This window comes from Streptomyces sp. NBC_01549, from assembly GCF_026339955.1.
Taxonomy (GTDB): Bacteria; Actinomycetota; Actinomycetes; order Streptomycetales; family Streptomycetaceae; genus Streptomyces.
This window is the reverse complement of the sequence record NZ_JAPEPW010000001.1, coordinates 1,841,138-1,952,822: the sequence shown is the minus strand read 5'-3', so window position 1 is coordinate 1,952,822 and position 111,685 is coordinate 1,841,138. Positions and strand designations below refer to the sequence as shown.

109 protein-coding genes, 2 pseudogenes and 1 riboswitch (1 of these 112 only partly in view) are annotated in these 111,685 nt (G+C 70.4%); of the genes and pseudogenes, 56 read left to right on the top strand and 55 right to left on the bottom strand.

Annotation, left to right across the window (positions count from 1 at the left end; all coding sequences use genetic code 11):
* Positions 1 to 129, top strand: the final stretch of a protein-coding gene (locus OG819_RS08430) for a carboxymuconolactone decarboxylase family protein (RefSeq protein WP_266648745.1). The gene continues 363 nt to the left of window position 1, outside the view; only the last 129 of its 492 coding nucleotides appear in the window; the start codon falls outside the window, past its left edge; the stop codon is at positions 127 to 129.
* Between the two features lie 94 nt (positions 130 to 223).
* On the opposite strand, the gene OG819_RS08425 is transcribed toward OG819_RS08430, so the two are convergent.
* The 6 genes from OG819_RS08425 to OG819_RS08400 all read right to left on the bottom strand — a co-directional run bounded on the left by OG819_RS08425 (position 224) and on the right by OG819_RS08400 (position 8,287).
* Complete coding sequence (locus OG819_RS08425; protein WP_266648744.1) at positions 224 to 1,030, bottom strand: aminotransferase class IV; 807 nt, start codon at positions 1,028 to 1,030, stop codon at positions 224 to 226.
* Positions 1,031 to 1,048: 18 nt separating this feature from the next.
* Positions 1,049 to 2,248 carry an FAD-dependent monooxygenase gene (locus OG819_RS08420; protein ID WP_266648742.1) on the bottom strand — a complete coding sequence of 400 codons (1,200 nt, stop codon included), beginning with the start codon at positions 2,246 to 2,248 and terminating at the stop codon, positions 1,049 to 1,051.
* A complete protein-coding gene (locus OG819_RS08415) occupies positions 2,245 to 3,816 on the bottom strand; it encodes a class I adenylate-forming enzyme family protein (RefSeq protein WP_266627793.1) in 1,572 nt (523 codons plus the stop codon). The genes OG819_RS08420 and OG819_RS08415 overlap by 4 nt, the downstream gene beginning before the upstream one ends.
* 86 nt (positions 3,817 to 3,902) lie before the next feature.
* Positions 3,903 to 5,474: an AMP-binding protein gene (locus OG819_RS08410; protein ID WP_266648740.1), complete on the bottom strand. Its 1,572-nt coding sequence runs from the start codon at positions 5,472 to 5,474 to the stop codon at positions 3,903 to 3,905.
* Complete coding sequence (gene pabB / locus OG819_RS08405; protein WP_266648738.1) at positions 5,471 to 7,669, bottom strand: aminodeoxychorismate synthase component I; 2,199 nt, start codon at positions 7,667 to 7,669, stop codon at positions 5,471 to 5,473. Before pabB ends, OG819_RS08410 begins: the two co-directional genes overlap by 4 nt.
* Before the next feature lie 30 nt (positions 7,670 to 7,699).
* Positions 7,700 to 8,287, bottom strand: a complete 588-nt coding sequence (locus OG819_RS08400; RefSeq protein WP_266652628.1) for a hypothetical protein — start codon at positions 8,285 to 8,287, stop codon at positions 7,700 to 7,702.
* 234 nt (positions 8,288 to 8,521) lie between these two features.
* Between OG819_RS08400 and OG819_RS08395 the strand changes: the two genes are divergently transcribed.
* Both OG819_RS08395 and OG819_RS08390 read left to right on the top strand, forming a co-directional pair.
* Complete coding sequence (locus tag OG819_RS08395; protein WP_266648735.1) at positions 8,522 to 9,301, top strand: DUF3050 domain-containing protein; 780 nt, start codon at positions 8,522 to 8,524, stop codon at positions 9,299 to 9,301.
* Positions 9,302 to 9,389: 88 nt separating this feature from the next.
* Positions 9,390 to 10,535, top strand: coding sequence for a winged helix DNA-binding domain-containing protein (locus OG819_RS08390; protein WP_266648733.1), 1,146 nt, complete (start codon positions 9,390 to 9,392; stop codon positions 10,533 to 10,535).
* Positions 10,536 to 10,628: 93 nt separating this feature from the next.
* Here the strand turns inward: OG819_RS08390 and OG819_RS08385 are convergent, their stop codons facing one another.
* Positions 10,629 to 10,829 carry a DUF397 domain-containing protein gene (locus OG819_RS08385; protein WP_266627803.1) on the bottom strand — a complete coding sequence of 67 codons (201 nt, stop codon included), beginning with the start codon at positions 10,827 to 10,829 and terminating at the stop codon, positions 10,629 to 10,631.
* A gap of 8 nt (positions 10,830 to 10,837) precedes the next feature.
* Positions 10,838 to 11,683, bottom strand: a complete 846-nt coding sequence (locus OG819_RS08380) for a helix-turn-helix transcriptional regulator (RefSeq protein WP_266648727.1) — start codon at positions 11,681 to 11,683, stop codon at positions 10,838 to 10,840.
* 178 nt (positions 11,684 to 11,861) lie between these two features.
* Here OG819_RS08380 and OG819_RS08375 point away from each other — a divergent pair, with 178 nt between their 5' ends.
* Positions 11,862 to 12,281 carry an ATP-binding protein gene (locus tag OG819_RS08375; protein WP_266648725.1) on the top strand — a complete coding sequence of 140 codons (420 nt, stop codon included), beginning with the start codon at positions 11,862 to 11,864 and terminating at the stop codon, positions 12,279 to 12,281.
* 35 nt (positions 12,282 to 12,316) lie between these two features.
* On the opposite strand, the gene OG819_RS08370 is transcribed toward OG819_RS08375, so the two are convergent.
* Positions 12,317 to 13,144 carry a hypothetical protein gene (locus OG819_RS08370; RefSeq protein WP_266652626.1) on the bottom strand — a complete coding sequence of 276 codons (828 nt, stop codon included), beginning with the start codon at positions 13,142 to 13,144 and terminating at the stop codon, positions 12,317 to 12,319.
* A 130-nt stretch (positions 13,145 to 13,274) separates the two neighbouring features.
* On the opposite strand from OG819_RS08370, the gene OG819_RS08365 reads away from it, so the two are divergent.
* Complete coding sequence (locus OG819_RS08365) at positions 13,275 to 13,625, top strand: hypothetical protein (RefSeq protein WP_266648723.1); 351 nt, start codon at positions 13,275 to 13,277, stop codon at positions 13,623 to 13,625.
* Between the two features lie 59 nt (positions 13,626 to 13,684).
* A complete protein-coding gene (locus tag OG819_RS08360; RefSeq protein WP_266648721.1) occupies positions 13,685 to 14,896 on the top strand; it encodes a glutathionylspermidine synthase family protein in 1,212 nt (403 codons plus the stop codon).
* Between the two features lie 12 nt (positions 14,897 to 14,908).
* On the opposite strand, the gene rocD is transcribed toward OG819_RS08360, so the two are convergent.
* Positions 14,909 to 16,117 (bottom strand): ornithine--oxo-acid transaminase, encoded by a 1,209-nt coding sequence (gene rocD / locus OG819_RS08355; protein ID WP_266627811.1) that lies wholly within the window; start codon positions 16,115 to 16,117, stop codon positions 14,909 to 14,911.
* A gap of 153 nt (positions 16,118 to 16,270) precedes the next feature.
* Positions 16,271 to 16,357: riboswitch (ZMP/ZTP riboswitch) on the top strand.
* Between rocD and OG819_RS08350 the strand changes: the two genes are divergently transcribed.
* On the top strand, positions 16,357 to 17,835 hold the full coding sequence (locus OG819_RS08350; protein WP_266648719.1) for a glycine hydroxymethyltransferase: 1,479 nt from the start codon (positions 16,357 to 16,359) through the stop codon (positions 17,833 to 17,835). Its footprint overlaps the riboswitch before it by 1 nt.
* 29 nt (positions 17,836 to 17,864) lie before the next feature.
* Here the strand turns inward: OG819_RS08350 and OG819_RS08345 are convergent, their stop codons facing one another.
* Positions 17,865 to 18,533 carry a hypothetical protein gene (locus OG819_RS08345; protein ID WP_266627815.1) on the bottom strand — a complete coding sequence of 223 codons (669 nt, stop codon included), beginning with the start codon at positions 18,531 to 18,533 and terminating at the stop codon, positions 17,865 to 17,867.
* A 139-nt stretch (positions 18,534 to 18,672) separates the two neighbouring features.
* Between OG819_RS08345 and trpS the strand changes: the two genes are divergently transcribed.
* Together trpS and OG819_RS08335 are read left to right on the top strand one after the other, a co-directional pair.
* A complete protein-coding gene (gene trpS, locus OG819_RS08340) occupies positions 18,673 to 19,686 on the top strand; it encodes a tryptophan--tRNA ligase (protein ID WP_266648717.1) in 1,014 nt (337 codons plus the stop codon).
* A gap of 198 nt (positions 19,687 to 19,884) precedes the next feature.
* Positions 19,885 to 20,469, top strand: coding sequence for a 2'-5' RNA ligase family protein (locus OG819_RS08335; RefSeq protein WP_266585046.1), 585 nt, complete (start codon positions 19,885 to 19,887; stop codon positions 20,467 to 20,469).
* Positions 20,470 to 20,476: 7 nt separating this feature from the next.
* Here the strand turns inward: OG819_RS08335 and OG819_RS08330 are convergent, their stop codons facing one another.
* Both OG819_RS08330 and OG819_RS08325 read right to left on the bottom strand, forming a co-directional pair.
* Entirely contained in the window at positions 20,477 to 21,232 is a 756-nt protein-coding gene (locus OG819_RS08330; protein WP_266648715.1) for a decaprenylphospho-beta-D-erythro-pentofuranosid-2-ulose 2-reductase, read from the bottom strand.
* 251 nt (positions 21,233 to 21,483) lie between these two features.
* Positions 21,484 to 22,896 carry an FAD-binding oxidoreductase gene (locus OG819_RS08325; RefSeq protein WP_266627822.1) on the bottom strand — a complete coding sequence of 471 codons (1,413 nt, stop codon included), beginning with the start codon at positions 22,894 to 22,896 and terminating at the stop codon, positions 21,484 to 21,486.
* A gap of 142 nt (positions 22,897 to 23,038) precedes the next feature.
* Here OG819_RS08325 and OG819_RS08320 point away from each other — a divergent pair, with 142 nt between their 5' ends.
* From OG819_RS08320 to OG819_RS08305, 4 genes are read left to right on the top strand one after another with little or no spacing between them, the layout of a single operon-like run.
* Positions 23,039 to 23,569 (top strand): phosphatase PAP2 family protein, encoded by a 531-nt coding sequence (locus OG819_RS08320; RefSeq protein WP_266627824.1) that lies wholly within the window; start codon positions 23,039 to 23,041, stop codon positions 23,567 to 23,569.
* Positions 23,562 to 24,506 carry a decaprenyl-phosphate phosphoribosyltransferase gene (locus OG819_RS08315; protein WP_266648714.1) on the top strand — a complete coding sequence of 315 codons (945 nt, stop codon included), beginning with the start codon at positions 23,562 to 23,564 and terminating at the stop codon, positions 24,504 to 24,506. The genes OG819_RS08320 and OG819_RS08315 overlap by 8 nt, the downstream gene beginning before the upstream one ends.
* Entirely contained in the window at positions 24,503 to 24,949 is a 447-nt protein-coding gene (locus tag OG819_RS08310) for a GtrA family protein (RefSeq protein WP_266436838.1), read from the top strand. Before OG819_RS08315 ends, OG819_RS08310 begins: the two co-directional genes overlap by 4 nt.
* Positions 24,937 to 25,896 carry a YihY/virulence factor BrkB family protein gene (locus OG819_RS08305; RefSeq protein WP_266648712.1) on the top strand — a complete coding sequence of 320 codons (960 nt, stop codon included), beginning with the start codon at positions 24,937 to 24,939 and terminating at the stop codon, positions 25,894 to 25,896. Before OG819_RS08310 ends, OG819_RS08305 begins: the two co-directional genes overlap by 13 nt.
* Here OG819_RS08305 and OG819_RS08300 read toward each other — a convergent pair.
* Positions 25,850 to 27,160 carry a D-alanyl-D-alanine carboxypeptidase gene (locus tag OG819_RS08300; RefSeq protein ID WP_323139332.1) on the bottom strand — a complete coding sequence of 437 codons (1,311 nt, stop codon included), beginning with the start codon at positions 27,158 to 27,160 and terminating at the stop codon, positions 25,850 to 25,852. The two genes, OG819_RS08305 and OG819_RS08300, sit on opposite strands and share 47 nt — an antisense overlap.
* A 112-nt stretch (positions 27,161 to 27,272) precedes the next feature.
* Here OG819_RS08300 and OG819_RS08295 point away from each other — a divergent pair, with 112 nt between their 5' ends.
* The 3 genes from OG819_RS08295 (at position 27,273) to OG819_RS08285 (ending at position 30,530) form a co-directional block, all read left to right on the top strand.
* Positions 27,273 to 27,515, top strand: coding sequence for an SCO4848 family membrane protein (locus OG819_RS08295; protein ID WP_266627832.1), 243 nt, complete (start codon positions 27,273 to 27,275; stop codon positions 27,513 to 27,515).
* A 30-nt stretch (positions 27,516 to 27,545) separates the two neighbouring features.
* Entirely contained in the window at positions 27,546 to 28,826 is a 1,281-nt protein-coding gene (locus tag OG819_RS08290) for a metallophosphoesterase (protein WP_266648709.1), read from the top strand.
* 147 nt (positions 28,827 to 28,973) lie between these two features.
* Positions 28,974 to 30,530, top strand: a complete 1,557-nt coding sequence (locus OG819_RS08285; protein WP_266648708.1) for an ABC transporter substrate-binding protein — start codon at positions 28,974 to 28,976, stop codon at positions 30,528 to 30,530.
* Between the two features lie 100 nt (positions 30,531 to 30,630).
* Here OG819_RS08285 and OG819_RS08280 read toward each other — a convergent pair whose 3' ends face one another.
* The 3 genes from OG819_RS08280 to OG819_RS08270 all read right to left on the bottom strand — a co-directional run bounded on the left by OG819_RS08280 (position 30,631) and on the right by OG819_RS08270 (position 35,211).
* Positions 30,631 to 32,793 carry a sulfatase-like hydrolase/transferase gene (locus tag OG819_RS08280; protein ID WP_266648706.1) on the bottom strand — a complete coding sequence of 721 codons (2,163 nt, stop codon included), beginning with the start codon at positions 32,791 to 32,793 and terminating at the stop codon, positions 30,631 to 30,633.
* 178 nt (positions 32,794 to 32,971) lie between these two features.
* The gene (locus tag OG819_RS08275; RefSeq protein ID WP_266591368.1) at positions 32,972 to 34,408 is read right to left on the bottom strand and encodes a HAMP domain-containing sensor histidine kinase; all 1,437 of its coding nucleotides are present in this window, start codon (positions 34,406 to 34,408) and stop codon (positions 32,972 to 32,974) included.
* A gap of 113 nt (positions 34,409 to 34,521) precedes the next feature.
* On the bottom strand, positions 34,522 to 35,211 hold the full coding sequence (locus OG819_RS08270) for a response regulator transcription factor (protein WP_054233711.1): 690 nt from the start codon (positions 35,209 to 35,211) through the stop codon (positions 34,522 to 34,524).
* A 193-nt stretch (positions 35,212 to 35,404) separates the two neighbouring features.
* Here OG819_RS08270 and OG819_RS08265 point away from each other — a divergent pair, with 193 nt between their 5' ends.
* A complete protein-coding gene (locus OG819_RS08265; RefSeq protein ID WP_266652624.1) occupies positions 35,405 to 37,813 on the top strand; it encodes an MMPL family transporter in 2,409 nt (802 codons plus the stop codon).
* Here the strand turns inward: OG819_RS08265 and OG819_RS08260 are convergent.
* The 13 genes from OG819_RS08260 to OG819_RS08200 form a co-directional block, all read right to left on the bottom strand.
* Complete coding sequence (locus tag OG819_RS08260; RefSeq protein WP_266648704.1) at positions 37,806 to 38,402, bottom strand: Uma2 family endonuclease; 597 nt, start codon at positions 38,400 to 38,402, stop codon at positions 37,806 to 37,808. The two genes, OG819_RS08265 and OG819_RS08260, sit on opposite strands and share 8 nt — an antisense overlap.
* A 76-nt stretch (positions 38,403 to 38,478) precedes the next feature.
* On the bottom strand, positions 38,479 to 39,249 hold the full coding sequence (locus OG819_RS08255; RefSeq protein ID WP_266627842.1) for a TetR/AcrR family transcriptional regulator: 771 nt from the start codon (positions 39,247 to 39,249) through the stop codon (positions 38,479 to 38,481).
* A gap of 11 nt (positions 39,250 to 39,260) precedes the next feature.
* Complete coding sequence (locus OG819_RS08250; RefSeq protein WP_266648703.1) at positions 39,261 to 39,818, bottom strand: DCC1-like thiol-disulfide oxidoreductase family protein; 558 nt, start codon at positions 39,816 to 39,818, stop codon at positions 39,261 to 39,263.
* A 5-nt stretch (positions 39,819 to 39,823) separates the two neighbouring features.
* Positions 39,824 to 40,231, bottom strand: a complete 408-nt coding sequence (locus tag OG819_RS08245) for a hypothetical protein (RefSeq protein WP_266585075.1) — start codon at positions 40,229 to 40,231, stop codon at positions 39,824 to 39,826.
* 106 nt (positions 40,232 to 40,337) lie between these two features.
* Positions 40,338 to 40,751, bottom strand: a complete 414-nt coding sequence (locus OG819_RS08240) for a VOC family protein (protein ID WP_266585077.1) — start codon at positions 40,749 to 40,751, stop codon at positions 40,338 to 40,340.
* Between the two features lie 120 nt (positions 40,752 to 40,871).
* On the bottom strand, positions 40,872 to 42,050 hold the full coding sequence (locus OG819_RS08235) for a M23 family metallopeptidase (RefSeq protein ID WP_266648701.1): 1,179 nt from the start codon (positions 42,048 to 42,050) through the stop codon (positions 40,872 to 40,874).
* Positions 42,043 to 42,261, bottom strand: a complete 219-nt coding sequence (locus OG819_RS08230) for a hypothetical protein (RefSeq protein ID WP_266627850.1) — start codon at positions 42,259 to 42,261, stop codon at positions 42,043 to 42,045. The genes OG819_RS08235 and OG819_RS08230 overlap by 8 nt, the downstream gene beginning before the upstream one ends.
* The gene (locus OG819_RS08225) at positions 42,240 to 42,380 is read right to left on the bottom strand and encodes a hypothetical protein (RefSeq protein ID WP_266627852.1); all 141 of its coding nucleotides are present in this window, start codon (positions 42,378 to 42,380) and stop codon (positions 42,240 to 42,242) included. The genes OG819_RS08230 and OG819_RS08225 overlap by 22 nt, the downstream gene beginning before the upstream one ends.
* An 82-nt stretch (positions 42,381 to 42,462) precedes the next feature.
* Entirely contained in the window at positions 42,463 to 43,242 is a 780-nt protein-coding gene (locus tag OG819_RS08220; RefSeq protein WP_266436794.1) for a succinate dehydrogenase iron-sulfur subunit, read from the bottom strand.
* Positions 43,242 to 44,996: a succinate dehydrogenase flavoprotein subunit gene (sdhA, locus tag OG819_RS08215; protein ID WP_266436792.1), complete on the bottom strand. Its 1,755-nt coding sequence runs from the start codon at positions 44,994 to 44,996 to the stop codon at positions 43,242 to 43,244. Before sdhA ends, OG819_RS08220 begins: the two co-directional genes overlap by 1 nt.
* Positions 44,997 to 45,020: 24 nt before the next feature.
* Positions 45,021 to 45,512, bottom strand: a complete 492-nt coding sequence (locus OG819_RS08210; RefSeq protein ID WP_266436789.1) for a succinate dehydrogenase hydrophobic membrane anchor subunit — start codon at positions 45,510 to 45,512, stop codon at positions 45,021 to 45,023.
* A 5-nt stretch (positions 45,513 to 45,517) separates the two neighbouring features.
* Positions 45,518 to 45,898, bottom strand: a complete 381-nt coding sequence (sdhC, locus tag OG819_RS08205) for a succinate dehydrogenase, cytochrome b556 subunit (RefSeq protein ID WP_121405616.1) — start codon at positions 45,896 to 45,898, stop codon at positions 45,518 to 45,520.
* 146 nt (positions 45,899 to 46,044) lie between these two features.
* The gene (locus OG819_RS08200; protein ID WP_266648699.1) at positions 46,045 to 46,557 is read right to left on the bottom strand and encodes a 2-oxo-4-hydroxy-4-carboxy-5-ureidoimidazoline decarboxylase; all 513 of its coding nucleotides are present in this window, start codon (positions 46,555 to 46,557) and stop codon (positions 46,045 to 46,047) included.
* A 357-nt stretch (positions 46,558 to 46,914) separates the two neighbouring features.
* Here OG819_RS08200 and OG819_RS08195 point away from each other — a divergent pair, with 357 nt between their 5' ends.
* The 6 genes from OG819_RS08195 (at position 46,915) to OG819_RS08170 (ending at position 52,845) form a co-directional block, all read left to right on the top strand.
* Entirely contained in the window at positions 46,915 to 48,537 is a 1,623-nt protein-coding gene (locus OG819_RS08195; protein ID WP_266648697.1) for a glycoside hydrolase family 20 protein, read from the top strand.
* Between the two features lie 235 nt (positions 48,538 to 48,772).
* Positions 48,773 to 49,492, top strand: a complete 720-nt coding sequence (locus OG819_RS08190; protein ID WP_266648695.1) for a DUF4328 domain-containing protein — start codon at positions 48,773 to 48,775, stop codon at positions 49,490 to 49,492.
* 123 nt (positions 49,493 to 49,615) lie between these two features.
* Positions 49,616 to 50,119: a hypothetical protein gene (locus tag OG819_RS08185; RefSeq protein WP_266648693.1), complete on the top strand. Its 504-nt coding sequence runs from the start codon at positions 49,616 to 49,618 to the stop codon at positions 50,117 to 50,119.
* 75 nt (positions 50,120 to 50,194) lie between these two features.
* Positions 50,195 to 50,734: a hypothetical protein gene (locus tag OG819_RS08180; protein ID WP_266648692.1), complete on the top strand. Its 540-nt coding sequence runs from the start codon at positions 50,195 to 50,197 to the stop codon at positions 50,732 to 50,734.
* A gap of 120 nt (positions 50,735 to 50,854) precedes the next feature.
* Positions 50,855 to 51,250 (top strand): hypothetical protein, encoded by a 396-nt coding sequence (locus OG819_RS08175; protein WP_266648690.1) that lies wholly within the window; start codon positions 50,855 to 50,857, stop codon positions 51,248 to 51,250.
* Positions 51,251 to 51,372: 122 nt separating this feature from the next.
* Entirely contained in the window at positions 51,373 to 52,845 is a 1,473-nt protein-coding gene (locus tag OG819_RS08170) for an MFS transporter (RefSeq protein ID WP_266627867.1), read from the top strand.
* A 60-nt stretch (positions 52,846 to 52,905) separates the two neighbouring features.
* On the opposite strand, the gene OG819_RS08165 is transcribed toward OG819_RS08170, so the two are convergent.
* The gene (locus tag OG819_RS08165; protein ID WP_266648689.1) at positions 52,906 to 53,034 is read right to left on the bottom strand and encodes a hypothetical protein; all 129 of its coding nucleotides are present in this window, start codon (positions 53,032 to 53,034) and stop codon (positions 52,906 to 52,908) included.
* Complete coding sequence (locus OG819_RS08160; protein WP_266648688.1) at positions 53,034 to 53,156, bottom strand: hypothetical protein; 123 nt, start codon at positions 53,154 to 53,156, stop codon at positions 53,034 to 53,036. The genes OG819_RS08165 and OG819_RS08160 overlap by 1 nt, the downstream gene beginning before the upstream one ends.
* A 282-nt stretch (positions 53,157 to 53,438) precedes the next feature.
* Here OG819_RS08160 and OG819_RS08150 point away from each other — a divergent pair.
* From OG819_RS08150 to OG819_RS08120, 7 genes and pseudogenes are all read left to right on the top strand, one after another.
* Positions 53,439 to 53,777, top strand: a pseudogene (locus tag OG819_RS08150) (L,D-transpeptidase family protein); the annotation flags it as partial.
* A gap of 262 nt (positions 53,778 to 54,039) precedes the next feature.
* On the top strand, positions 54,040 to 54,489 hold the full coding sequence (locus tag OG819_RS08145) for a hypothetical protein (protein ID WP_266648687.1): 450 nt from the start codon (positions 54,040 to 54,042) through the stop codon (positions 54,487 to 54,489).
* A gap of 183 nt (positions 54,490 to 54,672) precedes the next feature.
* On the top strand, positions 54,673 to 55,359 hold the full coding sequence (locus tag OG819_RS08140; RefSeq protein WP_266652622.1) for an RNA polymerase sigma factor: 687 nt from the start codon (positions 54,673 to 54,675) through the stop codon (positions 55,357 to 55,359).
* Positions 55,352 to 56,146: a hypothetical protein gene (locus OG819_RS08135; protein WP_266648686.1), complete on the top strand. Its 795-nt coding sequence runs from the start codon at positions 55,352 to 55,354 to the stop codon at positions 56,144 to 56,146. The genes OG819_RS08140 and OG819_RS08135 overlap by 8 nt, the downstream gene beginning before the upstream one ends.
* Before the next feature lie 423 nt (positions 56,147 to 56,569).
* Positions 56,570 to 57,232, top strand: a complete 663-nt coding sequence (locus OG819_RS08130; RefSeq protein ID WP_266438086.1) for an RNA polymerase sigma factor — start codon at positions 56,570 to 56,572, stop codon at positions 57,230 to 57,232.
* Positions 57,232 to 57,621: a hypothetical protein gene (locus tag OG819_RS08125; protein WP_266648685.1), complete on the top strand. Its 390-nt coding sequence runs from the start codon at positions 57,232 to 57,234 to the stop codon at positions 57,619 to 57,621. The genes OG819_RS08130 and OG819_RS08125 overlap by 1 nt, the downstream gene beginning before the upstream one ends.
* Complete coding sequence (locus tag OG819_RS08120; protein ID WP_266648683.1) at positions 57,582 to 58,358, top strand: hypothetical protein; 777 nt, start codon at positions 57,582 to 57,584, stop codon at positions 58,356 to 58,358. Before OG819_RS08125 ends, OG819_RS08120 begins: the two co-directional genes overlap by 40 nt.
* A 166-nt stretch (positions 58,359 to 58,524) precedes the next feature.
* Here the strand turns inward: OG819_RS08120 and OG819_RS08115 are convergent, their stop codons facing one another.
* Both OG819_RS08115 and OG819_RS08110 read right to left on the bottom strand, forming a co-directional pair.
* The gene (locus tag OG819_RS08115) at positions 58,525 to 59,862 is read right to left on the bottom strand and encodes an IS110 family transposase (RefSeq protein WP_266647905.1); all 1,338 of its coding nucleotides are present in this window, start codon (positions 59,860 to 59,862) and stop codon (positions 58,525 to 58,527) included.
* Positions 59,863 to 60,297: 435 nt separating this feature from the next.
* Positions 60,298 to 61,131 (bottom strand): L,D-transpeptidase family protein, encoded by an 834-nt coding sequence (locus tag OG819_RS08110; protein WP_266627887.1) that lies wholly within the window; start codon positions 61,129 to 61,131, stop codon positions 60,298 to 60,300.
* A gap of 227 nt (positions 61,132 to 61,358) precedes the next feature.
* Here OG819_RS08110 and OG819_RS08105 point away from each other — a divergent pair, with 227 nt between their 5' ends.
* The 3 genes from OG819_RS08105 (at position 61,359) to leuE (ending at position 64,322) form a co-directional block, all read left to right on the top strand.
* Positions 61,359 to 62,939, top strand: coding sequence for a methylmalonyl-CoA mutase (locus OG819_RS08105; RefSeq protein ID WP_266627889.1), 1,581 nt, complete (start codon positions 61,359 to 61,361; stop codon positions 62,937 to 62,939).
* Between the two features lie 93 nt (positions 62,940 to 63,032).
* Complete coding sequence (locus OG819_RS08100) at positions 63,033 to 63,608, top strand: Uma2 family endonuclease (RefSeq protein ID WP_266648681.1); 576 nt, start codon at positions 63,033 to 63,035, stop codon at positions 63,606 to 63,608.
* 60 nt (positions 63,609 to 63,668) lie between these two features.
* Positions 63,669 to 64,322 (top strand): leucine efflux protein LeuE, encoded by a 654-nt coding sequence (gene leuE / locus OG819_RS08095; protein ID WP_266648680.1) that lies wholly within the window; start codon positions 63,669 to 63,671, stop codon positions 64,320 to 64,322.
* 209 nt (positions 64,323 to 64,531) lie between these two features.
* On the opposite strand, the pseudogene OG819_RS08090 reads toward leuE, so the two are convergent.
* Positions 64,532 to 64,810 (bottom strand): annotated as a pseudogene (locus tag OG819_RS08090) (FAD-dependent monooxygenase); the annotation flags it as partial.
* A 73-nt stretch (positions 64,811 to 64,883) separates the two neighbouring features.
* On the opposite strand from OG819_RS08090, the gene OG819_RS08085 reads away from it, so the two are divergent.
* Positions 64,884 to 65,534, top strand: a complete 651-nt coding sequence (locus tag OG819_RS08085) for a TetR/AcrR family transcriptional regulator (RefSeq protein WP_266585148.1) — start codon at positions 64,884 to 64,886, stop codon at positions 65,532 to 65,534.
* Here OG819_RS08085 and OG819_RS08080 read toward each other — a convergent pair.
* The 3 genes from OG819_RS08080 to OG819_RS08070 all read right to left on the bottom strand — a co-directional run bounded on the left by OG819_RS08080 (position 65,519) and on the right by OG819_RS08070 (position 69,171).
* Complete coding sequence (locus tag OG819_RS08080) at positions 65,519 to 66,718, bottom strand: acyltransferase (RefSeq protein ID WP_266648679.1); 1,200 nt, start codon at positions 66,716 to 66,718, stop codon at positions 65,519 to 65,521. The two genes, OG819_RS08085 and OG819_RS08080, sit on opposite strands and share 16 nt — an antisense overlap.
* Positions 66,719 to 66,859: 141 nt before the next feature.
* Positions 66,860 to 68,194 (bottom strand): alpha-2,8-polysialyltransferase family protein, encoded by a 1,335-nt coding sequence (locus OG819_RS08075; protein WP_266648677.1) that lies wholly within the window; start codon positions 68,192 to 68,194, stop codon positions 66,860 to 66,862.
* Positions 68,191 to 69,171 (bottom strand): glycosyltransferase family 2 protein, encoded by a 981-nt coding sequence (locus OG819_RS08070; protein WP_266648675.1) that lies wholly within the window; start codon positions 69,169 to 69,171, stop codon positions 68,191 to 68,193. The genes OG819_RS08075 and OG819_RS08070 overlap by 4 nt, the downstream gene beginning before the upstream one ends.
* A gap of 198 nt (positions 69,172 to 69,369) precedes the next feature.
* Here OG819_RS08070 and OG819_RS08065 point away from each other — a divergent pair, with 198 nt between their 5' ends.
* The 4 genes from OG819_RS08065 to OG819_RS08050 all read left to right on the top strand — a co-directional run bounded on the left by OG819_RS08065 (position 69,370) and on the right by OG819_RS08050 (position 74,115).
* Positions 69,370 to 70,695, top strand: a complete 1,326-nt coding sequence (locus OG819_RS08065; protein WP_266648674.1) for a DUF6716 putative glycosyltransferase — start codon at positions 69,370 to 69,372, stop codon at positions 70,693 to 70,695.
* A gap of 74 nt (positions 70,696 to 70,769) precedes the next feature.
* The gene (locus OG819_RS08060; RefSeq protein ID WP_266627901.1) at positions 70,770 to 72,002 is read left to right on the top strand and encodes an N-acylneuraminate cytidylyltransferase; all 1,233 of its coding nucleotides are present in this window, start codon (positions 70,770 to 70,772) and stop codon (positions 72,000 to 72,002) included.
* A gap of 14 nt (positions 72,003 to 72,016) precedes the next feature.
* Complete coding sequence (locus OG819_RS08055; RefSeq protein WP_266627903.1) at positions 72,017 to 72,955, top strand: N-acetylneuraminate synthase family protein; 939 nt, start codon at positions 72,017 to 72,019, stop codon at positions 72,953 to 72,955.
* An 80-nt stretch (positions 72,956 to 73,035) separates the two neighbouring features.
* A complete protein-coding gene (locus OG819_RS08050) occupies positions 73,036 to 74,115 on the top strand; it encodes a hypothetical protein (RefSeq protein ID WP_266648672.1) in 1,080 nt (359 codons plus the stop codon).
* Positions 74,116 to 74,169: 54 nt separating this feature from the next.
* On the opposite strand, the gene OG819_RS08045 is transcribed toward OG819_RS08050, so the two are convergent.
* Entirely contained in the window at positions 74,170 to 75,144 is a 975-nt protein-coding gene (locus tag OG819_RS08045; protein ID WP_266648670.1) for a helix-turn-helix domain-containing protein, read from the bottom strand.
* A 203-nt stretch (positions 75,145 to 75,347) separates the two neighbouring features.
* Here OG819_RS08045 and OG819_RS08040 point away from each other — a divergent pair, with 203 nt between their 5' ends.
* Together OG819_RS08040 and OG819_RS08035 are read left to right on the top strand one after the other, a co-directional pair.
* Positions 75,348 to 79,328, top strand: a complete 3,981-nt coding sequence (locus tag OG819_RS08040; RefSeq protein WP_266648668.1) for a S8 family serine peptidase — start codon at positions 75,348 to 75,350, stop codon at positions 79,326 to 79,328.
* Positions 79,329 to 79,419: 91 nt separating this feature from the next.
* Positions 79,420 to 79,680: a hypothetical protein gene (locus OG819_RS08035; protein ID WP_266635186.1), complete on the top strand. Its 261-nt coding sequence runs from the start codon at positions 79,420 to 79,422 to the stop codon at positions 79,678 to 79,680.
* Here OG819_RS08035 and OG819_RS08030 read toward each other — a convergent pair.
* Both OG819_RS08030 and OG819_RS08025 read right to left on the bottom strand, forming a co-directional pair.
* Positions 79,674 to 79,883, bottom strand: a complete 210-nt coding sequence (locus tag OG819_RS08030; protein ID WP_266627914.1) for a DUF397 domain-containing protein — start codon at positions 79,881 to 79,883, stop codon at positions 79,674 to 79,676. The genes OG819_RS08035 and OG819_RS08030 overlap by 7 nt on opposite strands.
* 5 nt (positions 79,884 to 79,888) lie before the next feature.
* Positions 79,889 to 80,770 carry a helix-turn-helix transcriptional regulator gene (locus OG819_RS08025; RefSeq protein WP_266627916.1) on the bottom strand — a complete coding sequence of 294 codons (882 nt, stop codon included), beginning with the start codon at positions 80,768 to 80,770 and terminating at the stop codon, positions 79,889 to 79,891.
* 240 nt (positions 80,771 to 81,010) lie between these two features.
* Between OG819_RS08025 and OG819_RS08020 the strand changes: the two genes are divergently transcribed.
* The 10 genes from OG819_RS08020 to OG819_RS07975 all read left to right on the top strand — a co-directional run bounded on the left by OG819_RS08020 (position 81,011) and on the right by OG819_RS07975 (position 92,988).
* Complete coding sequence (locus tag OG819_RS08020) at positions 81,011 to 81,451, top strand: ATP-binding protein (protein ID WP_266627918.1); 441 nt, start codon at positions 81,011 to 81,013, stop codon at positions 81,449 to 81,451.
* Positions 81,452 to 82,021: 570 nt separating this feature from the next.
* Complete coding sequence (locus OG819_RS08015) at positions 82,022 to 83,344, top strand: amidohydrolase (protein ID WP_266648666.1); 1,323 nt, start codon at positions 82,022 to 82,024, stop codon at positions 83,342 to 83,344.
* 301 nt (positions 83,345 to 83,645) lie between these two features.
* The gene (locus OG819_RS08010) at positions 83,646 to 84,722 is read left to right on the top strand and encodes a BMP family ABC transporter substrate-binding protein (RefSeq protein ID WP_266648664.1); all 1,077 of its coding nucleotides are present in this window, start codon (positions 83,646 to 83,648) and stop codon (positions 84,720 to 84,722) included.
* A 387-nt stretch (positions 84,723 to 85,109) separates the two neighbouring features.
* Positions 85,110 to 86,165 carry a BMP family ABC transporter substrate-binding protein gene (locus OG819_RS08005; RefSeq protein ID WP_266648662.1) on the top strand — a complete coding sequence of 352 codons (1,056 nt, stop codon included), beginning with the start codon at positions 85,110 to 85,112 and terminating at the stop codon, positions 86,163 to 86,165.
* Positions 86,166 to 86,482: 317 nt separating this feature from the next.
* Positions 86,483 to 88,144 carry an ABC transporter ATP-binding protein gene (locus tag OG819_RS08000; protein WP_266634620.1) on the top strand — a complete coding sequence of 554 codons (1,662 nt, stop codon included), beginning with the start codon at positions 86,483 to 86,485 and terminating at the stop codon, positions 88,142 to 88,144.
* The gene (locus OG819_RS07995; RefSeq protein WP_266648661.1) at positions 88,141 to 89,268 is read left to right on the top strand and encodes an ABC transporter permease; all 1,128 of its coding nucleotides are present in this window, start codon (positions 88,141 to 88,143) and stop codon (positions 89,266 to 89,268) included. Before OG819_RS08000 ends, OG819_RS07995 begins: the two co-directional genes overlap by 4 nt.
* Complete coding sequence (locus OG819_RS07990; protein ID WP_266627926.1) at positions 89,265 to 90,527, top strand: ABC transporter permease; 1,263 nt, start codon at positions 89,265 to 89,267, stop codon at positions 90,525 to 90,527. The genes OG819_RS07995 and OG819_RS07990 overlap by 4 nt, the downstream gene beginning before the upstream one ends.
* Positions 90,524 to 90,937, top strand: a complete 414-nt coding sequence (locus OG819_RS07985; protein ID WP_266436692.1) for a cytidine deaminase — start codon at positions 90,524 to 90,526, stop codon at positions 90,935 to 90,937. Before OG819_RS07990 ends, OG819_RS07985 begins: the two co-directional genes overlap by 4 nt.
* 87 nt (positions 90,938 to 91,024) lie before the next feature.
* Positions 91,025 to 92,308, top strand: a complete 1,284-nt coding sequence (locus OG819_RS07980; protein WP_266585173.1) for a thymidine phosphorylase — start codon at positions 91,025 to 91,027, stop codon at positions 92,306 to 92,308.
* A gap of 95 nt (positions 92,309 to 92,403) precedes the next feature.
* A complete protein-coding gene (locus tag OG819_RS07975; protein ID WP_266627931.1) occupies positions 92,404 to 92,988 on the top strand; it encodes a Uma2 family endonuclease in 585 nt (194 codons plus the stop codon).
* 66 nt (positions 92,989 to 93,054) lie between these two features.
* On the opposite strand, the gene OG819_RS07970 is transcribed toward OG819_RS07975, so the two are convergent.
* Positions 93,055 to 93,975, bottom strand: a complete 921-nt coding sequence (locus OG819_RS07970) for an AEC family transporter (protein WP_266648659.1) — start codon at positions 93,973 to 93,975, stop codon at positions 93,055 to 93,057.
* Between the two features lie 144 nt (positions 93,976 to 94,119).
* On the opposite strand from OG819_RS07970, the gene OG819_RS07965 reads away from it, so the two are divergent.
* On the top strand, positions 94,120 to 94,506 hold the full coding sequence (locus OG819_RS07965; RefSeq protein ID WP_266648658.1) for an STAS domain-containing protein: 387 nt from the start codon (positions 94,120 to 94,122) through the stop codon (positions 94,504 to 94,506).
* Here the strand turns inward: OG819_RS07965 and OG819_RS07960 are convergent.
* The 3 genes from OG819_RS07960 to OG819_RS07950 all read right to left on the bottom strand — a co-directional run bounded on the left by OG819_RS07960 (position 94,408) and on the right by OG819_RS07950 (position 98,035).
* Positions 94,408 to 95,400 (bottom strand): sigma-70 family RNA polymerase sigma factor, encoded by a 993-nt coding sequence (locus tag OG819_RS07960; protein WP_266627937.1) that lies wholly within the window; start codon positions 95,398 to 95,400, stop codon positions 94,408 to 94,410. The two genes, OG819_RS07965 and OG819_RS07960, sit on opposite strands and share 99 nt — an antisense overlap.
* Before the next feature lie 112 nt (positions 95,401 to 95,512).
* The gene (gene dnaN / locus OG819_RS07955) at positions 95,513 to 96,646 is read right to left on the bottom strand and encodes a DNA polymerase III subunit beta (protein ID WP_266648656.1); all 1,134 of its coding nucleotides are present in this window, start codon (positions 96,644 to 96,646) and stop codon (positions 95,513 to 95,515) included.
* Between the two features lie 99 nt (positions 96,647 to 96,745).
* Positions 96,746 to 98,035 (bottom strand): MFS transporter, encoded by a 1,290-nt coding sequence (locus OG819_RS07950; protein ID WP_266648655.1) that lies wholly within the window; start codon positions 98,033 to 98,035, stop codon positions 96,746 to 96,748.
* A gap of 62 nt (positions 98,036 to 98,097) precedes the next feature.
* Between OG819_RS07950 and OG819_RS07945 the strand changes: the two genes are divergently transcribed.
* Positions 98,098 to 99,060 (top strand): LysR family transcriptional regulator, encoded by a 963-nt coding sequence (locus tag OG819_RS07945; protein WP_266648654.1) that lies wholly within the window; start codon positions 98,098 to 98,100, stop codon positions 99,058 to 99,060.
* A gap of 103 nt (positions 99,061 to 99,163) precedes the next feature.
* Here OG819_RS07945 and OG819_RS07940 read toward each other — a convergent pair whose 3' ends face one another.
* Positions 99,164 to 99,925, bottom strand: coding sequence for an alpha/beta hydrolase (locus OG819_RS07940; RefSeq protein ID WP_266648652.1), 762 nt, complete (start codon positions 99,923 to 99,925; stop codon positions 99,164 to 99,166).
* Positions 99,926 to 100,037: 112 nt separating this feature from the next.
* Between OG819_RS07940 and OG819_RS07935 the strand changes: the two genes are divergently transcribed.
* Both OG819_RS07935 and OG819_RS07930 read left to right on the top strand, forming a co-directional pair.
* On the top strand, positions 100,038 to 101,183 hold the full coding sequence (locus OG819_RS07935; protein WP_266648650.1) for an adenosine deaminase: 1,146 nt from the start codon (positions 100,038 to 100,040) through the stop codon (positions 101,181 to 101,183).
* 150 nt (positions 101,184 to 101,333) lie between these two features.
* Entirely contained in the window at positions 101,334 to 101,687 is a 354-nt protein-coding gene (locus tag OG819_RS07930) for an ATP-binding protein (RefSeq protein ID WP_266648648.1), read from the top strand.
* A gap of 86 nt (positions 101,688 to 101,773) precedes the next feature.
* On the opposite strand, the gene OG819_RS07925 is transcribed toward OG819_RS07930, so the two are convergent.
* From OG819_RS07925 to afsQ1, 5 genes are all read right to left on the bottom strand, one after another.
* Complete coding sequence (locus OG819_RS07925) at positions 101,774 to 101,974, bottom strand: PspC domain-containing protein (protein WP_054233643.1); 201 nt, start codon at positions 101,972 to 101,974, stop codon at positions 101,774 to 101,776.
* A 103-nt stretch (positions 101,975 to 102,077) separates the two neighbouring features.
* Positions 102,078 to 102,629 carry a VanZ family protein gene (locus OG819_RS07920; protein WP_266648647.1) on the bottom strand — a complete coding sequence of 184 codons (552 nt, stop codon included), beginning with the start codon at positions 102,627 to 102,629 and terminating at the stop codon, positions 102,078 to 102,080.
* Positions 102,630 to 102,753: 124 nt separating this feature from the next.
* Positions 102,754 to 103,392 carry a hypothetical protein gene (locus OG819_RS07915; RefSeq protein WP_266648646.1) on the bottom strand — a complete coding sequence of 213 codons (639 nt, stop codon included), beginning with the start codon at positions 103,390 to 103,392 and terminating at the stop codon, positions 102,754 to 102,756.
* Complete coding sequence (locus OG819_RS07910; protein ID WP_266436668.1) at positions 103,389 to 104,960, bottom strand: HAMP domain-containing sensor histidine kinase; 1,572 nt, start codon at positions 104,958 to 104,960, stop codon at positions 103,389 to 103,391. The genes OG819_RS07915 and OG819_RS07910 overlap by 4 nt, the downstream gene beginning before the upstream one ends.
* Positions 104,957 to 105,634: a two-component system response regulator AfsQ1 gene (gene afsQ1 / locus OG819_RS07905; protein ID WP_266436667.1), complete on the bottom strand. Its 678-nt coding sequence runs from the start codon at positions 105,632 to 105,634 to the stop codon at positions 104,957 to 104,959. Before afsQ1 ends, OG819_RS07910 begins: the two co-directional genes overlap by 4 nt.
* A 302-nt stretch (positions 105,635 to 105,936) precedes the next feature.
* Between afsQ1 and OG819_RS07900 the strand changes: the two genes are divergently transcribed.
* Positions 105,937 to 106,689, top strand: a complete 753-nt coding sequence (locus OG819_RS07900; RefSeq protein WP_266648645.1) for a SigE family RNA polymerase sigma factor — start codon at positions 105,937 to 105,939, stop codon at positions 106,687 to 106,689.
* A gap of 215 nt (positions 106,690 to 106,904) precedes the next feature.
* Here the strand turns inward: OG819_RS07900 and OG819_RS07895 are convergent, their stop codons facing one another.
* Complete coding sequence (locus OG819_RS07895) at positions 106,905 to 107,531, bottom strand: uridine kinase (RefSeq protein WP_266436663.1); 627 nt, start codon at positions 107,529 to 107,531, stop codon at positions 106,905 to 106,907.
* A gap of 234 nt (positions 107,532 to 107,765) precedes the next feature.
* Here OG819_RS07895 and OG819_RS07890 point away from each other — a divergent pair, with 234 nt between their 5' ends.
* Positions 107,766 to 108,182, top strand: a complete 417-nt coding sequence (locus tag OG819_RS07890) for a hypothetical protein (RefSeq protein ID WP_266648643.1) — start codon at positions 107,766 to 107,768, stop codon at positions 108,180 to 108,182.
* Between the two features lie 44 nt (positions 108,183 to 108,226).
* On the opposite strand, the gene OG819_RS07885 is transcribed toward OG819_RS07890, so the two are convergent.
* The 3 genes from OG819_RS07885 to deoC are packed head-to-tail and all read right to left on the bottom strand — an operon-like array spanning position 108,227 to position 111,532.
* Entirely contained in the window at positions 108,227 to 109,135 is a 909-nt protein-coding gene (locus OG819_RS07885) for an aldehyde dehydrogenase family protein (protein WP_266648641.1), read from the bottom strand.
* Entirely contained in the window at positions 109,128 to 110,570 is a 1,443-nt protein-coding gene (locus OG819_RS07880; protein WP_266648640.1) for an aldehyde dehydrogenase family protein, read from the bottom strand. The genes OG819_RS07885 and OG819_RS07880 overlap by 8 nt, the downstream gene beginning before the upstream one ends.
* Before the next feature lie 5 nt (positions 110,571 to 110,575).
* On the bottom strand, positions 110,576 to 111,532 hold the full coding sequence (gene deoC, locus OG819_RS07875; protein WP_266648638.1) for a deoxyribose-phosphate aldolase: 957 nt from the start codon (positions 111,530 to 111,532) through the stop codon (positions 110,576 to 110,578).
* Positions 111,533 to 111,685 lie beyond the last annotated feature (153 nt).

Below are 111,685 nucleotides of genomic sequence, written 5' to 3'. Positions count from 1 at the left end.
GAGGTCTTCGACGAGGCGCAGCTCGCGGCGCTGATCTGGGCGGCCACCGTCATCAACGCGTACAACCGGATCGCGATCGCGACCCGTATGGTTCCGGGCGCCTATCAGCCCGTCCAGAAGAAAAGCTGAATTCGGGTACGAGAAGCAGCGCCGGGTCGAATTCAATTCGGCCCGGCGCTTTTTGTTCCGGTGCTCCCGTCCGGAATCCGGTCGACTCCGGAATTCAGTCGACCGGCAGCGGCTCCATGATGTCGTCCAGCCAATTCCGCCATTCCGGGGCGCGCACCGCCGGCGCCGGACTCATCGGCCGCGCCGTCCAGGCCGTCACCGGCCGGATCCCGTGCAGCGCGTTGACCAGCCACACCTCACGGCCGTCGAGCTCGGCCACGGTCCGCTCGCGGTGGGCGACACGGATCCCGGACCGGTGGGCCCGCTCCTGGATGAGGCCGGCCGTCACCCCGGCGAGGACGGGCAGCTGCGGCGAGGGCAGGCACAGGGTGTCGTCCTCCCACCACAGCAGGCTGGCCGTGGCCGCCTCCAGCACCACACCGGAGGACGCGATCAGCACCGCCTCCTCCGCGCCCTCCCCGGCCGCCCGCCGCCTCACCCGGGCGAGGGTGTCCAGGTCGGGTCCCTTGCGGCGGGGGACGCTCCGTGGATCGCTCTGCCCCGCCGCCCAGACCCGGACGCCCGTGCCGAGCGGCGGCGCCTTCCGTAGCAGCAGTCGCAACTCCATGGAGCCGGAGGCGAGTTCGACCCGGGGGAACCACTCGCCGGTGCGCGGCAGCGCGGCGGTCATGTCCCGCCAGAACGCGACGAGCCGCTCCAGCGGTGGCCCGCCGCAGTCGCCGCAGGCCCGCAGGAAGCGCTCCCGGTGCCGGTCGAGGCCGCGCATCCGGCCCTCGCGCAGCAACCACGAGTCCGCGACGAGCAGCCGCCCGCCCGGCCACGCGCCCGGGGCCGGACCGGAGGCCAGCCCACGGCCGGGCGCCCACGCCAACAGCTCCTCCACGACAGCCGGTTGTGTCACTGCCTTCCCCTCTCGCTCTCAGTACTTGCGGCCCGCGACAGCGGGCGAACCGTTGCGCGGCCCGTACGGCGCGTGCTCCAGCCAGGAACCGCACCACGGCAGCACGGGCGCGAGCGCCGCGGCCGCCCGCTGCTTGACCCGGACGATCCGGCGGTGCGGCCGCAGATGGTCCAGCGCGTTGCCGGCGGCCGCGCTGTTGAACAGGGCCGCCGCCCGCCGGACCTCGGCGAAATCGGCGACCGCGTCCACCGTCCCGTCGGCGATCGCCCGAGCGGCCGCCGCCGCGTCCGCGATCCCGCTGTTCATCCCGCGCGCGCCGAACGGCGGGAACAGGTGGGCGGCCTCGCCGACGAGCAGCACCCGCCGGTGCGGGTCGCTGAACGAGGCGGCGACCTTGCGCAGGAAGCGGTACGTCGACACCCACAGGATCCGCTCGGCGTACCCGTCGCCCACCACCGCGGGCAGCCATTCCCGTACGGCCTCCTCGGTCCCGTACGCGTCCTGCGCGTCGTCGTCCCGGCACTGCAGGTCGACCTGGAAGCCGCCGGTGAACGGCACCCGCATCACACTGCGGCCGCCCACCCCCGGATGCTCGTAGTGGAAGACCCGCTCCAACGGCAGCTCGGCGCCCGGCACATCGGCGACGTCCACGACGACGTGGAAGCCGTCCGCGCGCGTCCCCTCCATCGGGATGCCCAGCTCGCCCCGGACCGCCGAGCGCGCCCCGTCGGCGGCGACGGCGTGGGTACCGGTCCAGACCCGGCCGTCCGCACCGGTGAGCACGACCTCTGACGACGAGACGCGCACCCCCGCCACCCGCGCCCCCCACACGAAGTCCACCCCGGCTTCCTCGCACGCGGCGCGCAGGAAGCGCTCGGTGTCCACCTGGCGCAGGCTGGTGAAGGGCGGAAGGCCGGGCGTGGACGGCGGCGGGAAGGTGCGGGCGTACACCTCGCGGCCCCGGTACAGGGTCCGTCTGGTGTGCCAGGTGCGCCCGTACGCCGTGATCTCGGCGGCCAGCCCCGGGCGCATCCCGTCGAGCAGCCGCAGGGTCTCCCGTTGCACGAACAGGGCGCGGCTGCCCGGGCGTTCACGCTCCTCGGGGTCCGCCTCCAGGAGCACGACCGGCAGCCCGTGCGCCCGCAGCCCGAGCGCCGCCGACAGACCCACGGGCCCGGCACCCACCACGAGGACCGGACGGCCGGGGGCGCCGCTCACGTACGCGCGCCCTGGGCCAGCATGCGGGTGATCTCCACCCGCTTCACCTTCCAGGTCGCGGTCATCGGCAGCTCCTCGAAGCGCCACTGCCGGGGCTCGGCCAGGGGCGGCAGATCGGCCGTGGCCTCCCGCCAGCGCGCCGGGTCCAGCGGCCGTTCGCCCCGCACGCACACCACCGGCACCGGTTCGCGGTCCGCGCCGGGCACGATGACCACCTCGCGCAGCTCCTCCAGCCGTTCCATCAGCGCGTCCTCGACCTCCAGATTGCTGTGCACCGAGTCGATCCGATCTATCTCACGGTCGATCAGATACAGCCCGCCCAGCCGACTCTGGTACCCCATGTCGCCCATCTGCCACCAGCCGTCGCCGGCGAGCTGGCGCTGGTACTGCTCCCGGGCGCCGAGGTAGGTGAGGATCCGCCCCCGGGTGCGGGCCTCGATACGGCCGGGCGTGCCGGGCCTGGCCCGCCCGCCGGAGTCGTCCGTGACCCGGACCCGGGTGAAGCCGGGGATCCCGGTCCCGACCCGGCGCCCGTCCGCGCGGGCGGCACTGCGCCGGGTGAACCACTGGAACGCCACCGGGCCCGTCTCGCTCTGCCCGTACAGCTGGATCAGCCAGGGCGCGCGCCGCTTCGAGGCGCCCAGCAGCCGCCGTACGGTGCGCGGATGGATCGCGTCGAACGTGGAGCCGTACGAGCGGACCCGCGACAGCGGCGCTCCGGGCGCGTCGGCCAGCTCCTCCCACAGCACGAAGGTGTTGGGGTGGGTCTCGACGATGCCGGGGCGGTGCCGGGTCAGCAGCGGTCCCACCGTGGCCGGGTCCGGGTCGGTGATGAGCACGAGCGGGCTGCCGAAGTGCAGCAGGACGCCGAGCAGATGGTAGAAGCGCGAGTGCACGAACGACATGTGCAGCGCGGCGGTCTCGCCGCGGGTGGGCCAACCCATCGCCTTCTGCGGGACGAGCCGGTTCCACATGGTGTTCGCGCAGTGCACGGCGAGCTTGGGGAGACCGGTGGTGCCCGAACTGTGGGTGATCAGGGCGGGCTCGCGCGGATGCAGCCGGACGGGAGAGGGGGTGTCCGCCCCGGCGTACTTCTCCAGGGGCTCGGCCCCCGGCGCGTCGTCCACGGTGAGCGTGCGGCGTACGAGAGCGGAGACGTCGACGTCCTCCAGCGGGCCTTCCAGCTTGGCTCTGTCGGTGATCAGCCAGGGTTGGTGGAGCCGTTCGAGAAGCCGGCCCACCACCGGACCGGCGAGCGCGGGGGACAGGAGGACGGGAACGGCCCCGATACGGGAGACGGCGCAGGTCAGCAGGACGATGTCGACGTTGTCCGTCTTGTGGACGACCACCTCCTCCGAGGGCCGGACCCCGGCCTCCCACAGCCGTCCGGAGAGCTCCTCGACCACCTCGGCCAGTACCGAGTAGCTGAGGTCGACCCCAAGACCCGGGTTCACGTCCAGCGGCCGGTCCAGGGTCACGAAGACGGCTCCGTGGCGGTCCGCCGCGTGCCGGAACATCGGGCCCAGGTAGAAACCGCGGTCGGCGAGCAGGGGCTGCTGCTGTCGCATGTGCCCGTTCCCTTCTGTGGCTGTGGCTGTGGCTGTGGCTGTGGCTGTGGCTGTGGACATGGCCGTAGCTGCGGTTGTGGCCGTGGTCACCAGGCGCCCTGGCGGACGAGGTGGCGGCGGAGTTTTCCGGTCGCGGTGCGGGGCAGTGACGGGACGAAGCTGATGACTCTGGGGACCTTGAACGCGGCGAGGTGCTCGCGCGCCAGGCCCACGAGTTCGGGCTCCAGACCGGACGGACCGGACAGCCCCGAGAGGCCGGGCGGCAGGGGCGAGACGGGGACGACGAAGGCCCGCAGCCGGCTGAAGCCGCGCCAGTCGGTCATGGCCGCGACCGCGACCTCCTTCACCGCCGGATGGGCCCGCAGTACGGCCTCCACCTCCAGCGGGGAGATGGTGATCCCGCCGACCGTCTCCAGGTCGTCGGTGCGTCCCAGGTGCCGGTAGCTGCCGTCCTCCTCGCGGCGCGCCCGGTCGTGGGTGGCCAGCCAGCCGCCGACCAGGGTGCGTTCCGTCTCCTCGGGCCGGTTCAGATAGCCGGGCGTCAGCGTCGGCCCGCGCACCCAGAGTTCGCCCTCCGCCCCGTCCTCCACCGGCACGCCGGCGCCGTCGCGCAGTTCCACCTCGAAGCCGGGGACCGGACGGCCCACCGTGCCCGGGTGGTTGTGCTCGAGGCTGTTGGCGCAGAACGCGTGACCGGCCTCGGTGGAGCCGATCTGCTCCAGGACCGGCGCGCCCAGCAGATCGGTGACCTGCTTCCCCAGCCCCTCGGGCAGACCCTCCCCGGCCGACACCGCGGCACGTACGGAGGCGAAGCAGGCCACGTGGCCGCTGCCCCGGTCGGCGACGAGGGCGGCGTACGCGGAGGGCACGGAGTAGAGCAGGGTGACCCGGTGCCGGGCGACGAGCTCGTCCACGGCGGCCGGGCCCGGGCGCCGGTCCACCAGGACGGCGGACGAGCCGGAGAAGAGCGGGAAGACGAAGGAGTTGCCGAAGCCGTACGCGAAGTACAGCTTCGACACCGACAGGGTGACGTCGTCGGGGGTGATCCGCAGCAGCCGACGGCCGATGAGGTCGTGGTACGTCTTCGGGTCGCCGTGACAGTGCACGACGCCCTTGGGCCGGCCCGTGGTGCCGGAGGTGTACTGGACGTAGAGCGAGGTGTGCGCGTCGACCGGGTGGGCGGCGACCGGCTCGGCTTCGGCGGTGAGCGCCATCAGCTGATCGGCGCCGAGGCGTACGCGGTCGGTGAAGCGGTCCTCCAGGCCCGGCCCGGTCACGCAGAGCACGGCCCGGGCGTCCTCGGCCATGAACGCGTGATCGGCCGGGGGCAGTTCGGGATTGACCAGGACCGCGACGGCTCCCAGCCGGGCGGTGGCGAGGAAGGCCGCCACCCAGGCGATCCCGTCGGGCAGCGCGAGCAGCACCCGGTCGCCCGCACCCACGCCGTGCGCGGCGAGCACACCGGCCGCACGGCCCGCGAGCTCGTGCACCTCGCCGTGCGTCCAGGCCCGGTGGCCCTGGTGGAAGGCGACCCGCTCACCCCAGCCGCGCCGCTCGGCGAGCGCGGCGAGATGGGTGGCGAGGTTGCCGGGGGCTTCGGCGTCCGCGTGGGTGCCGGTCGGCGACTGCGGAGACGGCGTGGACGTGGGGATCGTCACCGGGCGGGCTCCTCTACGGCGGCGCGGCGGGGGGTGTCCGCCCGACGGGCGCTCACCCCTGTCGGGGTGGCTTCCTGGTGCTCCCGCAGGGCTCGCATCTGCGCCGCCGTCTTCAGCAGCATCTCGTCGTACTCCGCGGCCGGATCGGAGTCGAGGACGATCGCGCCGCCCGCGCCCAGGTGCATCAGCCCGTCCGCGAGTACGGCGGTACGGATGACGATGTTGAGGTCGGCGCCGCCGCTGCACCCCAGGTAGCCGAGGGCCCCGGAGTACACCCCGCGCGCCTCGGTCTCCAGCGTCTCGATGATCTCCATGGTGCGCAGCTTGGGCGCGCCGGTCATCGAGCCGCCGGGGAAACAGGCGCGGACGCAGTCCACCGCTTCCGTGTCCGGGCGCAGCCGGCCCTCGACGGTGGAGACGAGCTGGTGCACGGTGGCGTAGGTCTCGGTGGCCATGAGCCGGGAGACGCGTACCGTCCCGGTCCGGCAGACCCGGCCCAGTTCGTTGCGGAGCAGATCGACGATCATCAGGTTCTCGGCGCGGGTCTTGGCGTCGGCGGCGAGCGCGTCCCTGAGGGCCGCGTCATCCTGAGGGGTGGAGCCCCGGGGAGCGGTGCCCTTGATGGGCCGGGCCTCGGCGACGCCGCCCCGGGTGATCCGCAGGAAGCGTTCGGGGGAGGCGCTCGCCACGTCGAGGTCGCCGAACCGCAGGAAGGCCGCGTACGGCGCCGGGTTGACGCGGCGCAGCACCCGGTAGAAGTCGTACGCGTCGGGCGGCGCGGGCAGCCGGGCGGCGTTGGTCAGACAGATCTCGTAGCTGGTGCCCGCATGGAGTTCCCGCGCGCAGGCCTCGATGTCCGCGAGGTAGGTGTCCCGGTCGCGGACGAGCCATGGCTCGGCGGCGCCGAGGTCCGGCTCGGCCGACACGGGCGCGGGCGGTAAGGGCTGCGGGTCGGCGCCGACGAAGGTGAGCTGGGCGAGCGCGCCGTCGAGCCAGTCGGTGGCCTCCCGGGTGGCCTGGGGGGTGTCCTCGGCCACACAGACGGCGTAGGTGAAGCCCTCCTGGTGGTCCACCGCTATCAGCCGGTCGGCGAACAGCCAGCAGGCGTCCGGGGTTTCGGCCCGGTGGCGGTTGGGGGAGCCGCAGTCGGCCTTGGTCTCGTACCCGAAGTAGCCGACGTATCCGCCGGTGAAGTCGAAGGGCAGTCCGGTGGCGTCCACGTGGCGGTTCGCCAACTGCCGCTTGAGGTAGTCGAAGACGCTCGCCCGGACCTTGCGCGGCGGCCGCCCGGCCCGCTCGATCTCGCAGCGGCCGCTCGTGACGTCGTACCGGACGAACTCCGACAGCGGCCCGGAGCCGTCACCGAAGAACGAGAACCGTGACTGCCCCTCCTCGACCCGCGCGCTGTCCAGCCAGAACGCCCGCGGGGAGGCGGCGTACATCCGGGTGAAGGCGGCCTCCGCGTCGACGGCGGTGGCGATGCGGCGCGTGTGCAGCCGGTGGGCGGGGCGGACGGTCCGCGTGGGGCGGGAGGGCGCGGCCGGGGCGGGGAAGGCCGCCGCGGACGGGGTGACCGCGGTGTTCTTCGTACGGGTCTTGCGGGCGCGGCGCGCCGTGAGGTTGCGGAAGTTCACGAGTATCCGGTGGCCGTACTCGGTGAGGACGGACTCCGGGTGGAACTGCACGCCCCACAGCGGCCGGGTGCGGTGCCGCAGCCCCATCAGGACGCCGTCCTCCGACCAGGCCGTGGCTTCCAGCGTCCCGGGCAGCGGCTCGTGCACGGACAGTGAGTGGTAGCGGACCGCGGTGAAGTGCTGCGACAGCCCCTGGAACAGGTCCCGCTCGTCGTGCCGGATCCTCGACAGATGCCCGTGCCGGGGCTCCGGGGCGGGCAGCACCCGGCCCCGCTCCCCGAGCGCGATGCCCTGGTGGCCCAGGCAGACGCCGAGCACCGGGATCGTGGACTCCGCGAGCACTCTGGCGCTGATCCCGAAGTCACGGGATTCGGCCGGGTGCCCCGGTCCGGGCGACACCACCACATTGTCGAATTCCGAGAGATCCGGAATTTTTCCGCCTGTTCCGTCGGGGGCGGCGTCGTTGAGGATCACCACAGGCTCCTCGCCGTTGACCTCGGCTATCAGCTGGAACAGGTTGTACGTGTACGAGTCGTAATTGTCGATGAGCAGGGTCTTCACCCGCCCACCTCCCTTTGATCGTTCTCGGGCCTACGCGGTCCGTCTTTTGTGACGTCCGCGGAGCGCCTGGAGCGGCGGGTACAGCCATTTCTTGAAGAATCGCTGAAGTCGCGGCATGAGAATCCACGTGACGAGGGCCGTCACGCAGAGACACAGCAGCAGCGTACGGATCAGCGGATTGAGACCTCCGAGATACGGAATCACGAGCAGATTGAATAAGAGAACCGGCGGGAAGACCGCGCTCATATTCACGAACCAAAGCTTCCATTTCGCGGGCGGGAGCGGCGCGGCCGGCGGTTTCGGTGCGCCGGTCTGGGCGTCGAACCAGCTCTTGGAGCCCCGCACGCTGCGGCGCCCCGTCTCCCGGGCGAACGGGTTCGCGCGGGTGGCCCACTGTGCCCGGATGATCGAGTCTTCCCAGGCCAGGGCCGACCCCTCGCTGTCGAAGCGGTAGACCACATGCCACTCCGCCTCTCCGTCGGCAAGCACACCACCCCCTAGGAAGCCAGGTTCGCGCGAGCTCGCCCGCAGTACGGCCCACCCCCAGGAGTGGAAGTCGGTCTCGCGGCCCGGGATCACGTGATACGCCACGGTGACGGTTACGGGATTCCTGGTCACGCTACCGAGTACGGAAAGCGCATGCAGCGCGTTCAAATCTTCAACGAAGTTTTTCTAGTGTCCGGATCGTGACCGTTTGTTTACCTTTCGGTTATCTTGATATCTTCTGTCGATCGATACTCCTGGTAACTCTCCCGTAATTCTAGAAAGTGCTTGCGAGGTCCCTCGGTAAAGCTGCACGATCGCCATCCACCGCCGAGGTTTCCCCTCATCCGTCCCCAAGAAGGAGATCCCATGTCCAGGTACGACTGGAATATGAACCACGAGGGAATCGAGCGGGCGCGTTCCGTGATCGAACCCGCCCGTAAAGAGGTCACCACGCACCCGATTTACCAGCGGATAAACAGCCGGGAGGACATGGCGACGTTCATGGCGCACCATGTGTTCGCGGTATGGGACTTCATGTCACTCCTGAAATCCCTCCAACGGGAACTGACCTGCGTCGACGTCCCCTGGGTGCCGCGCGGCACGGAGGTCAGCCGGCGCCTGATCAACGACATCGTCCTGGTCGAGGAGAGCGACGAGCTGAACGGCGGCTTCACCAGCCACTTCGAGCTGTACCGCGCGGGCATGGCCGAGGCGGACGCCGACGTGACCAGGATCGACACCTTCCTCGCCCTGGTCACCGAGGGTCACGACGTGCCCTCGGCACTCCGCGTCACCCAAGTCCCCGCCCCCGCCGCCGAGTTCGTCCGCACGACCTTCGAGATCATCGCGGACCGGCCGCTGCACTGCCGGGCCGCCGCGTTCGCCTTCTCCCGCGAGGACCTCATCCCCGACATGTTCGACCAGGTCATCAACAAGGAGGGCACCGACCGCTTCCCGCTCTTCTGCGACTACCTGGCCCGACATATCGAGGTCGACGGCGAGGAGCACACCCCCATGGCCATGCAGATGGTCGCCGACCTCTGCGGCACGGACGACACACGCTGGCAGGAGGCGGTCGAAACAGCGACGCTGGCCCTCGAGGCGAGGGTCCGGCTGTGGGACGGGATCGTGGCGACGATGGCCTGAGGACTGGCGGGGTGCGCTGCCGGGACGGTCCCCTGGGACGGGGCTGCGCGCCGCTTCTCCCGCCCGGGATGCGGCAGAATCCTGCGTCGTGAAGATCACCGCGCGCGAGCTCAACCGAGCCACCCTCAGTCGCCAACTGCTTCTGGAGCGGGAGCCGTTGTCCGTCCCCGACGGAGTGCGGCGCATAGTCGCGCTTCAGGCGCAGCACCCGGCCTCGCCGTATCTCGCACTCTGGAATCGTCTCTCCGGCTTTGACCCGGCCGAGCTGGATGCCGCCTTCACCCGGCGCTCGGTGGTCAAGGCGACGTTGATGCGGATCACCCTGCACGCTGTGCACGCCGAGGACTACCAGGTGTTCCGTGCGGCGATGCAGCCGGTCCTGTATGGCTCTCGCCTCGGGTCTCGCTTCGCCGCAGGGAGGCGCACACCGGCGGACGCGGAGGCGGTGATGGCGGAGCTGCTGGCCTTCGCCGCACGCCCGCGGACCGCGGCCGAAATGAGGGCATGGGTCGAGGAACGACTCGGCTCCGAGGAGAAGGACGGGGCGTGGTGGGGGCTGAAGGCGTACGCGCCGCTGCACCATGCCCCGACGGGCGCGCCGTGGTCGTTCGGTGTCAAAGCGTCCTTCGTCGCGGCCGGGACCGGGCCCGTGCCCACGGGGCGGCAGGTGGACCCGGAGGCGCTGCGGACCCTGATCCTGCGCTATCTCGCGGGGTTCGGGCCCGCGTCGGTAGCGGACGTCGCACAGTTCGCCATGGTGCAGCGGGCACCTGTCCGCGCGGCCCTCCGAGCCTTGGACGGCGCTGTCGAGCAGCTCCAAGGGCCGGACGGCGTCACGCTGTACGACCTGCCAGGTGCTCTTCGGCCGCCCGCGGACACCCCCACCCCGCCCCGGCTCATGGCGATGTGGGACAGCATTCTGCTGGCCTACGCCGACCGCAGCCGGGTGATACCCCCCGCCTACCGCTCCGTGGTGATCCGGAACAACGGCGACGTACTGCCCACCTTGCTGGTGGACGGCTATGTCGCCGGTGTGTGGCGGCCGGTGGACGGCGGCATCGAGGCCACCGCGTTTCATCCCCTCCCGCCCGCTGTCTGGGACGGACTCGCCACCGAGGCTCAGTCCCTGACGACGCTGCTCGCAGACCGCGAAGCGGCGGTCTACAGCCGCTATCACCACTGGTGGGCCAAGCTCCCCGATGCCGAGGTGCGGCTGCTGCCAACGCTGCCGTGATCAGCGGTTTCGCCGCTCCAACTTCCCTGGGTTGTTCTGCGGGACGTGGTGAGCCCTTCGTATGGTTCATCCACCCAGGGGCGTTGTCTTCGGTCACGCCCGGCCGGGGACGGCGTGGGTGCGTATGCCTGCCAGGAGGTGGGTGAGGGCGGTCGGGGTGGTGGTGAGGACCGTGGCCGGGGTGTCGCTCTCGCGGAGGTGGAGGGTGGTGGGGGTGGAGGCGAGTTCGAGGCAGGCGTTGCCATCTCCACTGCCGGAGAAGGAGGACTTCTGCCAGTTGCCGGGAACGCTCATGGGGTGCCTCACACTTCCTTCGCCAGCGTGTGGATGAAGTCACGCGAACGCTCCGGGGTGAGCGACGCGGCTTCCATCCTATGGAAGAGCGTTCGAAAGCGACCGAGTTGGGCTTCGGAGTCGATGAAGGCCGTTCCGTGTGGTCCGTCGCGTACGACGGTGTCCAGTTGGGGGACCGCCCCGCCCACGTACACCATGGTGCTGTCGGCACCGGCGAATCCCTCCAGGTCGAAGGGGATGACGCGCACGGTGATGTGAACCCTCTCCGAGAGTTCCAGGATGCCGGCGAGCTGAACGCGTGCCGCTGTTCGATCGCCAACCTTGATGCGCAGGGCAGCCTCGTGAATCACGGCCTTGTACGGAGTCGGCTGCTCCAGGATGACGCGCCGCGCCAACCGATGTCGAACGCGCAAGTCCAGCTCTGTCGAAGGCAGTTCAGGCACTCGGTGGCCGAGGATCCGACGGGCGTAATCCTCGGTCTGGAGAACCCCGGGGATGTGCAGGAAGCTCACCTCCCAGCAGTGGGTCGCGTGATGCTCCAGTTCGGACAGATCCAGGAACGCGGTGGGCAGCGAGCCCCGGTACTCCTCCCACCAGCCGTGTGTCCGCTCGGTCGCCATGGCCGCCAGGGCCCTGGTCAACTCCACGTCCGTACAGGCGTAGTGGGCGACGAGGCGTCGTACGGTCTCCTCGCTCACGCCTGCGACGCCGGACTCGATCTGGCTCAGCCGCCCCGCGTCGGTTCCCAATAGGGAGGCTGCCTCACGCCCCTTGAGCCCTGCCGCCTCGCGGAGTTTCCGCAGTTCGGTGCCCAGCCGCTCCTGACGAGCAGTTACCTGTGTTCTGCGGGCCACGACTTCCTCCTTGACTCGTTCGGGGTCAGATTAGGGCAGGGAGTTGCGGCGGACCAAGATTGGACCCTACCGTCAGTGATGTGACGTTCACGCTGCGGAAGCGCACCGCTCCGTCCTGCCGCGACGGCTACGGCACTGCCACCGCCCGAAACCCCACGCCCCCACTTGGAGCTGACGCATGCCCGAAACCGACTCCACCCCCGACTCCTGGGAGTACTCCCTCTACATCCCCCAGGACCCCCGTGCCGTCACGGTCTGCCGCCGCACCCTCCGTCTGATCCTCGCCCTTCACGGCCTGATCCGCCTTGTCGACACCGCCGAGCTCCTCGCCTCGGAGCTGGTCTCCAACGCCGTGCTGCACACCAAGGGTCCGGCCTGTCTCCGCGTCTGCTACCGGGATGGCATCCTCCGGATCGGTGCCTGGGACGCCGACCCCGAACCGCCGGAGCCGCCCGGCCGGTTGGAGGAGCTGACCGATGCCGAAAGCGGACGCGGGTTCGCCCTCGTACGGGCGTGCTCAGACATGTGGGGCTGGCAGCCGCTTTCCCGGCTCGGGCATCGGGGCAAGCTGGTGTGGTGCGGACTGGGGGCCGCGTAGATCCCCGCGCCCCTGAAAACAGCCCCGTCGCCCCGTCACCCTTCCTCCACCGGCGCCTCTCCGAACCGTGCCAGCACCAACGCCCCCGCCACCGCGACCACGAATCCCAGCACGGCCAGCCAGGCCAGGCCCTCGCGCGTACGGTCGCCCAGCCAGATCACGCCCACGAGCGCCGGTCCGATGGTCTCGCCGATGACCAGCCCCGCGGTGGCCGTCGTCACCGAGCCGCGCTGCAGCGCCGAGGTCAGCAGGATGAACGCGGCTCCTCCGCCGATGAGCAACGCGTACGTCGCCGGATTGCGGACCAGCGGCCCGAGCGCCAGGTCGTCGATCAGCCGTACCGAGACCTCTACGACCCCGAACCCGAACCCGGCGCCCAGTCCGAGGACCAGCGCCCGCCCCCGCCCGGACATCCGCCCGCCCACCAGACCGAGCAGCAGCACCACCACGGCGGTCCCGAGCGTCCAGTACTTGAGGGCCATCGACCCGGCCTCGCCGCCTTCCGTGCCGGACGCCAGCCCGAGCATTCCGAGCCCCGCGCACACCACCCCCACCGCGGCCCACTCCATCCCACTCAACCGTACGTGCAGCAGCCGCGCGGCGACCACCGCCGTCACCGCGAGGCTCGCCGCCAGCGCCGCCCCGACCGCGTAGATGGGGATGGAGCGAAGTGCCGCGATCTGCAGCAGGAAGCCCAGCCCGTCCAGCGCCAGGCCCGCGAGATACCGCCACTGCCGCAGCGCCCGCAGCAGCAGCGCCGCGTCCCCGCCCGAGCCGCCGCTGTCGGCCGCCGCCCGTGCGGCGATCGCCTGCAACACCGTCGCCGTACCGAAACAGACCGCCGCACCAAGTGCGCACACCATTCCAAAGAGCACGAAGTGACTGTAGGGGACGTCGAATCGAAGGGGGGCCTCACCCACCTTGCTCAATGGGCCTCTAATCTGATCGCTTGCGCCGAGCAATACGCACGGTCAGGACAACGGGGGACAGAAGATGGCAGACACGCGACGGCAACTGCGCTCGGGCACGGTCGTACTCGGCGGCATGGGACTTCTCGCGGCGGCTCTCACCGCCTGCTCCTCGGACCCCGACAAGCGTTGCGTCGACCGCGACAGCTACACCTCGGCCAAGGGCTACAAGGTCGTCGCCGACAAGAACTGCAAGACCACCAAGGCCTCGGTCAGCAGCGGCTGGTACTACGGCGGCAAGAAGAAGAGCGGCTGGGTCGACGGCGGCTCGTTCACCAAGGCGAGCAAGGGATCCGGCAGCAGCACCAGCGGCGGCAGCCATCACTCCATCGACCGCGGCGGCTTCGGCAGCGGCAAGGGCAGCTCCGGCGGCTGAGTGTCCCCTACGTCACCACACCTGTAGGACGCGCCCCGCACCGATCGGACCCGTACGCCATGGAACGCCGCACCATCGAGCCCCGCCCCGGCTGGCAGCAGACCGTCGAGCACCAGGGCCTCATCTACCCGCTGACCCGCTACCCGGACGACTCCCTGCGCCCCTACTGGGACGAGAGCGCGTACTACGCCTTCTCGCTCCCGGAGGTGGAGGCGCTGGAGGAGGTCGCCGAGGAACTGCACCGCATGTGCCTGGTGGCGGCCGAGCACATCGTCAAGGAGAACCGTTTCGCCGACCTCGGCATCACCGACCCGCGCGTCGTGCGGGCGGTCACCGAGGCCTGGCGGCGCCGCGACGAACTCCCCTCCGTCTACGGCCGGTTCGACCTGCGGTACGACGGCACGGGCCCCGCCAAGATGCTGGAGTACAACGCCGACACCCCGACCTCCCTCGTCGAGGCGGCGAGCCCCCAGTGGTTCTGGATGGAGGACCGTTTCCCCGGCGCCGACCAGTGGAACTCCCTCCACGAACGCCTCGTCGCCGCCTGGAAGAAGCAGGCCGCCCTCCTCCCGCCAGGCAGCCCCCTCTACTTCGCGCACTCCGCCGCCGACGAACTCGGCGAGGACCTCATGACCGTCGCGTATCTGAAGGAGACGGCGGAGCAGGCGGGCCTCGACACCGACTGGATCTCGGTGGAGGAGATCGGCTGGGACTCCCTCTCCGGCCGCTTCGTCGACAACCAGCTCCGCTTCATCCGCAGCTGCTTCAAGCTCTACCCCTGGGAGTGGCTCACTACCGACCGCTTCGCCGACCACGTCCTGGACACCCTCGACAACGGCGGCGGTACGGGCACCACCCTGTGGATCGAGCCCGCCTGGAAGATGCTCCTCAGCAACAAGGCCCTCCTCGCCGTCCTCTGGGAGCTGTACCCGGGCCACCCCAACCTCCTCCCCGCCCACCTCGACGGCCCCCGGGAGCTGGCCACCACCAAGGGGTACGTCGCCAAGCCCCTCCTCGGCCGGGAGGGCGCGGGGGTGACCGTGCACGCGCCGGGCGCCGCTCCCGTCGTACGCGAGGACGAGCCCTGCTGCTACCAGGAGCTGGCCCCGCTGCCCACGTTCGACGGCAACCACGTAGTCCTGGGTGCCTGGGTCGTGGACGGCGAGTCGGCGGGGCTCGGCATCCGCGAGTCGTCCGGGCTGATCACCGACGAGTACGCCCGCTTCTTGCCCCACGTGATCTTCCCGGGACAGGTTTCCCACCCCACGTGATCCTCCAGGCGTTCAATCGACACCCAGCACCGCACGCAGCTGAGCCAGCCCCCAGTCCAGGTCCTCCTTGCTGATGACCAGCGGCGGGGCGATCCGGACCGTGACCCCGTGGGTGTCCTTGACCAGGACGCCCCGGTCCATCAGCCGCTCCGAGATCTCGCGTCCCGTGCCGTACTCGGGGGCGATGTCGACACCCGCCCACAGCCCCCGCCCGCGTACCGCCGTGACATGCCCCGTGCTCGTCAGCAGCCCCAGCTCCCGGTGCAGATGGTCACCCAGTTCCGTGGCGCGCCGCTGGTACTCGCCTGACCGCAGCATCGCGATCACCTCGAGGGCCACCGCGCAGGCCAGCGGGTTCCCGCCGAACGTCGACCCGTGCTCACCGGGCCGGAACACCCCGAGCACCTCCCTGCTCGACACCACCGCCGACACCGGCACGACCCCGCCCCCGAGCGCCTTGCCCAGCACATACACGTCCGGCACCACACCCTCGTGCTCGCACGCGAAGGTGCGGCCCGTGCGCCCAAGACCGGACTGGATCTCGTCCGCGACGAAGAGGACGTTCCGCTCCCGTGTCACCTCCCGCACCCCGGCGAGGTAGCCGGGCGGCGGCACCAGCACGCCCGCCTCGCCCTGGATCGGCTCCAGCAACACCGCGACCGTCTCCTCGGTGACCGCGGCCCGCAGCGCGGCCAGGTCCCCGTACGGCACGATGTCGAAGCCCGGCGTGAACGGCCCGAAGTCCGTCCGGGCCTCCGCGTCCGTGGAGAAGCTGATGAGCGTCGTCGTACGGCCGTGGAAGTTGTTGCTCGCCACGACGATCCTCGCCCGGCCGTCGGGGACGCCCTTGACGCGGTACCCCCACTTCCGGGCCGTCTTCACGGCGGTCTCCACCGCCTCCGCGCCCGTGTTCATCGGCAGCACCATCTCCATGCCGCACAGCTGCGCGAGCTGCGCGCAGAAGTCGGCGAACCGGTCGTGGTGAAAGGCCCGCGAGGTCAGCGTCACCCGCTCCAGCTGCGCCCGGGCCGCGTCGATGAGCCGCCGGTTGCAATGACCGAAGTTGAGCGCCGAGTAGCCGGCCAGCAGGTCGAGGAACCGGCGGCCCTCGACATCCGTCATCCAGGCCCCGTCCGCCGTCGCCACGACGACCGGCAGTGGGTGGTAGTTGTGCGCGCCGTGCGCGTCGGCGGAGGCGATGAGTCGTTCGGTGGTGGTCACGGGATCTCCGTTTCCTGCAGCGCGGGGATCGCTGCCGCACGGGGAGGGGCGGACGCGTGGCCCCCTTCTTATCGTCGCTCGCATGGTGGACGGCGCGGGACACTCTGCGGCTACCGCCGCGTGGCCGCCGATCCGGCGCGCCCGGTAGGCTGACGGACGGGCCGTGACTGGCGCGCTGGGATGGGATCGACCATCGGGGAGCGGCTCGTGAACTGTGTGCCGTGCGCCTGGGCCGACTCGTGAACGCTGAACGCCACGTCCGGAGGCCTTCCATGCCCGAGCCCCTCTCCACCGAGTCCACCGCCTTCCGCAGCGCCCTCGACGTGATCCGGGCCGTGGAGCCCCGCGTCGCCGACGCCATCGCTCAGGAAATCGCCGACCAGCGCGACATGCTCAAACTGATCGCGTCCGAGAACTACGCCTCCCCGGCCACCCTGCTGGCGATGGGCAACTGGTTCAGCGACAAGTACGCCGAGGGCACCGTCGGCCGCCGCTTCTACGCCGGCTGCCGCAACGTCGACACCGTCGAGGCCCTCGCCGCCGAGCACGCCCGCGAGCTCTTCGGCGCCGAGCACGCCTACGCCCAGCCGCACTCCGGCATCGACGCCAACCTGGTCGCCTTCTGGGCCGTCCTCGCCCAGCGTGTCGAGGCCCCGGCCCTCGCGAAGGCCGGGGTCCGCAACGTCAACGACCTCTCCGAGGCCGACTGGGCCGAGCTGCGCCAGGCCTTCGGCAACCAGCGCATGCTCGGCATGTCCCTGGACGCGGGCGGCCACCTCACCCACGGCTTCCGCCCGAACATCTCAGGGAAGATGTTCGACCAGCGTTCGTACGGCACCGACCCCGCCACCGGTCTCATCGACTACGAGGCGCTGCGGACGTCGGCCCGCGAGTTCAAGCCGCTGATCATCGTCGCCGGCTACTCCGCCTACCCCCGCCTGGTGAACTTCCGGATCATGCGGGAGATCGCCGACGAGGTCGGCGCGACCCTCATGGTCGACATGGCGCACTTCGCCGGTCTGGTCGCGGGCAAGGTCCTCACCGGCGACTTCGACCCGGTTCCGCACGCCCAGATCGTCACCACCACCACGCACAAGTCGCTGCGCGGCCCGCGCGGCGGCATGGTCCTGTGCGACGAGAGCCTCGCCGAGCAGGTCGACCGCGGCTGCCCGATGGTCCTCGGCGGCCCGCTCCCGCACGTCATGGCCGCCAAGGCCGTCGCGCTCGCCGAGGCCCGCCGCCCCGAGTTCCGCGACTACGCCCAGGCCGTCGTCGACAACGCGCGCGCCCTCGCCGAAGGCCTGATGCGGCGCGGCGCCACCCTGGTCACCGGCGGCACGGACAACCACCTCAACCTGATCGACGTCGCCTCCTCCTACGGCCTCACCGGCCGCCAGGCCGAGTCCGCGCTGCTCGACTCGGGCATCGTCACCAACCGCAACGCCATCCCCGCCGACCCGAACGGCGCCTGGTACACCTCCGGTATCCGCATCGGCACACCCGCGCTGACCACCCGTGGTCTGGGCACCACCGAGATGGACGAGATCGCCGGTCTCATCGACCGCGTCCTCACCGCCGCCGAGCCCGGCACCACCGCCAAGGGCGCCCCGTCCAAGGCCCAGCACGTCCTCGACGCGAAGATCTCCGACGAGGTCTCCCACCGCGCCACCGACCTGCTCGCCCCGTTCCCGCTCTACCCGGAGATCGACCTCGGCTGACCCACCTCCCGGTTCAGAGGCCTCCTGGTTCAGAGGTCGATCAGCTCCTGTCGTGGTTCCCGCGGTGGTCCGGCTCCCTCCCGCCGGGCCGCCGCGCGGCGTACGAGGAAGGCGCCGCCGGCCCCGAGGAGCAGACCTGCGCCCAGCCCGGGCAGCACCCACCGCGCACGCTCCTCGACACCCCGTTTCGAGCCCGGTGCGCTTACGGCGGCGTCGAGCAGCTTCCCCCGCTCGACCACCCGCTCGTACACCGAGCGCGCCACGCGATGCCAGCGGATGTCGTCGTCGACCACGTCGGGCGCGGGGTCCGTGCGTACCCAGGGCGTGCCGTCCGCGGCCACGAACAGCTGGTCCTGGCGCGCCATGGCGATGTCGCCCCCCGGTGCGCTGTCGGTCTGCGGCCAGCCCCCGACCCCGCTCAGCCCCCACACCACGGTGGCCCGCACCGGCGGGAAGTCGCCCGCCGCCCACGCGTCCGGCACCCGCTCGGTCCCCTTGAAGGTGGGAGTCAGCAGGTCGCACAGCCGTGTGAAGTCCCGCTCCCCGGAGTGCAGCGCGGTCGTCCGCCCCGTGCCGCCCTCGATGACCAGGGCCATGTCCGGCCCTCTCGGCCCCGCGGCCGGTGCGAGAGCCCCCGCCGGGTGCGCCGCCGACACGGCGAGCATCACACCCGACAACACGGCGATCCCCGATCCCATCCGTCTGCCTCGGCCCGCCATGCGTGTCCCCCGTCCGCCCCGGCACCTGCCTCGAGTATCCGCCCGGGTCCCCCCTCCGGGGAGTGCTCTGCTCCCACCTGTTCCCGAGCTCCCGGGTGCACCTGAGAGAATGGTGAACATGGCCTCTGATCGTCCCCGCGTGCTCTCCGGAATCCAGCCCACGGCGGGCTCGTTCCACCTCGGCAACTACCTCGGCGCCGTCCGCCAGTGGGTGGCCCTGCAGGAGTCCCACGACGCCTTCTACATGGTTGTCGACCTGCACGCGATCACCGTGCCGCAGGACCCGGCGGACCTGCGCGCGAACACCCGGCTCGCCACCGCGCAGCTGCTCGCCGCCGGTCTCGAGCCGGACCGCTGCACGCTCTTCGTCCAGAGCCATGTCCCCGAGCACGCCCAGCTCGCCTGGATCATGAACTGCCTGACCGGTTTCGGCGAGGCCTCCCGCATGACCCAGTTCAAGGACAAGTCCGCCAGGCAGGGCTCGGACCGCGCGTCCGTCGGCCTGTTCACGTACCCGATCCTCCAGGTCGCCGACATCCTGCTGTACCAGGCGAACGAGGTCCCGGTCGGCGAGGACCAGCGCCAGCACGTCGAGCTCACCCGCGACCTCGCCGAGCGGTTCAACGGCCGTTTCGGCGAGACCTTCACGATCCCGAAGCCGTACATCCTCAAGGAGACGGCGAAGATCTACGACCTCCAGGACCCGTCGATCAAGATGAGCAAGTCGGCGTCCACGCCGAAGGGCCTCATCAACCTGCTCGACGAGCCGAAGACCACTGCCAAGAAGATCAAGAGCGCGGTCACCGACACGGACACCGTCATCAGGTACGACAGCGAGCACAAACCGGGTATCAGCAATCTGCTGACCATCTACTCGACCCTCACCGGTGCCGGTATCGCGGAACTGGAGGAGAAGTACGCGGGCAAGGGCTACGGTGCGCTCAAGACGGACCTGGCCGAGGTCATGGTCGACTTCGTGACGCCGTTCCGGGAGCGCACCCAGCAGTACCTGGACGACCCGGAGACGCTCGACTCGATCCTGGCCAAGGGAGCCGAGAAGGCGCGCGCCGTCGCCGCGGAGACACTCGCGCAGGCGTACGACCGGGTGGGCTTCCTGCCCGCCAAGCACTGAGGCGTACGACCGCACACACGTACCGCTGGGCAGAGCGCTGCACATCACTATGGCTGCGCCTGCCCACAACACAGCCGGGGCCTTACAGTCGATAGCCGGACGGCTGAGTACGAACCAGACAACGCGCCCGGCGACGCGAACGACAACGCAACCGGCAACGCGACCGACAACGCACCGGACACGACGACAGGAGACGACGTGGGGACCGTAACGATCGGCGTGTCGATCGCGGTCCCGGAGCCTCACGGCAGCCTGCTCCAGGAGCGGCGCGCGGGCTTCGGCGACCCCGCGGCTTGTGGCATCCCCACGCACGTCACCCTGGTGCCACCGACGGAGGTCCACGCCGCCGACCTGCCGGCCGTCGAGGCGCACCTGACCGAGGTCGCCGTGGCCGGCCGGCCCTTCCCCATGCGACTGTCCGGCACCGGCACCTTCCGGCCCCTGTCGCCGGTGGTGTTCGTGAAGGTCGTCCAGGGCGTCGAGGCCTGCACCTGGCTGCAGCAGCGGGTCCGCGACGCCTCCGGTCCGGTGGCACGCGAGCTGCAGTTCCCGTACCACCCGCACGTCACGGTGGCGCACGGCATCGACGACGCGGCGATGGACCGCGCCTTCCAGGAGCTCGCCGACTACGACGCCGAGTGGTCCTGCATGGGGTTCGCGCTCTATGAGCAGGGCCCCGACGGGGTGTGGCGCAAGCTCCGGGAGTTCGCCTTCGGGGGAACCGTGGTGCCACCGCAGGCGGGCCACATGGACATCGAGCGCGGGACCATCGCCAGCCGCTAGCCAGGCCCTAGATCGGCAGGCGCCGGAACACCGCCCGCGGTACGTGCCGCAGCGCCGCCATCACCAGTCGCAGCGACCCCGGCACCCACACCGTCTCCGAGCGCCGTCGCAGCCCCACCTCGATGGCCGTCGCGACCGCTTCCGGTGTGGTGGCCATGGGTCCTTCCGCGCGCCCCGCGGTCATCTTCGTACGGACGAACCCGGGGCGTACGACCATCACATGGACGCCGGTGCCGTGCAGCGCGTCGCCCAGGCCCTGGGCGAAGGCGTCCAGGCCCGCCTTGCTGGACCCGTAGATGAAGTTGGAGCGGCGGGCCCGCTCGCCCGCGACCGAGGAGAGCACCACCAGGGAACCGTGCCCCTGTGTCTGGAGGGCTCGCGCGCACACCAGCCCGGCCGACACCGCGCCCGTGTAGTTGGTCTGCGCGATCCGGGCGGCGGCCACCGGCTCCCGCTCGTCCCGGGCCTGGTCGCCGAGGACCCCGAAGGCGAGCAGCACCATGTCGAGGTCGCCCTCGGCGAAGACCTTGCCGAGGACCGTCTCGTGGGACTCGGGGTCGAGCGCGTCGAAGGACAAGGTACGGACATCCGCGCCCAGTGCGCGCAGGTGCTCGGCGTCCCGCTCCAGGGCCGGCGAGGGCCGTCCGGCGAGCCACACCGTGCGGGTGCGCCGGGCGATCAGACGGCGCGCCGTGGCCAGCGCGATCTCGGACGTGCCGCCGAGGACCAGCAGGGACTGGGGTGCTCCGAAGGCGTCCTTCATGACAACTCCTAGAGGGGAGGGGTGAGGAGGCGGGACGGTTCTAGGTCCTGTCGTCAAATTCCCGTCGTCCGCCCGAAGGGCGGGCCTTGCGGCGTCAGGTGCGTGCTCTCGGTGTGCCGGGCACAGGCCCTCGTACTGGATGTACTTGGGTCTGTGCCCGGTGCGGCGAGTGGGGGGCACCTCCCACGCCCTTCAGGCAGTGGGGGAGCGTGCATGGCGTCGCGGGGCAGACGGGAATTTGACGACAGGGCCTAGAGGTCGAGGCGGCGGGACAGGTCGGAGGTGAACACCCCGCGCGGGTCCAACTCGGCCCGCAACCGCCGGAATTCGGTGAGCCGTGGATACATCCCGGCCAGCAGTTCCGGCCGCAGCCGCGCGTCCTTCGCCAGGTACACGCGCCCGCCCGCCCCGGCCACCTCCTCGTCCAGCTCGTCGAGGAAGGCGCCGAGGCCCGGCAGGCTCGCGGGGATGTCCAGGGCGAGGGTCCAGCCCGGCATCGGGAAGGAGAGCCAGCCCGGATCGCCCTGGCCGAAGCGCTTCAGGACGGCGAGGAAGGACGGGCACCGGCGTTCGGCGATGCGCCGCACGATGCGCCGCAGGGCCTCCTCGCGCCCGTGTCCGACGGCGAACTGGTACTGCACGAAGCCGCCGCGCCCGTAGACCCGGTTCCAGTGCGGCACCCCGTCGAGCGGGTGGAAGAAGGCCGAGATCCGCTGCAGTTCCCCGGCGCGCGCGCGAGGTGCCTTCCGGTACCAGAGCTCATTGAAGAGGCCCACTGTTCCGCGGCCGAGCAGCCCCTCCGGTACGAAGGCGGGCGCGGACGGGAACCGTGCCGGGCGGAAGGCCAGCGGGCGCCGACGCGCGCGTGGGGGGAGCGCGTCCAGGGGCGCGTGTTCCCCACGGGTCAGCACCGAGCGTCCTGTCGAGCGGCCGCGCGCGAGCAGGTCGATCCAGGCGACCGAGTACCCGTAGCGATGGTCCGTGGCGGTGAGACGGGCCATCAGGTCGTCCAGGTCCGCCGCGCGTTCGGTGTCGACGGACATCAGTGAGGTGGCGACGGGCCGGAGCCGGACGGTCGCCGTGAGGATCACCCCGGTCAGGCCCATGCCGCCCGTGGTGGCGTCGAACAGAGGGGTGTCGCGGGGCACCGTGCGGATCGCGCCGTCCGCGGTCAGCAGCTCGAAGGAGAGGACGTGGCGGCCGAACGAGCCGGACACGTGGTGGTTCTTGCCGTGGATGTCCGCGCCGATCGCGCCGCCGACCGTCACATAGCGGGTCCCGGGCGTGACCGGCACGAACCAGCCGAGCGGGAGCAGGACTTCCATCAGCCGGTGCAGGCTCACGCCCGCGTCGCAGAGTACGGTCCCGCCGGCGGCGTCGATCGCGTGGATGCGGTCGAGGCCGGTCATGTCGAGCACGGCCCCGCCCGCGTTCTGTGCCGCGTCCCCGTACGCCCGCCCCAGGCCCCGTGCGATGCCTCCGCGGGCCCCGCAGGCGCGGACGGCGGCGGCCGCTTCCTCGTAGGTGCGCGGGTGGACCAGTCGGGCGGTGGTCGGGGCGGTGCGGCCCCAGCCCGTGACGGAGACGGACTCGGCCGGGTCGGAGGCGGATCCGGCCGGGTCCGAGGCGGGCTCGGCCGGGTCGGAGACGGCGTCGGAAGGCATGACCGTGACCGTATCGGCGAAAAAGGTGCATAAAGCCCTCACCCCTCCCGTCTTCGCGGCTCCTCACCGAAATGGGTGATTAATGGGATGTCGTACAAGATTTCCGTAATTCTGTGGCCACTCCCTAGAAGAGTGAGATCACATGGACGACCTTGACGACATGGACCGCCGACGCTGGGACGGCATGGACCGTCGGCTGCTGTCGGCCCTGCATGAGCGCGGCACGGATCCACGCGTGGCGGCCGTCGCTCGTACCCTTTCCTGGAGCGGGGAGCACGGTGCGCTGTGGCTCGGGGCCGGGCTCACGGGGGCGGTGGTCGACCGTGAGCGGCGCGGCGCGTGGCTGCGCGGCATGGCGCTCACCGCCACCGCACACCTCGCCAGTATGGGTGTGAAGCGGATCGTGCGCCGTCCGCGCCCCGCGCACGTCGTCCCGCTGGTGCGCACGGCCGGACGTCACTCGTTCCCCAGCTCCCACGCCACGGCCGCGACCGCCGCGGCGGTCGCCTTCGGCGCGCTCGGGGCCCGCCCGCTGCTCCCGCTCGCCGCCGCGATGTGCCTCTCCCGGCTGGTGGTCGGCGTGCACTACCCCTCGGACGTGGTCGCGGGCGCCGCCCTGGGCGCCCTGACGGCGCGTCTGGGCGCCCGCTGGATCGAGGCCGGCCATGGCTGAGCGCACGGTGCTCCTGGACCCCACGCCGACCGTCCCGGCGCCCGAGAGGACTCTCACCGGCCTCGCCCGGGGGCTCCTCAGGACCACCCGTCCCCGTCAGTGGGTCAAGAACCTGCTGGTCGTGGCGGCCCCGGCGGCGGCGGGCCGGCTCTTCTCCCGGCATGCGGTGATCCAACTCGCGCTCGTCTTCGTCCTGTTCACCGCCTGCGCCGCCGCCGTGTACCTGATCAACGACGCCCGGGACGCCGACGCCGACCGCGCCCACCCGGTCAAGCGCCGCCGCCCGGTCGCCGCGGGCCAGGTCCCCGTCTCCCTCGCGTATGCCGCGGGGGGCGTCCTCGCCGTCCTCGCCCCGGTCGCCGCCGCCCTGTTGTCCTCTCCGGTCACCGCGGCAGTGCTGACCGCCTACCTCGGCATGCAACTGGCGTACTGCGTCAGCCTCAAACACGTCCTGGTCGTCGACCTCGCCGTCGTGACGACCGGTTTCCTGATGCGGGCGATGATCGGCGGGCTCGCCCTCGGCATCCCGCTCTCCCGCTGGTTCCTGATCACCACGGGCTTCGGCGCCCTCTTCATGGTGGCGGCGAAACGGTACTCCGAGGCCGTCCAGCTGGCCGGGAGCACCGGTGTCACCCGCGCGCTGCTCACCGAGTACACCACCGGCTATCTGCGCTTCGTCTGGCAGCTGGCCGCCGGGGTCGCCGTCCTCGGCTACTGCCTGTGGGCCCTGGAGGACGGCGATGTGCCCGGCGCCGGGGTGCTGCCCTGGCGCCAACTGTCCATGGTCGCCTTCATTCTGGCCGTCCTGCGCTACGCCGTCTTCGCCGACCGGGGCACGGCGGGCGAACCCGAGGACGTCGTCCTGCGCGACCGCGCGCTCGCCCTGATCGGAGTGGTGTGGCTGGCGATGTACGGGCTCGCGGTCGTGAACTGGTGAGCCCGGCCCAGCGGCCCCTGACCCAGGAGCTCCTGGGCTTCGCCACCGTCGGCGTCCTCGCCTACGCCGCCGACCTCGGCCTCTTCCTCTGGCTGCGCGGCCCCGTGGGCCTCGACCCGTTCACCGCCAAGGCGCTGTCCTTCGCGGCGGGCTGCTCGGTCGCGTACACGGGCAACGCGCTCGGCACGTACCGGCACCACCCCGTGCGGGGGCCCCGGCGGTGCCGCGACTTCCTGGTGTTCCTCGCCGTGAACCTCGCGGGCGCCCTCGTCCAGCTCCTGTGCATCGCCGTCAGCCACCATGGCCTCGGGCTCACCTCGCGGCGCGCCGACACGGTCTCCGGTGCCGGGATCGGTATGGCACTCGCCACGGTCCTGCGTTTTTGGGGTACCCGGACATTGGTCTTCCGAGGCGAGGGCAGAGTCGGATCATGGACTGGCTGAAAAAGCTTCCCGGCGTGGGGCCGTTGGTCACCCGCCTGATGGCCACGCACGCGTGGCGGTCGTACGAGCGTCTGGACCGGGTGAAGTGGGCGCGGCTCGCCGCCGCGATGACCTTCATCAGCTTCGTGGCGCTCTTCCCGCTGCTGACCGTCGGCGCCGCGATCGCCGCCGCCACCCTCACCAGCCAGCGGCAGAAGGAGCTTCAGGACAAGATCGCCGATCAGGTGCCGGGCATCTCCGACCAGCTCGACATCAACGGGCTGGTCCAGAACGCCGGCACCATCGGGCTCATCGCGGGCGCCGTCCTGCTGTTCATCGGCATCGGCTGGGTCGACTCCATGCGGGGCTGTCTGCGCGCGGTCTGGGAACTGCCCGACAGCGAGGAGAATCCCCTGCTGCGCAGGCTCAAGGACGGCGGGGTCCTCGTCGGGCTGGGCGGCGCGCTGCTCGTCACCATCGCCGTCTCCACCGTCGCGTCCTCGATGGTGGGCTGGACGGCCCGGCAGCTCGGCATCGGCGAACACGACTGGGGGAGCGTGCTGCTGCAGTCCGCCGCGTTCGTCGTCGCCGTGCTCGCCGACTTCCTGCTGCTCCTGTACGTCCTGACCCTGCTGCCGGGCGTCGAGCCGCCGCGCCACCGGCTCGTCGTCGCCGCGCTGATGGGCGCCGTCGGCTTCGAACTGCTCAAGCTGCTGCTCAGCGGCTATATGCGGGGTGTGGCGTCGAAGAGCATGTACGGCGCCTTCGGGGTGCCCGTCGCGCTGCTGCTGTGGATCAACTTCACTGCGAAGCTGGTGCTGTTCTGCGCCGCCTGGACGGCCACGGGACATGCCGACTCCGGCCCGAAACAACGCGACGACGCCCCCGACGAGCCCGACGCCCCCGAGGAGCCCGAGGGGGTCAGCGGCGGCGGCGCATCAGGTCGGGGAGAGGCCAGCGGCGGTTGACGAGGAAGACGGCGCCGGCGACCAGGACGAGCAGGCCGCCCGTGATGGCCAGGGCGGTTCCGATCCCGCTGGTGCCGTCCTTCGACGCCGTGGAGGCGGCCACCGGTGACGCGGAGGCCTTGTCCCCGCGACCTCCGGTGGACGTCGGCGCGTCGGATCCGGCGGACGCGGACGCACCCGCCTGCGCGCCGGTGTCGACGCCCTTCGGCGGCACCAGCTCACCCACCGGCGTGACCTTGCCGGTCGCGCCGAACCCCCAGTCGAGCAGCCGCGCGGCCTCCTTGTAGACCTCGTTGTGCTCGTCCTTCTCCGGATTCATCACGGTGACAAGGAGCACCTTGCCGTTCCGCTCGGCGACACCGGTGAAGGTGGCGCCCGCGTTGGTGGTGTTGCCGTTCTTCACCCCCGCGATGCCCTGGTACGTGGAGACGTCGGTGTCGCCGGTCAGCAGCCGGTTGGTGTTCTGGATCTCGAAGGTCTCCCGGCTCGTCTTCCCCTTGTCGTTCTTCTTCGTCTCGCCCGGGAACTTCGCCCGCACCGTCGAGCAGTACTCCCGGAAGTCCTTCTTCTGCAGCCCGGAGCGGGCGAACAGCGTCAGGTCGTACGCCGATGACACCTGGCCCGGCTGGTCGTAGCCGTCGGGGCTGACCACATGTGTGTCGAGGGCCTGCAGGTCCTCGGCGTGCGCCTGCATGTCCTTGACCGTCTGGTCGACGCCGCCGTTCATCGCCGACAGCACGTGCACGGCGTCGTTGCCGGAGCGCAGGAAGACACCGAGCCACAGATCGTGCACGGTGTACGTCTCCTCCTCCTTTATCCCCACCATGCTGGAGCCCGCGCCGATGCCCGAGAGGTCGGTGACGGCGACCTTGTGCCGCTCGGTCCCGGGGAACTTCGGCAGCACGGTGTCGGCGAAGAGCATCTTCAGGGTGCTCGCCGGCGGCAGCCGCCAGTGCGCGTTGTGGGCGGCCAGCACGTCGCCCGACTCGGCGTCGGTGACGATCCAGGAGCGTGCGGTCACCTCCTTGGGTAGCACCGGGGCGCCCGCGCCGAGATCCACCTGGGTCCCGGCCTGTCCCAGCCGCGCTCCACCCACCGTCGACATGTTCGCCGGGGGAGTGGCGCTCGGACTCGCCGTCGGTGACGGCGACGACGACGGCTTGTCAGCCGCGAAGACGGGGACGGTCGTCGTCAGTGAAAGAGACAACAGGGTGGCGGAAGTGACCAGCATCGATCGCTGGATGGTCTTTTTGGTGACGGGCACGGTCGAGAAAGTACAGGGCGTGGGCTGGGAAGTCCCCTCACCGGACCGTGGAGTCCCCAGGTCCCGGCCACCCCGGCGCCGGGTCCCGGCCGGCGACGGCGATACTGGACCCATGAAGCTCAGCCGCCCCGTCTCCTGGTTCCTGCTCGCCTTCGGAGTGTGGAGCTGGGTCATTTGGGTCACTTTCGTCAAAAACCTGTGGAAGGACGGCAGCGGGCTCGCGTTCGACGACGCGGGGGATCCGACGGCGTACTTCTGGGTGCACCTGACGCTCGCCGTCGTCTCCTTTGTCTTGGGGACGGTCGTCGGGGGCATCGGGTTCCGCGGGCTGCGCGCATTGCGCCAGACGTCATAACAACAGGGGACGAACGGGGGACACGGCGTCTTGGTCATCGTCTTCGTACTGGTGGGACTGCTCGCCCTCGCCGCGGTCGCGGGGCTGTACTGGTACGTGTGGCGCCGTCTGGTGCGCGACACGACGTCCGGTCCGGGGCCCGCCCGGCGCGCGGGCACGGTGGTCTTCGTCGCGGGGCCGGTGCTGATGATCGCCGCGGTCGCCGCGGAGCGCGCCGGTGCGCCCTTCTGGTTCCAGCGGGTGCTGGCCTGGCCGGGGTTCCTGTGGATGGCGCTGTCGATCTATCTGCTGCTGGGCGCGGTGGCGGGTGAGGTCGTACGACCGCTGCTGCGCCGGGTCGTGGAACGGCGCAGGGCCCCCTCCGCGACCGCACCACACACGGCACCCGTACCGCACACGGTGTCGGTACCGACGGGAGCGGCACCCCGGGAGCCCCAGGAACCCCAAGAGCTCCCACCTGCCGAACCGTCACGGCCCGTCACCACCCCCTCGCGACGGCTCTTCGTCTCGCGCGCCGTCGGCGGGGCGGCCGCGGCCGTCGCCGTGGGGACCGTGGGGTACGGGACGTACGGGGTACTGCGCGGGCCCCGGGTGAAGCGGGTCACCGTGCCGCTCGCCAAACTGCCTCGGTCCGCTCATGGCTACCGGATCGCCGTGGTGAGCGACATCCACCTCGGGCCCGTCCTGGGCAGGGACTTCTGTCAGCGGGTCGTCGACACGATCAACTCGACGCAGCCCGACCTGATCGCGGTGGTCGGGGACCTGGTCGACGGGAGTGTGAAGGACCTCGGACCCGCCGCGGCGCCCCTCGCGCGGCTTCGGGCGCGGCACGGCTCATACTTCGTCACGGGCAACCACGAGTACTACTCCGGCGCCGCGCGATGGGTCCGGGAAGTACGGGAACTGGGTCTGCACCCGCTCGAGAACGCGCGGACGGAAATGGCCGGATTCGATCTCGCGGGCGTCAATGACGTCGCGGGGGAGAGCGAGGGGCACGGGCCCGACTTCGGCAGGGCGCTGGGGGACCGGGACACCTCGCGGGCCGTGGTGCTGCTCGCCCATCAGCCGGTCCAGATCCACGACGCGGTCAAGCACGGTGTCGACCTTCAGCTCTCCGGGCACACCCACGGCGGACAGCTCTGGCCCGGCAACTACATCGCGGAACTGGCCAATCCCAGGGTCGCGGGGCTGGAGCGGTACGGCGACACGCAGCTGTACGTCTCCCGGGGCGCGGGTGCGTGGGGGCCGCCGACCCGGGTGGGCGCGCCGTCGGACATCACCGTCGTGGAACTGGCGTCTCCCCAAGCCTGAGAGCCGGCTGTGAAACAGGGGCGAAACGGCCTTTCCCAATACCCCGTTTGATTCTTCGAACACCTCTTCCCTCAGACGAAACACCTGTGGTTGGGTGATCCGCGTCACTGGGGAGTGACACGGGGCGTGGCCTGGGGAGGGGCGCCGATGCGATCGGTTCGCGTACGGATTCTCGCGGTGCTGGCGGTACTGGTGGCCGTGGGAGTGGGCGGCTGGCAGTTACTGCCGTCGAAGATGAACGACGACAAGACCATCACGGTCGGGACGACGGACGCCGTCACCTCGCTCGACCCGGCGGGCGCGTACGACGCCGGCTCCTGGGCCCTGTTCAGCAATGTGTTCCAGTCACTGCTGACGTTCGAGCCCGGTGGCGCGGCGCCCGTGCCGGACGCGGCGAAGAGCTGCGGGTTCGTGGGCGGCGGGCTGCGGACCTATGCCTGCACCCTGCGCGACGACCTGACCTTCCCGAGCGGGAGCAAGGTGACCGCCGAGGACGTGAAGTTCTCCTTCGACCGAGTCAAGGCCATCAACTCCGAGGTGGGGCCCGCGTCCCTGTTCTCCACCCTCGGCTCGGTGGACGCCAAGGGCCTCAAGGTCACCTTCCACTTGTCCTCGCCGGACGCCACCTTCCCCTTCAAGGTGGCCACCGGAGCCGGGTCGATCGTCGACCACGCCCGCTACGCGAAGCACGCCCTGCGCAAGGACGCGGGCGCCGACGGCACCGGGGTGTACGTACTGAAGACGTATACGAAGGACAAGCGGGCCGTTCTCGCGCCCAACAAGCACTACAAGGGCGCCGTCAAGGGGAGCGGCACGCCCACCGTGCTGCGCTACTACGCCACCCCCGCGGCCCTGGAGAGCGCCTGGAAGGCGAAGCAGGTCGATGTCGCGACGCGTCAACTGACGCCCGCGACGCTCGCCGCCCTCTCGCCGAGCGACCCCGACCAGCACGTCACCGAGGCCGACAGCGCCGAGACCCGCAACCTCGTCCTCAACGTCCGCGCGAGCTCGCCGCTGCACAACCTCTTCGTACGCCAGGCCATCGCCGCGCTGATCAACCGCGAGCAACTGGTCAGCCAGACCTACAAGGGGACGACCGAGCCGCTGTACGGGCTGATCCCGGCGGGCATCACCGGGCACTCGACGTCGTTCTTCGACGCCTATCCCAAGCCCGACGCGAAGAAGGCGAAGGCCCTGCTCACGGAGGCCGGGGTGTCGCTGCCGGTGCGCTTCACCTACGGGTACGCCGAGGGGCGGGGCGCCGCCGGCGAGGAGGCGGCCGAGCTCAAGCGGCAGCTGGAGGCGGGCGGCCTGTTCAAGGTGGACATCAAGGGCTACGAGTGGACCGACTTCCAGAAGCGGTACGCCGAGGGCAAGTTGGACGCCTGGGCGGTCGGCTGGGTCGCCGACTTCCCCGACCCGGACACCTTCAGCACCCCGCTCGTCGGCACCGGCAACAGCATGAAGAACGGGTACAGCAGCAAGGACGTGGACCGGCTGATTCAGGACAGCCAGCACTATGAGGACCGCAGCCGAGTGTCCGACGACTTCCGGGCACTACAGGAAAGAGTGGCCCGCGATGTTCCCCTGATTCCCCTGTGGCAGCGCAAGGAGTACGTGCTCAGCAGTGAGGACGTCGGAGGCGGCCAGTACCTGTCGGACGGGACCGGTGTCTTCCGCCTGTGGCGGCTCAACTGGATCTGACACGTGACGCGATCTCACGGGGTGGCACCCCGCCCCGTGTGGAGCCGGGGCCGCCACGGCGAGACCGTGTGGTCCCTCGTGGCGGCCCCGGCTCCCCGGATCACGGCGCCGGGGTCGAGCCGTACGCCGTCAGGAAGCGGTCGCGGAACGCGTTCATCTTCCAGACCGGGGTGTCCTGCTTCGGCTGCAGGCCGTCCGCCCAGTTCCAGTCGGCGATCTTGTCCAGGACCTTCGGGTCCTTGGCGACGATCGAGACCGGCACATCACGGCTGGCGTGGTTGCCGCTGACCCGGGCGATGGGCTGGTGGTCGCCGAGGAAGATCAGCACGGTGTTCTTGTTGCCGTACTTCACCAGGTAGTTGATGAGGCTCGACACCGAGTACTGGATGGACTTGCCGTACTCCTGCTTCGACTTGGTGGAGTCGGTGATGATGTCCGCGGGCTTCTTGCCGGCCTTCTCGATCGAGTCGTAGATCGAGCCGTCGCCGACCTGGTCCTGCGGGACCAGCTTGGGGATCGGCGCCCAGGGCTGGTGGCTGGAGGTCAGGATGATCGTCGACATCAGCGGCTTGTCGTGCTTCTTGCTGTGCACCAGGCGCTCGAACGCGGTCAGGGCGTACTGGTCAGGCATGGTCGACCAGCTGAACTTCGGGCCCTTGTAGCCGAGTTTGTGGGAGTCGTAGAGCTTGTCGATGCCGTAGAAGTTCTGCTCCGGCCAGGCCTTCTGGATGCCCGGCATGACACCGACCGTGTCCCAGGCGCCCGTCTTCTTGAAGGCGCCGGGGAGGGTCAGGCGCTCGCCCGCGGTGACGGTGCGGTAGCGCTGCTGGTTGCTGATCCACAGGCCCGACATGAAGGTGGAGTGGCCGAGCCAGCTGCTTCCGCCGTACGTCGCCGAGGTCAGCCAGCCGCTCTTGGCCGCGAACCCGGCCTGCGTCAGCTTCTCGTTCTCGGCCGTGAGCGTCGCGTCGACGCCCGGCGCCATGACCGGGTCCTCGATCGCGCTGCGGCCGTAGCTCTCGATGAAGGTGATCATCATGTCCTTGCCGCGCAGCCCGGTGAGCAGCTGGTCGGGCGGCGTGTTGGCGAAGTCGTCCTTCTTCGCGATCTTGGCGAACTCGGCTTCGTCCCGAAGCGTCCGCCGCACCTGCTCCGCCTTGAACTGGAGGGCCTGCATGGTGTGCTCCGAAGCGATGGGTATTCCCGCGGCGTACTGCACGCCCAGCGCCGCGCAGGTGACCCAGGCGATGGCCAGCACCAGCGTCGTGCGGGTCGCCATCTCGGTGTTCCGGGCCGCCAGGTTGCCCAGTCGGATCACCGACATCGTCGTGAGGGCGAGTACGGCGATCACGAGCGTCACGGCCAGGCCCGCGATGCCGAGCGCGCCCCCCTTGCCGAACGTGTCCTGGAGGTATCCCTGCGCATCACTGAAGAGCGACCAGTCGAGGACGACGTTGAAGCCTCGCCCGAGGTATTCGTTGAAACCGATGTCGAGGAAGTTCACGACGGTCAGGGCGCCCAGGCCGAGCCCGGCGAACACCGCCACGGCGATCCGCGGCTTGCGGGGCAGGACGATCAGCAGGGCGGCGCCGAAGATCGCCTCCACCGGGAGACGCACGAAAGCGGCCAGCCGGAACTTGTCCGCCTGGGTCGGCATGAGGAGCGCGGCGACCACGACGGCGAGGGCCACGGCGGTGGTGGTCCACGCGAGAACGCGGGCCGCGACCGGGTACTTCTCCCGCCACCCACCCAGGACGCGCCGCCACCGGCGGCGGGGAGCGGCGGCGTCGCCGTCGCCGTCGCCGTCGCCGTCGCCGTCGCCGTCGCCGTCGGCGTCGGTTTCGGGCGCGGCGGTGCCGGTGTCGGACACGGCGGCGGCCTGCTCCGGAACCTCGGCGTCCGGGGCTTCCGGGGCTTCGGCGTCCGAGGCTTCCGGAGCTTCCGCGTCCGAGGCTTCCGCGTCAGGTTCTTCCGTCTGAGGTGTCTCGGTCTCAGCTGTCCCGGTCTCAGGTGTCTCCGCCTCGGGACTTTCCGTCTCCGGGGCCTTCGCTTCCAGGGCCTTGGTTTCCGGGGCCTTCGGCTCGGGGGCTGCCTCGGCCTCTGGAGCCTCCGCCTCCGCCTCTGGAGCGCTCACCTCGGAGAACTCCGCCTGGACGGTGTCCGTCGGGGCGGGGGCGTCCAGGGGCGTGGCCTCCTGCGAGGGCATGTCCTCGGGTGCCTCGTCCGTTTTCGGCAGCTGTCGAGAGCTCGTGTTGAACGACAACCCGGCGGTCCTTCCGTGCGAAGCCCGGTGGTGGCGCGGCGGACCAGGCTGAGGTCGGGGCCGCCTTCATCTGTTGGGTACGAGGTCGTACCGGCAGGTGTTCAATCATCCGGGTTTGCTTATGTTCAAGCGAGTCACCGAGCTTGTTCAAGCACCTCACTGCGCTTGTTAAAGCAGCTCACCGCGTCGGAAGCGTCACCGTGACATCGAGCCCCGCTCCCGGCGCCGTCCGTACCGTCACTTCACCCCCGTGTGCGGCCACCACTCCCTGCACGATCGCCATCCCCAGCCCGCTGCCCGCGCCACCGCCCGCCCGGAAGAACCGGTCGAAGATGCGCGCCGCGTCCTCCTCCGCCAGCCCGGGCCCCTGGTCCGCGACACACAGCCGTACGATCCCATCCTCCCGTTCGAGACCGAGCCGCACCGGCACGTCGGCGGGCGTGTGGGTGCGTACGTTGGCCACGAGGTTGCCCAGCACCTGCCGCAGCCCCGACTCGTCGGCGTGCACCAGCAGCGTCCCGTCGGCGCCCACGGTCACCGGACGCCCGGGCTGCTGGGCCCGCAGGTCCTCGGCCGCGTCCCGTACGAGACGGCTCAGGTCGACGTTCTTGAAACGCAGCTCGGGGCTCTGGTCGAGGCGGGCCAGGATGAGCAGTTCGTCCACGAGGCGTCCCATGCGGTCGGCCTCGGCGTTCACCCGGTCCCAGGCCCGCCGGCGTTCACCCGGCTCGCGCAGCATGCCCTTCTCGTACAGCTGGAGGTAGCCGCGGATCGCCGACAGCGGGGTGCGCAGCTCGTGCGAGGCGTCCGCGACGAACCGGCGCAGCTGCGCCGCGCTGCGCTCGCGGGTCCGGTACGCCGATTCCACCTGGTGGAGCATGGAGTTGAGGGCGAGCCGCAGTTGTTCGACCTCCTGGGTCGGATGGTGGCTGGAGGGCACGCGTCGGGTGAGGTCTCCCTCGGCGATGGCGGACGAGGTCTCCACCATGTCCTCCAGCGGCCGCATCCGGCGGCTCACGCTGATCATGGTCAGCACGGCGAGCAGCGCCAACAGCAGGGTTCCGACGCCCAGATCGAGCTTGAGGGCCTTGGCGATGCCCTTGTGCAGGGCGTCGGTGGAGGCGGCGAGCAGCACGTACGTGCCGTCGGCGAGCCGGGCCCCGGTGACCCGGTAGGAGGCGCCGTGCACGGTGGTGTCGTGCAGGGCGGGGTCGTGCGCGAGGGCGCTCGGGTCGTCCACCGCGGCGACCAGCGCGCGCTGGATCTCGGTGGGCTTGAAACCGCCGACACTGAGGGGGGTCCCGTGGCCGTCCACCGCCGCGAAGATCGAGTCGGGCTTGTCGGACCGGTCCGCGCCGGGGGCCATCCGGTCGCGCACGAAGGCGAGTGCGGTGAGCGAGTCGACCTGGTGGAGGGTGAGCCGCGAACCGGTCAGCGACTCCCGCGTCTTGGACAGTTCCGTGTCGACCTGGTCGAGCAGATAGTGCCGCATGCCCATCAGGCTGACGGCGGTCGCCACGATGATGCCCAGCGCCAGCAACCCCACGTTCGCGAGCGTCAGTTTGCCGCGCAACGAGTGGATCCCGTGGTGACGCCGGGCCCGCCGCACACTCACATACGCGGGAATCCCCGCACAGACGGCGTACTCGACCCGGAGTACGGGTTCCGGGAGGGCGGGATTCTCCGCACGCACCGCGACCTCGCCCCGGTCCGGGGGTGCCGGGGTGGTCATGCGAGGCCGTATCCGACGCCCCGGCGGGTCTGGATCACCGGTGGGCCGAGGGGTTCGAGCTTGCGGCGCAGATAGCTGATGTACGTCTCGACGACGGTCGACTCGGCGGAGTGCTCGTACTGCCAGACATGCCGCAGGAGTTGCTCCTTGGGCACGATCCGGCCGCCGTTGCGGACGAGGAAGCGCAGCAGGGCGTACTCGGTGGGGGTGAGCTCCACCGTGCGGTCCCCGCGGTGTACGGAGTACGTCGTCTCGTCCAGTTCGAGTTCGCCGTAGCGAAGGGGCGGGCGCTGCGGAAGGACGTCGTCGGGGCGGGTGCGCCGCAGGACGGCCGTGATCCGGGCGACGACCTCGTCGATGTTGAACGGCTTGGTGATGTAGTCGTCGCCGAAGCCGAGCGCGCCGACGATCTCGGCGGGCGCGTCCCGCGCGGTGAGGAAGACGATCGCCAGATCGGGTCGGCGCAGGCGCAGTTCACGGCCCAGCGCCCGCCCGTCCCCGTCCGGCAGCATCACGTCGAGCAGCGCCGCGTCGGGGCGGGTGCGTTCGGCGAGCGTGAGTGCCTGGCGGACGGTGCCCGCGGTCATCACCTCGAAGCGGTGGTAGCGCAGGGCTATGGCGAGGACGTCCGCGATGCTCGGCTCGTCCTCGACGACGAGAACGGTGGCACCCTCGTGAGCGGTCATGCCCCCAGTATCCGCACGCGGGTCGCGTCAGGGGGAGGCTCGCCCTTTGGAGTTCCTTGAGAGTCATGGGCGGTCTGTGTCGTCGCTCGAGCGCGCCGGTCGATGGTTGGTCCAGGACCTGGGGGACCAACCGACAACCGACAACCGAACGGCCGGATGACCGGTCGACTAAGGAGCGTTGAGCGTGGCGACATTGGCACGGTGGTGCTATCGGCACCGGCTGGTGGTCCTGTTGCTGTGGGTGGGGGCGCTGCTCGGGCTCGGGGCCGCTGCCTCGACCGCGGGCACGGATTACGCGAACGTTTTCTCCCTTCCGAACACGGACTCCAAGCGCGCGTACGACCAGATGGAGAAGGCCTTCCCGGAGCGCGCGGGCGACACCGACACGGTGGTGTGGAAGGTCGATACGGGTACGGTCCGGGATCAGTCCGTACAGTCCCGGATCCAGCCCGCGCTGGAGAAGATCGGCAAGATGGCGGGGGTCGGCGGCGTCACCAGCCCGTACGCGGGCGACCGGGGCGCGGCGCAGATCAGCGCCAACGGCAAGATCGCCTATGCCCAGATCACCTTCGCCGAGCAGGCGAACGCGGTGCCCAAGCAGCTGGTGCAGGACGTGGTCGACACCGCTCAGGGCGCCGAACGCGGCGGACTGCACGTCGAGTTGGGCGGCCAGGCGATCCAGCGGGTCCAGGAACCGCCCACCGGACTCGCCGAGATGATCGGCATCCTGGCCGCGGCGGTCGTCCTCTTCCTCGCCTTCGGCTCGCTCTTCGCGATGCTCCTCCCGATCGGCATCGCGATCTTCGGGGTGGGCACGGGCCTGTTCTCCACCCAACTGCTCAGCCATGTCACGTCCGTACCCGACCTGGCCCCGCTGCTCGCCACACTGATCGGCCTCGGCGTCGGCATCGACTACGCGCTGTTCATCGTCACCCGGCACCGGCGCGGCATCCTGCGCGGCATGGACCCGGAGGAGTCGGCGGTCACCGCCCTCAACACCTCCGGCCGCGCGGTGCTGTTCGCGGGCGGCACGGTGTGCATCGCGCTCGCCGGCATGCTCGTGACCAACCTGCGCTTCCTGGACGGCGTGGTCATCGGCACCTCCCTCACCGTGGTGTTCAGCGTGCTCGCGGCGGTCACGCTGCTGCCCGCGCTACTTGGCTTCCTCGGCCCCCGGGTGCTCAGCCGCCGCCAGCGGCGCAAGCTGGCCGCCGACGGTCCCGAGCCGGAGCGGGCCAGTGGCTTCGCGGCACGCTGGTCGGCGAGTGTCCAGAAGCGCCCGCGCTCGATCGCCGCGATGGCCCTCGTCGTCATGGCGATCCTCGCGATCCCGGTGCTGTCGCTGCGGCTCGGCGCGACCGACCAGGGCAACGACGACGCGTCGACGACGACCCGGAAGGCGTACGACCTCCTCGCGGAGGGCTTCGGCCCCGGCTTCAACGGCCCGCTCCAGGTGGTCTCCACCAGCGGCGACACGAACAAGCTGGTGCAGGGCATCCGCTCGACCGCGGGCGTTGCCCAGGTCGCGGCGCTGCCGCCCGCCCAGGGCGTCACGGTGATCCAGGTCGTACCGACCACCTCACCGCAGTCCGAGAAGACGGACGAGCTGATCGACACCCTGCGGGACAAGGTGATCCCGGACGCGGGGGCTCAGGCGCACGTCGGTGGCGTGACGGCGATCTCCAAGGACTTCTCGACCGTCACGGGTGACCGCCTGCCGCTCTTCATCGCCACCATCATCGGCCTGGGCTTCCTGCTTCTGATGATCGCCTTCCGCTCCCTGGTGGTGCCCCTCACCGCCGCCCTGATGAACCTGATCGCGGCCGCCGCGTCCTTCGGCGTCCTCGTCGCGATCTTCCAGTGGGGCTGGGGGCTGAGCCTGCTGGGCCTCGGCAAGGAGGGCCCGATCAACGCCTTCCTGCCTGTCATCATGCTCTCCCTCCTCTTCGGCCTCTCGATGGACTACCAGGTGTTCCTGGTGAGCCGGATGCACGAGGAGTGGGTGCACACCAAGGACAACGCGCGCGCGGTCCGGGTCGGCCTCGCCGAGACCAGCCGTGTCATCAACTCCGCCGCCCTGATCATGGTCTGCGTCTTCCTCGCCTTCGTCCTCAGCGGTGACTCGGGGGCGGCGATGGCGGGCGTGGGCCTCGCGGCGGCGGTCGCGCTCGACGCGTTCATTCTCCGTACGGCGCTGGTGCCGGCCGCGATGCATCTGCTGGGCAAGTCCAACTGGTGGCTGCCGGCGGGTCTGGAGAAGCGGTTGCCGCACCTGGCGGTGGAGCCGGCGGAGGAGGCGGAGTCGCTGCCGCGGGCTTCGGCGGGAGGACCGACGGTCGTGCACGGCTTCGTCCGTGACGCGGAGGGCGCGCCGGTCGACGGGGCGGTCCTCACCCTGCTCAGCAAGGGCGGACGTCAACTGGACCGGGTGACCTCACTGGCGGACGGCTCGTACATCGTCTCGGTGCCGACTCCGGGCACCTACCTGCTGTCGGCGACGGCCTCGTCGTACGGCGCCCGCGCCCGGCATGTCGTCGTGACCGACGAACCGATGGTGTGCGACCTGGAGTTGACGGAGGGGGAGGTGGACGCCGTCAATTAGCCGTGGGGTGCCCGGCTTCGAGGATCCTTTTCACATCGAGGGTGACCTTGCCGCCGACGGACTCGGGGAGCGTGACGAGTTCGTCGGCGGTGTGGATGCCATGCACCTTGTAGCGGTCCGCGACCGGATCAGTGAGAACGTGGAGGCGCTGGTGCTGGCGGTCGACGATGACGTAGACGGGGATGCGGGCCCTGGCGTAGGAGGCGACCTTGTCCCGCAGATCCGTTTTCCAGTTGGTGGAGGTGACTTCCATGACGAGGCGGAAGCAGGTCGGGTCGTAGCAGCTGTTCTCCACCAGGTGATGGCGGTAGTCGTCGTCGACCACCGACAGGTCGGGGATCACGTAGTCCTCTGGACCGCTGGGCAGCCAGAGGCCGATTCCCGGCAGAGCTCGCACCAGGCCCAGTTGCATGAACGGGGCAGCGAAGAGCATCAGGGCCTCGGAGTGAGGGCCGTCCGGTGCTGGGCTCACGAGGATCTGGCCTCCGATGATCTCGACGCGGCGGCCCGGAAGACTCTCCATGATGAGGTTCGCCTCGGCGATCAGCGGCCGGTCCTCGTGCGGTCGCTCGACAGCTGCTGCGGACATCACGTGCCTCCCATGGGCTGGTGTCGAGAACATCATCGTAGGCCGGACGTCTCCCCCGTGTCCTGTACTGGCGGCGTCACCCGATCGTGGAGCCCCGCCCCGGATCCGGCAGCATCTTCGTCATCCCCGGCAGGAAGTCCGTGAACAGCTCGTGCACCTCGTGGACCAGTGGCCGCAGGACCCGGAAGCGGGCCAGTGAGACGCCCCGGGTGGTGAGGCGGGCGCCGCGCTCGGCGAGCCGGTAGCTGCGTTCGCGCCCCTCTGTGCGGTCGAAGACCCAGTACAGGACGAGCCCCATCTGCGACAGCCACATCAGCTCGGGCAGGACGTCCCTGAGTTCCTCCGGGACCTTCGCCTTCGACCCGGCGAGCACCTCACGGTGTATGGCGATGGCCTCCTCGCGCGGCCCCGTCGACTCGGGGGAGAAGGGGCTGAGCGGGCTCTCCGGATCGGCGGCGTTCTTGAAGAACTGCGCCGCGAACTCGTGGTACGGCTCCGCCACGTCCAGCCACGCCTTCAACACGCCCGCGATCCGCGCCTCCAGATCCTTCTCGCGTTCCAGGACCGGCCGGATCGCCACCTGGTGCTCGGCGCCGATCCGGTCGTAGAAGCCCTGGATGAGGTGCTCCTTGCCGGCGAAGTAGTAGTACGCGTTGCCGACGGAGACCCCGGCCTCCTGGGCGATGGCCCGCATGGTCGTCTTGTCGTACCCCCGCTCCTGGAACAGCCGCAGCGCGGTCTCCAGGATCAGGGCGCGGGTCTGCTCGCTCTTGGCAGGGTTCTTTTCCTGGGCCTTTCCGGGCGCGCTCGTGTCGTCCGGGCCGGGGCTGTCTGTCGGTGCTGGCACGAAAACAGAGCCTAACGAGTCGAACAGGAGTCGCTGTCACAGCCGGGAGGCTCGTACGTCCACCCGACGCTCGGCTCGTACGCCCACCCGTCACCCGACCACCGCCCCTCAACGAGGCGCTGCGCGCCGCCCCTCCGGACGTCCCCCCGCCGGTACGCGCCCCCGCCCCACCCCTGCTGGGTGTGCGCGGAGCGCCACTTCGCGGCGGCGAGCATCGCGCCCTTGGCGAGCAGGGCCCCGGCCGGGGTGCTCAGCCGGTGGGCGAGCGGCCGGTGCTCGCGCAGCGCCCACAGGCAGACGACCCAGGCGGCGGCCCCGCGATAGACCTGGCCGCCGTCCCCGACGACGGTGATCTCGTCGAGGGTGGTGCGGTGGTCGAGGGCGGGGAAGAGCGACCTGGCGTGCTCGGAACCGGCGGGCACGAGCCGCAGCGGCACCAGCTGGGGCTGCTTGCCCAGCCAGTCGCGCAGGAAGGTGCACAGCGAGCACCGCGCGTCGTAGAGGACGGTGAGCCCGAGGACCGGGACGCGCGCGGCGTCCCGGTCAGGGCCGGCCTCGAGGCCGGTCATGGTGCTCACGCCCCGGCCGCCGGCGCGACCCAGTCCGTCGGCGCGACGGGCGGCAGCTGCTCCCGCTCCATGACGCCCCGCCGCCGGATCTTGTTGAGCACGTACACGTTGCCGAGGTGCATGACCCCGAGGACGAGCAGGACGACGCCGAGCTTGGTCGACAGGGCCTCGAAGACCCCGCGGGCGTTGGCGATGTCGTCGTCGCCGTTCAGATAGAGCGCGACGAAGCCCAGGTTGACGAGGTAGAAGCCCACCACCAGCAGGTGGTTGACGGCGTCGGCGAGCTTCTCGTTCCCGTGCAGCACGTCGGCGAGGAAGATCCGCCCGTTGTGGCTGAGTGTGCGTGCCACCCAGATGGTCAGCGCGATGCTGACCAGCAGATAGATGACGTACGCGACGACCGTGAGGTCCATGTCCCCACCCCTTCTTGAACGCGTTCAAAACGCTGTCGAGAAGGAATCTAGACCTGCTTTTGAACATGTTCAAGTCAGGGTGGGGTGAAGGGCGGAGTGAGAGGGGTCACGCCTGGGGGCGGCCCAACTCGGGCCGCTTGCCGTAGTCCGTGAAGCCGATGACGTTGCCCCAGGGATCGGCGACCTCGACGGTCCAGCCGGTGGCGACCTGGAAGGCGGGGGCGAGCGGCTGGATGCCCGCCGAGGCCAGCGCGTCGGCCGTGGCCCGCGCGTCCCGGACCTCCAGCCACACCCGCGCCGAGGCCCACGCCGGCGGTCGCGGACCGAGTTCCTCCTCGAGCTGCAGCAGCAGCCCGGGTGTCTCCTTGCCCACCTTGAGCAGTGCGATCCCGGCCTCGTCCAGCCGGAAGGCCACCGGAATCCCGGCCCGCCCGTAGAACTCCACCGCGGCGCCGAGGTTCCCGACGGGCAGCAGTACGTTGTCGAAACCGAGCAGCTCGTACGACACATCATCTGACATGCCATCAGATTAGGTACGGACCGCCCCGGGAGCCCGGTGGCTGACCGCGCGGGTCCCCCAGGTGGTGCAAGGCCGAGCGCGCCGCGTGACAGCCGCACATGCCGTGCACGCCGGGGCCCTTCAGGTACGCAGCGTGCGTCCTCGGTGCGGCGTTCCGGTGATGCCGGTGAAGCGGAGGTCGAGGCCGAGTCCGTCGCGCTCGGCGTGCAGGTGCAGGTGGGGCTCGGTGGTGTTGCCCGAGTTGCCGACCTCGCCGAGGAGTTGGCCAGCGCACACCCGGTCACCGGCGGCCACGGTCACGGTGCCCGGCCGCAGATGCGCGAGTTTGACGAGTTCACTGCCGGTGTCGATGAACACGTGGTTGCCGTAGGGGGGTTCGTAGCGGATGGTGCCGGGGACCTGGTCCGCGTAGTCGTCGGCGGCGGAGACCACGTCCCCGTCGCACGGGGCGTACAGCTTCGCGCCGTAGATCCGGTAGGCGTCCGGCGAGGCACCGGAGCGCAGCCGGGCGCCGCGCGCGCCGACGCCGATGACGTCGATCGCCCCGCGCTGTTCGGGGTGGGGCGCGTGGTGGTTCAGGCCGGGGCCGCCGCCCTGGGCGATGAGCCAGGTGCCGTCGCGCAGCGGGAAGCACAGGGGCGCCGACAGCTCGGCCCCCCAGCGGTGGCGTCGCGCCCACCCCAGGTAGCCGGCGACGCCGCCCAGCAGGACGAGACCGGTCACGAGCTCCGTAGCGAGGTGACCAGCGGGCAGCGAGGGCAGCCGCCAGGCGGAGACGAGCGCCACGGGCCCGCCCGCTTCCATGGCCCGGCGCAGCCGCCAGGGCAGCCGGGCGGGCGTGAGGAGCCCCTCCGTGAGGAGGTACGCGGCGGCGACGATGAGGACGTCGCCGCACCAGCCGGCCACCGACGAGGCGGTCCAGCACGCCGCGACGCACACGGCCAACAGCACGCACCACAGGGTCCAGCCCACGGCGACGCGGGCCTCGGCCGGGACGCGCAGCCGGGGCGGCCGGTAGGGGCCGGGGGCGAGGCGGAGGTTGGTGAGCCGTCCGCCGGCGTCCGCGGCGGCGAAGGCCAGGGTCCGCCCCGCCGTTCCCTGGACCACCAGCCCGTCCGGGCTGTCCGTGACCGAGCGCAGGTCTCCCACGTGGGCGAGGGTCGCCCCGACCACTTCGTGCAGCCGCCGGTCGCCCACGGCGTCGACGACGCGCGGCGCCAGCTCGCCCCACTGTCCGGGGTCGGCCAGCAGGAAGCGCTCCAGGGCGCGGGCGGCTTCGGTGCTGTCGTGCCTAGGCATCGGCCGCCCCGTCCCGAGGCGCGAGGACGGCGAACGCGGAGATCCTGGCGGGCTCGGCGCCGACGGTCCCGGCGGGGCGGAGCCGCTGGACGAGGCGCGAAGTGACGCCGACCGCACGCTTTCTGAGGAACCGGTAGTCCTCGTCCCGCAGACAGCTGCGGTCCGCGCCGATCATCAGCCCGAAGCCCATCAGTCCCGTGATGTAGTACATGCGAAGCCGTCCTGCCGTATCTTCACGGTGATCTTCCAGTAGCCCGCGGCGAAGTACAGGACCGCGGTCGGGAAGACGATCGGATACGCCACCAGGTTGTGCGCGACCGTGCGGGCCACGGTTCGCCAACGACTGTGGGCCCCGCTCCCACAAGGGGAACGGGGCCCACGGCGCCGTACGACCGGAAGGCCGGCCGGAAGGTCAGAAGCGGCGGGTGATCAGTGCGCGCTTCACTTCCTGGATCGCCTTCGTGACCTCGATACCGCGCGGGCAGGCGTCCGTGCAGTTGAACGTCGTGCGGCAACGCCACACACCGTCCTTGTCGTTGAGGATCTCGAGGCGCTGCTCGCCCGCTTCGTCACGGCTGTCGAAGATGAAGCGGTGCGCGTTCACGATGGCCGCCGGGCCGAAGTACTGGCCATCGTTCCAGAAGACCGGGCAGGACGACGTGCACGCCGCGCACAGGATGCACTTCGTGGTGTCGTCGAAGCGCTCGCGGTCCTCGGCGGACTGCAGTCGCTCGCGCGTCGGCTCGTTGGTGTCCTTCGTGATCAGGAAGGGCATCACGTCGCGGTACGCCTGGAAGAACGGGTCCATGTCGACGACCAGGTCCTTGAGGACCGTCAGGCCCTTGATGGCCTCGATCGTGATCGGCTTATCAGGGTTGATGTCCTTGATCAGCGTCTTGCAGGCGAGGCGGTTCTTGCCGTTGATCCGCATGGCGTCCGAGCCGCAGATGCCGTGCGCGCAGGAGCGACGGAAGGTGAGGGATCCGTCCTGGTCCCACTTGATCTTGTGGAGGGCGTCGAGGACGCGCTCCTTAGGGTCGATCTCCAGCTGGAAGTCTTCCCAGACCGCGTCCGCCGAGACCTCGGGGTTGAAGCGGCGGATGCGGAAGGTGGCGGTGATGTACGGCGAGTCGGCGAAGCCCGCCTCGGGCTGGCCGGCGCTGTCCGCCTTGTCGAGGGTCGGGGTAGCCATCAGTACTTACGCTCCATCGGCTGGTAGCGGGTCTGGACGACCGGCTTGTAGTCGAGACGGATGGACTCGGTGCCGTCGTCGCCGACCTCGCGGTACGCCATGGTGTGGCGCATGAAGTTGACGTCGTCTCGGTTCGGGTAGTCCTCGCGGTAGTGACCGCCGCGGGACTCCTTGCGGGCGAGCGCGGAGACGGCCATGACCTCGGCCAGGTCGAGCAGGTTGCCCAGCTCGATGGCCTCGAGCAGGTCCGTGTTGAACCGCTTGCCCTTGTCCTGGATCGAGACGTTCCGGTAGCGCTCGCGCAGCTCGGCGATCTTCTCGACCGCCGTCTTGATCGTCTGCTCCGTGCGGAACACCATCACGTTGGCGTCCATGCACTCCTGCAGCTCCAGGCGCAGCGCGGCGACCCGCTCCGTGCCCGTGGAGTTGCGCAGGTGCTCGACCTGCGAGACGACCTGGGAGGCCGGGTTCTCGGGCAGCTCGACGTAGTCGGCCTTCGCGGAGTACTCGGCGGCGGCGATGCCGGCGCGGCGCCCGAACACGTTGATGTCCAGGAGCGAGTTGGTGCCGAGGCGGTTGGCGCCGTGCACGGACACACAGGCGACCTCACCGGCGGCGTACAGGCCCGGGACGACGGTCGTGTTGTCGCTGAGCACCTCGCCCTGGACGTTCGTCGGGATGCCGCCCATGGCGTAGTGCGCGGTGGGCTGGATCGGGATCGGGTCCGTGTAGGGCTCGATGCCGAGGTAGGTGCGCGCGAACTCCGTGATGTCCGGGAGCTTGGCGTCGAGCTGCTCCGGCGGGAGGTGCGTGAGGTCGAGGTAGACGTGGTCGCCCTCGGGACCGCAGCCGCGGCCCTCACGGATCTCCGTGTAGATGGAGCGCGAGACGACGTCACGGGACGCGAGGTCCTTCATGACCGGCGCGTACTTCTCCATGAAGCGCTCGCCGTCCTTGTTGCGGAGGATGCCGCCCTCACCGCGGGCGCCCTCCGTCAGCAGGATGCCCATGCGCCAGATGCCGGTCGGGTGGAACTGGAAGAACTCCATGTCCTCCAGCGGCAGCCCACGGCGGTAGACGGCCGCCTGGCCGTCACCCGTCAGGGTGTGCGCGTTGGACGTCACCTTGAAGAACTTGCCGGTGCCGCCGGACGCGTAGATCACGGACTTCGCCTGGAAGACGTGGATCTCGCCGGTCGCCAGCTCGTAGGCGACCACACCGGCGGACCGCTTGACGCCGTCGACCTCGGTGATCAGCTGGTCGAGGACGTAGAACTCGTTGAAGAACTCCACGCCCTCCTTGACGCAGTTCTGGTACAGCGTCTGGAGGATCATGTGGCCGGTGCGGTCCGCGGCGTAGCAGGACCGGCGGACCGGGGCCTCGCCGTGGTTGCGGGAGTGACCACCGAAGCGGCGCTGGTCGATCCTGCCCTCGGGCGTCCGGTTGAAGGGAAGGCCCATCTTCTCCAGGTCGAGGACCGAGTCGATGGCCTCCTTCGCCAGGATCTCGGCGGCGTCCTGGTCGACCAGGTAGTCACCGCCCTTGACCGTGTCGAAGGTGTGCCACTCCCAGTTGTCCTCCTCCACGTTGGCCAGCGCGGCGGCCATGCCGCCCTGCGCCGCGCCCGTGTGGGAGCGGGTGGGGTAGAGCTTCGTCAGCACGGCGGTGCGGCTGCGCTTCGTCGCCTCGATGGCGGCGCGCATGCCGGCGCCGCCGGCGCCCACGATGACGGTGTCGTACTTGTGGATCTGCATGAGTCGGTTACCTCAGCCCCGTGCCTAGCGGATGTTCGGGTCGAAGGTGAAGATCACCAGCGTGCCCAGCAGGATGGTGAACACCGTGGCGGTGTAGAGCAGGCCCTTGAGCCACAGGCGGGTGTTCGCGCGCTCCGCGTAGTCGTTGATGACCGTGCGCAGCCCGTTCGCGCCGTGCAGCATCGCGAGCCACAGCATCGCGAGGTCCCAGGCCTGCCACCACGGGGACGCCCAGCGACCCGCGACGAACGCGAAGCCGACCTTGGAGACACCGCCGTCGAGGACGAGCTGGATGAGCAGGTGGCCGATGACCAGGACGACCAGGACGATGCCGGACAGGCGCATGAAGAGCCAGCCGTACATCTCGAAGTTGCCGCGGGTGGACTTCGGGGTCTTCTTGGTGCGCTTGCGCGGGGCCTCGATGAGCGGCGCCGGGTTGTCGACGCTGTACGCGGAGAACTCTCCCGCGCCCTCGACGGGGCCGATACCGGAAGCGGCGGTCTCAGTAGTGGACATCTGCGTCAGCTCCCGAAGACTTCGCGGAATGCGTGACCGAGGACCGGGTACAGGGCCCCGGCCATCAGCACGACCCAGATACCGACGACGGACCAGAGCATCTGCTTCTGGTAGCGCGGGCCCTTCGACCAGAAGTCGACGGCGATGACACGCAGGCCGTTGAGCGCGTGGAAGAGGATGGCGGCGACGAGGCCGTACTCCAGTAGCGCGACGATCGGCGTCTTGTACGTGGACACGACCTTGTCGTAGTCCTCGGGGGAGACACGGACGAGAGCGGTGTCCAGCACGTGTACGAACAGGAAGAAGAAGATGAGGACGCCGGTGACTCGATGAGCCACCCAGGACCACATTCCTTCCCGGCCGCGGTACAGCGTTCCAGCCGGCACGGAAGAACCCTCCGGGAGCGGGGATTGGGGCCTGCCGGCTTCTGTGTCGGTCGGCCCGGCCGGGTACGGTCCACCGGCCCTGGCCATCGTAGCGACGAGTTGTCGGAACGTTTACAGCGGCCCTATCTATGTGATCAAACTGGCAATCAATCAGGCACGTTCGGGCTATTCCGGGCGGGTCGGGGACCCGGTTCCCCGAGAAGGCGTGTCAGGCGGCCCCTGGCCAGGCGGCGCAGCTCCTCCGACGTGATGAGCCGTTCCTCTTCGGGATCGTGCGTCAGTCGTGACCGGATTCCGGCGAGCACCTGGTCCAGGGCCTCGTCCGGGGAGGAGTCGTCCACGCAGATGACGAACACGTGTCCGAACCGGCTTTCGTAGGCCGCGTGAGCCGCGCTCAGGGCCGTGTGGGCGGCGGAGTACGCGCCGTCCGGGAGCGGCGTGAGGGACTCGCCGGCGAGGGCCTCGGCGAGGTCGGCCGGGGTGAGGTCGTACACCGCCTCGTCGGCCGCGGCGAGGAGGGCGTCCAGGTCAGGATAGGGCCGGTGGTCGGCCAGCCGGTGGGCCCAGCGCAGGCTGTGGCAGCAGGTCAGGAGCGCGCGCACGGCGGAGTCGGCGGGCGCGGAGTTAAACGGCTCCAGGCGCGCCGGGGACGACGGCACGCTCTTCTGCTCGGGTAGGGCGACCTGGCCGGGGAGGCGTGGAAGACGGTGCGAAGGCAGCGTGGGTCCTCGGCGGTGGGATGTCGACGGGATGCCGTGACGTCCTGTGAACGTCACGTGTGGTGAGGCGGGGGAAGAAGTGAGAGTTGTGCCGCCACATTATCGACGATTGACGGGACCTGCCCGACGGATGCCCGAATTTCACCCGGACGGGAGAGTTTCGGAACCTGCGGTGGACGGGTGACGTGGAGAGGGGGACCGTGGAACATCCGGGGGTGTACGACGTGAGGTGTACGAGGCACTCGATGCGTACGTCAGGGCGTGGGCCTCGATTACCCGAGCGAAGGGCGTGGTGCGGTGAGCACGGGCAGGCGACGACGGGCGCCGGTGCGGGACGGGAAGCGGCCGGTACTCATAGCGGTCGGCGTGGCGGCGGTGACGGGTGCCGTGGTGGCGACCGTCGCGCTGTGGCCGTCCGCCGACGCGGGCACGCCGACCGGGGCGAGCGTCACCCCGGGCCGGACCGGGGCCGCACCGTCCCCCACGCCGACCCGGACGTACCCCCTCTCCCAGACCCCTCGCACCATCCCCGCCGTACGTGAGCACACCCCGGCGCGTGGCCCCGGCTGGCGTCCCGCCGCGGGAGCCCGCGTGGTCGTCGACGACGCGGGCCTCGCCGACGAGGGGAAGCTGCTCGCCGGCGAGCTGAAACTGTCGTACGCCGGACAGACGGCGCCCAAGGACGGGGATGTCGAACTCGGTCTGAACACCACGAACGCCGACCCGGAGTCGTACACACTGACCGTCAAGAACCGCCGGGTCACCATCTCCGCGCCCGGCGAGGCGGGCGTCTTCTACGGCACCCGCACCCTCAAGCAGGAGGTGCACGGCGGCGGTACGGCGCCCGAAGGCGTCGTGCGCGACCAGCCCGCCAAGCCGCGCCGCGGGTTCATGATCGACATCGCGCGCAAGCCCTACTCCGCGGCCTGGATAGAGGACCGGATCCGGGAACTGGGCGATCTGAAGTACAACGAGCTGGGTCTGCACTTCTCCGACGACCAGGGCTTCCGCATCCAGTCGGACACGCACCCGGAGATCGTGTCGAAGGACCACCTCAGCAAGACGGACGTCCGCAACATCGTCGCCCTCGCGGAGAGCCGCCATATCCACGTCGTCCCCGAGATCGACTCGCCGGGCCACCTCGGCGCCGTGATCGCCGCCCACCCCGACCTCCAGCTGCGCAGCGCCTCGGGAACCGCCCCGCGCGGCACCGTCGACATCTCCAAACCCGCCGCGGCGGCCATCGTCGACGACCTGTTGAACGAGTACGCCGGTCTCTTCCCCGGCCCGTACTGGCACCTCGGCGGCGACGAGTACCAGGCGCTGACCGTGGCCAGCCCGTCGACCTCCTTCCCGCAGCTGGCCGCCGCCGCCAAGCAGGCCTACGGCCCCAGCGCCACCGTCGCGGACCTCACCACCGGCTGGCTCAACGACCGCGCCCAGGTGATGCGCGGACACGACCGGACCCTGCGGGCCTGGAACGACGGGTTCTTCCGCGGCGGCACGGTCCAGGCGGACAAGAGCCTGGAGGTCGCGTACTGGACCGGCAAGGAGCTCGGCGCGCGCCCCCCCGTCGAGTACCTGAGCGCGGGCCGGGAGCTCATCAACTACAACGACGAGTACCTCTACTACGTCCTCGGTGAGCCGCAGACCTTCGTCTACCCGACCGGGCAGCGCATCTACGAGCAGTGGACCCCGCTCGTCCTGCGCGGCACCACCCCGGTCCCCGCGAAGTACGACGGCCAGATCCTCGGCGGGAGCTTCGCCGTCTGGTCCGACCTCGCGAACGCGCAGACCCAGGACCAGGTGGCGGCGGGGATCAGGATGCCGCTGCGCGCCACGATCCAGAAGCTGTGGGATCCGGGCCGGCCCACGCTGTCCTGGACGGACTTCAAGAGCCTGGCGAACCGGCTGGGTTGAGCCGTCCGGGTCGAACCCGAATCGACTGGACGTACGGGTGCGGTGAACCGTATGTTCCGCGTGCTCCACGTACGTGTGTGGCGGGTGTGCTCCTGGGGAGGGGGCGCGCCCGGTTTCTTGTGCAGGTGATCCGGGGGTTCCTTTGATCTGTCAGCGCTGCCGGCAATTCGCCGCGTCGATGCCCGGCGGGCTGTGTTCCGTGTGCGCCGAGGCGCCCGCACCCGCCCCCGCACCCATGCCGGTGGGCACTCTGCCCCCGCCGCACGGGAATGCCTGGCCGGCCTCGCCGGTCGGCCTCGGGCGAGCGGTCGCGGTGCTGCTCGGCGTGGTCGTCGCCGTGGATCTCTTCGCGATCTGGGCGGGCGTCAGGGTGTACGACGTCACGGGCACCATCCTGGACGGCGGGGTCGGCGAGGCGCTCCAGCGGGACGCGGTTCACGCGGACTCGGTCATGGCCGCGGTCGGCGTCGTGCAACTGGTCTCCCTGGCCGCCACGGTCGTCGTCTACCTCGTCTGGTTCTACCGGGTGCGGATCAACGCCGAGGTGTTCGACCCGTTCGGGCAGGAAATGGGGCGCGCCTGGACGGGCTGGGGCTGGTTCGTGCCGCTGGTGAACCTCTGGTTCCCGCGCCGGATCATGCTGAACACCTGGGACGCGAGCTGCCCCGCCGGCTCCCGCACCTCGCATGGGCTCGTCAACGCCTGGTGGGCGATGTGGATCATCACGCTGGTCGTCGGCCGGGCCGGGTTCGTCAGCTACCGCGAGGCCGAGACTGTCGTGGAGCTCTACGTCGCCGCGAGCGACGTGTTGTTCGCGGAAGTCACCGGCCTCGTGGCCGCCGTCCTCGCCGTCCTCGTCGTCCTGCGGCTGACCCGGATGCAGAACGAGAAGGCCCTGCGCGGCCCGGGCCCGCCCGGTGAGCCGGTCCCGGCGCCCGTCAGGGACCACGGCTGACAGCCGGCGTCGGGCCGTTGGAGGCAGGCGGCGCGCCGGTTCGGCCGATTCCCTGGCCAACTTCCTTACCCCTGTGGTGTATTCGGCGCGGCCGAACCGAAACACCACTGGGGGGAAACCGGCATGGGCTACTGGGGCTACTACGTCGTGGGCAGAAGCGAGCGGCCGCTCGCCGAGCTGGACGCGCTGGGCGGAGCGCACGGGATGGTGCTGCGGACCACGGCGCCCGACGGCTGGCAGGTGTGGGAGTACCCGAGCGGTGACGGCGACGTCGGAAGCATGAACACGCTCGCCCGGGAGACCGGATCGCCCGCGCTCTTCGGGTACGTCATGGACAGCGACTGCGTGGTCGTCGAGGCCGCCGGGCCGGGGAGCGGCGCGTGGACGACCTGTCTGGCGCGGACGGCGATGGCCGCGCACCTCGGGCAGAGCGAGGAGGGGCTCACCGTCGACGACTACTTCCTGGAGCCCTCCGACGCCGCCGCACGGGCCGTCGCCTGGGCTGCGGAGGCCGGGCACACGGTGGTCGCCGAGCCCCTGCTCGCCGTGCTGACCGCGGACGCCGATCCCTTGGCCGAAAACCTATTCTTCCGGTTCCTCGACCGGCTCGGGGTGGTGCCCCTGTGACACTCCCGCTCCGGAGCACGCAGTAAGGGAAAGTGCGTGCTCCGTAAGCGGGAGCGCGCTGTCGAGGGAGGCGTGATGAGCCTGGTGGACCTGATCGCTCAGGCCGACGAGCGTGGTCTGGCGGCGAGCGGACTGGCTTGTTTGGATCGGTGCGTGCCCCTGCTGGGCGGCGACGACGAGGTCCTGCGTCCGCTCTGGTCGAGCCTCGCGGACGGCGGCGCGGGCGGCGGTGCCTGGGCCGAACGGCTGGCCGAGGCGCGGGCGGAACTGGACTCCGCCGAGCCCGGCCCCGAGGTCGCGGCGGGTGACGAGGACCAGGCCGCCGTACTCGCCCGCCGTATGCTCGCCGCCGCTCCCGACGACCCCTGTACGTCCGCCCTGCGCCCCTGGGCCGACGCCTGTTCGGTGGCGGCCCTGCAGATCCACCGGCTCCTCGATGTCGCCGCCGACGGCGACGGTCCCCTCGTCGCGGCCGAACTGCGCCGTCAGGTCGCTGTCCTGGAACTGCTCGCGGGCCGCGGCGCGGGCGGACTGCGCCCGGCCCTGGAGGTGTCGACGGAGGGGCGGCGCGTCCTGCGCGCGGTGGTGTCGCGCCGGGCGCGCGGCCGGTCGTAAACCTGTTCCTCTGAGGGGTTCTTGTGACTGTCCTGGGGCCGGAGACGGGGGTCCTGGGCCGGTGTCGCGAAGGCGTCCGGAACGCGTGACGAATCCCGCCCGGAAGACGCTCTTCCGAGTGTGAACGCAACGAGTGCGAACCCGACCCGGGCGACCAGGCCCTCCGCCGCGAACAAGCCCGTGCGCTGGGCCGCGGACACCGTCGCGACGATGCGCGAGGGCGCCCGGCTGCGCCTGGACTACTCGGCGCAGAGCCTGTGGCGCGTCGACCGGCTGATCGAGGAGATACGCCGGGAGGGGGCGCCGTACGCCGCCGTCCACACCGTGCTGCGCGGATTCGGCGCGTACGCCGGTGAGGTCATCGTCCGGTGCGCCGGCGCGGAATGGTGGGAGACGGGTGGCGAGCACTGGCTGCGCACCCCCGACGGGCGCCTGTGGGACCCCGTCGACGAGGCCCGCCGCTGCTACGAGGGCGACGGCTCGCTGCGGCTGTTGTGCCGCGAGGCCGTGGGGTAGGGCCGGTCCGGCGGCGGCGCGCCGAAGGGCGGCGAGATTGCCCGTTCTTAAGGTACGCGGCCGTTCCCAAACGGCGGACTCCGGAGTGAACATGAGGACAACCGCCGGACTCGGGAGGCCTCGTGGCCGACAACCGCCGTTGGTGGGCGCTCGTCGTCATCGCGCTCGCCCAGTTGATGGTCGTCCTCGACATGACCATCGTGAACATCGCCCTGCCCTCCGCCCAGACCGACCTGCACATGTCGGACGGCAACCGGCAGTGGGTCATCACCGCGTACACCCTCGCCTTCGGCGGGCTGCTGCTGCTCGGCGGCCGGATCGCCGACCTGGCCGGGCGCCGACTCACCTTCATGATCGGCCTGCTGGGCTTCGCCGCCGCGTCCGCGCTGGGCGGCGCGGCCGTGAACTCCGGGATGCTGTTCGGGGCGCGCGCCCTGCAGGGCGTGTTCGCGGCGCTGCTCGCCCCCGCCGCCCTGTCACTGCTCACGACCACGTTCAGCGACCCCGGGGAACGCGGCAAGGCCTTCGGTGTGTTCGGCGCGATCGTCGGCGCGGGCGCGGCGTTCGGACTGCTCGCGGGCGGCTTCCTCACCCAGTACCTGGACTGGCGCTGGTGCCTGTACGTCAACGTCCCCATCGCCCTGGTCGCGTTCGCGGGCGCCCTGGCGGTGCTGAGCGGCGGCGGCCGCTACGAGGACGCCCGCCTCGACGTGCCGGGCGCGGTGCTCGGATCCGCCGGAATGCTCTCGCTGGTCTACGGCTTCTCCGAGGCGGAGTCGAGGAGCTGGGGCGACGGACTGGTCCTCGGACTGCTGGCCGCCGGGGTCGTGCTGCTCGCCGCGTTCGGGTTCTGGCAGACCCGCGCCCGGGTGCCGCTGCTGCCGATGTCGGTGGTCAGGGACCGGCAGCGGGTCGGGGCGTTCCTCACCATCCTCTTCGTGACCATCGGGATGTTCGGGGTCTTCCTCTTTCTCACCTACTACATGCAGCGCGTGCTCGGGTACTCGCCGATGAAGACCGGGCTCGCCTATCTCCCCATCACCGTCGGCATGATCACCGGCTCCACGCAGGTCGCGGCCCGCCTCCTGAACCGGGTCCCGCCGCGCGCCCTCATCGTCCCCGGGCTGCTGCTGGCCGCCGGCGCGATGGCGATCATCGCGCAGGTCGGGGTGGCACCCGCGTACGCCTCGCACATCCTGCCCGGCATGCTGATGCTCGGCCTCGGCATGGGCACGGCGATGATGACCTCCATCTCGCTGGCCACGGCGAGCGTCGCGCCCCAGGACGCGGGCGCGGCCTCCGCCACCTTCAACACCGCCCAGCAGGTCGGCGGTTCGATCGGTACGGCGCTGCTCAACACGATCGCCGCGAGCGTGACGACCCGGTACGCGACCGCGCACGCGGGCCCCGGCGTCGACCGTCGCGCCCTCGCCTCCCGGGCCGCCGTGCACGGCTTCAACGTGGCCACCTGGTGGGCGATGGGAGCGCTGTTGCTGGCCGCGCTGATCGCCGGGATCGTGGTGGACGCGGACCGGATGCCGAGCCCGCAGCAACGGGCGGCTCCTGTGCCGGAGCCCGTGGAAAGCGCCGGGTGACGCCCGTGAACGCGTAACGGCCGAGCCGCATTGTGCGGTGGTGCAAGGGCACGGTCACGGTCACGGTGCGCAGCGGGACTCGGTGCGTACGGCGGTCGTCTCGGTGCGCGTGGACAGGGCGACCGCGCTGAGGGCGACGGCGGCGGCGAGCGCGTCGCGAACCGCGCCCCGCCCTGCGGAACTCCTCATCAGCTGCCCCGCTGTCCCGTCGCGGAGGCGTCCGACGGCTCGGGTGAGGGCAGTTCGGCCTGGCAGGTGGCCCGCCCGAACCTTCCGAAGGCGGTGGCGGTCTGGACGTGCTTGCCGCGCACCGCGAGCTGACAGTCGGCCCGCCCACCCTTCTCGCTGAGAGTGATCGTCAGCGGCGCCCCGTGCTACCCGAGCACGGATGATCCGGACAGCCGCCTGTCCCACCCGGCCGACGAACCTGAGGCGGATCTGCTCGATTCGGCGGAGGTCGTCCTGACCGGGGCCAGGTCGCTGCTCGCCTCGCCGAAGGCCACAGGGAGAGGGGAGTTGCGCTTCGCGGGCGTACAGCTTGTCGCGGCTCTGGCAGACGCGCTGCGGATCGCGGCGAGCAGGGGCAAGCGGGCATGCCGTACACGCGGGTCGACTCCAGCCACTGGTGGGTGGAGGACCCGGAGTCGAAGTACTACAACTCGATGCACACCGCGGAGGGCGCCGATTTCCCGCTCACCGAGACCGGCGACCGGGGCAGCGAGCACCTCATCAACTACCCGACCCAGTACGCCAAGGCGCTCGTCATCAACTTCAACCGCTGGCCGGCGACGCCCGGTCGCGGCGCCGGGATCTTCCTGCACGTCAACGGGCAGGGAGCGACGGCCGGATGCGTCTCCGTGCCGCGCGCGACGATGGACCGGATCACGGGCTGGATCAAGCCGGGCGCGCATCCGCGGATCGCCATCGGTTGATCGGCGGGATGACCGCGTCACAGTCCGGCCGGTACGGCCGAGATGGTTCCTGAGCGCCCCGCGACGCGTGAAGCGCCTCATGACGCTTGAGTGAAGCGAATGGTTGTACGAAACCGAGAGCCCCGCCCCGTGGCGTTCGTCACGTGCGTCACACGTGATGTTCGGCGTCCTCGTCCCGCTGGGTCTGGTGGACCGGGACGTGACCACGCCCCGGGCGTGTGCCCCGGATGTACGGGGTCATGGGGACGAGGGGCGGGGAGTCATGGAGGAGCGGACGCCGGCCGAGGTGTGGATGCGGCGGCACGCGGCACAGTTCGTGCGGCAGGTGACAGCGCGGAACCGGCTGCCGCTGGACTACTCCGTGAACAGCCTGCGGGTCGTCGACTTCATCGTCGACGGGCTGCGGAAGGGGAAGTCCGAGCGCGCCGACGTAACGCACGTGCTGTTCGGGCTCGGCGCCTACACCGGCGAGGTGCTCGTACGGCGCGCCGGGGCGCGATGGATCGAATTCTGCGCCGACCAGCGGGAGTTGTTCGGCCAGCCCGTCGGCGTACGGATGCCGGACGGGCGCGTGTGGAACCCGCTGGGCAAGGTCGTGAAACGTTTCGAGGCGGGGGAGCGGGAGTCCGTCCGGATCCTGTATTTGCAGCTGCATGGGCGTGTGGCCCGAGAGGCGGACCGGCAGGTGGCCTTCGGAGGGCGCTCCGCTTGAGAAGGGCGTGAAGGGCGACCGCGAGCGCGTGAGGTGTGAAAGGGGCGTGCGAGGCGGTCGGCGCGCCTGATGGGCTGTGACATTTCTGTGCGGCCTGACGCTGATGGCCACGGAGGCGTTCGAGTGTAGCCAGTCGCGTCGGACAGCGTGAATCGGGATGAACTCGCACAAACGGGGACAGTGTTGGGCCAGGGAGGGGAATCCCGCCGCGTGCAGGCGTACGACGGGGAGCTCGGCGAGGCCGTCGCGCGGGCGCAGAACGGGGACGAGGCCGCCTTCGCGGTCGCGTACCGGTTCGTGCAGCCCGGACTGCTCGGGTACCTCCGAGGGATCGTCGGTGACGACGCGGAGGACGTGGCGTCCGACGCGTGGCTGGAGATCTCACGGGACCTCGGCCGGTTCCGCGGGGACGGTGCCGGGTTTCGCGGCTGGACCGCGACCATCGCCCGGCATCGGGCGCTGGACCACTTGCGGCGGCTGAAGGTACGGCCCCGTGGCACGGCGCTCGAACAGGACGTACTGGAGCTGCCCAGCACGCACAGTACGCACGACGAGGCGTTGGAGACCCTTTCGACGGAATACGCTTTCGAGCTGGTCTCGCGGCTGCCACGGGACCAGGCCGAGGCCGTGCTGCTGCGGGTCGTGGTCGGCCTCGACGGGCCTGCGGCGGCGCGGGTGCTGGGCAAGAGCCCCGGCGCGGTGCGCACCGCCGCCCACCGGGGCCTGAAGAGGCTCGCTCGGCAGCTCGGCGCCAAGAGTGTGACGGATGAGCGCCCCCGGACGCTGGGGGGAGTCGGGATGAACGGCGAGAACTCGCCGCGCGGCAGGACGCCTTCGGGCGAAGAGGGAAACGGAACCGGACATGGGTGAACGACACGGCGACGGCGGAACCCCCGACCGTCGGGTCGCGCACCCGTCGAGTTCCCCGAGCGAAGAGCCCGCCGTGAAGGTTCCGCGCGCGGCGGCTCCCCGGACGCCCGCTTCGGAAGTACCTTCCCTGGAAGTGCTGCTCGCCGCCGCCGTGCGCGGCCGTCCGGACGACGCCGAGGCGGAGGCGCAGGCCGTCGCCGCATTCCGTGTCGCACGGGACAACGGCGCGCACGCCGCGCGTACCCGGCGGCGGGACGACTGGCGACCGCGCGAGCAGCGGCGCGTGAGACGTTCGCTGAAGGCCACGTTCGCCGTGTTGCTGGCGAGCGTGACCCTGGGCGGTGTCGCCGTCGCGGCCATCGGTTCGTCGTCGTCGGACAACGACAACGAGGACCGGGGCGGGGCCGGGAACCGGCCGACGAGCAGCGCCCCGGACCGGTCCGCCTCCCGGTCCGCGCAGCCGGACGCCCCCGGGGTTCCCGACTCGTCCGCTCCCGGCACCTCCGCGCAGGCCGATCCCTCCGGCCACCCGACGCAGGCACAGGACACCGAGGCCCACTGCCGTGCGTACGCGTCGGTCAAGGGCCGGGGCAACGCCCTGAACTCGGCGGCCTGGCAGCGGCTCGTCACGGCCGCGGGCGGCGAGGACAAGGTCGCGGCGTACTGCGCAGAGCAGTTGAGTGACGACACCGGGTCCGCGAAGGCGAAGAAGTCGGACGGCACGCCGAGCCCGGCCGCGACAGCCGCGGCGACGCCGAAGCCGACCAAGTCCAAGGGCAAGCAGTAGCCAAGGCCGGGACGTGCAGTGGACACAGCGGGGAAGCCGGGAAACGGTGGGCCCGAGTGTCCGTCGGTGTGTCCGACGCACGCCCTTCCGTCCTCGCCGATGGCAACGGCCGGGGCCGCCACCCCCCACAGGAGAGGCCCCGACCGTCGCGCGGCACGGGCCGCGCGGCGACCCGTACTCTCTACAGCGCCGCGGCTGCGTTTTCTGTCACACCTCGCTGTGTCACGAGTTAGTTGCATGCTGTACCAACATGGACGGGGAGTGGTTTCAGGCCGTAACGTGCCATTCGCGCCGGGGCGCGGAGGTACGGACCACCGCACCCATGAGGGGCCTTAGACCGCAACCACCAATTGAGGAACCACAACGGCGAGCAACCCGGTCCGCGAGAGCGGCGCCGGTTCAGGCGCAAAGAGGGGCGCGCGGGTGCTGGGGGACGACGCGGAGCTGACCGCCGCGGTGCTTGCGGCACAGGACGGGGACGAGACCGCGTTCCGGACTGTGTACCGCTCGGTGCACCCACGGCTGCTCGGATACGTACGGACGCTGGTCGGCGACCCGGACGCGGAGGACGTCACGTCCGAGGCCTGGCTGCAGATCGCCCGTGACCTGGAGAGGTTCAGCGGAGACGCGGACCGCTTCCGTGGCTGGGCGGCCCGGATCGCCCGCAATCGCGCCCTCGACCACATACGCATGCGCGGGCGCCGCCCCGCGATCGGCGGTGACGAGACCGAGCTGACCGGCAAGGCCGGCGATTCCGACACCGCGGGCGAGGCGATCGAGGCGCTGGCCACCGACAGCACCCTCTCGCTGATCGCCCAGCTCCCTCAGGACCAGGCGGAGGCCGTCGTGCTGCGCGTGGTCGTCGGCCTCGACGCCAAGACCGCGGCCGAGACGCTCGGCAAGCGCCCCGGAGCCGTCCGCACCGCGGCGCACCGCGGTCTCAAGCGGCTCGCGGAGCTGCTCGGCGCGGATCCGGAATCCGCCGGCGGCCTCGGCGCCGTTCCCCCACAACGAGAGTCGCGCACACGCGCGGTGACGTCCGCGGGTGTGACGCATACGCGTTCGCGGACGCAGAAGGACATGTGATGGCCGACGAGCAGGACAAGTGGCTGGACCGTGACGCCGCGGAGCGTCTGCTGCGTGGTGAGCCGCTGGAAGCCGTCGACGCCGACACCCAGGGCCGGGCCAAGCGGCTCGCCGACGCGCTCGGCGCGCTCGGCGCGCTGGCTCCCGAGCCCGCGCCGAGCAGTGCCGAACTCCGCGGCGAGGCGGCCGCGTTGGCCGCGTTCCGGCAGGCGCGCGCGGGCCGTGACGGCGAGGTGGCCCAGCTCGGCCGCCGGGGGCGCCCGGGGCCGCGGCGCACTCCGCCGACGCGGGGCTCGTCCGGCTGGGCCGTCCAGCGCCGGGCCGCCGAGGGACCCGTTGGGGCCGTCCGGTGCGTCTGGGGATCGCTGCCGCGCTGGCCGCCGGGATGATCGGCGGGGTCGCCGTCGCGGCCGGAACCGGAGTGCTGCCGACTCCGTTCCGTGACGACTCGCCGAATCCGGCGGCGACGATTTCCGCGGCGCAGACACCGCGGCAGCCGCTCCTGTCACCGTCGCCGGGAGCGTCGAAGGCCTACGGTTCCGAGGCGCCGATCCCGGGCGCCACCACGAGCGCGCCGGCCGGTGCCGGCTCCGGCGACGACGAGGCCCAGGGTTCCGGCGCGCCGAGCGGACAGCCCAGCTCCTCCGACGCGGGCCGGCCGGCCCGCTCCCGCGAGTGGTGGGCCAAAACGCGTGCGTACTGCCGTGACGTGCTGGGCGGCAAGAACCTGGAGTCCGGCCGCAGACGTGTCCTGGCGGACGCGGCGGGCGGCGGCAGGCGCGTGAAGAAGTACTGCAAGGGCGTCCTGGACCAGACGGGCGCCGCCGCGCGCGACGACCGGGGCGGCCAGGACCAGCAGGGTGACAAGGGCTCGGACTCCGGCTCCGGCCAGGCGCTCGGGGGCGGCTCGGGCACCGGGTCCGGTGGCGGGGACAACGGCGGTGACGGCGACGGCCACACAGGCACGGGCGGCAAGGATGGCCACCACGGCGGCAACGGGATCCTCGCCCCGTCACCGCACGCGGTCCTCGCGCCGCTGCGGCCGCACGGTTCGCCGTCCTCGACCGCTCCGACGCCGGACGCCGGCTCGACGTACCGCGCGCTGCCGCTGCTGACGGCCCTCTGAGAGAGCTTTCGGCCATCCGGCCTGGGTGCGTTCTGAGCCAAACCGGCTCCCAGAACCCCTCCCATACCGCTCTGACCGGAAAACTCAACGGTCAGATGGGGATGGCGAGATAGCCCCTCGATGGTGACGGTCGGGGGCTGGTGTGGGGCGGTGGGGTCGTGGGATGTCAGGCGGCTGCCGGGGTGAGGGTGACGTCGTGGCCGAGGGCCTTGAGCTGGCGGACGAGGTCGCGGCTCTTGCGGGCCGGGTCGAGGTTGCGGGTGTGGAAGTCGGGGCCGAGGTCTCGGTAGCGGGCGGTCGGGTCGTTCATGAGGTGCCAGACGGCGACCAGGATGGAGCGGGCGACGGCGACCAGGGCTTTCATGTGGCCGCGGCGTTTGACGATGCGGCGGTAGCGGGCGCCGAGGAAGGTGTCGGTGCGGGCGGCGGAGATTGCTGCTTCGCCGAGGGCGCCGCGGAGCCAGGGGTTGCCTTTGCCGGTGGGGCCGGAGGTGTTCTTGTTTCCGGACTGGAGGGTGCGTGGGGAGAGTTTCGCCCAGGACACGAGATGGCCGGCGGTGGGGAAGACCGTCATGTCCAGGCCGGTCTCGGCGAGGATGACCTGCGCGGTGCTGGGGCCGACGCCGGGGATCTCGTCGAGGCGTTCGGTGTCGGTGATCGGTATGAGGGTGCCCTGTCCGGGGCCTTCGTCGTCCTCGGTGGTGGACAGCTCGGCCAGACGCAGGGTGATCCGGGCGGTGAGCTTGTCGATCTGCACGGTGAGGTAGTCGACGGTGTCCAGCAGCATCCGGCACATGAAGGCGTGGTGTTCTTCGAACCGGCCGGTCAGGGCCTCGGCCAGGGTGCTGTGGCTGGCCTTGATGGTGCCGTGGGCCAGGTCCGCCAACGCCTTGGGGCTGCGTTCGCCCGCGATCAGTGCCTCCAGCATGGCCCGGCCGGAGACGCCGAAGATGTCGGCGATCACGGTGGACAGCTTGATCTGGGCGTCCTCGAGGAGTTTCTCGGTGCGCTGCTTGTGGCGGGTGCGCTCGTGGGTCATGACGGCCCGGGCCCGGGTCAGATCGCGCAGTTCACGGACCGGCTTCGGGGGTACGAACGAGGGCCGGAGCATGCCGCGTTCGGTGAGCTTGGCCAGCCAGACCGCGTCCAGGCGGTCGGTTTTGGGCCGGCCCGGGACGTTCTTGACGTCACGGGCGTTGACCAGCCAGCACTCCAGACCACGCGATTCCAGCAGAAAGAAGTACGGCTTCCAGTAGGTCGACGTCGCCTCCATCACCACCCGGGTGACGCCCTGGCAGACCAGGTGGTCGGCCAGGTCCAGGATCGCGCCGCTGGTCGCGACGGTGTTGAAGACCCGCTGCACGCGCTTGCCGGGCTTGTCCTCGTGCGGCACCCGCACACAGACCATGCCCGACGCCTTGGCGATATCGATCGCCGCGACACGGGCCACGAGCTCCTCGGCCTGCTCGATCTCCTCGACGCCACCGTCGTCGGTGTCCGCCATGCACAACTCCCTGGTATCGATCCGTACGGGCCGACGCCTGCCCAGGGGGCCGCGGGGGAGCGAAAATCTGACCGGCGTGCTCGATGGCAACAGTGCGTGGCCCCTCTGCGGCCCCGGCACCAGACTGACCTACGGGCTCAACGTCCCAACGAGCTACCGGCGTCGGCGGGCAGGCGCCGCAGCCATGTTTTCACGCCGGCAAGGCGCACCCGAAGGGAACAGGGGGACTGACCTGCGATTTCCTATGCCGTCAGATTTTTTTCCGCCCGGGTGTGACGTTTTCGGCCGCACCGACGCAGTAATGGGTGAGCCGACTGGTCATCGGCCGTTGCACCGAGCCGGGGTTCCCCCCGTACCCGGGCCTGGTGCACATCGGCGCGGGCGGGACACGTTCCCCCGGTCCCGCCCGCGCCTATCAGCCCTCCGGGCCGGCTGTCACCAGTAGACGACGACCTTGTCCCCGTCCCGGACCTGCGCGAACAGCGCCGCGATCTTCCCCTCGTCCCGAACGTTGACGCAGCCGTGCGAGGCGCCGTAGTAGCCGCGGGCCGCGAAGTCGGGGGAGTAGTGGACCGCCTGGCCGCCGCTGAAGAACATCGCGTACGGCATGGACGTGTGGTAGATCGTCGACACGTGGTAGCGCGATTTGAAGTAGACGCTGAAGACCCCTTCGCGGGTCGGCGTGTACTGCGAGCCGAACCGCACGTCCATCTCCGAGACCGTCCTCCCGTCGATCATCCAGCGCAGGGTGCGGCTCGTCTTGCTGACGCACAGCACCCGGCCCGTCATACAGCGCGGGTCGGGCCGCGCGGCGGGCTGTCCGCCGTACGGGTACAACTCCCATGCGGCCGGCTTGTGCGTCATCCCCCGCAGCCGCTGCCAGGTGACGGCGTCCAGCTCGCCGGTCCGCGGCAGCCCGCGCTTGCCCTGGAATCCCTTCACCGCGTCGACCGTGGGGGTGTCGTACGTCCCCGTCGGCGCCGGGATGAGCCAGGCCACCTGGTGCAGCCGGGCCTGGACCTCCCGCACGTCGTTCCCCTTGTCACCGCGGGACCAGAGGACCTTGGGGGCGGCGGACGGCGATGCGCCGCCCGGCTTGTCGTCCCCGGGCGCGGCCGAACGGTCCGTCTTCGAGGCGGACGGCGGCGTCTTCCCCCGCGTGCTCCCCTGTGTGTTCCCGTGCGCGTCCACGGCCTGAGCCGTGCAGCCGCTCACCGCGACGAGCGCCACGAGGGCGGCCAGCGATCTCCCCATACCAGTCGTACGCATTCCAACCCCCGGTGCGTCGTCGTGTCCCCTGAGATGCTCCCCAGGCGCGCCCGGTTGCGAACGAGGCGCCATCCTGGGGAATGAAGCCTGTGGCGATGAAGCCTGCGGGTGATGAAGCCTGTGAGCAAGGTCCCAGCGCGGTTCTCTCCACCCCGCGCACGGCCCCCGCTACAGTCCGTGGCGGAGGTCGGTCCTACCGATCGGTAACTTCAGTGGGAGGCACAGCAATGGCGCGCGAGTCGGAGTCCGGACTGCCCATCGAGCCGGTCTACGGGCCCGAGGCTCTGGAGGGCTGGGATCCGGCCGAGAAGCTGGGCGAGCCGGGCGCGTACCCCTTCACCCGTGGTGTGTACCCGTCGATGTATACCGGCCGCCCCTGGACCATGCGTCAGTACGCGGGCTTCGGCACGGCGGTGGAGTCGAACGCGCGCTACAAGCAGCTGATCGCGAACGGCACGATGGGCCTGTCGGTCGCCTTCGACCTGCCCACCCAGATGGGCCACGACTCGGACGCGCCGATCGCGCACGGCGAGGTCGGCAAGGTCGGTGTGGCCATCGACTCGGTGGAGGACATGCGGATCCTGTTCGGCGGCATCCCGCTGGACAAGGTCTCCACGTCGATGACGATCAACGCCCCCGCGGCCCTCCTCCTGCTCATGTACCAGCTGGTGGGGGAGGAGCAGGGCGTCCCGGCCGACCAGCTCACGGGCACGATCCAGAACGACGTGCTCAAGGAGTACATCGCGCGCGGCACGTACATCTTCCCGCCGAAGCCGTCCCTCCGGCTGATCGCGGACATCTTCAAGTACTGCCGGGCCGAGATCCCGAAGTGGAACACGATCTCGATCTCGGGCTACCACATGGCCGAGGCCGGTGCCTCGCCCGCGCAGGAGATCGCGTTCACCCTCGCCGACGGCATCGAGTACGTCCGCACGGCCGTGGCCGCCGGCATGGACGTCGACGACTTCGCCCCCCGTCTGTCCTTCTTCTTCGTCGCCCGTACGACGATCCTGGAGGAGGTCGCCAAGTTCCGCGCCGCCAGGCGCATCTGGGCGCGGGTGATGCGCGAGGAGTTCGGCGCGAAGGACCCCAAGTCGCTGATGCTGCGCTTCCACACCCAGACGGCCGGGGTCCAGCTGACCGCCCAGCAGCCGGAGGTGAACCTGGTGCGCGTCGCGGTCCAGGGCCTGGGCGCGGTCCTCGGCGGCACGCAGTCCCTGCACACCAACTCCTTCGACGAGGCGATCGCGCTCCCGACGGACAAGTCGGCCCGTCTGGCGCTGCGGACGCAACAGGTCCTGGCGTACGAGACGGACGTGACGGCGACGGTCGACCCCTTCGCCGGCTCGTACGTCGTCGAGAAGATGACCGACGACGTCGAGGCGGCCACGGTCGAACTGATGGCGAGGGTCGAGGAGCTGGGCGGCGCGGTGTCCGCCATCGAGCACGGCTTCCAGAAGGGCGAGATCGAGCGCAGCGCGTACCGGATCGCCCAGGAGACCGACTCCGGTGAGCGGGTCGTGGTCGGCGTCAACCGCTTCCAGCTCGACGCGGAGGAGCCCTACGAGCCCCTCCGCGTCGACCCCGCCATCGAGGCCCAGCAGGCCGAACGCCTCACCAAGCTCCGCGCCGAGCGCGACCAGTCGGCGGTGGACGCGGCCCTCGCCGACCTCAGGAAGGCGGCCGAGGGCACGGACAACGTCCTCTACCCCATGAAGGACGCCCTGCGCGCCCGCGCGACGGTGGGCGAGGTGTGCAACGCGTTGCGGGGGGTTTGGGGGACGTATGTGCCGAGCGATGTGTTCTGAGCTGGGCGGTTACTCCGTATGAGTGATCAGGGGCGGAGTTCAATCGGCCCCGGTTACTCTCGTGAAGAGTGAGCCCCTGAAAAGGAGGATGCCGTGGCCGTACTGCAACACGAGCTGACGCTGGGCGAAGCCGCCGAACAGCTCTCCCGTGCACTGCCTGGGCACCGCGTGGAGATTCTCCAGGGGAGGCTCACTGTGACACCGCCGCCGGATGGCCCGCACGGGCGGTCATTGACGAAGTTTTGCAGGGCGTTGGAGCGTGCAGGCATTGAGGGAAGCGGGGCTGAATGGATCCAGGGCATCGGCCTCTGGCTGCCCACGCTGCCAGAGGATTTCGCGATTCCCGACCTCTCTGTTGTGGATGAGGACTTCGACGGCGCTCATGTGAAGAAGAACTACTACGCGCCCAATGTCTTCCGCCTCGTCGTCGAAGTGACCTCCTCCAACTGGTCCGACGACCTCGGTCCAAAGGTCGAGTGCTATGCCCAGGCGGGCCTTCCGGTCTACCTCATCGCGGACCGTAAGCACGACGAGGTCCTCCTTTACACCGACCCCACAGACGGCGCGTATGGCGACCCCGAGCGTTTCAAGCGAGGCCAGTCCGTCGCCCTGCCGCCTTCGATCGGTGTCAAGGTCACCTTGGACGTGGACACCCTCCTCGACGGCTGACCGTCCCGCCTCACGAAACCCCGAGGTGGAGTGTCGTACTCTCGTGCGACACTCCACCTCATGCTTGGTGTTATCGACCTCCCGACCTATCTCGCGGGACTCGTGCTGATCGTTCTGCTTCCCGGGCCGAACTCGCTGTACGTGCTGTCCGTCGCCGCCCGCAAGGGCGTACGCACGGGATACACGGCCGCCGCGGGTGTCTGGTGCGGGGACACCGTACTGATGACCCTGTCCGCGGCCGGAGTCGCCTCGCTGCTGCAGGCCAACGCCGTGCTGTTCGGGATCGTGAAGTACGCCGGGGCCGGATATCTGACATGGCTGGCGATCGGGATGCTGCGCGCCGCGTGGGGCATGTGGCGGACCCGGCACGAGCGGGTCGCGGAGAGCGAGACGGACGCGGCGCCGGCCGCCGAGGAGCGGCCCTTCCGGCGGGCGCTGGTGATCAGCCTGTTCAACCCGAAGGCGATCCTGTTCTTCGTCGCCTTCTTCGTGCAGTTCGTGGACCCGGGCTACGCCTACCCGGCCCTCTCCTTCGTCGTCCTCGGTGCCTTCGCCCAGCTCGCCAGCTTCCTGTACCTCACCGCGCTGATCTTCAGCGGGACGAAGCTGGCGGCGGCCTTCCGGCGGCGCAAGCGGCTGTCGGCGGGGGCCACGACCGCGGCGGGCGCCCTGTTCCTGGGCTTCGCCGTGAAGCTCACCCTGGCCAGCGCCTAAGCCAGATCCTGGGGCAGATCCTGGGACAGGTCCTGGCCGAGGACGCCCAGGCGCGTCGCGTACTCCCGCAGCCCCGAAGCCGTGCCGCCCGCCCACCCCACGTAACCGTCGGGGCGGATCAGGAAGAGACCGGTGCCGTACGACTCGTGTGCCGGGATCCTGGCCGTGGGGACGGGCAGTGCCGGTGCCTGGGTTTCCGGGCCGGCCGCGACCCCGGCCGGGTAGGGGCCACCGGCCGCACGGATCGCGTCGAGTACGCCGAGGTCCTCGAAGACCTCCATCGTGCGCGGCTGGATGCCCTTGCCGCGCGACCCGGGGAACAGGCCGTCGGCCCGCTCCACCACGAGCGCGTCCACCCCGCGCCGGGCGAGGTCGACGCCGAGGGCGAGACCGGCGGGGCCCGCGCCCACGATCAGCACGTCCACGTCCACGTCCACGTCCGTGTTCCGGCCCGCGCTCACGCCCGTGTCCGCCGCCTGTGCCGTCATGACTCCACTCTCCTTAACGCTGTTAAGTGCTGGCGTTTCCCAGGGTTGCCTTAACGGTGTTAAGTTGTCAAGCGTGAGCACGGAACGACGAGCGCCGCTCGACCGCAAGCGCGTCGCGGACACCGCCCTGGAACTCCTGAACGAGGTGGGCCTGGAGGGCCTGAGTCTGCGCGCCATCGCCAAGGAGCTGGACGTCAAGGCGCCCGCTCTGTACTGGCACTTCAAGGACAAACAGGCGCTGCTCGACGAGATGGCGACGGAGATGTATCGCCGGATGACCGAGGCGGCGCCGGCGGACCCCGACGCCACCTGGCAGGAGCGGCTCCTGACGGCCAACCGCGCGCTGCGCGCCGCGCTGCTGAGCTACCGCGACGGCGCCAGGGTCTTCAGCGGCTCACGCTTCACCGGCACCCTGCACGCGGTCGAGATGGAAAAGACCCTGCGTCTGTTCACGGACGCGGGCTTCACCCTCGCCCAGGCGGTCCGGGCGGCCACGACGGCCTACCTCTACACCCTCGGGTTCGTCACCGAGGAACAGGGCGTCCAGCCGCTCCCCGGCGAGCGCCGCGAGGGATACGACGTGGACGACCGCGCCCGCCGGATGGCCGACTTCCCTCTGTCGGCCGCGGCGGGCGCGGAGATCTTCGAGGACTACGACCGGCACTTCGAAGAAGGGCTGGCCCTGGTGATCGCGGGGATCGGGACGCGTTACGGGATCGGCTGAGGCCGGGGCTTCGCCAGCGCCGTGCGCAGTTTCGGCGTCAGCCAGTTCTCGACGTACCGGTTCAGCAGCCAGGCCAGCAGCAGCATGCTCGCCGCCGTCAGCAGGAACGTGGCGTACGACGGGATGTGCAGCCCCTGGTGGAGGGCCTTGATGACGACCCAGCCCAGGTGTTCGTGGACGAGGTAGAAGGGGTACGTCAGCGCGCCCGCGACCGTCAGCCAGCGCCAGTTGGCCCAGCGCAGCCAGCCCAGGGCGATCGCGGCGACGGCGACGTAGCCGAAGGTGACGACGAGGACGATGCCGTAGCTGGTGCGGTAGGAGAAGCCGTTCGCCTGCGGGGCGTGCCACAGCCCCTGCACCGCGTAGTGCTGGCCGATCAGCCAGCTCACGGCCACGATGCCCCAGGCGTACACGTCCTTGCGGTCGCGGTGCACCAGGTAGAGGCCGACGCCGCCGATGAAGTACGGCGCGTACTCGGGCATCAGGACGATGTCCAGCGGCGGCATCTTGGCGCCCTGGGCGATGGCGTAGGCCAGCGTCCAGCCGGCGCAGAACATGATCACGCGGCGGCGGTTCGCGCCAGGCAGCACGATGCACAGCGCGAAGAGGGCGTAGAAGCGGACCTCCGCCCACAGCGTCCAGCACACGCCCAGCACCCGGTCGACGCCGAGCGGATACTGCAGCATCGTCATGTTGACCAGGGTGTCGCTCGGCGAGACCGTCTTGAACGCGACCATCGGCAGCGCGAACACCACCGTCACCAGGATGATGGCGGCCCAGTACGCGGGCAGCAGCCGGGAGGCGCGGGAGGCGAAGAACGAGCGCAGCGGGCGGCCCCAGCCGCTCATGCAGATGACGAAGCCACTGATCACGAAGAACACCTGGACGCCCAGGCAGCCGTACGCGAAGTACCCGTGCAGCACGGGGAACTGGTGGCGCGGCGATGTGCCCCAGGCCTTCGCGACCTCGCCGTCACGCCCGCCGTAGTGGTACGCGGCCACCATCAGCGCGGCGACCAGCCGCAGTCCGTCCAGTGCGCGCAGCCGCGTCTCCCGGGGCTTGGCGGGCCTCGCGGGGGGCGGTGCCTCCGTGGGCGGCAGGACGGTGCGGGCCACGGTGCCCGTGGAGGCCACTTGGACGGCCTCGCGCGAGTCGATCACAGGTTTCCCCTCAGCGGGACTCATGGGACCCACGGCACACTAATCCGATTAACAAGGTTTACCTGGCCGTCCGACCGACGATTCGCCCGACGGCCGGTGCTCGTTCACCTGTACGTCGTTTCGGGTTCCCGGGCCGGCCCGCGACGGCCCGGCCCAGGAACCCGATCAGCGGCCCACCGCCCGCTTCAGCGAGCGGGCGCGGCGCGCCACCCGGCGCACAGTGGCGTTGCGCGGGATGAACGCCAGCTGTGCCGGGACCGCGCCGGGCAGCGCCAGCGAGGTGAGGCGCTTGCGCTTGAAGTAGCGCCGGGTGTGGTGGTTCAGATGCCGGGTCAGGAAGGCCTCGGTGGCCGGGCGCAGATCCGGGTAGATCTTCGGCTGCATGGCGAAGCCGACGGCCCGGACGAGGTCCGTCAGTTGCGTCACGTCCATGCCCTGGCGCTGCTCGTTGACCGCCGACTCGTCCGTCAGTTCGGGCAGCAGCGCGTCCACGATCGTGACGGGGACGCGGTTGCTGTTCTCGTACGGCGTGAGACGGTCGAGGAGGGGGCCGGTGCCGACGCGGGCGACCGGCAGGCCGTACAGCGCGGACGCGGTGAGCAGCGCGGTGGAGAAGCAGCCGACCACCAGGGCGGGGCGCATCCGCTGGTAGAGCACCTCGGCGAGGACCGGGGTGTCGAGCACGGTGAGGTCGGCGCCGAGCTTCTCGGCCTCCTTCTCCAGCAGGCGCGACCAGCGGGCCGGGGCCGAGGGGTGCGGCTTGAACACCACACGCGTGTGGCCGAGCGCGAGGGCGCCCTTCAGCATCCGTACGTGGAGGTTCTCCTCCTCCTCGGCGGTGAGGATGTCCAGCGCGGAGAGGTACTGGCCGAGCAGGAGGGCCGGTTCGTCGACGAAGGGCAGCTCGTCCCCGGTGTCGACCAGTTCGGCGAGCACCTTCGAGAACGCGTCCGTCGGCACGATCTCCGGCTCGACGCCGAACTCGGTGAGCAGCAGCGGCTTGAGGCCGGGGACGAGGTCCAGGTGGAGCAGGCGGGTCACCCGCGTGCCGACCAGCGGGTCGATCTTGTTGCGGGTGGGGCCGTAGCTCATCAGGCCGTCCGCGTACACGGTGACGGGCGCGCCCATGAAGATCTGCGAGATGCCGAGTGCCGGGTTGACCTGGATCGACTCGACGGCCAGCTCGATGTCGTCGTCGCCGAGGCTCCAGGCGAGCCGCAGATGCCGCTCCCAGAGGGGAACGTCGTCGAGCCGCGGGGTCCAGCCGCCGGGGTGGAAGGGGGAGATCGTCGCGTTCCACGAGATCACGTCGTCGAAGCGGCCGCGCAGCTGCTCGAACCCGGGCATCTCGTCGAGGCCGGGCGTCGTCTCGGGCGTCGCCGCGTTGTTGGAGACGAGCAGGATGCGCCGGTCGGCGGGCCGGAAGCAGTCGCTGTCCAGGGCCGCGGCGAGCGTGGCCGTGCCGTACAGCGTGGACGCCATGAAGATCTGGGTGGTCACGCGGACACCCCCGTGGTGGGAGCCGGACGGCGGCGCAGTCGGCGCAGCCGTGTCGCGCGCTGGACGTCCATCGAGTCGAGGGCGTCGTCGAGCACGTCCTGCGGCATGTTCCGCAGGGCGACGGCACTCATCGACTTCAGTTTCCGTGCCACTGCCGGCTCGAACCTTTCGATGGATCCCAGATGATGGGAAATAATCGCGCAATACGTGCGCACGGCCTTGGGCAGGAGTTTTTCCGCGTCGCGATCCGCGGCGGTTTCCGCCACCACTTGGTCGAACGCGCGAATGAAGTCGAGCTGGCGCACGTCTCCGATCTGGGTGAGAGAGGAGGCCACACCACGCCGGTAGAACACACCGAGAAGCCCCACCGTGGCGAAGGATTCCGCCTCCCGGTGCAGCTTCCAGATCCAGGGCCGGTCCTCGGCCGTCCGCAGGCCGTCGGTGAAGTGCAGCAGCCCCCGGTCGACCAGGCGGCGGTGGTAGATGCCCGCCCAGGCGTAGGCGTAGTCGACGGAGGTGGAGCGGTCGGCGGGCAGTATCGCGTCGCGGGGGTTCAGCACCACTCCGCGCCGGCCGTGCGGGACCCGGTGGATGGTGCGGGCCCGCGCGGTGCACTGGACATGGTCCGTACGGACGAAGTCGCAGCCCAACTGCTCGATGGATGCCACGAGTTGCTCGTAATAGCCGGGGGCGAGCCAGTCGTCCCCGTCGAGGAACGTGAGGTATTCGCCGTGCGCCGCGTCGATGCCCGTGTTGCGCGCGGTCGCCAGTCCTCCGTTCTTCTCGTGTCTGACATACACCGCGCCCGGGAGCTCGCGCTCCGCGCGCGCGAGAATGTCCGGTGTCTCGTCGCGTGAACAGTCGTCCACGAGAACGAATTCGAAGTCCTCACGCGCGTTCGCGCGCAGGCTCTTCAAGGTGTCGGGTGCATATTGCTGCACGTTGTAGAACGGCACGATGACGGAGAGCTTGACCACCCATGTGACGTTAGGCGGCGGCCCGGCATTCGTCTTGACCGTTGGTGAGATGTCAGGTGAACGACGCGTGGCGAAGCCGTGAACCCAGCTGATTTCCGGCTGGATCGCGGCCCGATTCGCCATTCGTCGATGTGCTGTTAACCGTTTGTTGCATTCAGGTTGGGCCGCAACTCGGAATGGCTTCCTAGCGTCTTGGACGTGCCAGCAAGTACCAGGAAGTCCCTGCGGGTCGCCGTTCTCGCGGATTCCGACACCCGGTGGAAATGGGGTTCGCTCACCGCGAATCGCATTTCACCGGTCGAATCGGACATTCACCTCGACGGTTTTCTCCTGCGTGGCCGAGCCACCCCCACCGCCCGCCAGCTCGAAGAAGTCGGCGTCCGCGCGGATTCCCTCCGCGAGGTCACCGCCGTCGAGTTCCTGCGCGCCATGGAACGGGAGTCGTACGACATCCTCGTCGTCGCCCTCGTGGGCGGCGGTGTGCAGGCGATCCTGCACGGCCTCGCCCACGTCTGGGACGGGCGGAGCAAGCGGCCCGTCATCGTCACCGGCTATGTCGGCGTCGTCTACGAGAAGCTCGCCGACGGCCTGCTGCTGCGGCACGGCGCGGACCTCGTCCTCGCCAACTCCCGCCAGGACGCGGACCGGTTCCGGGCCGTGTACGAGGGAGTGGGCGCCGACGCCTCCTCGGTGACGGAGGTGGCACTGCCCTTCCTGGGCGGCGCCGCCTACGAGAAGCACGACCCGTACACGGTCGTCTTCGCCGCCCAGCCCTCCGTCCCGGAGAACCGCAAGGACCGTACGTACCTGCTGAACCGGCTGATCCAGCACGCCCGCCTCCACCCGGACCGCGAGGTGCTGCTGAAGCTGCGCTCCAAGCCGGGCGAACACACCACGCACATCGAGGAACTGCCGTACCAGAAGCTGGCGCAGAAGACCGACCTGCCCGCCAACTTCCGGCTGGTGTACGGCCACATGGGCGAGGTGCTCGACCGCACCGACCTGCTGGTCACCATCAGCTCCACGGCGGCCCTGGAGTCCCTGCACCGCCGCATCCCCACCGTCGTCCTCAGCGACCTCGGGGTGCGCGAGGCGCTCGGCAACCACCACTTCGTGGGCTCCGGCTGCCTGGCCTCCTGGGACCAGCTCGACGCCGGGTACGAGCCGGCACCCGACCCGGCGTGGGTAGCCCGGCAGGGTGTCGCCGCTGGGGGTCCCCCCTCTGGGGGAGGCCGGTACGAGACGGCCTTCGACGAGGCGCGCGCCCGGATCACCGGCCTGCTGGCGGCCCCCGGACTGCTGCCCCTCGCCCCCTACTACACGCCCGTCACCGCCCCCGGCTACCTCCCCGGGATCCTCGCCCGCCACCACCTCGCCCCGGACGGCAGCCCGCTGCCCGGCGCCCCCGCGGCCGACAAGGAGCCCAGCCCCGTACGGCAGATCGTCCGCCGGGCGGCCCGCGGCGCCTACCGCCACGGAGTGCAGCGCGTGGCCCCCGTGATCCGGCGGATGGGGGAGCTGTGACCACCGTCGCTCCCCCCGACCCCTCCGCTGATCCCTCAAAACTTCCCCGTGTCCCTCGTCAAGGAGAACAGCGCATGACCAACTCGGAAGCGGCTCACGCGGCGCCGGTGCGCCGGGTGCTCGCGGTGATCCCCGCGCGCGGCGGCTCCAAGGGCGTCCCCGCCAAGAACCTCCTCCCGGTCGGCGGAGTGCCACTGGTGGCCCGCGCGGTGCGCGAGTGCCGGGCGACGCGGCTCGTCACGGACGTCGTGGTCTCCACCGACGACCAGGCGATCGCCGCCGCCGCCCGCGAGGCCGGCGCCGAGGTCGTCCTGCGCCCCGCCGCCATCGCCGGCGACACCGCCACCTCCGAGGCCGCCGTCCTGCACGCCATGGACGCCCACGAGGCCCTGCACGGCTCCCCGGTCGACGTCGTCCTGCTCGTCCAGTGCACCAGCCCGTTCATCACGCGGGAGGACATCGACGGGGTCGCCGGGGCGGTCGCCGAGAACGGCGCGGACACCGCGCTGACGGTGGCCAACTTCCACGGCTTCATCTGGCGCGACGCCGCCGACGAGTCCACCGAGGGCGGCAACGGCGTCAACCACGACAAGTCCTTCCGGCCCCGCCGCCAGGACCGGCCCCAGGACTTCCTGGAGACCGGCGCGGCCTACGCCATGGACGCCGCGGGCCTGCGCAAGCACCAGCACCGCTTCTTCGGCCGCACGGAGCTCGTCCGCACCGACCCGGCCCGCGTGCTGGAGATCGACGACCCGCACGACCTCGCCCGCGCCCGCGCGCTGGCCCCCCTCTTCGACGCGAACCGACCCGGTTCGCTGCCGACCGCCGAAGACATCGACGCGGTCGTCCTCGACTTCGACGGCACCCAGACCGACGACAGGGTGCTGATCGACTCCGACGGACGGGAGTTCGTCTCCGTGCACCGCGGGGACGGCCTCGGTATCGCCGCCCTCCGCAAGAGCGGGCTGACGATGCTCATCCTGTCCACGGAACAGAACCCGGTGGTCGCCGCCCGGGCCCGGAAGCTCAAGATCCCGGTCCTGCACGGCATCGACCGCAAGGACCTCGCACTGAAGCAGTGGTGCGAGGAGCAGGGCATCGCGCCTGAGCGCGTGCTCTACGTCGGCAACGACGTCAACGACCTCCCGTGCTTCGCCCTCGTGGGCTGGCCCGTGGCGGTCGCGAGCGCCCACGACGTCGTGCGCGGCGCCGCACGCGCGGTCACCACCGTCCCCGGCGGCGACGGCGCGATCCGAGAGATCGCCAGCTGGATCCTCGGCCCTTCTCTCGACTCCCTCGACAAGTAAGGAACTTCTCCACCATGAGCACCAACTCCCGTCTGCGCACGTTCGGTTCGAAGACCGCCGGCCCCGGCCACCCCGTCTACGTCGTCGGCGAGATCGGCATCAACCACAACGGCGAGCTCGAGAACGCCTTCAAGCTGATCGACGCCGCCGCCGAGGCCGGCTGCGACGCCGTCAAGTTCCAGAAGCGCACCCCGGAGATCTGCACCCCGCGCGACCAGTGGGACATCGAGCGCGACACCCCCTGGGGCCGCATGACCTACATCGACTACCGCCACCGCGTGGAGTTCGGTGAGGACGAGTACCGCCAGATCGACGAGTACGCCAAGAGCAAGAACATCGACTGGTTCGCCTCCCCGTGGGACACCGAGGCCGTCGCCTTCCTCGAGAAGTTCGACGTCCCCGCCCACAAGGTCGCCTCCGCCTCCCTGACCGACGACGAGCTGCTGCGCTCCCTGCGCGCCACCGGCCGCACGGTGATCCTCTCCACGGGCATGTCGACCCCGAAGCAGATCCGCCACGCGGTCGAGGTCCTGGGCAGCGACAACATCCTGCTCTGCCACGCCACCTCGACCTACCCGGCGAAGGCCGAGGAGCTCAACCTCCGCGTCATCAACACCCTCCAGGCCGAGTACCCGAACGTCCCGATCGGCTATTCCGGCCACGAGACGGGCCTGCAGACCACGCTGGCCGCGGTCGCCCTCGGCGCCACCTTCGTCGAGCGTCACATCACCCTCGACCGCGCGATGTGGGGCTCCGACCAGGCCGCCTCCGTCGAGCCGGGCGGCCTCTCCCGCCTCGTCCGCGACATCCGCACCATCGAGGCCTCCCTCGGCGACGGCGTCAAGAAGGTCTACGAGTCCGAGCTCGGCCCCATGAAGAAGCTGCGCCGTGTCACGGGTGTCGTCGCCGAGGCGGAGATCGCCGCTGCCGCCGGCGAGCCGCTCGCGGTCTGAGGCCCTGACCTCCCGAACCCCCCACGCGTTACTTCTTACCTCCTTACGACAACTCCTTCCGACGGGACGGTCGTACGTCGATGAGCCCCCGCGCCGGTTCCACCGGCCCCCACACTCTCGCCTTCGTCGAGAGTCCGGTACAGCTCCTGAACGTGCTGGAATGGGCACACTCCGCTGTCCATCACGGCACGGCGCCGCCCGGCGCGGGGCTCACCCTCGTCGTCCTGTCCCCCAACGACCCGATGACCCGTGGCCAGCTGCGCCGCATGGCCGAACTGGCCCGCGACGAGGGCCACTCGGTCCGCTGGGAGGAGGCGCGCGGTGGCACCACGGCGCCCTTCCACACCATCGGCGGTCTCGCCCCGCTGCTGCGCAGGGCCCGCCGCATCGTCATGGGAGACCCGTTCTCCCGCTATGTACAGCTACTCCTGACCATCACCCGCGCCCCCGACCTGGTCGTGGTCGACGACGGAACGGCGACGATGGAGTTCGTCGCCCAGCTCGCCCAGGGCGAACGCCTGGTGCGCTGGCACCGGCGCGGTGGCCGCCCCGGTCCCCGGGACGTGCTGTTCGCCCCCGTCTCCGCGTCCGCCCGCCGCCGTCTCACGCCCGCCAAGGGCCGTACGGTCGAGGTCTTCTCCTCCATGCCCATCGACTCCGTCCCGGACGGCGTGCGAGTCACCGCCAACGACTTCTCCTGGACCCGCGCCCGCTTCGGCCCACCCCGTATCACCAAGGGCGCGGACCTGGTCGGCACCTCCCTGGTCGAGACCGGCGTGGTCGACCCGGACCGCTACCTGGAGGCGGTCCGCGCCCTCGCCAGGACCCACGGTGCGACCCGCTACTTCGCCCACCGCCGCGAGAGCGCCGACAAACTCCACCGGCTGGCCGCGGAGACGGGACTGGAGATCGTCCGCCCCGACCTCCCCCTCGAACTGATCGCCCGCCGTGGCCCCATCGGCCGCACGATCCTCAGCTTCCCCTCGACAGTCGTCCACACCCTGCCGCTGGCCCTGGTCGGCACCGAGGTCCGCGTCGCCGTCTGCGACATCGACCCGAACTGGCTGACGGAGAACGCCTCTCCGCGCGCCCAGGGGTTCTTGTCCGGGGTGACGGGGACGGCTCGGGACGTGCACCGACTGTCGGCGGTGGTCTCCTGAACGGCGCGTAGCGGTGCGTGCGAATCGTCGCCGGCCGGACCGGCCGGAAGGACCCTAGAGCCAGCCCCGCTGGGCGGCCATCGCCGCGGCCTGAAAGCGGGTGGACGCCCCGAGTTCGGTCATCAGCCGGTGGATCCGGCGCTGCGTGGTGCGCTGGCTCCAGCCCTGGGTGCGGGCGATCGCCGCGTCCGTACTGCCGGAGGTGAGCAGCGCCAGCAGCGCGCGGGTCTCGGCGTCCGGCTGCCCGGAGCGCTCGGCGAGCGGGCCGGTGTCCTTCAGGGGTACCGCCCGCTCCCACTCGGCCTCGAACAGGGATTCCAGGGCGGCGAGCATCGGTGAGCGGTGGATGAGGTACGCCGCCGAGTGGCCGCCGGGCGCGAGGCTGAACGGGATGATCGCCTCCTCGTTGTCGCGTATCACCAGCTTGAGCGGCAACTCGGCCCGCACACGGGCCTGTTCACCGGTCCGTATGCTCGGCAGGATGTCCGCGGTCAGCCGCCCGGGCCAGGCCACCGCCGCCCGGTCGTAGATCACCCGGTGGGTCACTCCGGTGCGCCGTCGCCGAACCTGGTCCTCCATGCTGCTGCCGGGACGATCGATGTACGGCGGCCGGTCGAAGGCACGCACCTGCCGCTGGGAGCCGTCGGTGAGCCGGTGAACCGCTTGGCTGATGTCCTTCCAGTCGGTCAGGAGTTCCACCGCGATGTCCGGCCGGCTGATCCGGTGGGTCTCGCGGTGTGTCTCGGCGAGCCGCCGCACCAGGGAGCGGGCCGCGTCGAGCCGGTGCTCGCGCTCCTGGATCAGGGCGGTGACGGCGACGTCCGGGGCGACCGCGGTGAAGTGCGGCGGCCGGCCCTCCGACCTCGTCGCCAGACCGCCCTTGACCAGGCCGGACAGCAGCCGTCCCGCCGTACTCACGGACAGTCCGCACGTGTCGGCGAGCGCCGAGGCGGTGGCGCGGGGCAGCCCGACCAGGGCCGTGTAGACGAGTTGTGTTTCCTTGCCGAGTCCTAGGACGTCAAGTTCCATTTCCGCTCCGGTCGTTCCTGGCCACCGGCCGCCACCTGGCGGAAGTCGGCCACACGCGCAATCTTGCGCCCGTTCCGCAGCGGTTGACATCTTCACGTGGAGAAAAAGGGGCGTTGTCCTGCGGTGATCCGCGCGAACCACGCGATCCCGGCCGGGCCACGTCCCTGTCGTATGTGCGCACTTCTCCTCCCCAAAGGTGTCCCATGCCGCGTGCTCACCCCTCGGCCGGAAGTCTCGTCCGCGTCGCCGTCGTCCTGACCCTCGCCGCCGCGTCCGCCGCGGTCGCGGTGCCCGCGAGCGGCGCGCCCCCATCCGTCCGTACGCCCCTGGACACGACCTCGGCCAGGCAGTCACCGCTCATACCGGCCAAGGAACGCCAGGGTGTGGTACCGGGCCAGGTCCTCGTCACCCTCGATCAGGGCACCGCCGTCACCGGCCGGCCCGTGCCCGGCAGCCGCCTGGCGGCCCGCACTCCGCACACCAGCAGCCCCGCCCTCGACGCCAAGTTCCGTACGGTGGGCGCCACCTCACTGCACCCGCTCGTGCCGCGGTCAGCCCCCGGCCTGGACCACACCTACGTCGTGCAGACCGACAGGCGGGACTCGGCGGCCGTGGCCCGTGCCCTGCGGGGCACGCCCGGCATCGCCTACGCCGAACCCGACCGCTATGTGAACACCATGAACACCGGGGCGGTGCCGCTGCCGGCGACGGCGCGGAGCACCTACCCGAAGAAGACGCCCCGCACGGACCGGACGACGTCGAGCGCCGTGCCCACCAACGACGCCCTCGCCAATTCCTCGCAGTCCTTCCTCAACGCGGGCGGCGTGGACGCGGTCGGCGCCTTCTCGCTGCTCCAGGGCCGCTACGGCCGCCAGCCCGGTGCCGGCGAGACCATCACCAACGTGTCGATCGGCGACCTCACCGACCAGTCGATGGCCGACGCCGGCGACGCGTATGTGCGGGACGCCGGCCCCACGACCGTGCTCCAGGACGGGCAGCGCTACCTCGACCTGCCGTCGATGCCGCTGATCCCCACCTATGTGGCGAAGGACTCCGGCGGCCTGGACGGCGCGGCTTCCACCGAGAACCAGGACGCCTCCCTGGGCGAAGTCATGCTGGACTTCGGCGTGATGGCACCGCTCGCCCACGACCGGCAGCGCCCCGGTGCGACCGGCAGTGGTTACACCGACCTGCTCGGCATCGCGCCGGGCGCGAACTACCGCCTGGCCGTGCCCGAGCAACCCACCATCGACCGGATCGCGGGCGCCCTGCTGGCCGCCGCCCAGCAGTCACCCCGGCCCGACGTGATCACCGCCAGCCTCGGCTTCGGCACCGACAGCGCGGGCTTCCCCGGCCGCTACCTGGAGGACGATCCGTTCGTCCGGTCGGTCGTCGCGTCCATCGTGCGCAGCGGCATAGTGGTGTCGATCTCCTCCAACGACGGCACCCGCCTCTTCACCCCGGCCTCCGTGGGCCCCGACGGCGGCAGCACCCCGACCGACCTCGCGGCCGACTCCCGCCGGGCCACCGCCATCGACGACGACGCGGAGTCCACCACGCCTTCCCTGCCGGACAGCGGCGCCATGGCCGCGGGCGGCAGCACCCTGGACGACACGCTGGCCGCGGGCCCGGGCGGCGACGCCACCACCGCCGAGACCCGGATCAGCGGCTTCGGCACCTTCTCCTCCGGCTTCGGCAGCCGTGTGGACCTCTCGGCACCCAGCGACAACATCATCGCCTTCTCCCATGCGGGTGGCGCCGCCGCCCAGGACGTGAACGTGTCCCTCAACGGCGGTACGTCCGCCTCCGCGCCGGAGATCGCCGCCGCCGCGGCCGTGGTCCTGCAGGCGGGACGGCTCGGCGGCCACCATCTGACCCCCGCCCGGGTCCGGGATGTCCTCGAACAGACCGGCCGCCGCGTGTCCACCCCGGCGCAGATCGACCGGGCCCTGCACGTCGGCCCGCAGATCGACGTCACGGCCGCCGTGCAGAAGGCGCTCGGCCAAGGCACCGGCGAACCCGCGCTCGTCCGGCTGTCCGTCGCCCATCGCGTCACCATCGGCGGCCTGGGCGGCTCCTTCCTGGAGACCACCGACCCGAGCCGCATCGACCTCGGCGATCGCGCCTCGGGCGGCACCGGCGAGGGCCTGGTCGGCCCGGTGACCTTCGCCGGGGACGTCACGGGTGCGACCGGCCACGCCGAGTACACCCTCACCGTCGGCTCCACGGTGTTCCGTTCCCACACGCCCGCGATACGGGTGACGCCGACCCAACTCCTCACCGCCGCCCGGCTCCCGGTCATCGCCACCGCCGACCGCAGCCTCACCGTCACCTACCGCGTCGTGGTCGACGGCCGCACCCGCGCCACCGCCACCCGTACCCTCGCGGTCGGCCCCACCGACGGCACCTATGCCGAGGCCACCGCGCCCAAGGCCCCGGCGACCGTCACGGCAGGGCATTCGGTCACCGTGTCCTACGACCTGACCGGTGTGGCGAACACATCCTCTCCACAGCTCGTCCTGTCCACCGTCGGTCACTGGAATCCGAACCTCGCGCCGATCTTCACGCCGGCCTGGCACCAGGAGCTGACCTCGCCGAAGGGCACGGTCACCATTCCGGCCGAGGCCTTCGACGGCGGCGGCGGGATCTACGGAATCGGCATCGCCCAGGCAGGCTTCGGGGGCATCCCGACGGGCGTCCTGTACGGGGAGTTCGCGCCGGTCCGGGTGGCCGGCGGCTCCGCGGCGGACCGCCCGGCCGCGCCGACCCTCAAGGGGGCGAACGGCGTCGAGGGCCACACGATCGAAGTCACCCGCGCCATCCCGCGGTTCGACCTGCGCTACGACGTGGGTTCCGTGCGCGGGGCACACGCCGCCGAGGTGGAGATCTCCGCTCCCGCCCCCACCTCCCACGGCTCGCTCAACACGTTCACCAACGCCAACGGCACCGCCCTGGACAACGACGGCGTGGACAGTCCCTCAGTCGTCCACCGCATGCTGACCGGCCGCTCGGGATCGGTACGGCTGGACCCGGTGGCGCTGGGCCTGGTCAGCTCCGACAGCTACGGCGTACGGGTGCTCGCCCTGGACCGGAACGGGCACGTCGTCGGCCAGGCGTCCCCGTTGTCCACGCTGCTCTTCGACGACGGGCTCGCCCCCGACGGCTCGACGGTGCTGAGCTTCGCCGCGGCCGGGAGTGACTCCGTGGCGGCCCTCGCCACGACCGCCGGCGGCACCGAGGTCCGGCACTACTCGACCGCGACCGGCCGCTACGGGGCCGTCATCACCTCGGACCCGGGCTCCGGTTCCGACTACCAGGTCCTGGGCGTCGCGGCCGGCCGGGTCCTGCTGGTGCACCGCTCCGCCTCCGGCGGCGACACACGGGTGGAGACCTGGAACACCGCCACCGACACGCTCGCCGGCGCCACCACACTGCCCGCCGCCGACACCTACCTCACCGGACGGGTGGACACCGTCCACGACCGGGGCGCCCTGCTCCTGCACGGCGCCGACAAGACAGACCTCGTACTGCCGGTCGACCTCAAGACCGTGACCACCGGGCAGCCCATCCCCGCCGACCCCACCGACGTGCCGGCCGGGACGTACGACCTGCTGAGCGTCGACGCCTCCTCGGGAGACGTCTTCCTGGCCAAGGCCGCCGGGGTCGCCAACTGCCTCGGCGCGGTCACCGTGCCCCGGATCGACCTCGCCACCCGGGCCGTCACGGCGACCGGCTCCACCTCGAGGTGCAGCCACGGCGTCGCCCTGGACGGCGCCGGCTCCCTCTACAACCTCTCGGCCACACAGATCAGCGCGAACATCGTCCCCACCGGCGTCATCAGCACGCTCGACGAGACCACCGGCACCGCGGGTGACCCGATCACCGTCCGGCTCGGCAAGCCGTCCGGTCTCGCCGTGGACGGCGCCCACAAGATCGCCGTGGTCTCGTACGCGACGCCCCAGGGCACCCCGTACTTCGGCGCGGGGATGTGGATCCCGGACAACAACTCCACCGGCCGGCTCATGATCGTGGACCTGACGACGGGCACGGTGCTCCACACCCTGAGCGGCTTCACCATCGCCCACCACGGCGGAGCGGAGAACGCCATCCAACTCGACCCGTCGACCCGAACCGGCTGGACATACGGCCCGGACGACACCCAGATCCAGCAGTTCAGCTACTGACTGTTCGGGCCCGGACCGCGAACTGATGCTGTTGGCAGATCCGCGGTCGGCGGGGACCCTCCTCGGGAGTCGTGAGCACTAAAGCGCTTTAGTGCTCACGACTTCCAGTACACACGGTGCCCGGCCACCACGGGGAACGGCTCGCCGCCCGCCCCGTCGTCCGGCTCGGGCGCGACCCCTGCCCCTTCTCCTCGCCCTGGACCTGGACGAGTCCGACTACGCCCTGGCCGTCGCCGAACTGGGCATGGAGGTCGACCCAGCGGCTCCCTACAGCCCCAGCGGCTGGCTCACCCTCGTCGCCGAACGACTCGAGTCACCACGCGCGGACTACGGGCCGGACGCCGGTCAGTGAGGCGCGCGCCCCGCCCGCTGCCCCACGTACACCGCGAACGCCGCCCAGGCGGACGGGGCGACCACGACTATGGGCCCGTCCACGTCCTTTGAATCACGGAAGGCGACGGTACCGGGGATGTTGCGGGCGACTTCGACGCACTCCTGGCCAGCATCGCCGCCGCTGTAGCTGGACTTGACGAACGCAAAATCGAATTCGGTCACCGGGGCTACATCTCCTTGCGAATGGCTTCGATGAGGTCGAGGGCGTTGCGTTCCGCCAGCCCGATCCGCGCGATGCGGTCGAAGATCCGGCCGTGCCGGGCGGCATCGTCCTCGCTTTCCAGCCAGAGCGTAGAAGACGGTACGTCCATATGTACGACGTCCAGCGCGCCAAGTTCCACAAATGAGACGATGCTGAACGACCCGATCATGCCCGGGTTTGCCCCAGTCAGCCAGGGGACCACCTGCACCCTCACCGTTTCCATGCGGGCCAGGTCGAGCAGTTGCCCCAGTTGCTCCCTCATCACGTCGCGACCACCCACGAGTTGGCGCAGTGCAGCTTCGTGGAGAACGGCCCAGAGTTCCAGCGGTCGTTCCGACCGCAGTCGCGCCTGACGGGCCAGCCTCGCCTCCACGAATGGCTCGATCTCGCTCGGGTCCTCCCACGAACCGGCTCCGACGGCCACGGCGCGTGCGTAGTCCGGTGTCTGCAACAGGCCCGGGATGAAGGCGAGTTGCCAGGTCCGGATGCTGGTGGCGATGTCCTCCAGGGCGACGTACTCCACCATGGCGGGAAGCTGCGGGTACTGGTTCCACCAGCCGTGGGCCTTGCGTCTCTCGCGATCCGTCCGGGCCAGCGCCAGCAGCCTCCCGACCATCGGCTCTCCGGTCTCGCCGTACAGATGGCACAGCGCACGGATGTCCGGGTCGCGCATCGGCACCAAACCGCGCTCCATCTTGGCGACCTTGGCCACCGACGCCGACAGCGCCTCGGCCGCGTGCGCCTGACGCAACCCGTGCGCCTCGCGCATGCGCAGCAGCTCACCGCCAAGTCGTCGCGCCAGCACGGTCGACACGGACACGCCGCGATCAGGGTTCCTGCCGGCCATCTCGCGTTCCCTCCCGCCGAGTGGGTCACAGTCTGTGCCGTCGGCGCACTGTGAGCAACCAAGTTCGAGTAGAAATTTATGGCCTCATAGTTGATGGCCACCACCGAATGCCGCTACCTTAAGTGCTCGGTCAACTACCCAGTGGCATCAGTTGGTGGAAGTGCACCGTGCTGTCCAAATCGGCACCGCTCGGCAGAGCCACCCCGCCTGGGCCCGCCATCGCGCAAGGAGATGCGCCCCGTGATCAACTCCTGCCCTCCCTCCTGCCTCCCCAAGGGCAACGACCGCTACGACGCCGTGAACTACACCCCGTACCCGAGCAACATCTCCCGCGCCCGCAGACACGTCGCCCAACTCGCCGCCGACTGGGGCCACCCCGACATCGCCGGCGACGCGGCGCTGCTGGCAAGCGAGTTGTGCACGAACGCCCTGCTCCACGGGTGTTTACGGGACCGCCTGTTCCGCGTCGAAACGTCGCTGACCGGCAACGCGCTGCGCGTCGCCGTGACCGACCCGAGGGGCGAGCGGCTCCCGCACCCCCACACGCCCGTCGCGGATGACCAGTTCGGCCGCGGCCTCCTCATCGTCCGCACGCTCGCGAACCGCTGGGCCGTGGAGAAACTCACCGTCGGCAAGACCGTCTGGGCGGAGATGGACATGCCAGGAGGTCTCGACGCGTAGCTTGCTGGGCCGTCTGCGAAGGTGGCGCGGCGGTATCTCGGCGGTACGGCTGTCTGACCCCGTCGACGGATCGGGATCCCTGGATCATCCCCTCGCCTCTCCAGGCGCGGACCTCGGCGGCCGCTCGGGGCCGGGTCGGCAGGGAGTGGTGTCCAGGCGTCCTTGCGCATGATCTTGCTCAGGTCTGTGGGACCGTAGGGCACGGGAATGGGCTCGGACACCCCGAGCGTTCCCCTATGGGAGTTCGCGGGCAGCCCCGGCGGACTGGATCGAGAGAGGGTCGGCGGCCCGTATCAAGGGCTCGCGTCGATCCGTCGTCACGGGCCGTCACCGTAGTCGGCCGTCGTCCCGGTTGCGGCAGTCGGCCTTAGGTCCGGATGCGGCTCGGGCAGGGTGTGAATACCGTCTGCCTCAAGATCCCATCGTCCGGAAAGACGGGCGAGCTTACCCATCCCCCCTGAAACCTATGCGTCGCGTGGCCAAGTTTCTTCCCCTAACGGGCTGAAGTTTTGTTGATCGTGGGTCAGTTGGCCACCCCGTCGCCCTACCCTTCAAAGGGTGAACCAATTGATGTCCCGAGAGTATGAGGCCGATGTCCCCGGGGGAGCAGCGCTCCCCGGCGCCCTGTCCGACGCCCTGCGTGCCGAGCTGATCGCGTTCCGTCGCGACATGCACATGCACCCGGAGCTGGGCAACCAGGAGTTCCGCACCACCGCGGCACTCAAGGCACGCCTGGAGCAGGCGGGCCTCAAGCCCCGCGTGCTCGACATCGGGACCGGGCTCATCTGTGACATCGGGCTCGACGCCGGTGAAGGCGCCGGTGAAGGCGACGGTGAAGGCGACGGGGAAGGCGACGGGGACGGGGAACGGGCCGGCGTACGGACGGGCGTACGGGACGGTGCGGTCGACGGCGGACGCGGCATGCTCGCCCTGCGCGCCGACATCGACGCGCTGCCCATCCCGGACACGAAGAGTGACTGCGCGTACCGCTCGACCGTGCCCGGCCGCGCGCACGCCTGCGGCCACGACGTGCACACGACCGTCGTCCTCGGCGCCGGGCTCGTCCTCGCCGAGCTGCACCGCCAGGGGCTCCTGCCGCATCCCGTACGACTGATCTTCCAGCCCGCCGAAGAGGTCCTGCCCGGGGGCGCGCCCGACGCCATCGAGTCCGGAGTGCTGGACGGCGTGGGGCGGATCATCGGCGTGCACTGCGACCCGAAGGTCGACGCCGGGCGGATCGGACTGCGCCACGGTCCCATCACCTCCGCCTGCGACCGGCTGGAAGTCTCACTCGACGGCGCCGGCGGCCACACCGCGCGCCCCCACCTCACCACCGACCTCGTCACCGCCGCCGCGCGCGTCGTCACCGACGTGCCGTCCCTCGTGGCTCGGCGTGTGGACGCCCGCAGCGGGCTCGCGGTGACCTGGGGACGGATCGAGTCCGGGCACGCCTGCAACGTCATCCCGCAGCACGCCGAGCTCTCCGGGACCGTGCGCTGCCTCGACCTCGACGCCTGGCGGCAGGCGCCCGACCTGGTGCACGCGGCCATCGACGAGATCGCGAACCTGTACCGCGCCAAGTCCGAGATCAACTACATCCGGGGCGTCCCGCCGGTCGTCAACGACCCGGCGGTCACGGAGCTCCTCCATGAGGCCATGACCTCGCGGCGCGGCCCGCACTCCGTCGAGGACACCGAGCAGAGCCTCGGCGGCGAGGACTTCTCCTGGTACCTGGAGCACGTGCCCGGCGCCATGGCCCGCCTCGGCGTCCGTACGCCGGGTGAGCGCACCACCCGTGACCTGCACCGCGGCGACTTCGACGCGGACGAGTCGGCCATCACGGTCGGAGTTGAGCTCTTCACCGCGGCGGCCCTGCTGGACGCGATCCGCTAGGCCCTGTCGCAGATGGCGCACAAGTGACGTAGGGGCGCTCTGAAGGTCGACCAGGGCGATACGGTCATCGCCCTGGTCGATGCCCCGATCGGCACCCCTTCGTCCGCTTGCGTCACCCGGTCGTAACGGCTGGCGCGTAAACGTAACCCGGTGGCGGCACGGTTCGATAACGGCCACGAGAAACACCGTTCCCCTCCCCTTCTACGCGCGTTACTGTGCGCCGAAATCGCTGCGTCGGCGGCGTGTTGGGGAAGCGGACCGGCGACGGCCGTGGGGATGAAGGGTGCTTGCTGTGCGTCTGATGTCTCGGAGGACCAGGTTCTCCCAAGCAGCGGTGGCCGTCTCGGTCATCGCCCTCGCGGCGGTCGGTTGTGGCAAGTCGAGCACCGACGCGAACAGCGACTCGAACAAGAGCTCGTCCAAGGGCTCGTCGGGCTACACCGGGAAGGGCATCGGTCTCGCGTACGACATCGGCGGCAAGGGCGACCAGTCCTTCAACGACGCCGCGTTCGCCGGGTTCCAGAAGGCCGAGACCGAGTTCAAGATCAGCGGCCGGGACCTCGAGCCGACCGACGGTGAGTCGGACGCCGACAAGGTGCAGCGCCTGGAGCAGCTCGCCAAGACCGGCTACAACCCGGTGATCGGCGTCGGCTTCGCCTACGCGCCGGCCATCAAGACGGTCGCCGCGAAGTACCCGAAGATCACCTTCGGCATCATCGACGACGAGCAGGACAAGGCGGCCAACGTCGCCGACATGGTCTTCTCCGAGGAGCAGTCCTCCTACCTGGCGGGCGTGGCCGCGGCCAAGGCGACCAAGAAGAACCACATCGGCTTCATCGGCGGCGTGGACATCCCTCTCATCCACAAGTTCGAGGCGGGCTTCGACCAGGGCGCGAAGTCGGTCAACCCGAGCATCAAGATCGAGTCGCAGTACCTGACGCAGACCCCCGCCGAGGGCGGCTTCTCCAGCCCCGACAAGGGCAAGGACGCGGCGGCCGGCCAGATCGAGAAGGGCGCCGACGTGGTCTACCACGCGGCGGGCCTGTCCGGTCAGGGCGTGATCTCCGAGGCCGCCTCCAAGAAGGTGTGGGCCATCGGCGTCGACTCCGACCAGTACGCGCAGTCGGCCCTCGCCAAGTACAAGGACTACATCCTCGGCTCGGCGCTGAAGAACGTCGGCGGCGCGGTCTACAACCTGGTGAAGTCGGTCGTGGACGGCAAGCCCCTCACGGGCGTCGTGCGCGGTGACCTGAAGTCCGGCGGCGTCGGCTTCGCGGACACCAACCCGAAGTACAAGGCCATGACGGACGTCGTCGCGGCTGTGGACAAGGCCAAGCAGGACATCGTCGACGGCAAGGTCACCGTCAACACGAAGTAACTCCGTCGGTCAGGCGGAGCAACTCCGTCGGTCAGGCAGATATCAACGACGCCCCGCCCCCGGACGCGCCCCCACGGGCACGCCGGGGGCGGGGCGCTGTCACGACACGGACGCGGCCACGACCGGCGTACGCCGGGCCGAGGGTGGTTTCCGGGGCTCTCCCGCACCCCCGCACCCCACCCCCCTCCCGCACCCCCGCACCACCGCTCAGCCCCCTCCCCCTTTGCCTCCCGCATGCGCCCCGCCGCATTCCGTAATCTGCACGGCATCTGCGGCCACAGGTCGGTAACGGACCGGACGGAAGGGGTTTTCCGTCTGGTCTACGCGCGTTACGCTGCGGCGGAACCAGCGCCTGGTTTGGGCGCTTGCACAAAGGAGTCTCGTTCCATGCGCCGGGTGTCCCGAATCACAGTTGCGGGCGTTGCGACCGCTACCCTCGCCGTTGCTCTCTCCGCCTGTGGCGGAACGTCCAGCGACGCCACCAGCTCCAGCTCCAGCGGCGGCAAGACCAAGGGTCTCGCCCTCGCCTACGACGTCGGCGGCAAGGGTGACCAGTCCTTCAATGATGCCGCCACCGTCGGCATGACGAAGGCCGACCAGGAGTTCGGCTACACCTCGCAGGCCGTCGAGCCGACCGATGGTGAGTCGGACGCCGACAAGGTGCAGCGCCTCGAGCAGCTCGCCAAGCAGGGCTACAACCCGGTGATCGGCGTCGGCTTCGCCTACGCGCCGGCCGTCAAGGAGGTCGCGGCGAAGTACCCGAAGATCACCTTCGGCATCATCGACGACGAGCAGGACAAGGCGGCCAACGTCGCCGACCTGGTCTTCCACGAGGAGCAGGCCTCCTACCTCGCGGGTGTCGCCGCCGCCAAGACCACCAAGTCGAACACCGTCGGCTTCATCGGCGGCGTGGACGTCCCGCTGATCCACAAGTTCGAGGCGGGCTTCAAGCAGGGCGTCACCGACACCAAGAAGGGTGTCAAGGTCAAGTCGCAGTACCTGACCGAGACCGCCGCCGAGGGCGGCTTCTCCAGCCCGGACAAGGGTGCGAGCGCCGCGCAGGGCCAGATCGACGCCGGCGCCGACGTCGTCTACGCCGCCGCGGGTCTGTCCGGCCAGGGTGTCATCCAGACCGCGGCCAAGGACAAGGTCTGGGCCATCGGCGTGGACTCCGACCAGTACAAGCAGGACGCGCTGGCGAAGTACAAGGACGCCATCCTGACCTCGGCCATGAAGGACGTCGCCGGGGCCGTGTACAACCTGGCGAAGTCGGTGCACGACGGCAAGCCGGAGACTGGCGTCGTCCGCGCCAGCCTCGCCACCGGCGGTGTCAGCCTCGCCGACTCCAACCCGGTGTTCAAGAACAACGCCGACCTGCAGGCCGCGCTGAAGAAGGCCGAGGCGGGCATCAAGGACGGCTCGATCACGGTCAAGACCTCCTGAACGCGCTCATGACTCCCGGCCAAGGTCAAGACGTCATCACCGGGCGATAAACACTCGTCATCACCGGACGTCGAAACCATGGCCAAGGCAACGCTGTAATGGCAGCGTTACGGCCACGGAACGGGGTGTGGGGAGGATGACCTTCCCGCGCCCCGTTCGCGCGGCAGAATGCTCGGACCGGACCTGGCCGAATCAGATCGAGAACGCGATCGAACCCGATCGAGATCGACATCGAATCGAGTCCGGCCAGTCCGGGCACTATTTAAAGCAGGGGCGCTACGCGCGTAGATAGGCCCCTTTCTCAAGGAGAGTGCGCCATCGACGCGTCCAGCAGCCCTCCGCTCACCGCGCAGTCGACCGCGGTCGAGCTGGTGGGTATCACCAAGCGCTTCCCGGGTGTGGTGGCCAACCACGACATCCACCTGACGGTTCGCAAGGGCACGGTCCACGCCCTCGTCGGCGAGAACGGTGCCGGCAAGTCGACGCTGATGAAGATCCTCTACGGCATGCAGAAGCCGGACGAGGGCACGATCGCCGTCGACGGTGAGCAGGTCGGCTTCTCGTCGCCCGCCGACGCCATCGTGCGCGGCATCGGCATGGTCCATCAGCACTTCATGCTCGCCGACAACCTCACCGTCCTGGAGAACGTCGTCCTGGGCAGCGAGAAGCTGTACGGCATCGGTGGCGGCGCCCGTAAGAAGATCAAGGAGATCTCCGACCGGTACGGGCTGAACGTGCGCCCGGACGTCCTGGTCGAGAGCCTCGGTGTCGCCGAGCGCCAGCGCATCGAGATCCTCAAGGTCCTCTACCGCGGCGCCCGCATCCTGATCCTGGACGAGCCCACCGCCGTACTGGTGCCGCAGGAGGTCGACGCACTCTTCGACAACCTGCGCGAGCTCAAGTCCGAGGGTCTGGCCGTCATCTTCATCTCGCACAAGCTGGGCGAGGTCCTGTCGGTCGCCGACGAGATCACGGTCATCCGGCGCGGTACGACGGTCGGCACGGCCGTCCCCTCCGAGACGACCCCCCGCCAGCTCGCCGAGATGATGGTCGGCAGCGAGCTCCCGACCCCGGAGACCGCGGAGTCCACCGTCACGGACAAGCCGGTCATCCAGGTGACGGGCCTCACGGTCTACGCCAGCGGTGCCCCCTCCCTCGGCGAGCTCGCCGAGCCGACGGGCGCCGGTCTGCTCACCGAGGACACGGCCGAGACCGCCGCCGCGGTGCGCCGCGTCCTCGACGACGTCACCTTCACCATCCACGCCGGTGAGGTGATGGGCATCGCCGGCGTCGAGGGCAACGGCCAGACCGAGCTCATCGACGCTCTGATCGGCCTCAAGCACGCGGACGCGGGAGCCATCAGCTTCCTCGGCGACGAGATCACGGGGTGGGCCACCCGCAAGCGCCGCGAGAAGGGCATCGGGTACATCCCCGAGGACCGTCACCGCCACGGCCTGCTGCTGGAGTCCCCGCTCTGGGAGAACCGCATCCTCGGCCATGTCACCGAGGCCCCCAACGCGAAGGGCTTCTGGCTCGACATCAAGGGCGCCCAGGAGGACACCAGGCGGATCGTCAAGGAGTACGACGTCCGCACCCCCGGCATCGACGTCACCGCCGCCTCGCTCTCCGGCGGCAACCAGCAGAAGCTGATCGTCGGCCGCGAGATGAGCCACAAGCCGCGCTTCCTGATCGCCGCCCACCCCACCCGCGGTGTGGACGTCGGCGCGCAGGCCGCGATCTGGGACCAGATCCGCGAGGCCCGCCGCGAGGGCCTGGCCGTGCTGCTGATCTCGGCCGACCTGGACGAGCTGATCGGTCTGTCGGACACCCTGCGGGTGATCTACAACGGCAGGCTCGTGGCGGACGCCGACCCGGCGACCATCACCCCGGAGGAACTCGGCTCGGCCATGACCGGCGCCGCCTCCGGACACCTGGAGCACGTAGCGGAAAGCGCCGCCCCGGAGGACGAGGCCCGATGAAGAAGTTCGACAAGGAGCGCGTGCTCCTCGCGGTGGCCGGCCCGGTCATCGCGCTCGTCGCGGCGGTCGCCCTGACGTCGATCGTGCTGCTCGCCTCGGGCAAGAGCCCGTTCGAGCCGTACTCGCTGATGCTCGAACAGGCGACGTACTCCGACATCCAGGTGCTGATCCTCAACCAGGCCTCGATGTACTACATCGCCGCGCTGGCGGTGGCCATCGGCTTCCGGATGAATCTGTTCAACATCGGCGTCGACGGCCAGTACCGCCTCGGCGCGATGATGACCGCGGTGGTCGGCGCGCACCTCGCGCTGCCGTCCTTCCTGCAGATCCCGGTGCTGATGCTGGTCGCCATGCTCACCGGCGCCATGTGGGCCGGTATCGCGGGCGTCCTGAAGGTCACCCGGGGCGTCAGCGAGGTCGTCGCGACGATCATGCTGAACGCGATCGCCACCAGCGTCATCGGCTACCTCACCCTCTCCGACAAGTTCGGTGTGCAGCTCGGCAACAACATGACGACCGGCGTCATGAAGAAGTCCGGCTGGTTCCCCGGCATCAACCTCGGCGCGAACGTGGGCGAGATCTACGGCCTGGTCTTCCTCGCGATCCTCATGGGCGTCCTGTACTGGCTCGTCCTCAACCGCACCCGCTTCGGCTTCGACCTGCGCGCCACCGGCGCCTCCGAGACCGCTGCCGCGGCCTCCGGCGTCGACGCCAAGCGGATGGTGCTCACCGCGATGCTGATCTCCGGCGCGGTCGCGGGCCTCTCCGGCCTGCCGCTGCTGCTCGGCGACGCCCACACCTACAGCCTGACCTTCCCGACCGGACTGGGCTTCACCGCCATCACCATCGCCCTGCTCGGTCGCAACAGCCCCGTCGGCATCGCCTTCGCCTCCCTCTTGATCGCCTTCCTCGACAAGGCGTCCCCCGCTCTCGACTACGCGACGCCGGTGGCGTACGAGAAGGAGATCGCCACGATCATGCAGGGCCTGATCGTCTTCGCGGTCGTCATCTCCTACGAGGCCGTACGCGTCTGGGGCCTGCGCCGCCAGCAGAAGCGGGTCGGTGAGGAACTGGCCGCGGCCGCCGCCAACAACAACTCCCCGAAGGAGGTGGCTGCCCGATGAGCACCGCGACCGTCGCCAAGCCGCAGGCGCAGCAGCCCGGCAAGGGCAGCCGCCGATTCTCGCTCCCCGTACTCCTGCTGATCATCGCGGGCGTACTGATCCTGACCTCGGTCGTCCGCCTGATCACCGGCGCGGACGGCATCACCTCCACCGGACAGATGTCCACGGCGCTGCGCCTCGCGGTGCCGATCGGACTCGCGGGCCTCGGCGGTCTGTGGGCCGAGCGCGCGGGCGTCGTCAACATCGGCCTCGAGGGCATGATGATCCTCGGCACCTGGTTCGGTGCCTGGGCCGGCTACCAGTGGGGCCCGTGGACCGGTGTCGCCTTCGGCATCATCGGCGGCTGCCTCGGCGGCATCCTGCACGCCATCGCCACGGTGACCTTCAACGTCAACCACATCGTCTCCGGTGTGGCCGTCAACATCCTGGCGCTCGGCACCACGCGCTATCTGTCGAAGTTCACCTTCGAGGGCGCCCCGCAGGGCTCCTCCAAGCAGTCGCCCCCGGTCGACTCGCTCGGCACGTTCTCCATCCCAGGGTTGTCCAGCGGACTGGACACGCTCAACCACAAGGGCTGGTTCCTGATCTCGGACATCGCCGGTCTGCTCGCGGGTCTGATCACCGACCTGTCGCCGCTCACCGTCGTCGCGGTCGCCCTCGTACCGATCACGTGGTGGGTGCTGTGGCGCACGGCCTTCGGCCTGCGGCTGCGCTCGTGCGGTGAGAACCCGGTGGCCGCCGAGTCCCTCGGCGTCAACGTCTACAAGTACAAGTACATCGCCGTGATCATCTCGGGCGGCTTCGCCGGCCTCGGCGGCGCGTTCCTGTCGATCGTGGCGTCCAACGTGTACCTGGACGGTCAGACCGCCGGCCGCGGTTACATCGGTCTCGCCGCGATGATCTTCGGCAACTGGATGCCGGGTGGCCTGGCCCTCGGCGCGGGCCTGTTCGGTTACACCGACAGCCTCAACCTGCGCGGCGGCGGTACGAACGTCCACGCGCTGATCCTGCTGCTGGCGATCCTGCTGGTGTTCGGCGCGGCCTACCTGGTGTGGAAGAAGCGCTACACCCCCGCCGTCATCACCGCCGTGATCTCGGCGCTGATGTTCGTCTGGTACACCTCCACCAACGAGGTGCCCAAGCAGGTCGTGACCGCGACGCCGTACATCGTGACGCTGCTCGTGCTCTCGCTGTCCGCGCAGCATCTGCGGATGCCGAAGGCGGACGGCATGCCGTACCGGAGAGGACAGGGCAAGTGACGTCCGCCGGCGCCGGGTCCACGGCCGTCGACTGGGAGGCCCTGCGGGAACTCGCGCGGGACGCCATGTCCCGGGCGTACGCCCCCTACTCGGGCTACCCGGTCGGTGTCGCGGCGCTCGTCGACGACGGCCGGACCGTCACCGGCTGCAACGTCGAGAACGCCTCGTACGGGCTCGGCCTGTGCGCCGAGTGCGGTCTGATCTCCCAGTTGCAGAACACCGGGGGCGGTCGGCTGACGCACTTCACCTGCGTCGACGGACACGGCGCGATCCTGGTGCCCTGCGGGCGCTGCCGCCAGCTGCTCTACGAGTTCGGCGGGTCCGATCTGCTCCTGGAGACCCCGGCCGGAATCCTGCCGCTCTCCGAGATGCTGCCGCAGGCCTTCGGGCCGGAGAATCTCACCAAGTAACGCCTGCGCGGCCCCTCCCGACGACCGGACGATGAACGACCGGTCGGGAGGGGCCGCGGATTTTCGGAAGTCTTCGGAAGGAAAGCCATGGCCATGGACGCCGTCTCCGTCATCCGCACCAAGCGGGACCGCGCCGAGCTCAGCGACGCGCAGATCGACTGGGTCATCGACGCGTACACCCGCGGCGAGGTCGCCGACTACCAGATGGCCGCCCTCAACATGGCGATCCTGCTCAACGGCATGAACCGTCGCGAGATCGCCCGCTGGACCGCGGCGATGATCGCCTCCGGCGAGCGCATGGAGTTCTCCTCCCTCTCGCGCCCGACCGCCGACAAGCACTCCACGGGCGGTGTCGGCGACAAGATCACGCTCCCGCTGGCGCCGCTGGTGGCGGCCTGCGGTGCGGCGGTCCCGCAGCTGTCCGGACGCGGCCTCGGCCACACCGGCGGCACGCTGGACAAGCTGGAGTCGATCCCCGGCTGGCGCGCCCTGCTGTCGAACGAGGAGATGCTGCACGTCCTCGACACGACCGGCGCCGTGATCTGCGCGGCGGGCGACGGCCTGGCCCCCGCCGACAAGAAGCTGTACGCGCTGCGCGACGTGACCGGCACGGTCGAGGCGATCCCGCTGATCGCCTCCTCCATCATGTCGAAGAAGATCGCGGAGGGCACGGGCTCGCTGGTCCTGGACGTGAAGGTCGGCACCGGCGCCTTCATGAAGACCATCGAGGACGCCCGCGAACTCGCCTCCACGATGGTCGGCCTGGGCACCGACCACGGTGTGAAGACGGTCGCCCTCCTGACCGACATGTCGACCCCGCTCGGCCTGACGGCGGGCAACGCGCTCGAAGTACGGGAGTCGGTGGAGGTCCTGGCGGGCGGCGGTCCGGCCGACGTCGTCGAGCTGACCCTCGCCCTGGCCCGCGAGATGCTCGACGCGGCGGGCATCAAGGACGCCGACCCGGCGAAGGCCCTCGCGGACGGCTCCGCGATGGACGTCTGGCGCCGCATGATCGCCGCGCAGGGCGGCGACCCGGACGCCGCGCTCCCCACCTCCCGGGAGCAGCATGTCGTGACGGCCCCGTCCTCCGGTGTCCTGACCCGCCTGGACGCCTACGACATCGGCATCGCCGCCTGGCGCCTGGGCGCCGGCCGCGCCCGCAAGGAGGACCCGGTGCAGGCCGCCGCAGGCGTCGAACTCCACGCCAAGCCCGGCGACACCGTCACCGCGGGCCAGCCGCTGCTGACCCTCCACACCGACACCCCCGAGCGCTTCGAGTACGCCCTGGAGTCGGTCGAGGGTTCCTACGACATCGCGGCCGCGGGCACGGACTTCAAGGCCACGCCGGTCGTGCTGGAACGTATCGCCTGACCTGCGCTTTCCTCGTACGGGTGAACGGGATCGGTGGACGTCCACCGATCCCGTTCGGCATGCTGGACTCGGTGACGCACCGATTGGAGACCGCCATGACCGCACTCACCGTCGACCACGACCCCGAGCAGAACTGGGACGACCTCGTCCGGTTCTGGGAGGAGATGGAGTGGCCGGAGGGCAGCAAGGTGGAGATCATCGAGGGGATCGTCACCGTGTCACCCGCTCCCGCATACCACCACAACGTGATCGCAGCGCGAATCCACCGCCGCCTGCTCTCCGGCATCCCCGAAGACTGGGAGGTCTTTCAAACCCTGGCCGTCGCAGTGCCCTCCCGGCGGGGCATGCTGATCCCCGACCTGGTCGTAGCGCCTGTGGTCGACGGGGAAGGCCTGAGCAGTCACATCCCTGCGGGCATGGCGGAACTCGTCGTCGAAGTCACCTCGAAGTCCAACGCCGTGCATGACCGCGTCAGTAAGCCCGCCGCCTACGCCGCCGGAGGCATCCCCCTCTACCTGCTCGTCGACCGATGGGCGGCCGGCGGCCCGACGGTGACGCTGTACGGCGAACCGACGGGCGACGTCTACCGCGTCCTGCACGCCGGAAAGTTCGGCGACGTGATCACCCTGCCGGAGCCCTTCGACCTCACCCTCGACACCAGCGTGTTCCCGGTCGACTGACATACCCGAGGGGTGGCGCCCAGTTTTTTGTGCGCCGCCCCCTCTCGCACGCTCGTCCGCCCGCCGTCAGCCGAGCACCGCCGCGATCACCACCAGCACCGGCACCGACAGGATCGTCGACAGCAGGATCGACTCGCGGGCCAGCGTCTCGCTGACCCGGTAGCGCGAGGCGTACGTGAAGAGGTTCTGGGCGGCGGGCAGCGCCGAGGTGACCACGACGTCGAGCAGGGGCGCCCCGTGCAGCCCGAACACGCCGACGGCCAGCGCCCAGGCTGCCAGCGGCTGGCCCACCGACTTCAGCGCGACGGACAGCAGCACCGGGTGCCGGTCCGGGCCACGGCCGGGCAGCGTGCTGCCGCACAGCGAGATACCGAACGCCAGCAGCACCGCGGGCACCGACATGTTGCCGATCAGCGTGAGCGGGTCCATGACCGGTCCCGGCAACGTCAGACCGGTCGCCGACACCGCGACCCCGCTCAGCGAGCCGACCGCGATGGGGTTGCGCAGGGGAGTGATCAGCCGCTGCCACAGGGGGCCCTTCTCGCCGTCCCCCGACAGATCGAGGACCGTGAGGGCGATGGGCGTGACCATGATCTGCTGGAAGAGCAGCACGGGCGCGACGAGCGAGGCGTCACCCAGCACGTACACCGCGATCGGGATGCCGAGGTTTCCCGAGTTGACGTAACTGGAGCACAGCGCGCCGATCGTCGTCCGGCCCACGCCCCAGCCGCGTACAGCCCCGATCGCGACGAAGACGCCGGCCGCCGCGGCCGTGCTCATCGCCGTCACCAGGAGCCGGCTGGAGAAGATCACCGACAGGTCGGCCCGGGCGAGCGTGGTGAACAGCAGCGCGGGGGAGGCCACATGGAAGGCGAGCTTCGTCAGCACCTCCCGCCCGTTGTCCCCGAGATAGCCGCGCCGTCCGATGACGTACCCGACCCCGATGACGACGGCGATGACCGCGAAGCCCGTCAGCACCCCCTGCACGGCGCCCCCTTCGAGTGGAGAAGGCCGTGGGGTATCGCGGGAGGCACTGATTCATGGGGCATACACCCAACCCTCTGGGGAGGGAGGGGCGCAGGTCAATGTGATCCTGTCGGGCGCGCGCCTTGAACGGGTCTGCTCTCCCCGATGAGTTCCGTGCCCCCGGCCGGTCTACTGACCGTGGACGCCACGACACCCGCCGTACTCGTGCTGCCCGGCCCCCTCACCCGTGACCAGGTGCCGAGCCTCTGCGACGACGTGCGAGCACGGTTGGAGTCGACCGCGGCCGGGGTCGTCGTCTGCGACGTCGCGGGGCTCGGCCCACCCGGCCTGGCCACCGTCGACGTCCTGGCCAGGATGCAGCTCGCCGCCCGCCGGGCCGGGGGCCGTATCCGCCTGCGCGCCGCGGCCCCACCCCTCCTCCTGCTTCTCGAACTAGTCGGACTCCGCTTCGAGGTGGAGGGGGAGGCCGAAGAGCGGGAACCAGCGCTTGGTGTCGAGGAAACAGTGGAAACCGGTGATGCGGCCGTCTGAGATCTCCAGGGCCTGGATCGCCCAGGCACTGAAGCCGCCCTCCTCCGGATCCGGCTTGTAGTGCGCGAATCCCGGCAGACCGTTCACCGCGACCGGCAGCAGGCGCGAACCCGCGCAGGAGGCGCCGAGGGTCGTCATGAAACCGGTGATGTCGCCCGTGCCGCGCAGCCACAGGTCGAACGGCGGCATCGTCATGATCGCGTCCTCGTGGAGCAGCGCGGTCAGGGCCGTCATGTCGTACCCCTCGAACGCGGCCACATAGCGCTCGAGCAGCTTCCGCTGCTCCTCGTCGAGCGGGTCGCAGACGGCGGCGGCCTCGGCGCTGTCGCTCTCCGCGAGGGTCGCGCGGGCCCGCTGCAGCGCGCTGTTGACCGAGGCGACCGTCGTCCCGAGCAGTTCGGCGACCTCGCTCGCCTTCCAGGCGAGGACCTCGCGCAGGATGAGCACGGCGCGTTGCTTGGGCGGCAGCTGCTGCAGGGCGGCCATGAAGGCGAGGCGCACCGACTCCTTGGCCACCGCGGCCTCGGCCGGGTCACTGACCGTGGGCAGCACGCGCGCGTCGGGCATCGGCTCCAGCCAGGTGTTGTCCGGGCGCGGGACGAGCGCCGCCTGGGCCAGGGGTGAGGGACCGCTCAGATCCATCGGACGAGCCCTCCGGTTGCCCGCGTTCAGCATGTCGAGGCACACGTTGGTGGCGATCCGGTACAGCCAGGACCGCATCGAGGAACGGCCCTCGAACTTGTCGTAGCTCCGCCAGGCGCGGACCATCGTGTCCTGCACCGCGTCCTCGGCCTCGAAGGAGGAGCCGAGCATCCGATAGCAGTACCCGGTCAGCTCGACCCGGTGCTTCTCCAGCCGCACGTCCAGGTCTGTGGTCGTCGCACCGTCGCTCATAGCCAACCCGCCCCTGTGGCCGTTCCCGTCGCGCCGTCGCCTCGCTGCGCCGGCACTTCGGAAGCTACCGCAGCCCACTGACAATGACCCCCGGAGTGGGAAAAAGCGGGGCTCAGACCAATTGCTTCACGGACATGAGCAGATGCCGGTACGCATCGCCCGTTTCGGCTCCGGCTCCGGCCCCGCTGAGCAGCGCCCGCTGCCCGGGTCCCAGCAGCTCCAGCCGTACCCGCGGCTCCTCGAAGGAGTTCAGGGCGTCCAGCAGATACGCCGGGTTGAAGGCGACCGAGATCTCCGCGGTGCCGGTCAGCGCCGCGGGCAGCCGCTGCGAGGCCACGTCGTCGGCGTATCCGGCGCGCAGCAGAACGGATCCCTCGCCGTCACCGGTGAAGTCCAGCCGTACGGGACTGTTCACCTCGGCGACGACGGCGACGCGCCGCACGGCCTCCGCCAGCGCCTCGCGCTCCACCTCCGCGACCGCGGCGTCGGCCACCGAGAACAGCGAGCCGTGCCGCGGCAGCCGCCCCTCCATCAGCCGCACCGCCGTCCGCATGGGCCCGCCCTCGAAGCCGATCATCCCACCGCCCGCGGGATCGAGCCCGATGCGCACGTCACCGGAGCGGGCCAGCGAACGGGCGATCTCGTGCAGCCGACGCGCGGGCAGCAGGACCTCCACGACGCTGTCGAGGGGGGCCTCGGGACTCCAGGCCAGGGTGCGCACGGCGTACCGGTAGCGGTCCGACGCGGAGAGGGTCATTTCCCCGCCGGACAGCCGCAGCTGCACGCCGGTGAGGACGGGCAGCGTGTCGTCGCGCCCGGCCGCGACGGCGACCTGGGCCACGGCGGTCGCGAACGCGGCGGCGTCCACGCTGCCGCACGGCTCGGGTCGCACCGGGAGCGCCGGGTACTCGTCCTTGGGCAGCGTCGACAGACCGAACCGGGTGCCACCCGCTTCCACCGTGAACCGGGTCCCCTCCAGCGCGCAGCTCACCTGACCCGGCGGCAGCACCCGGCAGATGTCCAGCAGTCGGCGCCCCAGCACGAGGATCCGACCGCCGGCCCCCGTCTCGACATCGATCTCGATCCGCGCCGCCGTTTCGAAGTCGAACCCCGAGATGCCCAGCCGCTGCGGCCCGGCCTCCAGAAGCAGCCCACCCAGCACCGGTACCGGCGAGCGGGTGGGCAGGGTGCGGGCCGCCCAGGCCACCGCCTCGGCGAGGTCGTCGCGATCGGCACGGAACTCCATGAAAGATCCCCCTGTTCGGGCCAGTTGACCGGGTGGAGGCTAGGTGCCACCACTGACAACGGGGTCCGACCAGGGGGAACGTGGGAGCGGCTGGGACGCTCAGTGCGCCAGGGCCGGCTCGCGTCGGGCCTGGGTGCGGGCCGCGTGGGAGCCGAACACCGTGATCGTGACGACGCCGAGGACCGCGAACAGGCCGAGCGTCACCGTTCCGGCCCAACCGCCCGCGTGGAAGGCGATCGCGCCGAGCGTGCTGCCCGCGCTGGAGCCGATGTAGTACGCGGACTGGTAAAGGGCGGATGCCTGGGCGCGGCCCTGCTTGGCGGTGTGGCTGACCGACGAGGACGCCACCGCGTGGCCCGCGAAGAAGCCCGCGGTGATCAGCACCAGGCCGAGCAGGACGAGGGGCAGGGAGTCGACCAGGGAGAGGAGCAGGCCGGAGGTCGTGGTGCCGCCCGCCAGGTAGAGGGAGCCGCGCCGCCCCAGGCGGGCGACCAGCCTGCCCGCCGTGGACGCCGACACCGTACCGACCAGATACACCAGGAAGATCGAGCCGATGATGCCCTGGGGGAGGGAGAACGGGGCCTCGGTCAGGCGATAGCCGATCACCGTGTAGACCCCGCCGAACACCATCATGAACAGCGCGCCGATCGCGTACAGCCGACGCAGCAGCGGGTTCGCGAGGTGGTCACGGACCGTACGGGCCAGTACCCCCGGCCGCAGCGAGCCGGGCGTGAAGTGCTTCGGCGCGGGCAGCAGCAGCCGGAAGGCGACCGCACAGGCCACCGCGATGATCCCGATCGTGGCGACGGCCACCCGCCAGCCCCACTCCTGCGCGACCCAGCCGGTGATGACCCGGCCGCTCATCCCGCCGACGCTGTTGCCCGCCACGAAGAGGCCGATCGCCGTGATCAGGGCCTTGGGGCGGACCTCCTCCGCCAGATAGGCCGTCGCGGAGGCCGGAAGGCCCGCCAGCGCAGCGCCCTGCACCGCCCGCAGCACGACCAGGGCGCCGATCGACGGGGCGAAGGGGACCAGGAGGCCGACCGTCACCGCGACCGCCAGCGACGCCGTCATCAACGTACGCCGTCCGAACCGCTCCGACAGCGCACTCATGGGGAGGACGAACAGTGCCAGCGCACCCGTCGCCGCCGACACCGTCCAGCTCGCCTCGCTCGCGCTGACCCCGAAGTCCGTGGAGACGAGGGGGAGGAGGGCCTGCGTGGAATAGAGGAGCGCGAAGGTCGCCACACCCGCGAGGAAGAGCGCGAAGCTCATCCGACGGTAGCCGGGCCCACCCGGGGTGAGACGGGAATCGACGGTGGCGGCGGAGGACGTGACGGAGGAGGTGGCGGCCACGGTGGTGGACGCCCCGGTACTGGCGGAAGGCATGCTTCGAAACTAAAGAAGCGCCGCTCATCCGTCCAATGCATGGAATCGCCATAATCGTTCCCATGGCGCATCAGCAGAGGTCACAGGCTCACCTGTCACCGTCCAGTGACACAGAAGACAGCGCGGGCATGTCGAGGGTGCTCGCCCCGCGCCTGGCGTACTTCGCCGGGGTCGCCCGCACCGAGCACGTCACGCGTGCCGCGCAGGAGATGCGGGTCCCCCAGTCGACCCTTTCGCGGGCCATGGTCCGGCTCGAACAGGACCTGGGTGTCGACCTGTTCGCACGCCGGGGCCGCACGGTCTCCCTCACCCCCGCGGGCCGCACGTTCCTCTCTTCAGTTGAACGGGCCCTCGCCGAGATCGAGCGCGCCGCCGAGGAGGTGCGCGCGGACGCCGACCCGGCCACCGGCAAGGTCGCGTTCGGCTTCCTGCACACCATGGGGTCGGAGACCGTCCCCGGCCTGATCCGCGCCTTCCGCGCCGATCACCCGCGGGTCCGCTTCAGCCTCGTGCAGAACTACGGCGAGGCGATGCTGGAGGGGCTGCGCTCGGGCGAGCTGGACCTGTGCCTCACCTCGCCGGTGCCGGACGCGCCCGACCTGGTGGGCCGCCTCCTCGACGAACAGAAGCTGAGGCTCGTCGTCCCGGCCGACCACCGCCTCGCCGCCCGCAAACGCATCCGCCTCGCCGAGGCCGCCGAGGAGACCTTCGTGACCCTCGAACCCGGCTACGGCATGCGCCGCATCACCGACGACCTCTGCCAGGAGGCCGGCTTCAAGCCCCGGATCGCCTTCGAGGGCGAGGAGGCCGAGACCCTGCGGGGCCTGGTGGCCGCCGGCCTCGGAGTTGCCCTCCTGCCGCCGCCGGCCGTGGCCCGCCCAGGAGTCGTAGAACTGACGGTCACGGCCCCGCGAGCGGTTCGCGAGATCGGCGTGGCCTGGCTGGACGGCCACCCGGACACGCCGCCGGTGGCAGCCTTCAAGAGGTTCCTACTGTCACGAAGGGGACGGCTCCTTCCTGACTGACGGCACGAGCAGTGCCGCTGTCTCAGGGGCGCGGGGCTCTGACATATGCGGCTCCGCCGCGTGGGCGCGACCAGCCCCCACAAGCCCGCAGCCGGCGAACGACCTATCGGCGCAACGCCTTCCCGAAGCCGGAGGCAAGCGGCATCCGCAACCCCAACGGCGGCGGCGCGGCCAACGCGTCCTCCAGAGGGCGCGACACCCCGTGTCCGAACAACGCCCCCATCACGAAGTCCTCCGCCAGCGCGTGCACTTCGGACCGGTACTGGTGCAACCCGTGCCCGTCGGAGTGGACCTCGAACCGGCAGATGTCCCGGTTGGACTTCTTGGCCCGTGCCGCGAGCCGGAAGGACAACTCCGGGTCGGTGCGCTCGTCGTTGGTGCCGTGCACGATCAGCACGCGCCGTCCGGTGAGCTGCTTCACCGGTTCGCGTGGCGCCGCCACATCGTCCTCGGGCAGCCAGGGGGCGAGCGCCAGAACGGAGTTCACGGCGCTGTGCCCGGCCGCACGCAGCGCCGCCCGCCCTCCCATGCCCACTCCGGCGAGGCACACAGGCACGTCTCCGTAGCGGCGTATCACCTCGTCGGCGGCCCAGGACGCGTCGCCGGCGAGATGCGCCTCGCCGCCGTTCCAGCCGCGGAAGCGGTAGTGCACGACGTGGGTGGCCAGGCCTTCCGTACGTCCCGCGCGCATGAGGCGGCGCCCGAGCGCGCGTACGGAGGCGGTCGCCAACATCGGGGACGGTCTGCGCGAGGAGACCTCGTCGCCGCCCGGGAGCAGCAGAACCACGCCGCTGACCCCCGTCGGCTCCGGGCCGATCGCCCTCCCCAGCCGGGCCCTGCGAACCGGCGTCGCTTGCTGTGCCATGACAGAACAGTGTCAGAAGTGACGGTGTACGCCACCCGTCCGCCGGGTCACCGTTACGTATCGACGGACGGCACGACAGGAGATCTACGCGCGTAGGGGCTACAGTGCGAAAATGACGAGCCAGATCCAGAACACCCCGAGCTCGGAACAGATCCGCCGGGCACCCAAGGTCCTGCTGCACGATCACCTCGACGGGGGCCTGCGTCCCGGGACGATCGTCGAACTCGCCCAGGAATCCGGCTACTCCGGGCTCCCCGAGACCGACCCCGACAAACTCGGCGTCTGGTTCCGCGAGGCTGCCGACTCCGGGTCGCTGGAACGGTACCTGGAGACCTTCGCCCACACCTGTGCCGTCATGCAGACGCGTGAGGCGCTGGTGCGGGTCGCCGCCGAGTGCGCCGAGGACCTCGCCGAGGACGGGGTCGTCTACGCCGAGGTGCGCTACGCGCCCGAACAGCACCTGGAGTCCGGGCTCACCCTCGAAGAGGTCGTCGAGGCGGTCAACGAGGGCTTCCGGAAAGGCGAGCGACTCGCCCGGGAGAACGGCCACCGCATCCGGGTGGGCGCCCTGCTCACCGCCATGCGGCATGCGGCCCGCGCCCTGGAGATCGCCGAACTGGCCAACCGGTACCGCGACTTGGGAGTGGTGGGCTTCGACATCGCGGGCGCCGAGGCCGGCTTCCCGCCCACCCGTCACCTCGACGCCTTCGAGTACCTCAAGCGCGAGAACAACCACTTCACCATCCACGCCGGCGAGGCCTTCGGGCTTCCTTCCATCTGGCAGGCGCTCCAGTGGTGCGGCGCGGACCGGCTCGGCCACGGCGTGCGGATCATCGACGACATCCAGGTCGCGGCGGACGGGTCGGTGAAGCTCGGACGGCTGGCCTCGTACGTCCGTGACAAGCGCGTCCCGCTGGAACTGTGCCCCAGCTCCAACCTCCAGACCGGTGCCGCCGACTCCTACGCCGAGCACCCGATCGGTCTGCTGCGGCGCCTGCACTTCCGGGCGACCGTGAACACGGACAATCGGCTCATGTCAGGGACGAGCATGTCGCGCGAATTCGAGCACCTGGTCGACGCGTTCGGTTATTCGCTCGACGACATGCAGTGGTTCTCTGTCAATGCTATGAAGTCAGCATTCATTCCTTTCGATGAACGGCTGGCGATGATCAATGACGTGATCAAGCCCGGATATGCAGAACTCAAGTCCGAATGGCTGTTCCAGCAGACCGCCTCCACCAGTGGTTCCCTGGGGTAACAGGGCTGATCGGAGGAGCGAAAAGCGGCCGGGTCTTCACTTGTTCTCCATGACTCGGCTGCTTTTCGATGTTTGCGGACGGTGGCTCTGCGTGTTTACGTTTTTGGACCGCTCACATCCCCGTCACACGGATCCAAGGACGCATTCAATATGAAGCAGTCTGCTGCCAAGACCCTCGGCGTCGCCGCTCTCGGTGCCGCATTCGCCGCCGTCGGCGCGGGCGCCGCGAACGCCGCCCCGGCCGTGCCGGACGCCTCCCAGGCGCTGGACACCGTCACCCGGACGCTGCCCGCGCAGAACGTCGCGGCGGCGCTCCCGGGTGCGGGGGAAGCGGTCACCCAGGGGCAGGGAGCGCTCGGCGCGGGGGCGGCCGCGGCCCAGCCCGCCGTTGCGAAGCTCCTCGCCGACGGACCGGCGGCGCCGGTGGCCGGACTGCTCGGCGGACTGCCGCTTCAGGGCCTGCCGACGCACGGTCTGCCGCTGAACGGGCTGCCGCTCGGCTGACACCTTCCGCTTGGCTCGGCCTTCGCCTGTACGAACGCCGGTGGGGCGCACCCCGATGAGGGTGCGCCCCACACGTGTGCCGGGGCCTACCAGGCCGTGCGGGCCTTGTCCTCGGAGGGGAACAGGATCCACAGCGCTATGTAGAGCAGGAACTGCGGGCCCGGGAGCAGGCAGGAAAGAACGAAGATCACACGCATCGTGGTCGCGGAGGTGCCGAAGCGCCGCGCCAGCGCTGCGCACACTCCGCCGATCATACGGCCGTTGGTGGGGCGGGCAAGGGCGGTCATGCTGGCTCCTTCGTGAACCGTGGCTGGATGCCGGGATGTTGGGGCACCGAGGTCTTCCTCGATGTCTCCAACGCTACGGTGACGAAGCGGGCGAAGCGTCGCTCTACGGGGCGATACCGACCCTGGGAATCGTCGGGGTCCGACCCTGAACCGTGTCCTCCCGGGGGAGGGTCGCGCGGCGCCGGGTCTCGGCCCGGCGGCGGAGCCTGGGCCTGGCGACCGGCACGATCGCGAGGTGGGCCAGGGCGACACCGACCGTGTTGAGCAGCAGGGAGTCCACGTCCACGACCTGGCCGGGAACGCCGGTCTGCAGGAGTTCGATTCCCAGCGAGAGCAGGGCGCCGGCGGCGACCGTGTGGACGAGGGAGCCGAGCGGGGACGCGGTCAGCCTGCCGCCGGCCATGGGGAGCAGGACGCCGAGGGGGGCGAGCAGGCCGAGGCCCTCGCCTATCCGGCGGGCGGCTTCCGCCGGGCCGAGCGCGAGGTCGGCTCTGATGCCGGCGAACGGGCGGAAGTTGGCGGGGCTCACCCAGGGGACGTCCAGAGGGCGCAGCGTGATCCAGGCGACGAGCGCGAGATGTGCGACGAGGAGGAGAGCTCCTGCCGCACGGACGCGGGTCACGGCGCTGCCGCCGCCTTCGCCTTGACGTTGCACGCCTCCCAAGACGCTGGGGTCGGCAGGATCGGTTCCGGGTTATTGGTGAGCTTGGGGCTGGGGGGTGAGGGATGCGCCACAAGTACGGCGTGGAACGGGGGCGAGGAAACAGTTGCGCGAACGGTTACGCGGTGGAGACCGTTGTGGACGGGGGGGACTTGGCGGTGGGGTTGGCCCGGACGTCGGTGGGGCACTCGTAGCGGCGCAGCGGGGCGGTGTCGGGGCCGCCGAGGATGACCGAACCGTCGTCCTGCGCGGCGGCGGAGTCGGAGAAGGTGCAGATGATCTGGGCGAGGGCCGCGGGGGTCAGGTCCTGGGGCGGAGTGCTGAGGCGGAGCGCGTCCTCGGGGTCCTTGCGCCGGGGCCCGCTCACCGTCATCCCGCCACGCACGTCGGTCGTGTAGCCGGCCTGCTGCTCGGGCGTGGAGGGCGTCTCGGCGAGCTCGTCGAGAAGCCCCTGCGCCACCAGAACCCGCCGCGCACCCTCCGCCGTACCGTCGGGAATCCGCACGGACCGGTCGACCGTCACCAGTTGCCCGGAGCAGAGCAGGAAGACCTGGACCGGGATGCCACCGGACGTCTGGGTGGTGATGTCCGGGCCGGACATCGCGCACGGGACCCGGGACGGCGCGGGGCCGAAGTCCGTCGGGACCTGGGTGGAGCGGATACCGCAGCCCGCGAGCAGGACGGCGAGGAGAGGGAGGGAGAGGGAGGCGAGAGGCGTCCGTCGGCGCCCCTCTCGGCCTCGTACCACGGTCGTCATCCGGCGTTGCCCTCCGTACCGTTCCCGTTGCGCCCTCGCTCGTCGTCGGCGAGCAGCTCCGACGCGTCCTGCGGGAGGCGGAGCGTGAAGACGGCGCCTCCCTTGGGCGAGTTGGCCGCGGTGATCTCGCCGCCGTGGATGTGCGCGTTCTCCAGGGCGATGGAGAGGCCGAGACCGCTGCCCTCGGAGCGGGGGCGGGAGGCGCTCGCCTTGTAGAAGCGGTCGAAGACGTGCGGGAGGACGTCCTCGGGGATGCCGGGCCCGTGGTCCTGGACCTCGATGAGGAGGTCGTCGGCCTCTTCGCGGACCGAGACACGGACCGGGCTGCCGCCGTGCTTGAGCGCGTTGCCGATGAGGTTCGCCAGGATCACGTCCAGGCGTCGCGGGTCGAGACGCGCCATGATGCCGCGCTCGGCGTCCAGGTCGACGGCGTCCAGCCAGGCGCGTGCGTCTATGCACGCGGTGATCTGGTCGGCGATGTCCACGTCGTCGAGGACCAGCCGGGCGGTGCCCGCGTCGAAACGGGTGACCTCCATGAGGTTCTCGACGAGGTCGTTGAGGCGGCGGGTCTCGCTGACGACCAGCCGGACGGCCGGTTCGATCATCGGGTCGACGCTGCCCGTCTCCGCGTCCAGTTCCTCTTCCAGGATCTCCGTCACGGCGGTGATCGCGGTGAGCGGCGTACGGAGTTCGTGGGACATGTCCGCGACGAAACGGCGGGACGCCTCGTCGCGGGCGCTCATGTCCGCGACGCGTTTCTCGAGAGCCTCCGCCGTGTGGTTGAACGTGCGGGAGAGGTCCGCGAGCTCGTCCGTGCCCGAGACGCGCAGCCGGGTGTCGAGCTTGCCCTCGCCCAGACGGCGGGCCGCGATACCGAGGCGGTGCACCGGCTTGAGGACGGTCGTCGCGGCGGCCTGGGCGAGCAGTGCCGAGCCGATCAGGGCCAGACCGGTCGCGATACCCAGTGACCAGGCCAGCGAGTTGAGGTCCTTGGCCTCGGGCTCCAGGGACTTGAGCATGTAGCCGGTCGTCGTCCCGTCGATCACCCTCGCGCCACCCACCAGGTACGGCTTGTCGTGGTCGGTGATGCGCTGCCAGTACAGGTGATAGGCCGACTTGTTGTTCGAGGAGAGCGGCTGCTCCTTGTTCACAGCCTTCTGGAGGGACTTGGGTACGTCGTCCAGCGTGAACGTGTCCAGCGCGGAGTTGCCGATGACGGTCTTGCCGTTGTCGTCCTGGGCGACGAGGAGCACGCTGAAGCGCTGGCTGCTGTTGGCCATCTGGCCCGCCGTGCGCTGCAGTTCGTCCTGCGCCGGATGCATCGGCAGCATGCTGGCGTGGTTGCGCATCTCCTGCTGGAAGTCGCGCAGCACCGCGTCCTGCGTACGCGTCAGCACCGCCTCGCGGTTGAGCCAGTACGCGATGCCCGACGCCGACACGGCGGCCGTGAGCGCGACGAGTCCGAACACCACGACCAGCCGCAGTCGCAGGCTCGTGAAGCGCAGCCCCGCCAGGATCGCCCTGCGCGCCGCGGCCCAGCCGCGGAGCTCGTCGTGCGGTGGCGTCACTGAGGGGTGTCCAGTCGGTAGCCGACTCCGCGGACCGTACGGATCAGGGTGGGCGAGGACGGCACGTCCTCGATCTTCGCCCGCAGCCGCTGGACACACGCGTCCACCAGCCGCGAGTCGCCCAGGTAGTCGTGCTCCCATACCAGCCGCAGCAACTGCTGGCGGGACAGGGCCTGTCCGGGCCGGCGGCTCAGTTCCAGGAGCAGGCGCAGCTCGGTGGGCGTCAGCTGCAGATCCTCGCCGTTCTTGGTGACCGTCATGGCCGACCGGTCGATGACGAGGGAACCGAACGTCGCCGAGTCGTTGGCCTCGCGCTCCCCGCGCCGGAGCACGGCCCTGATCCGGGCGTCGAGCACCCGCCCCTGCACAGGTTTGACGACATAGTCGTCGGCGCCGGACTCGAGCCCGACCACGATGTCGATGTCGTCGCTGCGCGCGGTCAGCAGAATGATCGGCAGCTGGTCTGTGCGCCGGATGCGCCGGCACACCTCGAACCCGTCGATGCCGGGCAGCATCACGTCCAGGACGATCAGATCCGGCCGCTGTTCACGCAGCAGTTTCAGACCGTCCTCGCCGGTGGCAGCGGTGGCCACCCGGTGTCCCTGGCGCGTCAAAGAGAGCTCCAGGGCCGTACGGATGGCGTCGTCGTCCTCGATCAGCAACAGGGAAGGCACGGACGTCATTCTGGCCCATGGCGAGGGAGTCTTTCGACAGTTGGAGCGCTCCCGCCCATCTCCCGCACATAAGGGGGCGCCCGAAGGGCATCCGCGTCGCCCTACCGCTCTCCTCTGAGACCTTGCTGTGATCGTGCCGTGACGCGCCTGGGGAGGGGGCCCTGTGACAGGTCTGTGACAGTCGGCGGACACGGCCATGAAGTGGCCCGGGCAAGCTTTTCGACACGAGCAAGAGAGCAAGACGGCACGACAGCACGACGGAACGAACCGAAGAACCGGAACTCCACGACGGGGGGCGCGAGATGAACACGCTGCACAGCACCAGCACTAGCGCAGTTGTCACGCGGCTCCACGACGTCAGGGGTTCGGAGAAGTCCGGTGCCGTGAGCGGGCGGGGGTGCGCTCGCGGCGCCGGGCGTCAGCACACCGCGTACATGACGGTGGTTGACGCCTTCACGGGGGAGAGCGGCGGTAACGGGGGAGCTCACGGGGGAGCCGCGTACAGGGAGGCCACGGGGGAACGTCGCTCGGTGTCGGAGGCGGAGTTCACCGCCTACGTCCAGGAGCGCCGCGCCTCCCTGTACGCAACCGCCTACCACCTGACCGGGGACCGCTTCGAGGCCGAGGACCTGCTGCAGAGCGCGCTGTTCTCGACGTACCGGGCCTGGGACCGGATCAGTGACAAGGCCGCGGTCGGGGGCTACCTCCGCCGCACCATGACCAATCTGCACATCAGCGCGTGGCGCCGCCGCAAGCTGAACGAATACCCGACCGAGGAACTGCCGGAGACCGCCGGTGACACGGACGCGATGCGCGGCACCGAGCTGCGCGCCGTGCTGTGGCAGGCGCTGGCCCGGCTGCCCGAACTCCAGCGCACGATGCTGGTCCTCCGTTACTACGAGGGCCGCACGGACCCGGAGATCGCGGAGATCCTCGACATCAGTGTCGGCACGGTGAAGTCGAGCATCTGGCGGTCGCTGCGCCGGATGCGTGAGGACGAGGTCCTCAGCTTCGGCCGTGACGAGGAGGAGTCCTTCGGGGAGCTCGTTGCCTGAAGGTCTGTGGGGGGAAGTGGGTAACAGGTAGTACGGGGGGAGCAGTACCGGGGGGAAACCAACGGGGTCGGGGGACCCCTGCGGAGCACGGGGGATCACGGGGGAGTACGGGGGATCACGGGGGAAACGAGAAAAGGTCCGGGCGGACGGGGGGTCCGCCTGGGCCTCTTTTCGTGTCCGGCCTCTTTTTGTGTTTCCGCGCGCGGTGCCCGCGACTACGCCGGTGTCGTGCAGCGTCCGGCGGCCGCCGCGGCCAGTCGGCCCAGGGCCTCGGCCTTGTCGCAGGGGTGGGCGCCCAGCGCGCTCTGCCGGGCCACGATCGAACGCTCGGCACGCATCAGACGCCAGCCGCGTCGCAACAGGAACGGGACCGACTTGCGGCCCTCCCGCAGATCCCGCAGGAAGCGGCGGCGGAACGTGGTCACCGGGCCGCGGGACAGACACAGCGCGTCGGCCAGCAGGCCCAGTTCCCGGCAGCGCTCGACGATCTCGGCGGCGAAGATGCCCTCCGCGATGAACAGCGGCGTCCGCTCGATGTGCAGCGCCTCCGCGCCGGTACGGGCGCTCAGCGCGATGTCGTAGACGGGAACGGTCGTACGTCCCGTACGGCACAGCTCCTCGATCGCCGCGACCGCGATGTCCGCGTCCCACGACTGGGGATGGTCCCAGTCGATGTCGGGGCTGCCCTCGACCTGGGGAAGCGTCGGGTCGGTGCCCTCTTTGTAGAAGTCGTCGAGGCGCAGTACGGGAAGCCCGGAATCGGCCGCGAGAAGGGACTTTCCAGAGCCGGAGGGGCCGCAGAGCAGCACCACACGGGTGGGTATCGGAGGATGGGAACCCAATTCTCTGTACCTTCTGTGACTCGGCCGGGCCCCGCCGCGCTTCGGCAGGCCTCCGGGACATTATCCCGGAGGATTATCGGGGTTACGTCCGTATGTCTGTTGACCCGCACGTGACCCGCACGGGTGAACCCGCCGCCATCGCCGCCCGGAACGGCATCTGGGTCAACTACTCTGCGTGCGAATCCCGTTGCTCTCCGCCCGCAATTCGTTCACGCTCACCGAAGAGGACATCCGATGGCGCGACACGCACGTCAGCAGACCGCCCTGGCCCGCACCACCGCGCGCATCGCCGTCGCGGCCGGGGTGGTCGCCGCCGGTGCGGCCGCCGCGGCGACCCCGGCCGTCGCGGACGCGGCCCCCGCCGTGGATCTGATGCGCACCCAGCCCACCTCGCTGGGCAACCTCGACCCGCAGGCGGGTCTGGGCGCCCTGACCGGCGCGGTGGGATATGCCACAGGTCCGCTCGCGGGCCTCAAGCCCAACCCGCTCGCCGGCACCGGGGTCGACCCGCTCGACAACGGGGTGGGCACCCAGCTCGCGGACTTCAAGCCGCTGACCTCGCGGGCGCTGACGGGGCCGCTGACGCAGGCGCCGTCGGTGGGGAGTGTGCCGGTGGTGGGACAGGCGCTGGGGTTGCTGGGGGGTTCGTGAGTCTCCCCGCGCCCCGAAACAAGAAACGGGGCGCGGGGAGCTACTCAGTAGGACGAGCCGGAGGCGCCGAGCGCGCCCGTCGGGTGCCAGACCGTCTTCGTCTCCAGGAAGGCCGTCAGGCGCTCGATGCCGGGCGTCAGTGAATAATCCACAGGCTGTGGACGGACGACCCGCTTCAGGTTGTCGGCCGCGGCGATCTCCAGCTCCTTCGCCAGTACGTCGTCCGCGCCCGCGAGGTCGATCGCGTTGACGTCCTGGTGTGCGGCGAGGGGAGCGGCGATCTCCGCCGTCTTTCCGGAGAGGATGTTGACGACCCCGCCCGGCAGGTCGGACGTGGCCAGTACCTCGCCCAGCGACAGCGCCGGGAGCGGGGACTTCTCGCTCGCGATCACGATCACCGTGTTGCCGGTCGCGATCACCGGGGCGATCACCGAGACCAGGCCCAGGAAGGACGACTCCTGGGGGGCGAGGACGGTGACGACGCCGGTCGGCTCCGGGGTGGAGAGGTTGAAGAAGGGGCCCGCGACCGGGTTGCCGCCGCCCACCACCTGAGCGATCTTGTCGGTCCAGCCTGCGTACCAGACCCAGCGGTCGATCGCCGCGTCGACGACCGCGGCAGCCTTGGACTTCGACAGGCCCTCCGCGTCCGCGACCTCACGGACGAACTGGTCCTTGCGGCCCTCCAGCATCTCGGCGACGCGGTAGAGGATCTGACCGCGGTTGTACGCCGTCGCGCCGGACCAGCCGCCGAACGCCTTACGGGCGGCGACCACCGCGTCACGGGCGTCCTTGCGGGAGGAAAGGGGCGCGTTCGCCAGCCACTTGCCCTTCGAGTCCGTCACCTCGTACACCCGGCCGCTCTCGGAACGCGGGAACTTCCCGCCGACGTACAGCTTGTAGGTCTTGAAGACGCTCAGTCGCTGCTGCTCGGTCTTGTCGGTCTTCTCAGACATCGAGGTACGCCTCCAGGCCGTGGCGACCGCCCTCGCGGCCGAAGCCCGACTCCTTGTAACCGCCGAACGGCGAGGTCGGGTCGAACTTGTTGAACGTGTTGGACCAGATGACGCCCGCGCGCAGCTTGCTCGCGACGGCCAGGATCCGGGAGCCCTTCTCGGTCCAGATGCCGGCGGAGAGGCCGTACTGGGAGTTGTTGGCCTTGGCGACGGCCTCGTCGGGCGTCCGGAACGTGAGGACGGACAGGACCGGGCCGAAGATCTCGTCGCGCGCGATGGTGTGCGCCTGGGTGACGTTCGTGAAGAGCGTCGGGGCGAACCAGTAGCCGGAGGAGGGGAGTTCGCAGGCCGGGGACCAGCGCTCGGCGCCCTCCGCCTCGCCCTGTTCGACGAGCGCGGTGATGCGCGAGAGCTGCGCGGCGGAGTTGATCGCGCCGATGTCCGTGTTCTTGTCGAGAGGGTCGCCGAGGCGCAGCGTCGACAGACGGCGCTTGAGCGAGTCCAGCAGCTCGTCGTGGATCGACTCCTGGGCGAGGAGGCGGGAGCCCGCGCAGCAGACCTGGCCCTGGTTGAAGAAGATGCCGGTGACGACGCCCTCGACGGCCTGGTCGATGGGGGCGTCGTCGAAGACGATGTTCGCGCCCTTGCCGCCGAGTTCGAGGGTGACCTTCTTGTCCGTGCCCGCGACCTGGCGGGCGATCGCCTTGCCGACGGCGGTGGAGCCGGTGAAGGCCACCTTGTTCACGTCGGGGTGCTCGACGAGTGCGGCGCCCGTGTCGCCGTATCCCGGAAGGATGTTGACGACGCCCTTGGGCAGGCCCGCCTGGCGGCAGATGTCCGCGAAGAACAGGGCGGAGAGGGGGGTCGTCTCGGCGGGCTTGAGGACGACCGTGTTGCCGGTCGCCAGCGCCGGGGCGATCTTCCACGCCAGCATCAGCAGCGGGAAGTTCCAGGGGATGACCTGGCCAGCGACGCCCAGGGGGCGGGGGTTCGCGCCGAAGCCGGCGTGGTCGAGCTTGTCGGCCCAGCCCGCGTAGTAGAAGAAGTGCGCGGCGACCAGGGGGAGGTCGGCGTCGCGCGTCTCCTTGATCGGCTTGCCGTTGTCGAGGGTCTCCAGGACGGCGAGCTCGCGGGAGCGCTCCTGGATGATCCGGGCGATGCGGAAGAGGTACTTGGCGCGCTCGGAGCCCGGCAGCGCCGACCACTTCTCGAAGGCCCTGCGGGCGGCCTTCACGGCACGGTCGACGTCCTCGGGACCGGCCTGGGCGACCTCGGAGAGGACCTCTTCGGTGGACGGGGAGACGGTCTTGAAGACCTTGCCGTCCGCCGCCTCGGTGAACTCACCGTCGATGAACAGGCCGTAGGAGGGCGCGATGTCGACGACGGAGCGGGACTCGGGCGCCGGTGCGTACTCGAAAGCGGATGCGGATGCCATGGTGATCAGTCCACCGTCACGTAGTCGGGGCCGGAGTAGCGGCCGGTGGCCAGCTTCTGACGCTGCATCAGCAGGTCGTTCAGGAGCGAGGACGCGCCGAAGCGGAACCAGTGGTTGTCCAGCCAGTCCTCGCCCGCGGTCTCGTTCACCAGGACCAGGAACTTGATCGCGTCCTTGGTGGTGCGGATGCCGCCGGCGGGCTTCACGCCGACCTGGACGCCGGTCTGGGCGCGGAAGTCGCGGACCGCCTCCAGCATGAGGAGCGTGTTCGCCGGGGTCGCGTTGACGGCGACCTTGCCGGTCGAGGTCTTGATGAAGTCCGCGCCGGCCAGCATGCCGAGCCAGCTCGCGCGGCGGATGTTGTCGTACGTCGAGAGCTCGCCGGTCTCGAAGATGACCTTCAGACGGGCGCTGGTCCCGCAGGCCTCCTTCACGGCGGTGATCTCGTCGTACACCTTCATGTACTTGCCCGCGAGGAACGCCCCGCGGTCGATGACCATGTCGATCTCGTCGGCGCCGGCGGCGACCGCGTCGCGGACGTCGGCGAGCTTCACGTCGAGGGCGGCGCGGCCGGCCGGGAAGGCGGTGGCGACCGAGGCGACCTTCACGCCGGAGCCGACGACGGCCTCCTTGGCGGTGGCCACCATGTCGGGGTACACGCAGACGGCCGCGGTCGTGGGCGTCGTACGGTCCGTGGGGTCGGGGTGGACCGCCTTGGCGCCGAGCGCCCGGACCTTGCCCGGGGTGTCCGCGCCTTCCAGCGTCGTCAGGTCGACCATCGAGATGGCGAGGTCGATGGCGTACGCCTTCGCGGTCGTCTTGATGGAACGGGTGCCGAGCGAGGCGGCGCGCGCCTCCAGGCCGACCGTGTCGACGCCGGGGAGCCCGTGGAGGAAGCGGCGCAGCGTGCTGTCGGACGCGGTCACGTCGCCGAGTGCGTGTGCGGGTGCAGTGGTGGGCATGGTCACGAGGGGAGCATATCTACGCGCGTAGCGGCTGTACAGCCCCGGGGGTGAGTGTGGGGGAGTGCACGCCGGGGGTTCGTCGCCCCCGCCGCCCCTACCCGTCCCATCCCCAGGGGCTGCACCCCTTCGACCCCGCCGGGGCTCTGCCCC

What these genes read in the sequence shown, in the direction of transcription:
- OG819_RS08415 (WP_266627793.1), bottom strand. Translation starts at nt 3,816, where the DNA reads ATGCGACAGCAGCAGCCCCTGCTCGCCGACCGCGGTTTCTACCTGGGC.
- OG819_RS08395 (WP_266648735.1), top strand. Translation starts at nt 8,522, where the DNA reads ATGTCCAGGTACGACTGGAATATGAACCACGAGGGAATCGAGCGGGCG.
- OG819_RS08385 (WP_266627803.1), bottom strand. Translation starts at nt 10,829, where the DNA reads ATGAGCGTTCCCGGCAACTGGCAGAAGTCCTCCTTCTCCGGCAGTGGA.
- OG819_RS08375 (WP_266648725.1), top strand. Translation starts at nt 11,862, where the DNA reads ATGCCCGAAACCGACTCCACCCCCGACTCCTGGGAGTACTCCCTCTAC.
- OG819_RS08370 (WP_266652626.1), bottom strand. Translation starts at nt 13,144, where the DNA reads ATGGTGTGCGCACTTGGTGCGGCGGTCTGTTTCGGTACGGCGACGGTG.
- OG819_RS08365 (WP_266648723.1), top strand. Translation starts at nt 13,275, where the DNA reads ATGGCAGACACGCGACGGCAACTGCGCTCGGGCACGGTCGTACTCGGC.
- OG819_RS08360 (WP_266648721.1), top strand. Translation starts at nt 13,685, where the DNA reads ATGGAACGCCGCACCATCGAGCCCCGCCCCGGCTGGCAGCAGACCGTC.
- OG819_RS08345 (WP_266627815.1), bottom strand. Translation starts at nt 18,533, where the DNA reads ATGGGATCGGGGATCGCCGTGTTGTCGGGTGTGATGCTCGCCGTGTCG.
- trpS (WP_266648717.1), top strand. Translation starts at nt 18,673, where the DNA reads ATGGCCTCTGATCGTCCCCGCGTGCTCTCCGGAATCCAGCCCACGGCG.
- OG819_RS08330 (WP_266648715.1), bottom strand. Translation starts at nt 21,232, where the DNA reads ATGAAGGACGCCTTCGGAGCACCCCAGTCCCTGCTGGTCCTCGGCGGC.
- OG819_RS08325 (WP_266627822.1), bottom strand. Translation starts at nt 22,896, where the DNA reads ATGCCTTCCGACGCCGTCTCCGACCCGGCCGAGCCCGCCTCGGACCCG.
- OG819_RS08320 (WP_266627824.1), top strand. Translation starts at nt 23,039, where the DNA reads ATGGACGACCTTGACGACATGGACCGCCGACGCTGGGACGGCATGGAC.
- OG819_RS08315 (WP_266648714.1), top strand. Translation starts at nt 23,562, where the DNA reads ATGGCTGAGCGCACGGTGCTCCTGGACCCCACGCCGACCGTCCCGGCG.
- OG819_RS08305 (WP_266648712.1), top strand. Translation starts at nt 24,937, where the DNA reads ATGGACTGGCTGAAAAAGCTTCCCGGCGTGGGGCCGTTGGTCACCCGC.
- OG819_RS08295 (WP_266627832.1), top strand. Translation starts at nt 27,273, where the DNA reads ATGAAGCTCAGCCGCCCCGTCTCCTGGTTCCTGCTCGCCTTCGGAGTG.
- OG819_RS08285 (WP_266648708.1), top strand. Translation starts at nt 28,974, where the DNA reads ATGCGATCGGTTCGCGTACGGATTCTCGCGGTGCTGGCGGTACTGGTG.
- OG819_RS08270 (WP_054233711.1), bottom strand. Translation starts at nt 35,211, where the DNA reads ATGACCGCTCACGAGGGTGCCACCGTTCTCGTCGTCGAGGACGAGCCG.
- OG819_RS08260 (WP_266648704.1), bottom strand. Translation starts at nt 38,402, where the DNA reads ATGTCCGCAGCAGCTGTCGAGCGACCGCACGAGGACCGGCCGCTGATC.
- OG819_RS08250 (WP_266648703.1), bottom strand. Translation starts at nt 39,818, where the DNA reads ATGACCGGCCTCGAGGCCGGCCCTGACCGGGACGCCGCGCGCGTCCCG.
- OG819_RS08245 (WP_266585075.1), bottom strand. Translation starts at nt 40,231, where the DNA reads ATGGACCTCACGGTCGTCGCGTACGTCATCTATCTGCTGGTCAGCATC.
- OG819_RS08240 (WP_266585077.1), bottom strand. Translation starts at nt 40,751, where the DNA reads ATGTCAGATGATGTGTCGTACGAGCTGCTCGGTTTCGACAACGTACTG.
- OG819_RS08235 (WP_266648701.1), bottom strand. Translation starts at nt 42,050, where the DNA reads ATGCCTAGGCACGACAGCACCGAAGCCGCCCGCGCCCTGGAGCGCTTC.
- OG819_RS08230 (WP_266627850.1), bottom strand. Translation starts at nt 42,261, where the DNA reads ATGTACTACATCACGGGACTGATGGGCTTCGGGCTGATGATCGGCGCG.
- OG819_RS08220 (WP_266436794.1), bottom strand. Translation starts at nt 43,242, where the DNA reads ATGGCTACCCCGACCCTCGACAAGGCGGACAGCGCCGGCCAGCCCGAG.
- sdhA (WP_266436792.1), bottom strand. Translation starts at nt 44,996, where the DNA reads ATGCAGATCCACAAGTACGACACCGTCATCGTGGGCGCCGGCGGCGCC.
- OG819_RS08210 (WP_266436789.1), bottom strand. Translation starts at nt 45,512, where the DNA reads ATGTCCACTACTGAGACCGCCGCTTCCGGTATCGGCCCCGTCGAGGGC.
- OG819_RS08190 (WP_266648695.1), top strand. Translation starts at nt 48,773, where the DNA reads ATGCCGGTGGGCACTCTGCCCCCGCCGCACGGGAATGCCTGGCCGGCC.
- OG819_RS08185 (WP_266648693.1), top strand. Translation starts at nt 49,616, where the DNA reads ATGGGCTACTGGGGCTACTACGTCGTGGGCAGAAGCGAGCGGCCGCTC.
- OG819_RS08180 (WP_266648692.1), top strand. Translation starts at nt 50,195, where the DNA reads ATGAGCCTGGTGGACCTGATCGCTCAGGCCGACGAGCGTGGTCTGGCG.
- OG819_RS08165 (WP_266648689.1), bottom strand. Translation starts at nt 53,034, where the DNA reads ATGAGGAGTTCCGCAGGGCGGGGCGCGGTTCGCGACGCGCTCGCCGCC.
- OG819_RS08145 (WP_266648687.1), top strand. Translation starts at nt 54,040, where the DNA reads ATGGAGGAGCGGACGCCGGCCGAGGTGTGGATGCGGCGGCACGCGGCA.
- OG819_RS08135 (WP_266648686.1), top strand. Translation starts at nt 55,352, where the DNA reads ATGGGTGAACGACACGGCGACGGCGGAACCCCCGACCGTCGGGTCGCG.
- OG819_RS08125 (WP_266648685.1), top strand. Translation starts at nt 57,232, where the DNA reads ATGGCCGACGAGCAGGACAAGTGGCTGGACCGTGACGCCGCGGAGCGT.
- OG819_RS08115 (WP_266647905.1), bottom strand. Translation starts at nt 59,862, where the DNA reads ATGGCGGACACCGACGACGGTGGCGTCGAGGAGATCGAGCAGGCCGAG.
- OG819_RS08110 (WP_266627887.1), bottom strand. Translation starts at nt 61,131, where the DNA reads ATGCGTACGACTGGTATGGGGAGATCGCTGGCCGCCCTCGTGGCGCTC.
- OG819_RS08105 (WP_266627889.1), top strand. Translation starts at nt 61,359, where the DNA reads ATGGCGCGCGAGTCGGAGTCCGGACTGCCCATCGAGCCGGTCTACGGG.
- leuE (WP_266648680.1), top strand. Translation starts at nt 63,669, where the DNA reads ATGCTTGGTGTTATCGACCTCCCGACCTATCTCGCGGGACTCGTGCTG.
- OG819_RS08080 (WP_266648679.1), bottom strand. Translation starts at nt 66,718, where the DNA reads ATGAGTCCCGCTGAGGGGAAACCTGTGATCGACTCGCGCGAGGCCGTC.
- OG819_RS08060 (WP_266627901.1), top strand. Translation starts at nt 70,770, where the DNA reads ATGACCAACTCGGAAGCGGCTCACGCGGCGCCGGTGCGCCGGGTGCTC.
- OG819_RS08055 (WP_266627903.1), top strand. Translation starts at nt 72,017, where the DNA reads ATGAGCACCAACTCCCGTCTGCGCACGTTCGGTTCGAAGACCGCCGGC.
- OG819_RS08050 (WP_266648672.1), top strand. Translation starts at nt 73,036, where the DNA reads ATGAGCCCCCGCGCCGGTTCCACCGGCCCCCACACTCTCGCCTTCGTC.
- OG819_RS08045 (WP_266648670.1), bottom strand. Translation starts at nt 75,144, where the DNA reads ATGGAACTTGACGTCCTAGGACTCGGCAAGGAAACACAACTCGTCTAC.
- OG819_RS08040 (WP_266648668.1), top strand. Translation starts at nt 75,348, where the DNA reads ATGCCGCGTGCTCACCCCTCGGCCGGAAGTCTCGTCCGCGTCGCCGTC.
- OG819_RS08025 (WP_266627916.1), bottom strand. Translation starts at nt 80,770, where the DNA reads ATGGCCGGCAGGAACCCTGATCGCGGCGTGTCCGTGTCGACCGTGCTG.
- OG819_RS08015 (WP_266648666.1), top strand. Translation starts at nt 82,022, where the DNA reads ATGTCCCGAGAGTATGAGGCCGATGTCCCCGGGGGAGCAGCGCTCCCC.
- OG819_RS08010 (WP_266648664.1), top strand. Translation starts at nt 83,646, where the DNA reads ATGTCTCGGAGGACCAGGTTCTCCCAAGCAGCGGTGGCCGTCTCGGTC.
- OG819_RS08005 (WP_266648662.1), top strand. Translation starts at nt 85,110, where the DNA reads ATGCGCCGGGTGTCCCGAATCACAGTTGCGGGCGTTGCGACCGCTACC.
- OG819_RS07995 (WP_266648661.1), top strand. Translation starts at nt 88,141, where the DNA reads ATGAAGAAGTTCGACAAGGAGCGCGTGCTCCTCGCGGTGGCCGGCCCG.
- OG819_RS07990 (WP_266627926.1), top strand. Translation starts at nt 89,265, where the DNA reads ATGAGCACCGCGACCGTCGCCAAGCCGCAGGCGCAGCAGCCCGGCAAG.
- OG819_RS07980 (WP_266585173.1), top strand. Translation starts at nt 91,025, where the DNA reads ATGGCCATGGACGCCGTCTCCGTCATCCGCACCAAGCGGGACCGCGCC.
- OG819_RS07975 (WP_266627931.1), top strand. Translation starts at nt 92,404, where the DNA reads ATGACCGCACTCACCGTCGACCACGACCCCGAGCAGAACTGGGACGAC.
- OG819_RS07965 (WP_266648658.1), top strand. Translation starts at nt 94,120, where the DNA reads ATGAGTTCCGTGCCCCCGGCCGGTCTACTGACCGTGGACGCCACGACA.
- OG819_RS07960 (WP_266627937.1), bottom strand. Translation starts at nt 95,400, where the DNA reads ATGAGCGACGGTGCGACGACCACAGACCTGGACGTGCGGCTGGAGAAG.
- dnaN (WP_266648656.1), bottom strand. Translation starts at nt 96,646, where the DNA reads ATGGAGTTCCGTGCCGATCGCGACGACCTCGCCGAGGCGGTGGCCTGG.
- OG819_RS07950 (WP_266648655.1), bottom strand. Translation starts at nt 98,035, where the DNA reads ATGCCTTCCGCCAGTACCGGGGCGTCCACCACCGTGGCCGCCACCTCC.
- OG819_RS07945 (WP_266648654.1), top strand. Translation starts at nt 98,098, where the DNA reads ATGGCGCATCAGCAGAGGTCACAGGCTCACCTGTCACCGTCCAGTGAC.
- OG819_RS07940 (WP_266648652.1), bottom strand. Translation starts at nt 99,925, where the DNA reads ATGGCACAGCAAGCGACGCCGGTTCGCAGGGCCCGGCTGGGGAGGGCG.
- OG819_RS07935 (WP_266648650.1), top strand. Translation starts at nt 100,038, where the DNA reads ATGACGAGCCAGATCCAGAACACCCCGAGCTCGGAACAGATCCGCCGG.
- OG819_RS07930 (WP_266648648.1), top strand. Translation starts at nt 101,334, where the DNA reads ATGAAGCAGTCTGCTGCCAAGACCCTCGGCGTCGCCGCTCTCGGTGCC.
- OG819_RS07925 (WP_054233643.1), bottom strand. Translation starts at nt 101,974, where the DNA reads ATGACCGCCCTTGCCCGCCCCACCAACGGCCGTATGATCGGCGGAGTG.
- OG819_RS07915 (WP_266648646.1), bottom strand. Translation starts at nt 103,392, where the DNA reads ATGACGACCGTGGTACGAGGCCGAGAGGGGCGCCGACGGACGCCTCTC.
- OG819_RS07900 (WP_266648645.1), top strand. Translation starts at nt 105,937, where the DNA reads ATGAACACGCTGCACAGCACCAGCACTAGCGCAGTTGTCACGCGGCTC.
- OG819_RS07890 (WP_266648643.1), top strand. Translation starts at nt 107,766, where the DNA reads ATGGCGCGACACGCACGTCAGCAGACCGCCCTGGCCCGCACCACCGCG.
- OG819_RS07885 (WP_266648641.1), bottom strand. Translation starts at nt 109,135, where the DNA reads ATGTCTGAGAAGACCGACAAGACCGAGCAGCAGCGACTGAGCGTCTTC.
- OG819_RS07880 (WP_266648640.1), bottom strand. Translation starts at nt 110,570, where the DNA reads ATGGCATCCGCATCCGCTTTCGAGTACGCACCGGCGCCCGAGTCCCGC.
- deoC (WP_266648638.1), bottom strand. Translation starts at nt 111,532, where the DNA reads ATGCCCACCACTGCACCCGCACACGCACTCGGCGACGTGACCGCGTCC.